The following is a 93,013-nucleotide window of genomic DNA, read 5'->3' on the forward strand; positions in this document are numbered from 1 at the left end:
ACTGCTGGAGGTCGTACTCCTCCGGGGTGGTCACGTACTGGCTGTAGTCGTTGGCGTAGCCCTGCACCAGCACGTTCTCCAGCGGCACGCCCGCCTCGGCGGCCACCGCGCGCCGGATCCGCAGGCCGGCCACGATCGTCACCTCGCCGGGCACGGCGACCAGGTGCAGCGGCCCGATCTTCACGATCTGCAGCGGCAGCACGTTCGGCGTGGCCTGCACCAGGCCGGTCGGCACCAGCGACGCCTTCGGGTACTGGCAGTCCCGCAGCCACTGCGGCACCTCGACGTCCAAGGGCTCGAACAGCGCCTTCCACGGGCTGGTCATGCCCTCGCTGAAGCCGGGGATCGCCGGGCCGTCCTCGACGCTGCCCGCCATGGTGGACGCGCCGACCACGCCGGGGCACGTGGTGCCCGGTCGCCCGTCGGTGGTGTAGCGGCCGTCGACGGTCACCGCGGCCATGTCCACGAACCGCATCCGGTAGTCCACCGCGCCGGTGACCGGCGTCTGCGGGCCCGCGAAGACCTGCTGCGCCTTGCGGTTCTGCCGCTCGCCGATGATCCGGGTGTTCTCCACCTCGTCCTCGGTCGGGCCGGAGCCGGGGCGCAGGTTCAGGTTCGGCGACATGTCGCCCGCGTTGGTGTTGGGGAACGCGGCGACGAACCCGGGCCGGTCCTCCAGGTACCGCACGCCCCGGTCGTCGTGCTCCCACTGGTAGGAGGCGTAGCCCTTGTTGTCCGGGCTGATCAGCGTGTTCTTGTTGGTCATCGACGTGTTGTGGGTGGCGAACCAGCTGATCGCGCCGACGTCCGCGCCGTTCTGGCGGAACTTCAGCACCGTCAAGGCGGGGTCGATCGCCTGCGGGAAGTGGCCCTTGTCGGGGTTGCGCTCGAACGCGACCCGGGAGCGGTTCACGCTGGCGTCGGTCAGCTCGCCGCGCCCCAGGGTCAGCTCACCGGGTTTGAGGTCTTCGTGGGCGCGCACGACCGACTCCGTGATGCCGTCGGTGATCGCGGCCAGCGTCTGCGGCTGCATGCCCAGGATCGACAGGTTGTAGGCGAGGTTGTGCGAGTAGCCGCCGGGCCCGGCGTGCGTGTGGGTGGCGGACAACAGCACGTTCTCGCGGGTGTAGAGCGAGCCGTACCGGGCCTGAAGCTTGGCCAGCACCGCTTCCTGCACCGCCCGGAAGATCATCGCCAGGTCCGCGTTGACGTACGCGACGCGCTTGCCGGTGGCCTGGTCTACCACGACGTACGCGCGTGAGCGCTGCCGCTGGTGGATGCCGGTGGTCTTCTGGTCGAACGCCGAGTAGCCCATCATCCCGTTCTCGGCGGCGGGGCCGGTGACGTCGGAGATGCCCCGGCCGACCAGGTACGGCTGCGGCGCGGCGTCCGCGACCGGCAGCCCCACCACGACCAGCGCGCCGACCAGCGCCGTTGCCGCCAACGACCGTCGCGAGACCCGCATCCGCACTCCCCGACCCGATCCGGTTCGCCATACGCGAAACGTCTTCATCTTTACTCGACGGTAGGTGATCCAGGACACGCGGGCAAGCCCCCGCCTGGCACAGTGGTCGTCGTGATGTCGGACGGCCTGCCGGACTGGTTGCCGGCCTGGTGCGCGGACCGGTTGGGCGACGAGCCGGTGGACGTGCTGTTCGCGGTGCGGCAGATGTCGACGGTGTTCGGGCTGCGGTTGGCCGGTGGGCGGGACGTCGTGGTGAAGGCGCGCGAGGACGAGGGCCGTGCCGCGTCGTGCGTCGCCGCGCAGGCATGGCTGGCGGGGCGGGGTTTCCCGTGCGCCCGGCCGCTCACGCCCGCGGACACCGTCGGCACGCTCGCGGTGCACGCCGAGGAGTACCTGCCCGGCGGTGAGCCGCTGGCGGGCGACTCGCCGGACGTCGCCGTGCGCTACGCGGAGGTGTTCGCCCGGCTGATGGCCGACCTGGCCGGCGCGACCGTCCCGCCGCCGCTGCCGAACCCGCGCTGGGCGCGGTGGGACCACACGGATCCGGGGCTGTGGCCGGCGATCCCCCTGCTGGACGACCGGGACCAGACCGCCGTGCCCGAGCACGTCGTCGACACGGCGGCCCGGGTGCGCAAGCGGCTCCTGGCCGCCGACCTGCCGCGCGTGCTGGGGCACGCCGACTACGAGGGGCAGAACCTCCGCTGGCGGGACGGGGAGGTGTGGGCCGTGCACGACTGGGACAGCCTGGCGTGGCAGCCGGAGGCGGCGCTGGTGGGTGCGGCGTGCGGCTCGTTCGTGCACGCCTCGCCGCCGACGCTGGCCCCGGTCGAGAGCTCCGCCGCGTTCCTGGACGCCTACCAGGACCGCCGGGGACGCCGGTTCACCGCGGAGGAGCTGGAGGTCGCGTGGGCGGCGAGCCTCTGGCAGGCGGCGCACAACGCCCGTTGGGAGGCACTGCACGGCAGCGTTCCGGTGTCGGGTGACGCCGTCCGCGCGCAGTCGGCCGAACGCCTCCGCCTGGCGGACGTCTAACCGCCCCGAAGTGGTTCGCCGGGGTCGCACCGGCCGGCGCTACGGTGCCACCATGCGCACGGTGGCCGTCCTCGCCCTCGACCACGTCGTCCCGTTCGACCTGTCCACGCCGATCGAGGTGTTCACCCGCACCCGCCTGCCCGACGGCGAGCCCGCCTACCGCGTGCTGGTCTGCGGCGCCACGCCGACGGTCGACGCGGGCGCGTTCACCCTCCAGCCGCCGTGGGGCCTGGACGCGCTGGCCGACGCGGACACCGTGATCGTGCCCGGCTGCGCCGACGCGACCGCGCCGATCCCGGACGAGGTGCTCGACGCCCTCCGGAACGCCGCCGCGAGTGGCGCGCGGCTCGCGTCGATCTGCGCCGGGGCGTTCGTCCTCGCGGCCACCGGCCTGCTCGACGGGCTGCGTGCCACGACCCACTGGTCGGCGGCCGGCGCGCTGGCCGCACGCCACCCGGAGATCGAGGTCGACCCGGACGTCCTCTACGTCGACAACGGGCGGCTGCTCACGTCGGCCGGCGCCGCCGCCGGACTGGACCTGTGCCTGCACCTGATCCGCCAGGACCACGGTTCCGCGGTGGCCGCCGACGCCGCCCGCCTGTCGGTGATGCCGCTGGAGCGCGAAGGCGGCCAGGCGCAGTTCATCGTGCACGAGCAGCCGCCGACGACCCGCGGCTCCGTGCTCGAACCCGTGCTGCGGTGGATGGAGGACAACTGCGCGCGCGACCTCGGCCTGGCCGACATCGCCGCGCACGCGGGCATGAGCACCCGCACCCTCAACCGCCGCTTCCGCGAGCAGACCGGCACCACGCCGTTGCAGTGGCTGCACCGCACGCGCATCCGCCGCGCGCAGCACCTGCTGGAGGCCACCGACCACCCGGTGGACCGGATCGCGGCACGGGTCGGCTTCGGTTCGCCCACCGCGTTCCGGGACCGGTTCAAGCGGGTCGTCGGCACCAACCCCCACGCCTACCGCTCCGCCTTCCGCCGTCCGGCTCAGTCGACGCCCGCGTAGGAGTGCAGGCCGACCGCGACCAGGTTGACGAAGAACAGGTTGAACAGCACCACGACCATGCCGATGACGTTGAGCCACGCCGAGCGCCGGCCACGCCAGCCCGCCGTGGCCCGCGCGTGCAGGTAGGCGGCGTAGCAGACCCATGAGACGAAGGCGACCGTCTCCTTCGGGTCCCACCCCCAGAACCGGCCCCACGCCTGCTCGGCCCACACCGCGCCGGTGACGATCGCGAACGTCAGGGCCAGGAACCCGACCGCGCCGGTGCGGTAGGCGATCTTGTCCAGGTGCTCGACGGGCGGCAGCCGGCGGCTCGGCTCGCCCTTCCTGGCGAACTCGCCCGAGCCGACCAGGTGCAGTGCGCTGACCACGCCGGACAGCAGGAACACGCCACTGGCCATGATCGCCGCGGCGACGTGGATGATGATCCAGTACGAGCGCAGCGGCGGCACGAGCGGCGCGGCCTCGGCGTAGAGCCGGTTGCCCGCCACGAACAGCAGCGACGCGATCGGCAGCAGCACGAACACCGACATCCGGCGCAGGTCGTACCGCGACACGAGGTACAGCCACGCGACGACGGCGATCAACCCGACCGCCGACAGGTACTCGTACATGTTGCCCCACGGCACCCGGCCGGTCGCCACACCGCGCAGCACCACCGACCCCAGGTGCAGCAGTCCACCCAGGACGGTCAACGCGACACCCGAACGCCCCAGCCGCACGGCGAACGCGGGCGGGTTCGCCGCGTGCCGGGTCAGGGCGTACTCGGCAGAGCAGAGCAGGGCGGCGAGCATGTAGACGCCGAACGCGCTGGTGAACAGCCAGTCGCTGAGCAGGGCGGGCACGGCGAGGCGGTCACCCATGGCCGGCCCACAACTGGTCGAGCCGCAGGATCATCACCGGCACGCTCAGGCAGGTCACGGTCAGCACGCCAGCGCCCCACCGGGACCGCTCAGCCACCGACCACACCGCGCCGAGCGGCAGCACGACCGCCACGCCGACCAGGTAGCCGACGAACGTCGCCCGGTCCAGCTCCCGGTCCGAGCCGAGCATCGCCACCACCCCGGCCGCGGCCTGCACCAGCAGGCCCGCCTCCAGCAGCAGGACGACCACCGCCAACCCGAGCGTCGGCCTGGTGCGCAACGTGATCGGGTGGTCGAGCACGGCCAGCACCAGCGCCCAGGCCGCGGCGGCCAACGCGACGACCGTCAACGCGGTCGCCAGGACTTGGATCATCGACAAACCCCTCCGAGCGGACTACTACGCAACGTAGCACTACGCGTTGTAGTAGATGTCGGAGAGGGTCACCGGACCAGGAAGCTCAGCGGGGTCGAGACCAGCACCAGGCCGCCGACCAGGGCGGACCACCGCAGGGCGGTGGGCAGCGGTGGCAGCCCGGCCAGTCGGACCAGCCGTGCCGCCACCGCGACGTCGGCCGCGCCGAGGGCGCCCTCAGGCGGACGCGCCGAGCCGAACCTGCGCAGTGCCGCGGCGAGGGGCTGGGCGCCGTGGCGCAGGCTCGCGCTCTCGTCGGCCCGCATCTCCACCAGCAACGCCACCGCCCGCGCCACCGACCGCACCAGGCGGACCCTCGGCAGCACCGAGCACAACGCGCTGAACGGCAGCAGCACCAGGTCGTGCCGCTCGCGCCCGTGCGCGTGCTCGTGGCCGAGCACGGCGTCCACCTGGTCGCGGGTCAACGCGGTCAGCGCGCCCGAGCTGAGCACGACGGCCGACCGCGCGCCGGGCACGCAGTAGGCGACCACGTGCGGGTGGTCGAGCACGAACGCGCCGGGCGCGGCGTCGTCACGGCGGGCCACGAGTGCCAGCACGTCGCGGTGCCGCCGCCGCACCCGCAGCACCGAGCCCCACGTCCACAGCAGCCCGATCGCCAGGTCCAACGCGGACAGCAGGCCGAGCACGACCAGCACGGCGAGCGGTGTCACGTCGCCGCGCACCGCGTCGTCCACCCACCGCCCCAACGCCACCGGGATGGGCGCGTCGTAGGGCGCGAGGCCGAGGGCGAGCAGCAGCCCGACCGCGGACAGCGCCCACGACAGGCCGAGCAGCTGCCACAGCAGGATCCCGGTGCGCGGCGCCCGCCACACCCACCGGGCGCGGGCGAGCGGTCCCGCCACCGCCACGCACAGCACGAACGTCGCCGCGAGGTGCAGCGCGGCGTTCACCGCTCGTCCAACGCCTGGCTCAGCGCCTCCGCCTCGGGTGCGGTCATCGACTGCGCGAAGTGCGCCAGGGCCGTCTCCCGGTCGCCGGTCAACGACAACGCGTCGAGCATCAGCCGCGCGACGTACTGCTCGCGGCTGGCCACCGGCGTGTAGTACCAGGCACGGCCCTCGCCTGCCTCGCGGCGGACGAAACCCTTCTTCGCCAACCGGTTCAGCACCGTCATCACGGTCGTGTAGGCGAGGTCGCGGTCGGCGAGCGCGCGGACGACGTCCCGCACCGCGACCGGCTCGTCGCGGTCCCACAGGACGTCCATCGCGGCCCGTTCCAGCTCGCCGAGCCCGGTCACCGCCTGCCTCCACCTGTCACGTGGCGATCGTACGAGTGCGGCGGGTCGGCGCCGCACCAGGTGCGGTGACCGGCACCGCGAAGCACCGGGCAGCGCAGGCCACCGTTCGGGCCGCTCAGGGCCGGCGGAGCAACCCCCGGTCGTACGCGGTCGCGACGGCGGCGGTGCGGGAGTCCACGCCGAGCTTGCCGTAGACGTGCACCAGGTGCGACTTGACCGTGGCCTGGCTGAGGAAGAGCCTGCTCGCGATCTCGGCGTTCGACAGGCCGCCCGCGACCAGGCCGAGCACCTCGATCTCCCGGGCCGACAACGCCGAGCCCGGTGCGCGCAGCCGGTTCATCAGCCGGTGGGCGACGTCGGGCGCCAACGCGGAACCGCCCGCCGCGGCGGTGCGGACGGCCGCGGCCAACTCCTCCGGCGCGGCGTCCTTGAGCAGGTAGCCCGTGGCGCCCGCCTCGATCGCGGCGACGATGTCGGCGTCGCTGCCGTAGGTGGTCAGCACGAGCACCCGCGGTGCGCCCGGCACGGCGGTGATCGCCGCCGTGGCCTCGGCGCCGTGCATGCCGGAGCCGAACTGGAGGTCCATCAGCACCACGTCCACGCCGGTCTCGGCGGCCAGCCGCACGGCCTGCTCGGCAGTGCGGGCCTCGGCGACCACCTCGAAATCGGCCTCGGTGGCGAGCACCGCGCGCAGCCCGCGCGCACGACCGGGTGGTCGTCGGCGAGCAGCAGCCGGATCGTCGTGCTCATGGCCGGGGCCCGCCGTCCCGCTCGACGTGGTCGAACCCGACTCCCACCGCGGTGCCGCGACCGGGTGCGGACTCGACGCTGAGCGTGCCGCCGAGCGCCCGCACCCGCGCGCGCATCGCGGTCAACCCGAACCCGCCGCCGACACCGCCGGGGAGCGGCTGCGAGGCCGGGTCGAAGCCCACTCCGTCGTCCACGACGTCCAGCGCGACCCCGGTGTCCATGTAGGACAGGGTGACCTCGGCCCGGCTCGCGCGCGCGTGCCGGACCGTGTTCGCCAGCGCCGACTGCGCGATCCGCAGCAACGCCACCTCGTCGGGCACGGGCAACGCCCCCGGCTCGCCGTCGAGGTGGAAGTGGACCGCCACCCCCGAGTTCGCCGCGGTGGTCGCGCACAGCCTCCGCAACGCCGCCACGAGCGACCCTCCGTCGAGGTCGGGCGGGGTCAGCGCCTGCACGAACCGGCGTGCCTCGGCGAGGTTGCGCTGCGTCTCCTCCCTGGCCAGTCGCACGTGCCCGGCCGCCGTCTCCGCCCGTCCGGGCAAGGCCCGTTCGGCGGCGCGCAGCAGCAGCTGGATGCTGGACAGCCCTTGGGCGAGGGTGTCGTGGATCTCGCGGGCGAGCCGTTCCCGCTCCGCCAGCACCCCGGCCGAGTGCTCCGCCTCGGCCAGGTCGGCCCGCGCCGCGGTGAGCTGCTCGATCAGCCGGCGGCGCTGCTCGCTCTCGGCGTACAGGGCCTGGTAGCCGAGCACGGTCGCGACCGCCACCGCAGCACCCAGCGTCGGCCCGATCACGGCGGCGGCGGTGAGCGCGTGCTGGTGCCAGGCGAACCCCGTGACGGCCAGCACCGTGGTGACCGCGACGGCGGTCAGGCCCCACCGGGTCGGCAGCAGGTGCAGCTGGAGGAAGAACAGGGGGAACGCGACCCAGATCCCGTCCGGCGTCAGCACCAGCAGCACCACCCACACCGCGACCAGCACCGCCAACCACCCGGCGGCGGCCTTGGCCGACCGCGTCACCCCGGGCAGCGCCGGACCGGCCGCGTAGACGGCGGCCAGCACCGCGGTGACGGCGACCACCGAACCCGCCCGCGGCAGCCCCGAAGCGGCGGCGCGCACCGCGGCGAGCACCAGCAGCCCCGCCATCAGCAGGTGCAGGCACACGCGCAGCACCCGCAGCGGCCAGGTCAGGGTGTGCGGTTCCACAACGCCTCCAGGCTAACGACCGCGGCGGCGACGGCATCAACCGAAAGTTCGACTTCGGCTCCGCACTTCGACGCCGCCGAAGCGTGCTCCGGTGCGATGACCCCGCCCGCGCGGCCCGCGAGGGTGGGAACCGAGCCGGGCGGAGGTCCCGGACGTCCGAGGAATGGCAGGCCGACACCGTGTTCGTCGCGTGGAGGGATCTCCGGTTCGCCAAGGGCCGATTCGCCCTGATGGGAACCGTCGTGGTGCTGATGACCCTGCTGGTGGGGCTGTTGTCCGGGCTCACCGCGGGCCTGGCCGGCGACAGCACGTCGGCGATCACCGGGCTGCCCGCCGAGCGGCTGGCCTTCGCCGCACCAGCCGCAGGCGAGTCTCCGTCGTTCACCGACTCCGCGGTGTCGGAGGAGCAGTGGCGGCTGTGGGCGCGGGTGCCCGGTGTCACCTCGGCCGAACCGCTCGGCGTCACCACGACCCGGGCCACCGGCGGGACAGGGGCGACCGCCGCCGTCTCGGCGTTCGGCGTGCGGACCGGCTCGCCCCTGGCGCCGGACGGAGGGAGGCTCACGACCGGGCACGCCGTGCTGTCCACCGGCGCCGCACGGGAGCTGGGCGTCGAGCCCGGCGACACCCTCACCGTGGCCGACGTCCGGCTCACGGTCGCCGCGGTCGCGGGCGACGCCGCCTACAGCCACACCCCCGTGGTGTGGACCGTCCTGGACGATTGGCAGCACCTCGTGCCCGGTGACGGCGGGCACGCGACCGTGATCGCGCTGAGCACCACCGGTGACGTCGACGTCGCCGCCGCCGACTCCGCCGCGGGCACCACGACCCTCGCCCGCGCCGACGCGTTGTCCGCCATCGGCTCGTTCACCTCGGAGAACGGGTCCCTGGAACTGATGCGCGCGTTCCTGTTCGCGATCTCGGCCCTGGTCATCGGGGCGTTCTTCACCGTGTGGACCATCCAGCGCTCCGGTGACATCGCGGTGCTCAAGGCGCTCGGCGCCACCACCGGCTACCTGCTGCGCGACGCGCTCGGGCAGGCGCTCGTGCTGCTGACCGGCGGCACCGCGCTCGGCGCGGGCCTCGCCGCCGCCATCGGCGCCGCCGCCGGGGACGCGGTGCCGTTCGTGCTCGACACCTCGACCGTGCTCGTGCCGGCACTGGTGACGATCGCGCTCGGCGCGCTCGGCGCGGCGCTGTCGGTGCGGCGCATCACCGCGGTCGACCCGCTGACCGCCCTGTCCACCCGCTGATCCCACACCTCACCGAACCCGGACCACGCGCATGAGCCTGCGGCTGACCGACATCGTCCTCACCTACCCCGACGGCGACACCCGCCTCACCGCCGTCGACCACGTCGACCTCCACGTGCCCGCCAGCACCGTGACCGCTCTCGTCGGACCGTCCGGTTCCGGCAAGTCGAGCCTGCTCGCGGTCGCCGCCGCCCTGGTCACCCCGGACTCCGGCGAGGTCGTGGTGGACGGCACGACCGCGACCGGCCTGTCCCGGGCCGGGACGACCGCGTTGCGGCGGGAGAAGATCGGGATCGTCTTCCAGCAGCCCAACCTGATCGCGTCGCTGACCGCGTCCGAGCAGCTGGAGGTCATGGCGCACCTCGACGGCCGGCCACCGCGGTCCGCCCGCGGCCGGGCCCGTGAGCTGCTGGCCGCCGTCGGGCTGGCCGACCTGGCCGGACGCCGCCCCCACCAGTGCTCCGGCGGGCAGCGGCAGCGGCTCAACATCGCCCGCGCGCTGATGAACGACCCGGCCGTGCTGCTGGTGGACGAACCCACGAGCGCACTGGACCACGAGCGCGGCGCGGCGGTCATCGAGCTGCTGACCACCCTCACCCACCGCCGCGGCACCGCCACCGTGCTGGTCACGCACGACCGGGCGCACCTGGCCGGGGTCGACCAGGTGGTCGAGATCGTGGACGGCCGGCTGACCTCGCCGGTCCGCCGCTGAGTCGCCCGGGGGCGGCGGGCCGGCTCACGTGCCGCTGATGTTGACCATCCAGAAGATGCCGAACCGGTCCTGGCAGGAGCCGAACTCGTCGCCCCACATCTGCTTCTCCAGCGGCACGGTGACCGCGCCGCCGTCGGACAGCTTCTCGAAGTAGCCGCGCAGCTCGTCGGCGTCGTCGCCGCTGAGGCTGACGGTGATGTTGTCGCCGGGGTTGTGCGGCATCCCGGGCGGGGTGTCGGCGCCCATCAGCGTGTAGCCGCTCGGCGTCTCGAGCATGCCGTGCATGATCTTCTCCGCCTCCGGCGCGTCGGCCTGGCCGTACTCGCCGAACGTGTTGAGCCGCAGCGTGCCGCCGAAGACCGATTCGTAGAACTCCATCGCCTCGCGCGCGTTGCCCGCGAAGCTGATGTACGGGTTGAGTCGAGAGGTCACCGTGTCCTCCTCGAAGGTCGTACGGGCGGGCCCATCCTGGCAGCACGGGCGACCGTCCGCAGGGGAGAGCACCGGGGGCTACTGGACGTCACCGGTGGTGGCCGAGCGGACCTGGCCGGAGGACAGGTCGCCGGGCGGGATGCCGGGGTGGTGGCCGGTCCGCGCGCCGGGCGTGGGCGCGGACGGTGCGAGCGACAGCTTCGAGACGATCCGGTAGCGGTCGCCGCGGTACAGCGAGTGCACGTACTCGACGGGACGGCCGGTGGTGTCGTTGGTCAGCCGCTCGAACAGCAAGGCGGGCGCGAACACCGGCACGCCGAGCAGTTCCGACTCGGCGTCGTTGGTGACCGTCGGCTCGATGGACTGCACCGCGTCGCTGACGTGCACGCCGTGGTCGGCGAGGCGGTCGTAGAAGTTGCCGGACTCCATGTCCGCCACCGTGAGGCCGGGCGCGACGGCCACCGGGACGTGCAGGTACTCGATCGCCATCGGCGCGCCGTCGACCAGCCGCAGCCGGGCGATGTAGGTGATCTCGGCAGCCGGCGACACGCGCAGCCTGCGGCCGACCCGGGCGCCGGCCGGGATGCGGGCGTGCTCCAGCACCCGGCTGGTCCACGCGCCGCCCGCCTGCGGCACGGTCATCGCGCGGTCGGCCGACACCAGCTCCTGGGTGATCTTGGCGGGCGCGACGAACGTGCCGCGGCCGTGCTGGCGGATCAGCAGGCCGGTGTTGACCAGTTCGTCCACCGCCGAGCGGAGCGTGGGCCGCGACACCGACAGCTGGGCGCACAGCACCCGTTCGGCCGGGATGGGCGCGCCGGGCGGGTGCGTCTCGATGAGTTCGAGCAGGTAGTCGCGCACCCGTTCGCGCTTGAGGATCGGTTCGGCCATGCAGCCTCGCTTCGTCTTGCCGGTCGTGGACCAGTATGTCAGACCAGTGGTCAGGTCGATAATCTTCAAGATCGAGAGCGCTCTCACCGCTGTGAACTGGGTGTTGACTGTCACATTGGTCTATGCCATCTTCGGGTGGCTCCAGCGGGTTTACCAATTGGTCAGATGAGAGGTGAGACGTGCCGAACCGCTCCGTCGCCTTCGTCCTCGCGTCGTCGCTCGCCCTGTCCGCCTGCGGTTCCGATCCGGGCGCGTCCGGCGGCAAGCAGGAGATCACCGTCTGGCTGATGAAGGACACGGCCACCGACGACCTCGTCAGCCGCTTCGAGACCGAGTTCGAGCGCGACCACCCCGAGCTCGACCTGAAGATCCAGATCCAGGAGTGGAACGGCATCACGCAGAAGGTGACCAGCGCGCTGGCCAGCACCGACCCGCCCGACGTGATCGAGGTCGGCAACACGCAGGTCGCCCAGTACGCGTCCAGCGACGGCGTCACCGACCTGTCCGGCAAGGTCGGCGAGCTCGGCGGCGACGACTGGATCCCCGGCCTCGCCGAGCCGGGCGCGGTGGGCGGCAAGCAGTTCGGGATCCCGTTCTACGCGGCCAACCGGGTCGTCATCTACCGCAAGGACCTGTTCGAGGCGGCCGGCGTGACGCCGCCGAAGACCCGGGACGAGTGGCTGGCCGCCACCCAGAAGCTGGACCAGGGCGACACGCAGGGCATCTACCTGCCCGGCCAGAACTGGTACGTGCTGTCCGGCTTCGTCTGGGACGAGGGCGGCGACCTCGCCAAGCAGGACGGCGGCCGGTGGTCCGGCTCGCTGAACACGCCGCAGGCGCTCGCGGGCGCGGACTTCTACCGGCGGTTGCAGGCGCTGGGCGACGGGCCGAAGGACTCCGACGAGGCCAAGCCGCAGCAGACCGACGTGGTCGCGGGCGGCCAGGTCGCGCAGTTCATCGCGGTGCCCGGCGCGGCGAAGCTCGTCGCCAAGGCCAACCCCGCGCTGGCCGACCAGCTCGGCTTCTTCCCCATCCCCGGCAAGACCGCGGCCACGCCGGGCGCGGTGTTCACCGGCGGCTCGGACCTGATCATCCCGCTCGCCTCGACCCGCCAGGACGGCGCGTACGCCGTGGTCAAGGCGCTGGCCGGGGAGAAGTGGCAGGTCGAGCTGGCCAAGGCGATGAACTACGTGCCGAACCGGACGTCGCTCGCGGACGCGGTCGGCGACGACCCCGGCGCGGCGGCGATGGCGGCCGGCGCGGTCAACGGGCGCGCCACGCCGAACTCGCCGAACTGGGCGGCGGTCGAGGCGCGCAACCCGATCAAGGAGTTCCTGACCGCCGTGCTGACCGGCGCCGATCCGGCGTCCGCCGCGGCCGAGGCGGACGAGGTCATCACCCAGGCGCTCAACTCGGGCGCCTAGCGATGACGACGACGTTGACGCGGGCGGTCGAGCGCCGCCCGCCACCGTCCCCTCCCCCGCCGCGCCGCCGCCGCACGTCCTGGTGGCCCTACCTGCTGATCGCGCCGACCGTGCTGGCCACCGGGTTCCTGCTGCTGTACCCGCTGGTGCGCAACGTGGTCATCTCGGTGCAGGAGTTCGGCCTGCCACAGCTGGTGCGCGGGAACGCGCGGTTCGTCGGCCCGGCGAACTACGCGCGGGTGCTGGCGGATCCGGAGTTCTGGGCCGTCGTGCGGCGGACGCTGGTGTTCACCGCGATCAACGTCGTGCTGATCATGGTGCTGTCCACCCTGGTCGCCCTGCTGCTGGTGCGGCTCGGGAAGTGGACGCGGCTGCTGGTGATGTCCGGGCTCGTGCTGGTGTGGGCGACGCCGGTGATCGCGGCGACCACCGTGTTCCAGTGGCTGTTCCAGTCCCGGCTCGGGGTGGTCAACTGGGCGTTGGTCGGACTGGGGTTCGAGGGCTACCGCGACTACACGTGGTTCGCCGACGGTCCCGCCACGTTCGCCATCCTGGTGGCGCTGATCGTGTGGCAGTCCGTGCCGTTCGCGGCGCTGTCGCTGTACGCGGCGATGGTGACGATCCCGTCGGAGCTGTACGAGGCGGCGCGGATGGACGGCGCGGGTGCGTGGCGGGTGTTCGCCGCCATCACGTTCCCGATGCTGCGGGCCATGTTCGGCCTGATCACGTGCCTGGAAGTGATCTGGGTGGTCAAGGCGTTCGTGCAGATCTGGGTCATCTCCCAGGGCGGGCCGGGGCAGGCGACCACGACGTTGCCGGTGTACGCGTTCCAGGTCGCGCAGTCGTTGCAGCGCTACGACCTCGGCGCGGCGGTGTCGATGCTCATGGTGCTGCTGCTCGTGCTGGTGCTGCTGGCGTACTTCCGGCAGATGTACCGGCAGGAGGAGGCCTCGTGACGGGCCGGGTGCTGCGCGGTGTCGCGGCGGTGGTCGTGTTCGTGGTGTCGGTGTTCCCGGTGTACTGGATGGTGCTGACGGCGTTCAAGCCCACGCGCGACATCCAGGCGGAAACGCCGACGTTCCTGCCGCTGTCGTTGACGGTCGAGCACTTCGGCACGGCGGTGTCGGCGCAGGGGTTCTGGTCGTTTTGGCGCAACAGCGTCCTCGTCGCCGGCGGCGCGGTGCTGCTGTCGCTGGTGGTGGCGCTTCTGGCGGCGTTCGCGGTGGCACGGCTGCGGTGGAAGGGGCGGCGCGGGTTCATCCTGATGGTGTTCGTCGCGCAGATGACGCCGTGGGAGGCGCTGCTCATCCCGATCTACGTGATCGCGCGGGACACCGGGATGCTCGACACGCTCTGGATGCTCACGCTGGTCTACTTCATGATCACGCTGCCGTTCACCGTCGTGACGCTGCGCGGGTTCCTCGCCGCCATCCCGGTCGACCTGGAGGAGGCGGCGCTGGTGGACGGGTGCTCGCGTGCGCAGGCGTTCCGGCGGGTGGTGTTCCCGCTGCTCGCGCCGGGTCTGCTGGCGACCTCGCTGTTCGGGTTCATCACCGCGTGGAACGAGTTCGCCTTCGCCAACGTGCTGATCATCAAGGACCAGGACGACCGCACGCTGCCCGTGTGGCTCTCGTCGTTCAGCAACACGTTCGGCACGGACTGGGGCGCGACCATGGCCGCCTCGACGCTGTTCATGCTGCCGGTGCTGGTGGTGTTCCTCGTGCTCCAGGGCCGGGTGACCACCGGGATCGTCGGCGGCGCGGTCAAGGGCTGACGTTCGTTGGAGGTACTCGTGATCGTGCCACGACCGACCCGGCTGATCCGGCGGCACGGCCGGTTCGCGCTCGACCGCGACACGGCGATCCGGGCCACGCCCGGCGCCCGGGGCGCGGCCCGGCTGCTGCGCGCGCTGCTGCGCCCGGCGACCGGCCTGCCGTTGCCGCTGCACGAGGACGGCCGGGTCGTGCTCGCGTTGGACGAGCGGCTGGTCGGGCTCGGCGACGAGGGCTACGCGCTGACCGTGAACGAGCACGCGGTGGTGTTGCGCGCGGCGACGCGCCACGGGCTGGCGCACGGCGTGCAGACGATCCGGCAGCTGGTGTCGCCCACGGCGCTGGGCTCGCGGCCGGTGTCCGGTGTGGACTGGACGGTGCCCGGCGTGGACGTCCGTGACTCGCCGCGGCTGCCGTGGCGGGGTGTGCTGCTGGACGTGGCGCGGCACTTCCAGCCGGTCGGCGTGGTGCGCCGGTTCGTCGACCTGATGGCGGTGCACAAGCTGAACGTGCTGCACCTGCACCTGACCGACGACCAGGGCTGGCGGATGCCGGTGCCGCGCCACCCGCGGTTGACCACGGTCGGCGGGTGGCGCGCGGAGAGCATGGGCGACGGCGTGCCGCACGGTGGTTCGTACACGCGCGCGGAGCTGGCCGGGCTGGTGTCCTACGCCGACGAACGCGGCATCCGGATCGTGCCGGAGATCGAGATGCCCGGTCACGCCCGCGCCGCGCTCGCCGCCTACCCGCACCTGGGCAACTTCCCCCGGCGGCGGTTGCCGGTCTGGACGCGGTGGGGCGTCAGCGACGAGGTGTTCGGCGTGGACGACGCCGTGCTGGAGTTCTGCCGGGACGTGCTGGACGAGGTGATCGAGGTGTTCCCCGGCCGGCACGTGCACCTCGGCGGCGACGAGTGCCCGACCTCGGAGTGGGAGTCCAGCCCCGGCGCGTCACGGCGGGTCCGGCGGGAAGGGCTGGCCGGGCCGCACGAGCTGCACGGCTGGTTCCTGCGCGCGATGGCCGACCACGTGGCGGGGCGCGGGCGGGTGCCGGTGTCGTGGGAGCCGATCGGGGACCCGCGCGTGGTGGTGATGCCGTGGCGTGACGCGGCGGACGCGCGGACCGCGTTGGACCTCGGGCACGACGTGGTGATGACGCCGCACCGGTCGACCTACCTGGACTACCCGCAGTCCGCCGACCCCGACGAGCCCGCCGGGCAACCGGGCCTGGTGGTGACCGCGCGGGACGTCTACGACCTGCCGCTGCCGGACGGCGTGCTCGGCGCCCAGTGCGCGCTGTGGACGGAGTACGTGCCGACCGCGCACCACCTGGAACGGCTCGCGTACCCCCGGCTGGCGGCGCTGGCCGACACGCTCTGGGCGCAACGCCCGTCCTGGACCGACTTCACCGAACGGATGCGCGCGCACACCGGCCGCCTGAGCGCGCTGTCCGTGCCCCTGTCGAGGAAGGAGGACGACGCCCGCTCCCCTGTCCCACCCTGCTGACTTGAGGAGAGAACCGAAGTGCACGCACGCATGATCGCCGCGATCGGAGCCGCCGCGGTGTCCGTCGCCGCGCTGGTGGCCGCCCCGATGGCGTTGGCCGCCGACGTGGTCACCGCCCAGTACCGGACCAGCGCGTCCGGTGCGACGACCGACCAGGTCGAACCGTGGTTGAAGCTGGTCAACACCGGCGGCACGACCGTGCCGCTGAGCGAGTTGAAGGTCCGCTACTACTTCAAGAGCGAGACGCCGGACGTCGGCTACCGCTTCGCGTGCTCGTGGGCGGTGCGCGGGTGCGGCAACGTCACCGGCACGTTCGGCACGCTGACCGGCGGTCCGGCCGACCGGTACCTGGAGGTCGGGTTCACCTCGGGCGCGGGCTCGCTCGCGCCCGGCGCCGACAGCGGTGACCTGCAACTGCGGTTCTACCGGTCGAACTGGGGGCCGATCACCCAGTCCGACGACTACTCGTTCCGCTCGGCGAGCACCTACTCGGCGTGGTCGAAGGTGACCGTGCACCGGGGCGCGACCCTGCTGTGGGGCACTTCTCCCGGCGGCACCGGTCCCACCACGACCACCACGACGACGAACCCGCCGAACCCGAACGGCCCGGCGTTGTTCGACGACTTCAACTACACGGGCTCCGGCGACTCGCGGATCTCCCAGCGCGGCTGGACGGTCCGCTCCGGTGGCGGCGGGCCCGGCGTGCCGGGCGCGGTGTGGGACCCGGCGATGGTGACGTTCCCGACCGTGGACGGCCAGAAGTCGATGCGGCTGGAGTCGTCCAACAACGGCTCGTCCGCGCGGCAGACCGAGCTGTACCACCAGCGGAAGTTCTTCGAGGGCACGTACGCGGCGCGGGTGAAGTTCTCCGACGCGCCGGTCTACGGCCCCGACGGCGACCACGTGGTGCAGACGTTCTTCACCATCACGCCGCTGAACAGCAACCTGGACCCGAACTACGGCGAGCTGGACTTCGAGTACCTGCCCAACGGCGGGTGGGGCGAGCCGGCCAACATCATGTACGAGACGACCTGGGAGACCTACCAGAACGAGCCCTGGATCGCCGACAACGTCCACACCGAACAGCGGCAGAGCTACGCCGGCTGGCACGACCTGGTGATCCAGGTGTCCGGCGGCCGGGTGAAGTACTTCATCGACGGCGCGCAGGTGGCCGACCACGGTGACAAGTACTACCCGGAGACCCCGATGTCGCTCAACTTCAACCTGTGGTTCATCTCCGGCGGCCTGGCGGGCGCGCCCGGCGACCGCGCGTACCAGCAGCACGTGGACTACGTGTACTTCGCCAAGGACCAGGTGCTCAGCCCGGCCCAGGTGCAGTCCCGCGTCGCCGGCTACCGCACGTCCGGCGTGGACCACGTCGACACGGTGCCCGCGAGCTGAAACCGGCCCCGGGCCAGGCGGCGTCGTCGCCTGGCCCGGGGTTCAGGGGGCCGCCGGCGCGAAGTGCGCGCGGTGGCGTTCGAGGAAGTCCCGCAGCGAGGCGCCCGGTCGCCCGGTGATCCGCTCGACCGTGTCGAACGTGGCCGCGGCCTCCGGCAGCGAACCCTCCCTGGTCCGTTCGAAGACCGTGCGGACGCAGGCCATGTAGAGGGGGTCCGCGCCGGCCGCCGTCATCGCCGCGAAGAACTCAGCCGGCTCCCTCGGCTCGTACCTCCAGTCGCGGCCGGTCACGTCCGAGAGCGCGGCGGCGATCCCGCCGATCGTGGCGGTCTCCGTGCCCAGCCCGTAGCTGCGGCCCACGTGGTCCGCGGGCGACCGCAGCACGACCGACGCGACCTCCGCGACGTCCTCGGTGTCGACCCAGCTGGTCGCGGCGTCGCCGACGTAGTGGGTGAGCACGGCCGATCCCGCGTCGCTCATCGCCGGCATCAGGAGGTTCTGCATGAACGAGGTCGGGTGGAGGTTCGTGTACCCGAGCCCGGACCGCTCCAGGTAGGCCTCCACCACCTGGTGCCAGCCGAAGTGCACGATCGTGGTGTCCGGCTCCGCGTGCACGCCGAGGTGGACGACGTGGTCGACGCCCGACAGCCGGGCCGCGTCGATCGCCGCCTTCGCCTGGTTCACCATCCGCACGTCGTACCCGGTCGCCAGGAACACCCTTCGCACGTCGCGCAGCGCCGCGACGACCAGGGCCGACCCGTGCCGCTCGGCCGAGTCGAGGTCGACGAGGCGAGCCTCGATCCCCCGTGCCTCGAACGCCGGCGCGGCCTCGGCGCGGCGGACCGCCGCGATCAGCCGCACCTCACCGGCCCGGTGCGCGTCGAGCAGTCGGTCGACCACCGCCCCACCGGTCCTGCCGGTGGAGCCGAACACGAGCACGCCGGGTGCCGACATCGTGAGAATCCCCTCGCTGAACGGACCGATCAGTCCGGGACCGATCGGTCCGGTAATCTTGGACCGGCTGCGGCGTCGCGTCAAGCAGGTCGGACCGAACGGTCCGCTAAGCTCGGGCGTGGGAGGCAGCGATGGCGCGACAGCCGGCACCGGACACCCGGGACCGCATCCTCGACACGGCGGCCAGGCTCTTCACCGCGCACGGCGTGCGGGCGGTCGGCATGCAGCGGATCGTCGACGAGTGCGGCTGCGGCAAGAACCTGCTCTACCGCGAGTTCCCGAGCAAGGACGACCTGGTGCTCGCCCACCTGTCGGGGTTGCGCGCGACCTGGCTGGCGCAGGTCGAGGAGGTCACGGCGCCCTTGGCAGGCGACCCGGCGGCCCAGCTGGTGGCGATCGCGGAGCTGGCGGCCCGCCAGGTGCGGGAGCCCGACTACCGCGGCTGCGCCTTCCGCAACTGCTTCACCGAGTTCCCGGACCACCGGGTGGGCGGGTTCGCCGCCGACCACCTGGCGGACGTGCGGGGGCACATCGCCGAGCTGGCCGAGCGGATGGGCGCCGAGCGGCCGGACCTGCTGGCGGACCGGATCTGGCTCGTGATCGAGGGCATGTACGCGAGCGCGGCGCACCCCGGCGGCGAGAGGGCGGCCGAGGTCGCGGTGGCGCTGGTCGCCGAGCTGGCGGGCGCCACGCCCGCCGGCCGCGCGGCGCTTCCGAGCTGACGGGCGCGCGGCCCGTCCCAACTGGCGGCCGCGCGGCACGTCCGACCCGACCGCGCCATCCATCCCGAAGTCGCCCCTCGCGCAGGTAGGGGGTCGAATGCGAAACTCTTCCGCCTATGCGGCAGCTCACGCGCGGCGTTCGGGCGGGGTACGCGACCGGGTCGTTCGTCACCGGCGCGTTCGGCACCGTGCCCGGGCTGCTGCTCCTGCCCTACCTGACCGACGGCCTGGCCGTGCCCGCCGCCGTGGCCGGCCTGCTCGTGCTCGTGCCGAAGGCGTGGGACGTGCTGTTCAACCCCGTGGCGGGCCGGCTCAGCGACCGGGCCGGGGTGCGGCGGCCGTTCCTGCTGCGCGGCGGGCTGGTGACGGCGGTGTTGTTCGCGCTGCTGTTCGCCGGGCCGTTCACCGGGACGGGCGCGGTCGTGTACGTGGCGCTGGTGTTCCTGGCCTGTGCGACCGCGTACGCGTTCTTCCAGGTGCCGTACGTGGCGATGGCCGCGGAGATCACCGAGGACTACGACGAGCGCACCCGGCTGATGGCGTGGCGGATGGCGTTCCTGGCGCTGGCGATCCTGGTCAGCGGCGCGGGCGCGCCGGCGGTGCGTGACGCGGCCGGCTACCCGGCGATGGGCGTGGCCGTCGCGGCGCTGATGGTGCTCGGCACGCTGGCCACGTTCGCGGGCACGCGCGGCGCGCCGGCGTCACGACGGGTGTCCGCGGCGACCGGCCTGGGCGAGCTCGTGGCGGCGGTGCGCGGGTCGCGGCCGTTCCGGCTGCTGCTGGCCGTGTTCGTGGTGCAGGCCGTCGGCCTGGGCACGATGCTCGCCGGAGTCGACTACTTCGCCCGGCTGGTGGTGGGCGAGCCGGGGTTGCAGACCGCGTTGTTCGCCGGGTTCGTCGGGCCCGCGCTGCTGGTGATGCCGCTGTGGCAACGCGTCGGGCGGCGGCACGGCAAGCGGGTCGGGCTGGTCGCGGCGTCGGTGCTGTTCGCGGTCGCGGTGGCCGGGCTGACCGCCGCACGGGTGCTGCCGGTGGCGGCGGTGCTGGCGCTGATGGCCGTGATCGGCGTGGGTTACGCGGGCATGCAGGTGTTCCCGCTGGCCATGCTGCCGGACGTGATCACCGCGGAGGAGCGGCGGACCGGCGCGACCCGCGCGGGCCTGTTCTCCGGGGTGTGGACGGCCGGCGAGACGTTGGGGCTGGCGCTCGGTCCCGGGGTGTACGGGCTGGTCCTGGCGTTCGGCGGGTACGTCGCGAGCACCGACGGCTCGGCCGTGCAGTCCTCCGGCGCGGTGACGGCCGCGCTGCTCGGTTTCACCGTCATCCCGGCCGTGCTGGCGTTGGCGGCCCTGCCCCTGCTGCGTGAGGAGACCGCGTGACCGATGACGTGCTGGCCGAGCTGCGTGCCCTGCGGGCCGGTGACCTGCCCACGCACGGCGGGCGGACGTTGGCCTACGTGTACGACAGCGCGCTGCCGGGCCTGGACGAGTTGGCCGCGTCCGCGCACGCGCTGGCGTCGTCGGTGAACGGGCTCGACCCGACCGCGTTCCCGAGCCTGCTGCGCCTGGAGAACGACGTGGTGCGCACGGCGGCCCGGTTGCTGGGCGGTGGTGACGCGACGGTCGGCACGGTCACGTCGGGCGGCACGGAGTCGTGCCTGCTCGCGGTGGTCGCCGCACGGGACTCGCGGCCGGAGGTCACGCGACCGTCGATGGTGCTGCCGGAGACCGCGCACGCGGCGTTCCACAAGGCCGCGCACTACTTCGGCGTCCGGGTGGTCGCGGTGCCGGTCGACCCGGGGACGTTCCGGGCGGATCCGGCGGCGATGGCGGCGGCGATCGACGAGTCCACGGTGCTGGTGGTGGCCAGTGCGCCGTCGTACGCGCACGGGGTGGTCGACCCGGTGGCCGAGATCGCGGCCGCGGCCCACGAGCGCGGCGTGCGCTGCCACGTGGACGCGTGCATCGGCGGGTGGGTGCTGCCGCACGCGCCGGACGCGCCGCCGTTCGACTTCTCCGTGCCGGGCGTCACCAGCATCTCGGTGGACCTGCACAAGTACGCGTACTGCCCGAAGGGGACGTCCGTGCTGCTGCACGCGTCGGCCGACCTGCGCCGGGCGCAGTACTTCGCGTCGGCCGCGTGGCCCGGTTACACGATGCTGAACTCCACCACCCAGTCCACCCGATCAGGTGGTCCGCTGGCCGCCGCGTGGGCCGTGCTGCGGCATGTCGGCGACGACGGGTACCGCTCGCTCGCGCGCCAGGCCCTGGCGAGCACGCGGGTGTTGCGCGAGGGCATCGGGAAGATCGACGGCCTGCGGGTGCTGGGCGAGCCGTCGGCGACGTTGCTGGCGGTCGCGGCCGCGCGGGACGACTTCGACGTGTTCACGGTGGCCGACGAGATGAAGGCGCGGAACTGGTACGTGCAGCCGCAGTTCGCCCACCGCTCCTCCCCCGCGAACCTGCACCTCACCGTGACCGCGGCGAACGCCGGGCACGAGTCGGAGCTGCTCGCCGACCTGAGGGCGTCGGTGGAGGCCGCCGTGGCGGCCGGGCCGGTGCGGGTGGCGCCGGAGGTCGTGGCGTTCGTCGGCGGGCTGGAGCCGGACTCGCTCACCCCCGAGGAGTTCGGCGGGCTGCTCGCGGCGGCGGGCATGGGTGGTGGTGACGGCGTGCTGCCCGAGCGGATGGCTACGGTGAACGCGCTGCTCGCGGCGGCGAGCCCGGCGTTGCGGGAGCGGCTGCTGGTGGAGTTCCTGGGCGCGCTGTACTCGTGAACGGCGGCGTTGCGCCGTTTGCGCGATCATGGTCGCCATGCACCTGGATCTGAGCGGGAAGACGGCGTTGGTCACCGGTTCCACGCAGGGCATCGGCGAGGCGATCGCGACGGCGCTGGCGCGGGCCGGCGCCCGCACGGCGGTGAACGGGCGCAAGGCCGACGTGGTCGACGAGTCGGTGGCACGGCTGCGGGAAGTGGTGCCGGGCGCGAACGTGCTCGGCGTCGCGGCGGACGTGTCGACGGCGGAGGGTGCGGCGTCGCTGATCGCGGCGCTGCCCGAGGTGGACGTCCTGGTGAACAACGTCGGCGTGTTCGGCGCGCGGCCGGCGCTGGAGATCACCGACGACGAGTGGCGGCGGTACTTCGAGGTCAACGTGCTGGCCGCGGTCCGGCTGACCCGCGCCTACCTGCCGCGGATGCGGGAGCGCGGGTGGGGCCGGGTGCAGTACATCGCCAGCGACTCGGCCGTGGTCATCCCGGCCGAGATGATCCACTACGGCGTGTCGAAGACGGCGCTGCTGGGCGTGTCGCGCGGGTTCGCCAAGGAGGCGGCGGGCAGCGGCGTCACGGTGAACTGCGTGATCGCGGGGCCGACGCACACCGGCGGGGTGGAGGACTTCGTCTACCAACTGGTGGACCGCTCGCTGCCGTGGGAGGAGGCGCAGCGGGAGTTCATGCGCGTGCACCGGCCGCAGTCCCTGCTCGGCCGGCTCATCGAACCCGAGGAGATCGGCAACCTGGTGGTGTACCTGGCCTCACCGCAGGCATCGGCGACGACCGGCGCCGCCGTGCGCGTGGACGGCGGCTACGTCGACTCGATCCTGCCGTGACGCGGCTCAGCGGCCGGGGATCACCGCTCCGGTCGCGTCGAAGACCACGTGGACGAGCTTCCCGTCCTGGTAGTCCGTCGATCCGGACAGGTCGGCCAGGAACACCCCTGCCTTCACCTGCGCCGGGATCACCCGCCCGTTCGGGCCGCGGAACTCCACCGCCGCGGCGTCGTGGCCCGCGTACCCGACGATGGTGAACCCCGGCCGATCCCCGTAGTCCGACAGCATGATCGTGGCGAACGGCTGCTCGCGGAACGCGGTGGCGGAGGGATCGGTAGAGGTGATCGAGACACCCGATTCGTGGACGCTGCACTTCACCAGCACTTTGCCCGAGATGGCACCGATGAGGAGGTGTCCGTCCTCTCGCCGCCACGCGGGCCCCAGGGTGAAAGCGTCCTCGGTGCCCGACAGTTCGGCGCAGCGCGCCCAGGCCGCCTCGACCTCCGTCGACGACACGGCACCCGACCACGGACGAGCTTCCCCTGCCACCGACGCCGGTTGCGCCGACACGCCCCACGCCAAGGCGACGACAAGCCCGCACACGGACCACGTGACAACCCTGGACATCGCCCACCCCCGCCCTGATCATGCCTGGCCGTGCCTGCCGACGAGGGCGAAATGCGGCGACAGTCCCGGCGCGCGTGCGTGATCACGCGCGGCATGGCGGCGGACGAGAGCGCGAGGCGCGGGCACCTCGGGGTCGATGACCTGCGCGGGGTGGCGCGAGAGGTGTTCGGGCCACGGGACCTGGTGTCGGTCCGCCTTCCTGGAGCTGCGCTTCGGGCCGCACTACCGCCACTTCGCCGACCCCGGCCTCGACCCCGCGCGGCCGGCGTTCTACCGCCTGGCCACCTGCCTCTCACTGGTGGCGGGTCCACTGCGACTCCTGGACGGCGACTTCCCCGATCGCGCCGGGATGCTCGACATCGTCGACCAGAACGTCTCCCGGACGCTTGACCGGCTGCCGGGGTAGGGAGCTCTGTGGGGGCGGCACGCCGCCGAGGTGCCGCGCCCACAGCCCGATCGGACCGACCTTTGGGTCAGTGCCCGACCTGGAACGTGGCGTCCGCGCGGTCCGACGTGGTGCTGATCGGGTCGATGCGCAGGACGTAACCGGAGTGCCGCAGGTGGCGGTCGGGGAAGTTGTGCGACCGGAACGAGGTCCACGAGCTGTCCGCCAGGCCGGCGACGCGGTGGAAGGTGGCGTCGGCGGCGAAGGTCGGGCTGCCGTCGTCGGCCGCCAGCGTGATCGCGTAGTTCACGTGCCGCAGGTAGCGGTCCGGGTAGTTGACCGAGCGGAACGACACCCCGGCCGACGACGCCAGGCCCGGGACCAGGCGCCACTGCGAGTCCTGGTAGGGGTCGAACGGGTACGGGTCGATGCGGCCGACGTTGTCGGCGTGCCGGATCAGGTGGTCCGGGAAGTTGTAGGACTTGATCCGGTTCCAGCTCGGCGCGCCCCAGCGGGACAGCAGGTTGGCGTGCTCGGTGGCCGTGATGCCGCAGATGGTGGGGTGCTTGGCGTTGAGCGGCTGGGTGTACTGGGCCTTGGTCAGCGGCGTCCAGGAGTTGGCGTTGATGTCGCCGCTGCGCCACGCGTACAGCTCGCCGTTCACCGGGGAGAACGAGTCGCCCCACAGCCACCACTCGTTGCGGTTGTGGGCCTTCACGACGATGGGCGCCTCGATGCCGCCGCTGACGACCCCGCTGGTGTAGGTGCCGCGGTCGAAGCTGCGCGGGTTGAGCGTGCTCGACCGCGCGCCGTAGAGGCGGCCGTCGGCGAAGCTCTTGTAGTACAGGTAGTTGGCGCCGTTGCCGACGTGCATCGTGGCGTCGAGGACGTTGAAGCCGGGGTCGAAGAACAGCTGCGGCGCGCCGACGGTGACGAAGTCGGTGGTGTAGTTGACGTAGAACGCGTCACGGCCGCCGCTGTTGGCCGAGTAGAGGATGCCGTACTGGCCGCGCGCGGCGTCCCAGAACGCCTCCGGCGCCCACGTGTGGGTCGGCATCGAGTGCATCTTGAGCCTGCGGTACCCGGTGAACGACCGCAGGTCGGCCGAGTCCCAGGCGTGGATGTACTGGTTCTGCTTGGTGAAGTCGGTGCCGGTCAGGTCGGTCGCCAGCACGACGAACCCGCCGTTCTGCTTGCGCATGATGAACGGGTCGCGCAGGCCGCCGGTGCCCGCCGTCGGCGTGGCGACCGGGTTGCCCTGGTTGAGCGGGGTCCAGGTGAGCCCGTCGGTGCTCACCGCGAGGTGCAGCGCGTACCGGTCGGCGACCTTGTTCGGGGACTCGGTGAAGTAGCCCATCACGTAGGCGGAGTCACCGGGCGCCGCGGCGGCGACCCCGGTCCGGGCCAGCGCCAGCGAGGCCAGGCCGCCGGCCAGCAGTGTGCGTCGTTGCAGCATCAGCCGTGTGCCTTTCGGGGGAACCCCGGGGCGGGCGGGAGACACCCGCCCCGGGGGAGTCTCATTCGCCGGAGGGCGCGGTGAGGGTGGTGCCGAGCCGGACGGGCGTGCCGAAGTTCGGGGTGCCGTCCGAGTTCCAGGTGAACTTCTGCGCGCGGGTCGACCGGTTCATGTCGCAGCCGCCGGACGCGGAGTCGTTGGCGTGGTAGACGATCCAGTCCTCGGTGCCGTCGGGCGACTTGAAGAACCCGTTGTGGCCCGGCGCGTACACGCCGTTGCCGTCGTTGCGCTGGAACACCGGGTTGGGCGACTTCGTCCAGTGCGACCGGTTGAGCGGGTCGGAGCCGGTCAGGGTGAGCAGGCCGAGCTTGTAGTCCGGCCCCCAGCACGCGCTGGCCGAGTACACGATCATGGTCTTCCCGTTGTGGTACAGCGGCTCGGCGCCCTCGTTGACCGGCGCGGTCTGCCGCTCCCAGGACAGCGTCGGCTGGGAGATGGTGCGCCGTGATCCGCTGAGCGTGTAAGGGTTGGACATCGGGGTGATGGTCAGCGACTGGGTGCCGTCCATCGCGCTGCCCATCAGGTACAGCTTCCCGTTGTGCTGCAGGATGCTCGGGTCCAGCTCCCACGTGCTGCCCAGGTCGGCCTTGAACGAGTAGGGGCCCATCGGGTCGGTGCCCGAGGACTCCAGCACGTGCAGCCGCTGCGTCGGGTTGTAGTCCGACACGTTCTGCCCGGCCACGTAGTACAGGTACCACCGGCCGTTGAGCAGGAAGAACTCCGGCGCCCACATGTTGCAGCACCCGTTCGGGCGGGTCAGGTTGAAGACCACCTGGTCGGCCGCGGTCGACAAGCCGGCCAGCGTCCGCGACCGGCGCATCGTGATCGTGGAGTTCCACGTCGTCGTGGCCAGGTAGTAGTACCCGTTGTAGTACTGCATCCACGGGTCCGGGCCGTTGCGCTTGATCGGGTTGGTGAAGGTGCCCGGCGCGGACGCGCCCAGCTTGACCAGCTGCCACTGCTGGTTCGTGCCGCCGGTGTCCGGCCACTGGATGAGCTGCGCGCCGTCGGCGGTGGAGAAGTCCAGCACGTCGACGGCCTTGCCGCTGGCGCGGTTGAGCAGCCGGACGAACCCGCCCGCCGAGTCGGCCAGCCGGAACTGCTGGTTGGTGCCGTTGCGGTCGGTCCACTGGGTCAACCCGGTGCGGTCGGCGGTGTCGGCGAAGTCCAGCACCTTGCCGCTGTGGCGCGACTTCAACCGGTAGTAGCCGCCGCCCGAGTCCACGAACTGCCACTGCTGCCACGCGCCGTCGTTGCGCGTGTACTGCGAGATCCGCGCGCCGTCGGCGGTGGCGAGGTCGTAGACGTCGAGCGCCTTGCCGCTGTTGCGGTTGACCAACACGTACGAGGCGTTGGTGTCGACCACCGCGGCCGACGCGGTGGGCGGTAGAGCCGAGGTGATCCCACCGAGCAGCGTGGCCACGGTGGCGAGGACGACGCCGCCGCGGCGCGCGCTCCGATAAGGCGATCTCATGGTTGCTCTCCCTGCGACGCTGCATGGACGAACACGGTCGGCCCGCCGGCGTGCAAGCCGGTGCGGGCCGGTGGAAGGGCGTGGCGGCGGGTGGCGGGTGCGGGTGGACCGGGATCACCGGCCACTCGACCTCGCGTCTGTTAACGCTAACAGCACGATCGGCGACGGTTCAATAGCCGCGCGTCTTCGCACGTGACGCAGCGCCCTGGTGTCGAAGGGTTTCGACACATTGGGCCGTTCGGCCGCATCACGCCCATCTGTTAGCGATAACAAGGTTGCGGATTCCGTGGCTGCCTGGAATTGACCGGCAGCGACCAGGGAAAGCCTCTGGTAACCGACCGGACACGGCGCGCGACGTTCCATAGGAAGGATAAATAGTCCGCACCGCACAAAGCGAATGAAGGGTTCGACCGTTCAGAGGATTCCACATTACGAGACGCGCGGCGTAACGTTGCGCGGACCGGCGACCCGCCCGCATCCGCCCAGGGCAGGAGAACACTGCATGACTGACGAGAACGCCAATTACCACGAATTCCTCGTCGTGGTGAACGACGAGGAGCAGTACTCGGTCTGGTTCGCCGACCGGGACCTCCCGCCCGGGTGGCGGACCGAGGGAACGCGTGGCACCAGGGAAGACTGCCTGGCCCACATCGACCGGGTGTGGACGGACATGCGCCCGCGCAGCGTCCGCGAGCACGTCGCCGCGCACCGCGGCTGACGCTCCGCCCGACCACACCCCGCGCATTACCGAACGTCCGCGCCAAAGGGGTGCCCCACGTTGTCCGGAAACGGCCTCCGGGAATTTCCCGGCGGCCGGTTCGGTCATGCGCGCCCGAAACACATTCGTCGGGGAGGCTTTGTGCACACGGATTCTGCGCCACGACTCGCGCCCGCTCTGCCGTTGCAGAGCGGAATGATCGCGGCCGGGTTGCGCGACCCGTCGGCCGGGACCGACGTCATCCAGTGCGTGCAGCACTGGCCGCACGGTCTGGACGCCGCCGCGTACCTCGCGGCGTGGCGCGCCGCCGTCGAACGGCACCCGGTCCTGCGCACCCGGTTCACCTGGCGGGCCGACGGCGGCATGGAGCAGTGGCCGGGGCCGGCCGACGACGTCCCGGTGCTGGCGGACGGCTCGGTGACGGACCTGGAGGCGTTCCTGGCCGCCGACCGGCGGGCCGGGGTGGACCCGGTGGCCGGGCCGCCGCTGCGGGTCGTGGCGCTGCCCGGCGACGTGGTGGTGGCGACGTTCCACCACGCGATCCTCGACGGCCGGTCGCTCGCGATGCTGCTGGCCGAGGTGGACGACGACTACGCGGCCAGGCTCGCCGGCGGCGCGCTGGAGTTCACGGCACGCCCCGACTTCGCCGACTACGCCCGCTGGCACGACGCCCGGATCGCGGTCGGGCACCCGGAACGGCTGGCCGACGAACGGTTCTGGGCCGCGGAGCTGGCGGGGTCGGCCGAGCCCGCTCCCCTGCCGCTGGAGCACGCCGGCCCCGGCACACCCGTCATGGCCACGGCCGCGCTCGACCTCTCCGACGCCGAGACCGAGTCCGTGCGGGCGCTGGCCGAACGGGCGGGCGTCACGGTGAACACCGTGGTGCTGGCCGCGTGGGGCCTGGTGCTGACCGCGCACGCGCACGCCGACGAGGCCGTCTTCGGGGTGACCCGGGCGGCGCGCCACGGCACCGTCGAAGGCGCGCAGGACATGCTCGGCCTGCTGCTGGCGACCGTGCCGCTGCGGCTGCCGGTCGACCGGGACGCGTCGGTGGCCGACTGGCTGCGATCGGTGCGGGAACGGTCCGTGCGGGCGCGCGACCACCAACTGTGCCCGCTGCCGGTGATCCAAGGTGCGGCCGGGCACGACGTGTCGTTGATGCGCAGCCTCGTGCTGTTCGAGCACCGCGAACTCGGCACGGTGCTGGCCGCGCGGCCGTCCGCGCCGCCGGGCAGGCGGGTCCGCATCCTGCGCACCCCCGGTTACGCCCTGACCTTGTACGCGTTCGCCGAACCCCGCCTGAGCTTCCAGCTCATCCACGACACCGGCCGGTTCCCGGGTTGGGCGCCGGACGCGGTGCTGGCGCAGGTCCGGGACCTGCTGGCGGGCATGGCCGAAGCGCCGGACCGGCCCGTGCGGCAGCTCGACGAGCCGCGTGACCTGGCGCGGGTGTTGACGGGGTGGAACGACACCGCGATCGACTACCCGGCGGACGCGACCGTGCCCGACTTGTTCGCCGAACAGGTGCGACTGAGACCCGACGCGGACGCCGTGTTCGACGGCGAGCGGTGGCTGAGCTACGCGGAGCTGGACGAGCGGTCGAACCGGTTGGCGCACGTGCTGCTGGCGCGGGGCGCGCGGGTGGACCGCCCGGTGGCCCTGTCGCTGCCGCGTGGCGCGGACTTCGTGACCGCGGTGCTGGCCGTGGTGAAGACCGGTGCGGCCTACCTGCCGCTGGACCCGGAGAACCCGGCGGCACGGGACGCGGTGGCGTTGCGCGAGTCCGGCACACCCCTGGTGGTCTCGGATCGGCCACGCGCGCTGCCGGACGGCGTGGCGTCGGTCGTGATGCCGGAACTAGACCTTTCAGAGCAGTCTCCCGTATCTCCGGCGGTCCTCGCGCATCCATTAAGCGTGGCTTATGTCAACTACACGTCCGGGTCAACCGGTAAGCCGAAGGGCGTAGCCGTGCCCCACCGGGGTGTGGTTCGACTGGTCACGCGGCCGACGTTCGCGCGGTTCGGGCCGGGGCAGACGTTCCTGCACCTGTCCGCGACCGCGTTCGACCTGACGACGCTGGAGGTGTGGGGCGCGCTGCTGACCGGCGGCCGGGTGGTGCCCGCGCCCTCCGGTCCGCTCGACCCTGCGGTGCTGGCCGAGCTGCTGCGCGTGCACCGGGTGAGCGTGCTGTGGCTGACCGCCGGGCTGTTCCACCAGCTCGACCCGTCGCTGGTGGCCGACGTGGAGCAGCTGCTGGCCGGCGGGGACGTGGTGGCCCCGGACGCGGTGCGCGCGGCGTTGGCGGCGCGCGGCGGGAAGCCGGTGGTCAACGGGTACGGGCCGACGGAGAACACCACGTTCACCGCGTGCCACGTCGTGCGGTCGGCCGACGACGTGGGCGCGACCGTGCCGATCGGCACGCCGATCCAGCGGACCACGGTGTACGTGCTGGACGAGTCGATGCGGCCCGTGCCGGTGGGCGTGCCCGGCGAGCTGTACACGGGCGGCGACGGGCTGGCGCGCGGGTACTGGGGCGCGCCGGGGCTGACCGCCTCGAAGTTCCTGCCGGACCCGTTCGGGGCGGCGCCCGGTGGGCGGCTCTACCGGACCGGCGACCTGGCGCGGTGGCGGCCGGACGGCGTGCTGGAGTTCCTGGGTCGCGCGGACCGGCAGGTCAAGGTCCGCGGGTTCCTGGTGGAGCCGGCCGAGGTCGAGGCCGTGCTGCGGGAGCACCCGGCGGTCGCCGCGGCGGCCGTGCTACCGGTCGGCGACGACGACGCGCGGCACCTGGTGGCGTTCGTCGTGCCGACCGGGTCGTCGGAGGTCGAGGACGTGCGCGCGCACGTCGCGGAACGGCTGCCCGCCTACCTCTGCCCGGCGCGGTACGTGCCGCTGCCGGAGCTGCCGCTGAACCGCAGCGGCAAGGTGGACCGGGCGGCGCTGCGGTCGGTCCGTGCCCCGGGCGCGCGGGGCACGGACCGGACCCGCCCGTCGACCGCCACGCAACGGCGGTTGGCGGCGCTGTGGGAGAACCTGCTCAGCGCGCCGGAGGTGTTCGCCGAGGACGACTTCTTCGCGGTGGGCGGCAACTCGCTGCTCGCGGTGCGGTTGGCGTTCCGGGTGCGAGAGGAGTTCGGGGTCGAGGTGCCGGTCGCCGACCTGCACCGGGCCCGGACGCTGGCGGCGTGCGCGGCGGTGTTGGACGCGGCGACGGGCTCGGCGGCCTGCGGCGTGCCGATCACCCGGCGGGACCGGTCGGCCTACCTGGTGCCCGCGCCGCGCACGCCGGCGCGGCCGGTCGCGGACCACCTGGTGCTGCCGAGCGGCGGTGACTGGGCGGCGTGGCGGTGGGTCGAGCTGCGCGGGACGGGATTCGGCGTCGAGCCGCTGCTGGCCGTGGCGAGCCCGGACGCGGCGCGCGCGGCGGAGGCGGTGCTGGCGGCAGAGGACGCGGTGGGCCAGGCGCGGTGGACGGCGTTCCGGGTGCTGCGGGAGGTCGAGGACCGGGCGCGCGGCGAGCGGCGGTCCGCATTGCGGCGGATCGGTCGGCTGGTGCGCAAGGGCCGGTTCGCCGAGGCCCGCACGGCGCTGGCTGCAGCGCCGAACCCCGTGGTGGTCGCGCTGCCGATCGAGGAAGCGCCCGTAGCGCTGGTGGCGGGATCCGCGAGGACCGAGGCCGACGGCGGACCGGCCGCGGTGCTGGTCGTCGGCCCGGAGGCCGGCGAGGACGCGGGCCCGTCGACGGCATCGGACAACGCGGAGGTCGATGCGGCGTTGGCGGCCGCCGAGGACGCCGCGACCCGGCACGACGCGCTGCTCGTCGAGTACGCGGCCCGGTTCGAGGCGGGCCGGGAGGCCGCCGCCGAGGTGCTGCGGGCCGTCAGCGGGGACGCCAGGTTCCGCGAAGCCGTGGCCTGGCAGAACCCCCGTGCCCTCCAGACCGCCGTCGACGCGTTGCACCGGGCGTTGTCCGGCGAACGCTCCGCGTCCCGCAACGTCGACTACCGGCGCTGGGAGCACACCGTCGTCAGCTACCTGCAGCGCTACTGCGCCAAGAACGACACCATCGGGTTCTTCGGGCCGGTCGGGTGGGCGAGGATCGAGGACGGCGCGCCCGCCGCGATCACCGCGAGACCCGGGCCCGACCTGATCGCCTCGCGCACCACCTACCTGGAGAACTGGGCCGTCCAGCAGCTGGCCGAGGCGTTGACCACGGACGCCGTGCGGCCGTGGGCGGTGCCGAGGCGGATGCCCTTCGTGGACGTCGTGGGCGACACCATGCACGTCCCGATGACCGATCCGGTGCGGCTGCCCGCGGCGGACGCGGCCGTGCTCGCCGCCTGCGACGGCCTGCGCCGCGCACCCGAGATCGCGCTCGACCTCGACCTGCCGCTCGACGGGGTGCTCGCCACCCTCGAACGGCTGCGGCAGGCCAAGCGGATCGCGTGGACCCTGGAGGTGCCGCCGGAGGCGTTGGTGCCGGAAACCGCTCTGCGCGAGCAGATCGCGGCCATCGGCGACCCGGAGGTCCGCGCCGGGGCCGAGCGGGCGCTCCACCGGATCGAACGGGGACGCGACGCGGTCGCCGCCGCCGTCGGCGACCCGGACCGGCTGGTGCGCGCCATCGACGGGTTGCACGAGACGTTCACCGCCATCACCGGCACGGCGGCCGTGCGTCGACCGGGCCTCTTCTACGCCGGTCGCACGGTGGTGCACGAGGAGTGCCGGCGCGACCTCGACGTCACCCTCTCCCCCGCGCTGGTGGAAACGCTCTGGACGCCGCTGTCGCTGGTGTTGGAAGCGGCGCGGTGGTTCACCTCCGCGGGCTCCGCGCTGTACGGGCGGGCGTTGCGCGAGGTGTACCGGGAACGGGTCGCGGCCACCGGTTCGGACCGCGTGCGGCTGGCCGACTTCTGGCTGTGGGCCAACGACACGATCTTCCGCCTCGACGAACGGCTGATCGGCAGGCTCGTCCGGGCCCTGCAGGACCGCTGGGCCAAGGCCCTCGGGCAGGCGCCGACCGGGCGCGAGGCCCACTACCGGGTGAGCGACGTGCGGGACGCCGTGCTCAAGGCGTTCGCCGCGCCCCGGCCGGGGTGGCGCGGCGCGGTCCAGCACAGCCCCGACGTGCTGATCGCCGCACGGGACGAGGACGCGATCCGGGCGGGCGACTACCGGTGGGTGCTCGGCGAGGTGCACCCCGGCGTGAACACCATGCGGTCGGCGTTGTTCGTGTCCCAGCACCCCGACCCGGCCCAGCTGCGCGCGGCGATGCGGCACGACATGGCCGGGCCGCGGATCGTGCTGGCCACGACGCGCGAGGAAGGCGGCACGCCGCAGCGGCTCGCCGACGCCCTCGTCTCGCCCGACGACCTGAAGATCGTGTTCGGGCACGACGCGTGCGGGCCGGGGCTGCGCGACGCGGTGCCGGTCGGCGCGTGCGAGGTGACCGAGAGCGGCGGGCGGCTGGTGGCGCGCAGCCGGGACGGTCGGGTGGACGTCGACCTGGTCGAGCTGCTCAACGAGCAGGTCATGGCGCAGTTGGTGCAGCACTTCCGGCTGCTGCCCGCGGGCGCGCACACGCCCCGGGTCAGCCTGGACCGGTTGGTCGTCGCCCGGGAGGGCTGGCGGCTGCCCGCCGCGAGGTCGGCGTTCGCGTTCGCCCCGGACGAGGCGACCCGCTTCCTGCGGGCGCAGGCCTGGCGACGGGAGCACGGCATGCCGAGGTTCGTGTTCGTGAAGAGCCCGGTGGAGCACAAGCCGTTCTACGTGGATCTGGAGAGCCAGCCGTCGGTCGAGCTGTTCGCGCACGCGGTGCGCGCGCTGGACCGCGAGAAGCCCGACGTCCCGATGGGCGTGGGCGAGATGCTGCCCGGTCCGGACCAGCTGTGGTTGACCGACGCCGCGGGCGCTCGGCACACGGCGGAGTTCCGGGTGGTGGCGGTCGACCGGAGGGGTTGGCCGGAAGGTGTCGGTCTGAGGGGGGAGGGACCGCGGTGAGCGCGGTGACGAGAGAGGACGAGGTGTTCCGGTTCCCGGCCTCGTCGGGGCAGCGCAGGTTGTGGTTGGTCGACCAACTGCTGCCCGCGAGCCCGGTCTACAACATCGGCTGGCGGGTCGGCATCGACGGTCCGCTGGACGCCGAGGCGTTGCGGGTGGCGTTGAACGCGCTGGTCGCCAGGCACGAGGCGTTGCGGACGCGGTTCGCGGCCGAGGACGGCGTGCCGGTGCAGGTGGTTTCGGCGGCGTTGACGGTGCCGCTGGCGCGGCTGTCGGGTGACGTGGACGCGGTGGTGCGCGAGGAGGTCGCCCGACCGTTCGCGCTGCACGGCGGGCCGCTGCTGCGCGCCGGTCTGGTGGAGGTCTCGCCCGACGAGCACGTGCTGGTCCTCGTGCTGCACCACGCGATCGCCGACGGCTGGTCGTGCGCGGTGCTGTTCGACGAGCTGGCCGGGCTGTACGCGGCCGAGGTCGCCGGCGTGCCGCACGACCTGCCGGAGCTGCCCGTGCAGTACCCGGACTACGCGGTGTGGCAACGGGAGCAGGCAGACGGCGGCGCGTTCGCCGCCGACGAAAAGTTCTGGCGCGAGGCGCTGCACGGCGTGCCGACCGTGCTCTCGTTGCCGACCGACAAGGCGCGGCCGGCGACGCCCACCGGGCGCGGCGCGGAGCTGCGGGCGGAGCTGACCGTGCCGGACGGGTCGTTCGCCCGGCTGCTCGCGGTGTTCCAGTGCGTGCTGCACCGGGTGACCGGGCAGGCGGACTTCCTGGTGGCCACGCCGGTCGCGGCGCGCACCAGGCCGGAGACCGAGGGCTTGGTCGGCTTCGTGGCCAACACCCTGCCGCTGCGGGCGCGGTTCACGCCGGAGACCACGTTCGGCGAGGTGGTCGGCGCGGCCGAGGACGCGACCGTGGCCGCGCTCGCCCACCAGGACCTGCCGTTCGAACGGCTCGTGGACATCGCCGCGCCGCAGCGGACGCTCGCGCACGCGCCGCTGGTGCAGGTGATGTTCGCGGTCGAGCCCGTGCCGCCCGCGCGTGACGCCGGCCCGATCACGATCAGGCCCGAGGCGGTCGCGAACGGCGGCGCGAAGTTCGACCTGTCGTTGACCGTCGAACGGGCCGGTGACCGGTGGTTCGCGCGCTGGCAGTACGACTCCGCGCTGTTCACGCCCGAGACGGTCGCCGCGCTGCACTCGGTGTTCGCCGCCGCCGTGCACGCCTCCCCCGCCGACCGGGTCGCCGAGCTGTGGCTCGGTGACGACGCGCCGCAGGAACCCGCCGTCGAGGTGCCCGCGGAGACCGCCGCCGACCTGGTGTTCGCCGCGCTGGCCGAGCACCCGGACGCGGTCGCGATCGAGGGCGCGTTCACGTGCGGCGAGCTGGACCGGGCGGCGAACCGCCTGGCGCACGTGCTGGTGGCCGCCGGTGTGCGGCCGGACCAGCCGGTGGCGCTGTGCCTCGACCGGGGCGCGCCGATGGTGGTCGGCCTCCTCGCCGCGTGGCGGGCGGGCGCGGGCTACCTGCCGCTGGACCCGTCGTGGCCGCCGGCCCGGCTGACCGCGATGGCCGCCGGGTCCGACGTGCCGGTGCTCGTCACGGACGGCGCGTCGCGCGCGGTCACCGGACCCCTGACCGGGCCGTGGACCGAGGTCGACCTGGACACCGCCGAGCTCGACGCCCAACCGGACACGCCGCCACCCGCGGCGCGGCAGCACCCCGGCACGCTGGCCTACGTCATCCACACCTCCGGGTCCACCGGCAAGCCGAAGGGCGTGCGGTGCACCCAGGGCGGGCTGGCCGCGTTGCTGCGCGCCATGGGCGAGTTGATGCGGCTGACACCGGCCGACCGGCTCGCCTCGATCACCACGCCCGCGTTCGACGTGTCCACGGTGGAGATGCTCGCCCCGCTCATCAGCGGCGCGACGCTCGTGGTGGTCCCGGCCGACGACGTGGCCGACGGAGGGCTGCTGCGCGCGCGCATCGAGGAGACGAGGGCGACGGTCGTGCAGGGTGGTCCGGCGAGTTGGCGGATGATCGTCGCGGCCGGCGGTGTGCCCGCGCGCGTGCGGCTGCGGATCAGCGGCGGCGAGGCGATGACCCGCGACCTGGCCGACGACCTGCAGACCGACGGCGCGACCCTGATCGACGGTTACGGGCCCACCGAGACTACGGTGTACTCGGCCGCCGGTGTGGTCTCGCACGCGCCCGACCCCGTGCGGCTCGGGCCGGCGGTGAAGGGCACGTCGCTGCACGTGCTGGACCCGTTGCTGCGCCCGGTGCCGCCGGGCGTGATCGGCGAGCTGCACATCGGCGGCGCGGGCGTGGCCCGCGGCTACCACGGGCTGCCCGGCCTGACGGCGGAGAAGTTCCTACCCGACCCGTTCGGACCGCCCGGCGGGCGCCTCTACGCCTCCGGCGACCTGGTCCGCCGCCACGCCGACGGGAAGCTCGAGTTCCTCGGCCGCGCCGACCGGCAGCTCAAGGTGCGCGGCTACCGGATCGAGCCCGGTGAGATCGAGGCCGTGCTCCGCGCGCACCCGGACGTGGCGCAGGCCGTCGTCGTCGCCTGGTCCGCGCACGCCGCCGACGTGCGGCTGGTGGCGTACGCGGTGCCCGCCGACCCGGACGTCGGCGAGGAGGAGCTGCGCCGGCGGGTGCGCCCGCACCTGGCCGTGAGCCTGCCCGACTACATGCTCCCGGCGGCGGTCGTCGTGCTGCCGGAGCTGCCGCGCACCGGCACCGGCAAGATCGACCGCGACGCGCTGCCCGATCCGGTGTGGACGACCGACGACGTCGACCGGGTCGAGCCGCGTGACGAGGACGAACGGCGGCTGGCGCTGATCTGGCGCGAGGTGCTGAGCATGCCCGCGGACGCGCCGCTCGGCGTGCACGACAACTTCTTCGCCCTGGGCGGCCACTCGTTGACCGCGACCCAGATGCTGGCCCGGGTCCGGGTCGCGCTGGACGTGGACCTGCCGCTGGCGACGCTGTTCGCCGCGCCGACCATCGCCGAGCTGTGCGCGAACCTCGGTCGCGGCACGGGTCCGGTGGCCCGGGGGCCGGTGCCGCTGCTGGACCAGCTCGACGAGCTGTCCGACGAGGAGATCGACCGCCTGCTCGGCACGCTGGTCGACGAGGACGACGCATGAGCCGCGACGCGGTGGTGGTCGGCGCCGGGCTGGCCGGCTCGTTGACGGCCGTCTACCTGGCCCGACGGGGGTTCGGCGTGCGGGTGCTCGAACGGCGGGGCGACCCGCGGGCGCCGGGCGTGCGGGAGGAAGGCCGGTCGATCAACCTCGGCCTGTCCCAGCGCGGCATCGTGGCGCTGCGGGAAGTCGGCCTGCTGGAGCGGTTGGCGCCGCTGACCGTGCCCATGCGCGGCCGGGCGGTGCACCTGCCCGACGGCACGCTGCGCTTCCAGCCCTACGGCCTGGCCGAGGACCAGATCCTGCACTCCGTGCTGCGGCACGACCTGAACGTGGCGCTGGTGGACGAGGCCGAACGGCTCGGCGTCGGGTTCTCCTGGGGCTGCCGGGTGAGCGCCGTCGACCGCGCCAAGCCCGCCGTCACCACCGACGACGGGACCGTGCACACGGCGGACCTGATCATCGGCGCGGACGGGGCGTTCTCCGCCGTGCGCACCCACCTCGGCCGCGGCCTGCGGGTGGACCTGCACCAGGAGTTCCTGGAGTGGGGCTACAAGGAGCTGCTGATCCCGGTCGGGGACGACGGCGAGCCGCGCACCGAACTGCGGGCGTTGCACGTGTGGCCGGGTGACGACGGTCTGATCGTCGCGCACCCGAACGCGGACGGCTCGCTCACCGCGACGGTGTTCCTGCCGTTCGACGGCGAGCAGGGGTTCGCCGGGCTGACCGAACCCGAACGGGTGCGGTCGTTCTTCGCCCGCCGGTTCCCCGACACCCTCGTGCTCATCCCGGACGTGGTCGAGCAGTTCCTGGCGCACCCGCCCGCGAGCCTGGTCACCGTGCGCACCTCGCCCTGGCACGTCACCACCGACGAGGGACGCGGGGTGGTGTTGATCGGCGACGCCGCGCACGCCGTGTACCCGTTCTTCGGCCAGGGCATGAACGCGGCGTTCGAGGACTGCTCGGTGCTCGACCGGTGCCTGGCCGCGCACCCGCACGACCTGCCGCGGGCGTTGGCGGAGTTCGAGCGCTCACGTCGACCGCACACCGACGTGCTGGCGGAGCTGTCCAAGCGCAACTTCGTGGAGCTGCGGGACAAGCTGCGCTCACCGCTGTTCACCGCGCGCAAGAAGGTGGACCTCGCGTTGCACCGGATGTTCCCGAACGCGTGGGTGCCGCTCTACACCCTGATCTCGCACACCACGGTCCCCTACGGCGAGGCGTTGGCGCGGGCGCGGCGGCAGGACCGCGTGCTCGGCGGCGTCACGGCCGCGGTGACCGGTGCGGCGCTGGCGGCCCTGACCCGCCGGTCCCGGAACAAAGGCAGGTGGAGTTGATGCTGATCCATCCGACCCACCAGGCCCACCCCCTGGTCGAGCCGGCGGACTTCGCCGCGCCTCGGCTGCCCGACGCGGTCGCGGCGCACGAACCGGCGCTGCGGACGGTGTTCGAGTGGGCCGGTGAGTACCTGTGCGGACCGCACCCGGACCTGGGGCGGAGGGGCGCGGTGTGCCCGTTCACCGACACGTCCCTGCAACGCGGGCTGTTCTACCTGTCCGTGCACACCGGCGTGCCGGAGCAGCCGGACGAGCTGGCCGCGTTGCTGCTGCACTACCGCGACTGGTTCGCCGAGCTGGAGCCGAAGAAGGGTCCGGGCGCGCAGTTCAAGACCATCGTGGTGCTGTTCCCGGACCTGACCGAGTTCGGCGTGGTCGACCGGGCCCAGGAACTGCTGAAACCGGAGTACACCCGCGGCGGGCTGATGCTGGGCGAGTTCCACCCCGGCCCGCCGCAGAAGGCAGGTCTGTGGAACCCGGTCTTCCGGCCGCTGCACAGCCCCGTGCCGCTGCTGGCGATCCGGCACATGGTGCCCACCGACTTCCCGTTCCTGCGGGACGACGACACGACCGTGGCCGCCTACCTGGAGCGCTTCGGCGACCGCGTGCCCACGCACCTGCGTGACCACGTCCGCGCGGCGGCGGACCGGCTGACCAGGTCGGGGAGCACGTCATGACCGATCTGCGGGACACCGGCGCGGCGGCTGCGGCGTCGGCGCGCAAGCGGGAGCTGTTGGCACAACGGCTGCGGGCACGGGCCGCCGCGCCCACCGCCTACCCGTTGTCGTTCGGGCAGCAACGCCTGTGGTTCCTGGACAAGTTCTCCCCCGGCAGCGCCGTCTACAACGTGCCCCTCGCGCTGCGGCTGCGCGGCACGCTCGACCAGGTCGCGTTGCAGCGCGCGTTGGACACCCTGGTCACCCGGCACGCGTCGCTGCGCACCACGTTCCCCGACTCGGGCGGCGAGCCGGTGCAGCTGGTCGCGCCCACCGGCACGGCCACCCTCACCACCCACGACCTCCCCGACGGGGACCGTGACGCGGAGGCACAGCGGTTCGCCGACGAACGCGCCGGCATCGGGTTCGACCTGCACCGGGGCCCGCTGTTCGCGACGAGCCTGGGCCGGTTCGCCGACGACGACCACGTGCTGGTGCTCAACCTGCACCACATCATCGCCGACGCGTGGTCGCTGTCGGTGCTGCTCGGCGAGCTGGGTCAGGCCTACGACGCGGCGCTCGGCGGCCGCGACCCCGACCTGCCCGCGCTGACGCTGCACTACCCGGACTTCGCGGTCTGGCAGCGGGACCGGGTGACCGAGCTCGCGGCCGGGCACCTCGACTTCTGGACGCGCCACCTCGCGGGCGCGCCGGAGCTGCTGACCCTGCCGACCGACCGGCCACGGCCGCCGGTGGTCACCCACCGGGGCGCGCTGCGGTACGGCCACGTCCCGATCCGGCCGCTGGAGGAGCTGGCCCGCGCGCACGGCGTCACCGTGTTCATGGTGCTGCTGGCCGCGTTCGCGGCCCGGCTCGGCCGGTTGGCCGGTCAGGACGACGTGGTGGTCGGCACCCCGGTCGCCGGGCGTTCCCACCCGGACCTGGAGGGCCTGATCGGGTTCTTCGTCAACACGCTCGCGCTGCGCACGCGGGTGGGCGGCGATCCGACGTTCACCGAGCTGCTGGCCCGGACCCGGCAGGTCGCCGCGGACGGTCTCGCGCACGCCGACCTGCCGTTCGAACGGCTGGTGGAGCACCTGAGCCCGCGGCGGAGCACCGGGCACGCGCCGGTCTACCAGGCCCAGCTGATCTTCACCAACACCCCGCCGCTGGACGTCGAGCTGACCGGGCTGGACGTCACGCCACTGGTGCCCGACCCGAAGGTGGCGAAGTTCGACCTCACGCTCGCCGCCGACCCGCAGGGCGACACGCTCGCCCTGGGCGTCGAGTACAACACCGACCTGTTCGACGCCTCGACCGTCGCCGAGTTCACCGATCGGCTGATCGCGCTGCTCACCGCCGCCGCCGAGCACCCGGAGAAGCGGATCAGCGAGCTGGACGGGCTGACCGGCGTGCGGCGGTGGGAGGTGCTGGAGGGCCTCAACGCCACCGACCTGCCGCTGCCGCCCGCGCGGACCGCGTTGGACCTGGTCACGGGGCACGGCACGGCGGTGTCCGGAGTGGACTCACGGCTGACGTACGCGGAACTGGACACCCGGGCCGAGCGGATCGCCGCCCTCCTCCGGGCACACGGCGTGGGCCTCGGGTCTGCGGTGGCGCTGTGCCTGCCGCGCACCCCGGACCTCGTAGCCGCCGTCCTGGGCGTGTGGAAGGCGGGCGCCGCGTACGTGCCGCTGGACCCGGGCTGGCCCGTCGACCGGTTGACGGCGATGCTGGCCGACTCGGGCGCGGCCGTGCTGGTCTCAGAGCACGAGCTGCCGTTCGGCGGCACGGTCTTGGGCCTCGCCGACGCGGACCGCTTCGAGCCGGCGCCCCAGCCGTGCCCCGCCTCCGGCGAGGACCTGGCGTACATCATCTACACGTCCGGTTCGACGGGCACGCCCAAGGGCGTCGAGGTGCCGCACCGGGCGGTGGTGAACCTGCTGGTGTCGTTCCAGCACCTCTTCACCCTCACCCACGCCGACCGGCTGGCCGCCGTGACCACGCTGTCGTTCGACATCTCGGTGCTGGAACTGCTGCTGCCGCTGACCGCGGGCGCGGAGGTGCTGGTCGTGCCCGCCGACGTGAGCGCGGACGGTGCGGCGTTGCGGGACCTGCTGGTCGACCGCGAGGTCACCGCGCTGCAGGCGACCCCGGCGACGTGGCGGCTGCTGCACGCGGCCGGTGGCGTGCCCGCCGGGGTGGCGACCCGGATCTGCGGCGGCGAGGCGCTGCCGCGCGACCTGGCCGACGACCTGCTGACCGACGACGCGGTGCTGTGGAACGCGTACGGGCCGACCGAGACCACGGTCTGGTCGTCCGCGGGACTGGTCGAGCCCTCGCCCGCGCCGGTGGTGCTGGGTCCGCCGATCGGCAACACCCGGCTGTACGTGCTGGGTCCGGGGCTGGAACCGGTGCCGCCGGGCGTGGTCGGCGAGCTGCACATCGGCGGCGCGGGGGTGGCGCGCGGCTACCACGACCGGCCGGAGCTGACCGCGAGCCGGTTCGTGCCGGACCCGTTCGCCGAGGAGCCCGGACGGCGGCTGTACGCGACGGGCGACCTGGTGCGGCAGCGGTCGGACGGCACGCTGGAGTTCCTGGGTCGGTCCGACCACCAGGTGAAGGTGCGCGGGTTCCGGATCGAGCTCGGCGAGGTCGAGGCCGCGTTGCTGGCGTCCGTCGAGGTGCGCGAGGCGGTCGTGCTGGCCGCCGACGAACGGCTCGTCGCCTACGTGGTGCCCGCGGACGTGCCCCGGGAGGGGTTGTGGTCGCGGCTGCGGGCCGGGTTGGCGCAACGGCTGCCGGACTACATGCTGCCCGCCACCGCGGTGGTGCTGGACGCGTTCCCGTTGACGCCCAACGGCAAGACCGACCGCAAGGCGCTGCCCGCGCCGGTGTGGGACGTCGACGGCGAACGGGTGCCGCCGCGCGACGCGGTGGAGGAAGTGCTGGCGGGCATCTGGGCCGAGGTGCTGGGCGTGCCGGGAGTGGGCGTGCACGACGACTTCTTCGCCTTGGGCGGCCACTCGCTGCTGGCGGCGAAGGCGCTGGCCAGGGTGCAGGCCGCGTTCGCCGTGACGGTGCCGATCGGCCGGATGTTCGCCGCGCCGACCGTCGCCGGTGTCGCCGTCGCGCTCGCCGCCCTGGACGACCCGGCCCGGGTCGCCGCGGTCGCCGAGCTGCGCCTGCAACTGGCCGGGATGTCGGCCGAGGAGGTCGAGTCGATGCTCGGTGAGGCTCGATGAGCGCGCGGGCCGGTGTGCGCCGGTTCGCCGTGGTGTGGGCCGGGCAGCTGGTGTCGGTGATCGGCTCCGCGCTGACCGCGTTCGTGCTCGGCGTGTGGGTGTACCTGGGCACGGGGTCGGTGACGACGTTCGTGCTGATCCAGTTCTGCGCGGTGGTGCCGGGCATCCTGCTCGCGCCGTACGCGGGCGCGCTGGCCGACCGCCACGACCGCAGGAAGATCATGCTGGTCGCGGACTCCGGCGCGGGCGTGGTGACGGCGCTGCTGCTGGTGGCCGTGGCGACGGACTCGCTGGCGGTGTGGCAGGTCTACGTGGCCACGGCGCTGACCGCGACGTTGAACTCGTTCCACATCATCGCCTACACGGCCCTGGTGCCCGCGTTGGTGCCCAAGGAGCACCTGGGGCGGATCAACGGGCTGATGCAGATCACGCAGGGCGTGCAGATCGCCGCGCCGCTGGTCGCCGGTGCGCTGCTCGGCGTGGTGGGGCTGCGGGGTGTGCTGCTGATCGACCTGGTGTCGATGGTGTTCGCGGTCGGCGCGTTGCTGCTGGCCCGGCTGCCCGACGAGGCCGTGCGGCCGGCCGGCGCCGCGGAGCCGGGGCGCGAGGGCATCGGCGCGGGCTTGAGGTGGCTGCGCGGCGCGCCCGGGTTGTTCGCCTTGTTCGCGGTGTTCGGGGTGTGGAACTTCCTGTTCGCCATCGCGGGCGGGTTGGTGCAACCGCTGATCCTGTCGTTCTCCGGTCCCGCGACGCTCGGCGTGCTGATGGCCGCGGGCGGCAGCGGGTTGTTCGTCGGCGGCCTGGTGATGGGCGTGTGGGGCGGCCCGGCCCGCCGGGTGCACGGCATCTGCCTCGGGATCGCGCTGGGCGGGGTGTTCCTGGTGCTGCACTCGCTGGCGCCGTCGCCGTGGCTGATCGGGATCGCCGCGCCCGCGTTCCTGTTCACCCTCCCGTTGATCAACACGTGTTGCGTGACGTTGTTGCAGACCAAGGTCGACCCGGCGGTGCTGGGCCGGGTGCTGGCCGTGGTGCGGGTGGTCGGCACCGCCGCGATGCCCGTCGCGTTCCTCCTGATCGGCCCGCTGACCGACGGCGTGGCCGAGCCCTTGATGGCGGCCGACGGCCCGCTCGCCGGTGGTGTCGGCGCGCTCATCGGCACCGGCGAGGGCCGCGGCATCGCCCTGATCTTCCTGGTCGTCGGCGTGCTGATGCTCGCCTTGGCGGCCTTCGCCTGGACGCGGCCGCGCCTGCGGACCGTGGACGACCTGCCCGACGCGGTGGCCGACGAGACGCCGTCACCTGAAAGGACACTGGGATGACCGAGCTCTCCGACCACCGCGAACGCCTGCTGGCCAAGCTGCTCGCCGAACGCGGCCTGGCCGCCGCGCCCCGCCAGGCGGTGCCACGCCGCCCCGACGGCGCGGTCGTGCCGCTGTCGGGCAACCAGCGCGGCCTCTGGCTGACCGGGCGGCTGGGCCTGGACGCGGGCGCGTACGTCATGTTCGCCGCGCTCCGGGTCGCCGGCGAGGTGGACGAGGACCGGCTGCGCGCGGCCGTGCGGACCGTCATGGGACGGCACGAGGCGTTGCGCACCCGGATCGTGGACGTCGACGGCGTGCCCGAGCAGCAGGTGGTGGACGACGTGCCCGCCGACGTCGCGTTCTCGTCGGTCGACGGCGAGGACGAGCTGGACGCCTTCCTCGTGTCCGAAGTGGACACGCCGTTCGACCTGGCCGTCGCGCCGTTGCTGCGGGTGCGGGTGGTGCGGGTCGGTCCGGGCGACACGGCGGTCGTGTTCAGCGCGCACCACATCGTGTGCGACGACCTCTCCCTCGGCGTGGTCGCGGGCGAGGTCGGCGACGTCTACGCGGGCGTGACGCCCGAGCCCGTCGGGGCGCAGTTCCCCGACTACGTGCACTGGCAGGCCGACCGGCTCGCCGACGGCGAGCGGCAGCGGCAGCTGGACCACTGGCACGACCGCCTGTCCGGCGCGCCGGCCGTGCTCGACCTGGCGCTGGACCGGCCGCGGACGCCGAACCGCACCACCGCCGGCGGCAGCCACCGGTTCACCGTGCCCGCCGCGCTGGCGGGGAAGCTGGCCGAGGTGACCCGCGCGCACGGCTGCACCACGTTCGCCGGCCTGCTGGCCGCGTTCGGCGTGCTGCTGGCCCGCCGGTCGGGCGCGGACGACCTGGTGATCGGCTCGCCGACCACGCACCGGCCGTTCCCCGAGTTGGAGCGCTCGGTCGGCATGTTCGTCACCACCACCGCGCTGCGGCTGGACCTGTCCGGCGACCCGACCGTGGCCGACCTGCTCGGCCGGGCCCGCGCCACCGCGATCGACGCGCTCGACCACGCCGAGGTGAGCTTCGACGAGGTCGCCGCCCAGGTCGCGCCGCGCCGCGACCTCGCGCACCACCCGTTGTTCCAGGTGATGCTGGTGCTCAACCGGGGCGACGCCACCGGCTCGTGGGCCGGGATGGACGCCGCGGAGCTGCCGGTCGACCGCGAGACCAGCCGGTTCGACCTCACGCTGCACGTGCGGGAGACCGACGGCGACTGGCCCGCGAACCTCGACTACAGCACGGACGTGTTCGACGCGGACACCGTGGCCCGGCTGGCCGACCACCTGCTCGCGGTGCTCGCCGCGCTGGTGGCCGACCCGTCCGCCCGGCTGTCCGCGGTGGACACGACCACGGAGGCCGACCGCCTCGCCGCGGGCCGGCTCAACGGCGAGCCGCAGGACGCCCTGGACCCGGCGCTGTCGCTGCGCCACCCCGCCGTGCTCACCCGGATCGCGGAGCAGGTCGCCGCGCACCCCGACCTCACCGCGGTGCTCGACCTGGCCGACGGCACGGAGGTGACGTTCGCGCAGCTCGACCGGCGGGCCAACCGGGTCGCCCACGTGCTGACCGGGTGGGGCGTCGGTCCCGAGACGCCGGTCGGCCTGGCGTTGAAGGCCGGGCCGGACGCGCTGGTGGCGCTGCTGGCCGTGCTCAAGGCCGGTGGCGCGTACGTGCCGCTCGACCCAGCGCACCCGCCCGCGCGGCTCGCCGGGCTGCTGGCCGACTGCGGCGCGCCCGTGGTGATCACCGCGCCGGGCTCCCGGGACCGGTTCGGCGAGTTCCACGGCGCGTTGCTGGACACCACCGACGACGCGTTCACCGGCGAGGCCGACGCGCCGCCGGCCGCGGACGTGCCCGACGACGGGTTGGCGTACATCGTCTACACGTCCGGGTCGACCGGTGTGCCCAAGGGCGTGCAGGTGCAGCACGACACGCTCGCGAACCTGACCGGCGCGTTCGTCGACCTGCACGGGTTCGCGCCCGGTCAGCGGATCCTGATGATCCCGCCGTTGAGCTTCGACGCGTCGGTGGGCGACGTGTTCCCGGCGTGGTGCGCGGGCGCGGCGGTCGTCGTGCACCCCGAACCGGCCGCGATCGGCGGCGCGGACCTGCTCAAGCTGTGCGCCGAGCACGCCATCACCGCCGTCGACTCACCGGCGGCGCTGTTCAAGCGCTGGGTGTCGGACCTGGCGGGCCTCGACGTCGACCCCGGTCCGCTGGCCGTGATGATGATCGGCGGCGAAGCGGTGCCGACGGCGACCGTCGCCGAGTGGGCAGCGCTGACCGGCGGGAAGGTCGCGCTGGTCAACCACTACGGCCCGACCGAGACCACGGTCTGCGCCACGGCCCACCGCACGGTCGACGCGTCGGAGGTCGACCCGCGGGCCGCCACGGTGCCGATCGGGCGACCGCTGCCCGGCGTGCGGGCGTACGTGCTCGACCCGGACCTGCGCACGGCTCCCGTCGGCGTGCCCGGCCAGTTGCACATCGGCGGCCTCGCACCCGCGCGCGGCTACCGCAACGACCCGGAGCGCACGGCGTCGGTGTACCTGCCCGACCCGACCGTCCTGGGCGGTCGGATGTACGCCACCGGCGACCTCGTGCGGCTGCTGCCCGATGGCACGCTGGAGTTCCTCGGCCGGGTGGACGACCAGGTCAAGCTGCGCGGTCACCGCATCGAGCCGGGCGAGGTGCGCTCCGCGCTGCTGGCGCACCCGGCGGTCGCCGAGGCCGCGGTGGCGGTGCGCGGCGACACCCTCGTCGCCTACGTCGTGCCCCGAGCGGAGGCGCCCGCGTTGGACGAGCTGCGGGCGTTCTGCGCCGGACGGCTGCCGGACGCGATGCTGCCCGGCGCGGTCGTGGTGCTGGACGGGCTGCCGCTCACCCGGCACGGCAAGGTCGACGTGGCGGCGCTGCCCGACCCCGACCCGGCGGCCCGGCTGACGCCGTACGAGCCGCCGCGCACCCCGGTCGAGCGGACGTTGGCCGAGGTCTGGTCGGAGGTGCTGGACGTGCCGCTGGTCGGTCGCCGGGACAGCTTCTTCGGCCTGGGCGGGCACTCCCTGATCGCCGCCGCCGTGCTCGCCAAGGTCCGCTCGCTGCTGGGCGTCACGGTGCCGTTGCGCGCCTTGTTCGCCACCGCCGACCTCGCCGAGCTGGCCGAGGTGGTGGAGCAGGCCGCCGCGTCGGACCACACGTTCGCCAAGCGCTACAAGTCCGGCCTGCCCTCCGTGCCGGAGATGCGGGTCGACGCGACCCCACCGGACGACATCGAGGTGCGGCACCCGGTGCGGACGGGGCCCGCGCAACGGGTGCTGCTGACCGGCGCCACCGGGTTCCTCGGCGCGCACCTGCTGGCCGAGCTGCTGGCCCGCACGGACGCCGAGGTGCACTGCCTGGTCCGGGCGGAGACGCCGGCCGTCGCCCTCGCGCGCGTCCGCGCCAACCTGCGTCGCGCGCACCTCGACGTGCCCGAGGAGCGGTTGGCCCGGGTGGTGCCGGTGGTCGGCGACATGTCGCAGCCGCTGCTCGGCCTGGCGGAGAAGGACTTCGACGCGCTGGCCGAGAGCATGGACGCGATCTACCACAACGGCGCGGTGATGAACTTCGTCCTCACCTACCAGTGGATGATGCCGCCGCACGTGGGCAGCACGGTGGACGTGCTGCGGCTGGCGACCCGGTACTCGACCAAGCCGCTGCACCTGATGTCGACGCTCGGCGTGTTCCTCGGCGCGAACTACGACAAGCAGCTGATCACCGAGGCCGACCGGCCGGAGGACCCGACCGGGCTGGACACCGGCTACCACACCACCAAGTGGGTGGCCGACATGATGGGCGTGCTCGCGCGGGACCGGGGCGTGCCGGTGTCGATCCACCGCATCGCCGCGATCGTGGGCGACGTGCGCACCGGCACGGCGAAGACCGAGTCGTACCTGAGCAGGCAGATCGCGACCTGCGCGCACGCGGGCGCGGTGCCGCGGACGCCGGACGTGATCGACATGCTGCCGGTCGACCGGCTCGCGGGCGCGATCGCGGGCATCTCGACCCGGCCGGCGCCGCACGGGCAGGACTTCCACTACTACCGGGCCGACGGGTTCACCTACGCCGACCTGGGCGAGGTGCTCACCGCGAAGGGCTACCCGACCCGCCTGCTGGAGTACGCCGACTGGCGGTCGTTGATGCTGGAGAGCCCGGACAGCGCGTTCGGCCCGCTGGCGTTCGGCCTGACCACCACGCACCGGGCGCACCCGGTGTTCGACTGCTCGACCACGTGGGCCGCCGCGGCGTCGTGCGGGGTCCAGTTCCCGCCCGCCGACGCGGAGATGATAGCCCGGCACGTGGACTTCCTCGCCGCCGCGGGCGTGCTGCCGGAAAGGGGCTGACCATGCCACTGCACCTGGGACCGGACGACGGTCCGCCGTCGTTCCACGACCTGCTCGCCACCGCGGGCTACCGGGCCGTCGCGGCGGGGCTGCGACTCGGGGTGTTCGACGCGCTGGCCGACGGCCCCCGGCCGGTGGGTGCGCTGGCCTCCGCGCTCGGCGCCGACCCGCGCGGCACCGGGCTGCTGGCCGAGGCGCTGGTGTCGTTCGGGTACCTGACCCGCGGGCCGGACGGGTACGCCAACACCGCCGAGACCACGAAGTGGTTGGCGGGCGGCGGTTACTCCGAAGTGGACAAGTTCTGGTCGGTGGTGCTGTTCGAGTCGTGGGAGGGCTTGGAGGAGTCGGTGCGCACCGGCAAGCCCGCGATCGACTTCTACGCGTGGCTCGCCGAACGGCCGGAGGTGCTGCGCCGGTTCCAGGGCATGCTCTCCGGGCACGCCGACGCGATCGCGCCCGAGGTGGCCTCGATCGTGCCGGTCGGATCGACGGTGCTGGACGTCGGCGGCGGGCACGCCAAGCACGCGATCCGGCTGTGCTCGACGCACCCCTCGCTGCACGCGACGGTCGTCGACCTGCCCGACGCCTTGGCGGTGGGCGCGGCGGCGGTTACCGACGCGGGCCTGTGCCGGCGGATCACCTTGCGCGCCGGCGACTACGACACGCTCGACCTCGGCGAGGGCTACGACACCGCGCTGCTGTTCAACGTCGTCCACGGCCGACCGGCGGCGGCGAACGAGGAGCTGCTGGCGCGGGTCGCGGCGGCTCTCCGGCCCGGCGGCGCGGTCGTGCTGCTGGAGCACGACGAGCACTCCCCCGACCGCGCGTCCGACGCCTTCGCCCGCGTCTTCAGCCTCAACCTGTTCCACGGCCAGGGCGGTCAGGTCTACGGCACGGAGGAGATCACCGCCTGGCTCACCGCAGCAGGCTTCGGCGCCCCCGTCGCCCATCCCCTGACCACCTCACCCGGCCAGTCCCTCCTGGTGGCCCACAAACCCTGACCCGCGTGCCCTGCGGCTCAGGACGCGGGTCGACACCACGCCGAGCACGACGACCCACCCGGCGAGCAGCAGGGACGTCGTGCGCGGCGTGACCAGGTCGAGCAAGAGCCCCGCGGCGGCGGCGCCCACCGGCGTCGCCGCCCAGATCAGCAGGCCGAACGTGGCGCCGACGCGGCCGAGCAGGTGGTCGGGCGTGACCTCCAACTGGTAGCTGAGCGCGGCCACGCCGAAGCACGGCATCGACACCGTGAACAGGGCCAGCACGACACCCACCGCGACCAACCCGTCGGCGAACGCCAACGCCACCCAGAGCACGCCTTGCAGCCACACCACCGCGAGCAGCAGCCGGAACAACCCCATGCGCGCCTTGAGCTTCGGCGCGATCACCGCGCCCACGACCCCGCCGACGCCCAGGGCCGCGAACAACCCGCCGATCGCGGCCGGTGACGCGTCCCGCGCCGCCACGATCGCGACCAGCGCGACACCGGAGATCGCCACCTGCAACCCGGCCGCGGTCGTTGCGATCGAGCGCAGCGCCCGGTGGCCCCACAGCCACCGCACGCCCTCGCCGATCTCGGCGCGCAAGCCGTCGCGCGACCGCGCGGGTTCGCCCCGGAAGTCGGCCCTCACCAGGGAAAGGCACAGCGCCGACACCAGGAACGACACCGCGTCCACCAGGAACGGCAGCCCGCGGAACACCTGCAGCAACGCGCCGCCGACCGGCCCGGCGAGCACGCCCGTGGCCGCCTGCGCGGTCTCCGCAGCGGACACGGCGCCGGTCAGCTGGTCCTTGCCGACCACGTTGGGCAGCACGGCGTTCTCGGCGGCGGAGAAGAACACGTGCAGCACGCCACCGACGAACCCGGTGACGAACAGGTGCGCCGGGGTCAACGCGGAGAACGCCAGCGCCACCGGCACGGTCGCCATGTTCACCGCACGGCCGAGGTCGCACAGCACCATCGTGCGCCGCCGGTCCCAGCGGTCCACCAGCGCGCCCGCGGGCAGGCCCAGCACCAGGTACGGCAGCGCGCGCACGGCCGCCAACGCCCCGGCCACCGCCGCGGAGCCGGTCAGCGCGAGCGCCAGCAACGGGTACGCGAGCTGCGACACCCCGTTGCCGAACGACGACAACGCCTGCCCCGCCCACACCAGCCGGAAGTCGCGGACCCGCCACACGCTCACGAGAACCGCTCCCACGCCGACTGCCTGCTCATCCCGAGCGCGGCGCCGATCCGCGCCCACGTGACGCCCCGGCCGCGCAGTTCGGCGACCCGGTCCCCGAGCCCGGTCTCGACCTGGCTCGCGGTGGCCGCGATGCGCGGCAGGTGGGCCAGCAGCTCGTCGTCCGACATCACCGACCACTCCGGCACCGTCACGTCGGACATCCCGTCGCCGGCCTCCAGGATCGCCACGCACGCCGACACGCACCCGTCGCAGATGTAGACGCCCGGCCCGCTGATGATCTTGCGCACGTCGGCGGCGGCCTTGCCGCAGAACGAACAGCCCGGCGGGTACGTCATCGGCCCTCCAGAGTTGTCAGGCATTGCCTGACAACTCTAGCCGTGATCACCGAATGCCATCGAACCGGCCTCGAACCTCCCGATTCGTCCCGTTCTGGGGGAGGATGCGCTCCTCCCGATCCGGGCTCGACGCAGAAACGCAGGTGATCACCGTGGATTCCGCCCTGACGAGCGTCGGCCTCCCGATCGCGCTGGCCGTGGTCATGTTCGGGCTCGGGCTGTCGCTGACGGTCGCCGACTTCGCCCGGATCGCGCGCGAGCCCCGCGCGGTGGCGGTCGCGCTGGCCACCCAACTGGTCCTGCTGCCCCTGGTGTGCTTCGGGCTGGTGGTCGCCCTGGACCTCGACCCCGTGCTCGCGGTCGGCATGATGCTGCTGGCCGCGTCGCCCGGCGGCACCACGGCGAACCTGTTCAGCCACCTGTTCCGCGGCGACGTCGCGCTCAACATCACGCTGACGGCGGTGAACTCGGTGCTCGCCGTGGCCACGCTGCCGGTGGTGGTGAACCTGGCCCTCGACCACTTCGAGCCCGCCGCCGAGGGCGCGGTGGGGCTGGAGTTCGGCAAGGTCGCGCAGGTGTTCGCGATCGTGCTGGTGCCGGTGGTGCTCGGCATGGCGGTGCGCCGCCGGTCGGCCGCGTTCGCCGACCGCGCGGACAAGCCGGTGCGGATCTTCTCGGGCGTGGTGCTGGTGGCCGTGATCGTGGGCACGATCGTCGCCGAGCGGGAGAACGTCGGCGGGTACCTGGCCGACATCGGGCTGGTCACCGCGCTGTTCTGCGCGTGCAGCCTGGCCGCGGGCTACCTGTTCCCCCGGTTGGCGCGGGTCGGCAAGCGGCAGGCGATCGCGTCGGCGTTCGAGGTGGGCGTGCACAACAGCACGCTGGCGATCACGGTCGCGATCACCGTGCTGGGCAGCGAGCGGCTGGCGGTGCCGGCCGCCGTCTACGGCGTGGTGATGTTCCCGCTCGCCGCCGCGGCCGGGTTCCTGCTGTCCCGCACGAGGGCCGAGCGCGACGCCGTGCTCGACTGAACGCCGAGCGCCGGTACGCCGGACGGACCAGGCCTGAGCCGATTTATCGGGGTGACCGATAGTCCGCTCGGATGAGACCGCACGCCGGCCCGACAAAGCAGTGCGTAACCGGCAACCCGCATGCCACCCTTCCGTGCTCACCCAAAAGTGTCACGAAGGGGCGAATCGGACCATGCGATTACTACGCCGCGCACAACTTTCACCGCGTTCGAGACGCGTGACCGCCGTGGCCGCCGCGACCATCGTGGTCGCCGCCACCACGGCGGCACTCCCGCCGACGGCCTCCGCCGCCGTGCCGACCGGCTTCACCGACACCCTCGCCATCGGTGGCCTCACCACGCCCACCGCCGTCTCGTTCGCACCGGACGGGCGGGTGTTCATCGCCGAGAAGAGCGGCCTGATCAAGGTCTTCGACTCGCTCGCCGACACCACCGCGACCGTGTTCGCCGACCTCCGACCGCAGACGCAGGACTTCTGGGACCGCGGCCTGCTCGGCCTGGCGGTGGACCCGCAGTTCCCGACCCGCCCGTACGTCTACGTCGCCTACACCTACGACGCCGCGCCCGGCGGCACGCACCCGCGCTGGGGCGACCAGTGCCCCACCCCGCCCGGCGCCACCGACCAGGGCTGCGTCGTGACCGGCCGGGTCTCCAAGCTCACCGCGGGCGCCGGCGGCACGATGACCGCCGAGCAGCCGCTGGTCACCGACTGGTGCCAGCAGTACCCGAGCCACTCCATCGGCACGGTCGCCTTCGGCCCCGACGGCGGCCTGTACGTCGGCGGCGGTGACGGCGCGAGCTTCAACTTCACCGACTACGGCCAGGTCGGCAACCCGTGCGCCGACCCGCCGTCGCCCGCGGGCACGAACCTCACCGCGCCGACCGCGCGCGGCGGCGCCCTGCGCGCCCAGTCGATCCGCCGCCCGGCGGGCGAGCCGGTGAGCCTCGACGGCACGATCGTCCGCATCGACCCCGACACGGGCGCGGGCCTGCCCGGCAACCCGTTCGCGGGCAACGCCGACGCCAACGCCAAGCGCGTGATCGCCCACGGCCTGCGCAACCAGTTCCGCTTCGCGTTCCGGCCCGGCACCGAGGAGCTCTGGGTGGGCGACGTCGGCTGGAACACCTGGGAGGAGGTCAACCGGATCGCCGACGTGAACGACGCGACGGCGGAGAACTTCGGCTGGCCGTGCTACGAGGGTTCCGGGCGCCAAGGCGGGTACGACGGCGCGAACCTGACGTTGTGCGAGTCGCTGTACACGGGAGCGGGCCAGACCACGCCCTACTACGCCTACAACCACTCGGCGAAGGTCGTCGCGACCGACCCGTGCCCCACCGGCGGGTCGTCGATCTCCGGCATCGCGTTCGAGTCCGGCGGCAACTACCCGCCCGCCTACGACGGCGCGCTGTTCTTCGCCGACAGCTCACGCGGCTGCATCTGGGCCATGCAGACCACGGCCGGCCAGCCGGACCCGGCCAAGCTGGTGCCGTTCGTGACCGGGGTGAACGTGCCGGTGCAGATCACCACCGGCCCCGGCGGCGACCTGTTCTACATCGCGCTGGGCGCGGGCCAGTTGCGCCGGGTCTCCTACCCGACCGGCAACCGGGCGCCGACCGCGGTGGCCACGGCCACCCCGCAGTCCGGGGCCGCGCCCTTGGCCGTGCAGTTCAGCGGAACCGGCTCGACCGACCCGGACCCCGGTGACACCCTCACCTACGCCTGGGACCTCGACGGCGACGGCCAGCACGACGACTCGACCTCCGCCACCCCGACGCGCACCTACACCACCCAGGGCACGGTCACGGTGGGGCTCAGGGTGACCGACCAGTCCGGCGCGTCGGGCACCACCTCGGTCACCGTCACGGTCGGCACACCGGTCGCGGAGGACCCCGTGCCGGTGATCGACACCCCGACCGCGCCGCTGAACTGGTCGGTGGGTCAGCAGGTGCCGTTCACCGGCCACGCGACCGACCCGCAGGACGGCGCGCTGCCCGCGTCCGCGTTGAGCTGGAAGCTGAGCATCCAGCACTGCGCGACCAGCGGCTCGTGCCACGAGCACGTGGTGCAGAACTGGACGGGCGTGGCGTCGGGCTCGTTCATCGCGCCCGACCACGAGTACCCGTCGTACCTGGACCTCACGCTGACCGCCACGGACTCGTCGGGGCGCACCAAGAGCACCACGACGAAGCTCGACCCGCGGACGGTGGCGCTGACGTTCACGTCGAACCCGAGCGGTTTGCAGCTCAGCGTCGGCGGCACGGCGCAGACCACGCCGTTCACCCGCACGGTGATCGTCGGGTCGAACAACTCGATCAGCGCGCCGAGCCCGCAAGGCGGCGCGCTGGTGTTCCGCTACCGGTACAGCAACTGGTCCGACGGCGGGGCGCAGACGCACAACGTGACCGCGCCCGCGACCGCGACGACGTACCAGGCGAACTACACGCTCTGCCTGTGCTGACATGGCCGACCGGCCGCGGACGGGCGTCCGCGGCCGGTCGTCGTCGGGTCAGGCGATGGTCGCCGGGAACCGGTCCCACACGCGGTGCGTGCCGAGCAGTTCCTGGACCTGCTCGAACACGGCCTCCGGGGTGTCGCCGACCACGATGCCGAGGTCGTCGGCCTCGCACCCGGCCTCGAGCAGCGCGGTCTGGCCCGAGCCCCACGCGCCGATCGCCTTCGCGTGCCGGTAGCACTCCTGGACCATCAGCACCACGCGCGGGTCGACGGTGGCGGCGGGCCCTCCGGCCTTGTCGTCACGGGCGGGGATCGCGTCCGGGGCGGGCGGTGGCGCGGCGGCCAGCAGCACCGCGTCGAACTCGACCGAGCGGGCGGTGAGGAACGTCCGCTGCGCCACCAGCCCGTCCGCCAGCTGCCCGCCGCGCGCGGCGATGACCAGCGGGACCATGCCGCCCGCGCTGATCGTCTGGCGCAGGGTGTTCAGGCCGTCGAGGCTCGCCGGGTCGTCCGCGTCCACCACGATGCCGATCATCCGGCCGTCCGTCGGCCACACCTGCCCGATCTGGGACACCGCCGGGCTGGGCGCGACCTCGGCCGCGGGCTCGGTCGCCGCCGGCGCGGGCAGCCCGAGACCGGCGGCCACCAGGGCGCACAGCTCGGCGTCCACGTTGGCGAGCACGCGCAGCTCGCGTTCCTTGATCGCCTGCTCGTAGCACTTGCCCAGCTCGAACGTGAACGCCCGCACCAGGTGCTCCTTCTCCACCGGGCTCAGGCTCCGGTAGAACAGCCGGGGCTGGGTGAAGTGGTCGGCGAACGACGCGGGCGCGCGGCGCTCCTTGACCCCCTCGGCCACCGGGGCCGGGAACTCGACGTACGCGCCGGTCTCCAGACCCGCCATGAACGGGCAGCCGCCGTCGAGGGTGTTCGGCTTGTACGGCGCCACGCCGCTGTGCACGGCGTGCTGGTGGAAGCCGTCGCGCAGCATGTCGTTGACCGGGGCGTGCGGGCGGTTGATCGGGATCTGGTTGAAGTTCGGCCCGCCGAGCCTGCTGAGCTGCGTGTCGATGTAGGAGAACAGGCGGGCGTGCAGCAGCGGGTCGTCGGTCACGTCGATGCCCGGCGGCAGGTGGCCGAGGTGGAAGGCGACCTGCTCGGTCTCGGCGAAGAAGTTGGTGGTGTTGCGGTTGAGCGTGAGCATGCCGATCGCCTGGACCGGCGCCAGCTCCTCCGGCACGATCTTGGTCGAGTCGAGCAGGTCGATGCCCTCGAAGGTCTGCTCGGGGGTGTCCGGGAAGACCTGGATGCCCAGCTCCCACTGCGGGAACGCGCCGGACTCGATCGCGTCGAACAGGTCCCGCCGGTGGAAGTCGGGGTCGACGCCCGCGATCAACTGCGCCTCCTCCCACAGCAGGGAGTGCACGCCGAGCTTCGGCTTCCAGTGGAACTTGGCCAGCGACGTCGTGCCCTCGGCGTTGACCAGCCGGAACGTGTGGACGCCGAAGCCCTCCATCATCCGGTAGGACCGCGGCACGGCCCGGTCGGACATCTGCCACATCACGTGGTGGGTGGCCTCGGTGTGGGTGGAGACGAAGTCCCAGAACGTGTCGTGCGCGCTCTGCGCCTGCGGGATCTCCCGGTCCGGGTGTGGCTTGGCGGCGTGGATGATGTCCGGGAACTTAATGCCGTCCTGGATGAAGAACACCGGGATGTTGTTGCCGACCAGGTCGAAGGTTCCCTCGGCGGTGTAGAACTTCGTGGCGAAGCCCCGGGTGTCACGCACGGTGTCGGCGGAACCGCGTGAACCCACGACCGTGGAGAACCGGGTGAACACCGGGGTGGTCACGCCTTCGGCCAGGAAACCGGCCTTGCACACGTTCGTGGCATTTCCGTAGCCCACGAACACGCCGTGGACGCCCGCGCCTCGCGCGTGGACCACCCGTTCCGGGATGCGTTCGTGGTCGAAGTGGGTGATCTTCTCGCGCAGGTGGTGGTCCTGCAGCAGTGTCGGTCCGCGCGCGCCCGCCTTGAGCGAGTGGTCGGTGTCGTACAGGCGAGCGCCCGTCGACGTGGTCAGGTACTCGCCCTGCTGCTCACGCGCGTCCGCGGCGGCGCCGGTCTCCGCGCCGGTCGCGGTCCGCGTCTGGGGGGACGCCTGGTCGGGCTTGCGCGGCAGCGGCCCCTGCGGCACGTCCGGCGGGTCCAGCGGGGGCGGCGCGCTGCCCGGCGTGCCCGGGACCGGCGGCGTGACCAGGTCGGCGACCTTCTCCACGGCCCGGTCGAGCGCTTCCTTCACGACCTTGGCGGGCTTGAACGCGTCCACGTGCTCCTCCTCGTCGGCAGTCTCAAGCCGACTACCCGGGGTGGAGCGAACTACACGCGGCGTCCGCCGGTCGTTCAGAGGGAGATGAGGCCCGCTTTGGTGGGCCGGAAACCGCAGCTGTCGAAGTAGAACGGCTCGAGGTGGTCGTCGAAGTCGACGTGCAGCCACTCGCAGCCGGCGGCTCGCGCGCCGTCCACGGCCGTCGCGACGAGTTGTCGTCCGACGCCCTGACGGCGCGCGGTCGCGGTGACGAGGGTGTCGAGGACGAAGGCGTGGATCGCGCCGTCCCAGGCGACGTTGACGAAACCGACGAGGGCGTCGTCGCGGCGTGCGGTGACCCAGCCCAGGCTGTGCCGGGTGACCTGGCCCCACCAGTCGTCGTCCAGGGTGCGGTGGTCGAACCCTTCCGCGTGCAGTGCGTTGACCTCGGGGTTCTCGAACGTGCCCCGCCACTCGTAGTCGATCATCCGCGAAGCCTACGGAACCGGGACCTGCCGAAGGGCGGGTAATCGTTCGACGGATCGGACCGGCGGGCCGCACGATGTGCGCACCATGACCGGTTCCCTGTTCGCGCCTCCCCTGGTGGTGCCCACCATCGGTCCGCTCGCCCGCGCGGCGGCCGATCGTGGGCTGGCCGTCGTGTCCTCGGTGTCGGTCGTTCCGGCGGGACCGGTGCACTACTACGGCGGGCCGTTGTTCGCCGACCGCGTCGCCGCGCGGCTGGGCCTCGGTCTGCTCGAACCGGCCGACGACTGGCTCCCCGGGCTGCCGCGGGAGCTGGTCGGCCGGCGGATCCGTGCGACGACCCTGGCCGAGGCCCGCGCCCGGTCCGGTCGGGCGTTCGTGAAGCCGCCGTCGAGCAAGAGCTTCCCGGCACGCGTGTACGAGCACGGTGGCGAGTTGCCCGCGGACCTGCCGGACGACACGGCCGTGCTGGTGAGCGAGGTGGTCGGGTTCGCCGCCGAGTTCCGGCTGTTTCTGCTGGACGGGAAGGTGCGCACGGGTTCTCGGTACGCGACTTGGGGCCGCTTGGACCCGGCGCCGCTCGACTCCTGCTCGGCGGCGGCCCGGGTGCGCGCGTTCGCGGCGGCGTTGCCCGGGTTGCCCGGCGCGGTCGTGGTGGACGTCGGGCTGACCGGTCCGCCGGACGACCCCCGTGCGGCGGTGGTCGTGGTGGAGGCGAACATGGCGTGGTTCAGCCAGATCTACATGTCCGATCCGGCGCGGGCGCTCGACGTGGTGCTGCGCGCGGCGGGGCCGATCGACGACGTGGCGGTGTCCGACCACCCGTTCGTGCGGCGGCATCCGACCGTGGTCTGACCTGGCACCCCGGACCCCGGGCCGATCCGCTCCGAGCCCTTCGTTGAGATCGTCTACCCCATGACCTCCCCCTTCCCCGGCCGGTGGCCGGGAGCCGTCGCGATGACCCTCGGTCCGGTGCTGCTGCTCGTGGGCACGCTGCTGCGGTGGCCGTTCCACTACTTCTTCCCCCAGCAGTTGGCCGCCGTGGCCGAGCAGCCGGGCCGGATGACCGCGGCGCACACCTTGGTGCTCGCCGGGACCGTGCTGCTCGCACCCGCGGTGATCGCCCTGGCGCACCGGATCGGGCGAACGCGTCCCGTGTTGGCGGCGTGGGGTGCCGGGCTGGTCCTCGTGGGCCTGTTCGAACGCACGTTCCACGCGGGCATCGACCAAGCCGCGCACGGTCTGGTCCGACGGCAGGGCGCGGCCGTCGCGACCGACCTCGTCGGCCAGTCCTACCAGGACCTGCACCTGTTCAGCTTCCTGTCGTTCACCATCCTGCTCGGCTGGCCGGTGCTGGCCTTCGCCGCCTACCGCAGCGGCGTCCTCGGCCCGGTCCGCGCCACCGCCCTGGCCGCGACGTGCCTGCTGCCGTTGGGCGTGCTGAAGGGCACCGAGATCACGTCGGTGATCGCGGTCGTGGGCCTGTGCGCCGCGTTGCTGCCACTGGGCATCCGCCAGGCGCTCGACGGCCCCAGCCCAACCCGCAAGTCGCTCCTGCTGACCCTCGCCGCCGTTCCGACCCTCGGCGCCCTGGCCTACGTGAGCACCCTGGGCTGACTACCGGACCCCATCGCCCGACCACCGACCCCGCCGGGTCAGGTGACGGGCAGGGCGAAACGCCGGACACCCCTCGGGGTGCGGACCACCAAGGCCTCGGCCAGCGTGGAGCACGGCGTGATCTCCTGGTCCAGGCCGCTGATCTCGAACGGTCGCAGGACGTGGCGGTGGCTGGCGACCACGCGCAGCGGCACGCCCGCCGCCTTGGCCGCCAGGTGGCCGCGGTGGAGCTCGTTCAAGCCCGCGGCGGCGAAGAAGTCCACTTCGGTGAGATCCACGACGACCGGTGCGGGCGGGGTCGCCAGGGCCAGGCTGATCGCGATCTCGTGTTTCAGCCCGCAGACGGTCATCGCGTCGACCTCGCCGGCGACGCGGACCACGACGGCATAGCCGTGGACTTGGCGGTCCACCCTGAACGAGTGGCTGGAAGGTTCGGTTATCACGGCCCGCAGCCTCCTCGGAGGTCGAAGAAGGCAGTGGCAGCTGACTCGATCCGCTGCGTCGTCCGACCGTACTCGCATCCACCCGAATCCGCAGCTCAACGGCACACCCACGGCCACCGCCGCGCCCCGGAGAAGTGCAGGCGGCCCACCGGGAGGGCCCGGTTTCGGACCACCTCGGGAACCCCTCGAACGGGTGACCACCGACGGGTCAGCGCACGGCGGCGGTGATCTTGGCGAACAGCGGGGCAGGCCACCACTTCGGGCGCACCGGAACCCGACGGACGTCGGCGAACCCGGCGAACGACCCGCGGTCGAACCGGGCGAAGCGGAAGTCGTACAGCAGCAGCACGCCGCCGGGCCGCAGCACGCGCCCCAACTCGGCCACCGCCCGACGCTGGTCCGGCCACTCGTGCAGGCTCAACGTCGACACGACCACGTCCACGCTGTCGTCCGGGTGCGGCAGCGACGCCACATCGGCGACCTGGAACGTGATGCGCGACGACGTAGCGCGCGCACGGGCGATGTCCACCATGTCAGCGGACAGGTCGACACCGCCCAGCACCAGGTCCGCCCGCCTGGCCGCCACGGCGTGCAGGAGACGTCCGGGACCGGTGCCGACGTCGAGCACCACCGCGGCGGGCGGGGCGAGCGCGGCCACGTCGGAGGCGACCAGCCGGTACAGGCCGCCCAGCAGGCGGGTCGCCCGCCGCTCGTAGGACGCACTGCGCTTCCGGTCGAAGTAGCTGGTCTGCGGGTGGTCGGACACGTGGGCTCCCGAAACGCGACAGTCGGCGGTGGTTGACAACACCACCGACTGTGCAACTTCATGTCGACATGAAGTCAAGCGAGGAGCTGTCGATCGGCACGCTGGCCGACCGGTTCGGGCTGGCGACGCACGTGCTGCGGCACTGGGAGGACGTGGGCCTGCTCGCGCCGCGCCGCCAGGCGAGCGGTCGGCGGCGGTACGGGCCGGCGGACGAGGCGCGGATCGCGATGATCCTGCTCGCCAAGGACGCCGGCCTCGGCCTGGACCAGATCAGGCTGCTGTTCGCCGCCACCGCCGACCGCTCGGCCCGCCGCGCGCTCTACCGCGAGCACCACGACCGGCTGGCCGAGCGGATCGCCTCGCTCCAGGCGTCGCTGTCGGTGCTGGAACACGCGATGGGGTGCGACGCCGAGGACATCACCACGTGCCCCGACTTCCAGGCCGAGGTCGCCGCCCGCATCCCCGACTGACCCGGTCCGTCACCGACGAGGCCGAACCGCGGGCCGCCCGCAGCCACGTCAGTCGGTGGTCAGGCCCTCGAAGTACTCCTTCTGGGACGGGTAGTAGTCGTCGAAGGCGGGCAGCGGCGCGCCGGCGCGGGAGGCCACCAGCATGTCCAGGTAGTACTCCCACCCCGGGCCGACCTCGCCGATGCCCTCCTCGGTCGACAGGTGGTGCACGAGGCTCAGCTCGGTCACACCGTCCACTTCGGACAGCAGCAGCTCCATCCGCCACGTGCCGGCCTCGTCCACCATCGACATCGCCAACCGCCGGGGCGGGTCGCACGCGTCGATGCGGACCTCCATCCACGGCTCCTGCTCCTCGAACACCATCTGGACCTTCACCGCGCGCCCCGGAGCGGCCTCGCCCTCCCACGGGCCGAACCACCGGGCCGTGCGCTCGGGCTCGGTCAGGCTCGCCCACACGTCGTCGGCGAGCGCGCGGAACGTGCGGGTGAGCACCAGGTCGCTGCCCGCGTCGGTGCGGAACAGCCGACCGGTGGGGGTGGGGGTCATGCGGTGTTCTCCTTCGATTCGTCGGCAGGGGATCCATCGGGGGACGACCGGTCGGCGAGCGGCCCGTCCACGCCGGGTCGGCCGGTGCGGCGTTCCCGCCGGGTGCGGTAGACCTCGGTTTCCAGCGCGTCGAGGCGGTGCGCCCACCCCGGGGTCCGGTCGGGGACACCGAAGTCGGCCAGCCAGCGCGCGAGCGGCGTCAGCCGGGAGGCGTCCAGCACGTAGAACCGCTGTCGGCCCACCAGCTCGTCGCGCACCAGCCCGCTCTCCCGCAGCACCCGCAGGTGCCTGCTCACCGCCGGGCGGCTGATCGCGAACCGCTCGGCGATCTGCCCGGCCGACAGCCGCGCGTCGACGCGCAGCATCTCCAGGATCTCCCGCCGCACGGGGTCGGCGATCGCACCCGCCACGTCGTCCACCGCTAAAGCGTAACCACTGGGTTACACGTTAGGCAATGCCCTCCAGGAACGCGATCAACGCCCGCCGGTACGGCTCGACCGTGGTCAGGTCGGCGTGCTCGTCCGGCCCGTGCTGCCCGTCGCCGCCGACCCCGAAGATCACCGCCTCGATGCCGCGCTGGAAGTAGAACCGGGAGTCGGCCGCGCCGTGCTTGCGCAGCAGGTCGCCCGAGTACCCCTGGGCACGGGCGGCGCGTTGCAGCGCCAGCAGGTCCGGCCCGTCCGGGTCGGCCCGGTGCGGCGGCTCGACGTGGTCGACCGCGGCCGTGACGCCGGGCGGGCACAACGAGGTGAGGTGCGCGGCGACCTCCTCCCGCGAGCGGCCGGTGAAGTCGACGTCCTCGGGCGGGAAGCGGACGTCCAGCCACGCGGTCGCGTCCGCGGGCACCTGGTTGAGCGCCTGGTTCCCGGACGAGATCCGGGCGACGTTCACCGTCGTCCGCCACTCCTCCTCCCCCGCCACCGGGTACGCGGCGAGCACGCCGTCCACCGCGCGCATCACCTTCAGCAACGCGTTGTCACCGAGCCACTGGTAAGCGCTGTGCGCCGCACGTCCCACCGCGTGCAGCCGCGCGGTGACGAGGCCCTTCGACTCGGCCACGACGCGCAGCGCGCTGTGCTCCCCGATCACCACGAACGACCCCGTGACGCCCTGCTCCAGCTGGTGCAGCGTGCCATTGCGCCCGCCTACCTCCTCGTCGGTCACGAGCTGGAGCCCGATCGGGTAAGGCAGCCGCCGGGCCACGTCCCGGAACACCGACGCCAGCACCAGCGCGGACAGCTTCATGTCCTGCGCGCCCCGGCCGATGAGCCGGTCGCCGTCCCGACGCGGCCGGAACTGCTCGTCCGCGCCCGGCACCACGTCCAAGTGGGCGTTGAAGATCACCCGGAAGTGTGGCCGGCGTTCACCCGAGTAGACGAGCGCACTGGGCTTGCCACCCGCCTCGAACCGCTCGACGGTGAAACCGGGCCCGACCGCGTCCAGCACGAAGTCCAACGCCCGGCGCAGGTCGTCGGGGCGGTCGGCGGTCGAGCGGATGCCGAGCAGCTGCTCGGTCAGCGGTAGCAGGTCCATCCCGCCATCGTGCCCCGACTACCGCGGCGGCACGGGTCACGGCGCGTCCGGGATCGCCTGCTCCGCACCCTCCACAGCGGACGGACAACGCGGTCGGGCGCGCAGCTCGACGATCGCCACCACCAGGGCCAGCGACACCGCCACCGTCGCACCGCCGATCGCGACCGACACCGCGACCGGGAAGTCCCGCCCGGACGAGGTCAGCACCAGGTAGAACACGCCGGTCAACGCCGCGGTGCCGATCGCGGCGCCGATGCGCTGCCCCGTCTGCAACGCCCCACCGGCCGCACCCGCCATCGACACCGGCACGTGCCGCAACGTCAGCGTCGTGTTCGGCGAGATCACCCACCCGCCGCCGATGCCCGCCACCAGCAACGCCGGCGTGACCGCCCACCCGGCCACGTGCGGCGGCGCGAACCGCAGCACCACGGCCGTCACCGCGAGACCGGCCACCACCAGGGTCAACCCGGTGACGGTCAGCTTGCGCCCCCACTTCTCCACCAACCGCCCGCCGACCACCGCGGACGCCGCCGACCCGACCGCGAACGGCGTCACGGCCAGCCCCGACTGCAACGGCGTGTAGCCGAGCCCGGTCTGGAAGTACAGCGCGAACACGAGCCAGATGCCGGCGAACCCGATGAAGTAGACCATCCCGAGCAACGCGCCCGAGCCGTAACCGGGCGTGCCGGTGAACAGGGCGATGTCGAGCATCGGACCGCCGCCACGCGCGGCGACCTGCCGTTCCCACCGCACGAACAGCACCAGCAACGCCGCCCCGAGCCCGAACAGCCACCACAGCCGCGCCAGCCCGCCCGCCTCGGCCAGCACCAGCGGCAGCATCACGGCCAGCACCCCCGTGCCGAGCAGGGCCGCGCCGACCAGGTCGAGGTGGCCGCGCGGCCCACCGCGGGCGGGCGGCAGCAGCCGTGCCGCGAGCACCAGCGCGACCAGGCCGATCGGCACGTTGACGTAGAAGATCCACCGCCAGCCCTCGTCCTCGCCGGCCACGGCCAGGATGACGCCGCCGACCACCGGCCCGACGGCCGTGGAGACGCCGACCGTGGAGCCGAAGAACCCGAACGCCCGGCCGCGTTCCGCGCCCCGGAACAGCTGCTGGATCAACGCCGAGTTCTGCGGCGCAAGCGCGCCCGCCGAGATGCCCTGGGCGAGCCTTGCCACGACCAGCACCTCCGTGGTCGGCGCGAGCCCGGCCAACGCGCTGAACAGCACGAAGCCGCCCAACGCGGCCAGGAACATGGCCCGCCGCCCGGTCGCGTCACCCAGGCGTCCGGCGGGCACGAGGGTCAGGCCGAACGCCAGCGCGTAGCCCGAGACGACCCACTGCACGCCCGCCGGCGTGGTGCCGAGGCCGTGCTGGATGGACGGCAGGGCGACGGACACGATGCTCACGTCGAGCAGGCTCATGAACCCGGCGACGAGCGTGACCGTGAGCGCCTTCCACCGCCGCGGGTCCGGCTCGTACGCCCTGGTCATCACTCATTCCTACCTCCCGGCACGATCACCCGCACGCCACCACGTGTGGCCCGGTCCGGAGTGGATACCCCCTGGGCATGGACGTGGAGCCGAACCGACTGTCGGACGTGGACCTGCGCCGGTTCGTGCTGGACCGGCTGGACGAGGACGCCGAGCGGCTGGCGCGCGAGGAGCTGCCGCTGCTCGACGAGGCCGAGCGCCGGGGGCGGCTGGCGATCCTGCGGTCCGACGACGGCCGCGAGCTGCTCATCGTGCCCGGCGAGGCGCGCACCGCCGACGAGCGCGTGCCGGTGCCGTTCGAGGAGAAGGCGCGCTGGTTGCGCGAGGAGGTCGAGGGCGGGTCCGACCGGTCGGTGCTCCTGCTGCTCGCGGGCGCCTACGACACGCACCACGGGTGGCAGGAGGAGTGGCGGACGTGACCGGACGCGGTCACCCGGACGACGACCTGCCGCCACCGGCGCCGCCGCGCAGCGCGTTGACCCTGCGGTTGTGGCTGGCCGGGTTCGGCGTCGTGTTCAACGGCGTGGCGGCCGTGCTGTGCGTGCGCGCCGGCCTGACGTGGCTGGCGGTGCTGCTCGCGGTGATCGTGGTGGGGCTGATCGTCGACTTCGGCTGGGTGGTGCACCGCAAGCGGCGCGGCGACCCGGGCTGACGTCGGCTCAGCGGGACATGGCCGGTCGGGACGCGCGCGGCGCGGGCACGTCGTGATGGCGGCTGATGTTGTGCTCCAGCAGGGCCTGCGACTCGGCGACGTCGATCGAGTCGTCCGGCAGCACGCCGTCGCGCTCCTTGAGCCCCACCATCGCGTCCTCGATGGCCGCGTGCGCGGCGAACAGGCACGGCGTGCTGTAGATCGCCACGTCGACGCCCAGGTCGGACAGCTCGCCGAGCGACAGCTTCGGCGACCGGCCGCCCGCGATCTGGTTGAACAGCAGCGCCTTGCCGCCCACCGCCCGCCGGACGCGGCGGATCACGTCGACCGACGGCATGCCCTCGACCAGGACCACCTCGGCGTCCGTCCCGGCGAACGCGGCGGCCCGGCGCAGCATCTCGTCCTCGTCGGTGGCGTCGGTCCGCGCCACCACGACCAGGTCGGTCCTGGTCCGCAGCACGAGGTCCAGCTTCTCCAGGTACTGCTCCAGCGGCAGTACCCGCTTGCCCTCGACGTGCCCGCACCGGCGTGGCCGCTGCTGGTCCTCCAGGATCACGCCGGACGCGCCGACCTGCTCCAGGGCGCGGACCACCTGGCAGGCGACCTCGGGATCGGTGTACCCGTCGTCGATGTCGACCAGCAGGTGCTTGTCCGGCAGCGCCAGGCGCAGCCGCTGCACGAACCCGACCACGTCCGGCCAGGCGATGAAGCCGACGTCGGGCAGGCCGTAGTGCGAGGCGGAGAAGCCGAAGCCGGAGACGAACAGCCCGTCGTAGTGCCGGGCCGCGATCGTGGCCGACAGCATGTCGAACACGCCGATCAGCGGCGTCGTCCCGGGAGCCGCGACGGCCTCGCGCAGTGCCTTGCCGTAAGCCATGCGACGAACCGTAGGCGGCCTCGCCGAACCTGGTCGAGATATCGGAAGGATGAGATCCACTCAGCCGCGGGTCCGCGCCGGCGCGCGGCTCGCCGCCAGGCCCCGGTAGCGGTGGGCGACCCCGCCGGGGAACAGGTACTCGGCCAGGACGTTGCCGGTGCGGCGGGACGGCAGGCCCATGTCGTGCATGAGCTCGTCGGCGGTGTGGATGTCGTAGGGGCCGAAGTCGTAGCCGCCGGTGCCCGGGAGCACCCGTTCGTGCCAGGCCAGCCGGGCGTCGACGGCCTCGTTCATGCCCCGCTCGTCCGGGGTGACGTGCAGCGTGCCCAGGAAGTGGCGGGCCAACCAGTGCGCGGTGAGCTCCACGCCCATGATGTTGTTGAAGACCTGCCGGAACCCGACGAACCCCAGCCGGTCGACGCCCGGCGGCACGATGCCCCGGTACAGCCGCAGCCGCCCGGCGTCGTCGTGCACCCGCAGGTCGAGGAACGGGAAGACCCGGCGGTGGCCGGTGGCGAACACGACGACGTCCGCCGCGACCTCGCGGCCGGTCGCCAGGCGCAGGCCCTGGTCGGTGTACGCCTCGACCGCGCCGACCTCGGCCGTGAGGCGACCTCGGCGGACGGCCCGCACGTAACCGCGCGGCATGACGCCCGCGTGGGCCAGGTGGTAGGGCAGCGGTCGGGTCGGTCGCAGCCGCTCCGGCAGGCGGGTGAACCCGGCGGAGATCAGCATGTCGCGGGTGATGAGCCGCCACAGGACCCGCTTGACCCGGTCGTCGAGGCGGTCGATCGGGCGGACGCAGGCCGGGTCGTGGTAGCGGGGCAGGAGCGCCTCGCCGAGCCGGGTGAACAGGATCCACCGGTAGCCGACCGTGCCGAGCAGGAGCCGTTCGGGGATCATCCAGTTGACCTTGCGCTGCACGAGCGTGGCCGAGGTCGCCTCGCGTGCCGCGCGGGTGGCCAGGTCCAACGCGGACTTGCCGCCGCCCACGACGACCACGCGCCTGCCGGTGAACGTCCCGGACCGCACGTCGTTGGCGTGCAGCACGGTCCCGGGGAACGACTCGCGCCCGGGCAGGTCGGGCACGTGGACGTGGTGGTGCGCTCCGCTGGCGACGACGACGTGGTCGAACGTCTCGCGACCGACCGGCGCGCCCTCGTCCCCGACCGGGCGGTGCTCGACCAGCCAACCGGAGGCCCCGACCGGCCCCGGCCCGTCGACCGGCCGGATCGAGGTCACCTCGGTGCCCGGTCGGAGGTGGTCGAGCACGCCGAACGTCCTCGCGTAGTCCTCCAGGTAGCGCTGGCTGTCCACGGAACTGGCGAAGCTCAGCCGGTTGGGCAGGTCCGCGAACTCGAAGAGGCGGAGCGCCGACTGGTTGGACAGGCCGTCGTAGCTGCCGCCCGGCGACCAGATCCCCCCGACCCGCTCGTACTTGTCGAAGACGGTGACGTCGAAGCCGTGCTCCAGCAACACCTTGGCCGTGACGATGCCCGCGGGCCCCGCTCCGACGACACACGCCCTCATCGCCGCCACTCCCCCGCGATCGGCACACCCGGCCCGTCCATCATCCCGACCGGGGCGGCGTCAGGACAGTGCGGCGATCACGTCGTCGGCCGTGACCGGCAGGGAGAACATCGGGAAGTCGAAGCGCAACGCGTTGTCGTGCTCCTCCTGGGACGTGGCGGCCACGCAGTCGGTCAACGTGATGACCTTGTACCCGTTCTCGTAGCCGGTGCGCATGGTCGACTCGACGCAGCAGTTCGTCAGGAACCCGCCCAGCACGATGGTCGTGATGCCCTTGCTGCGCAGGATGAAGTCGAGGTTCGTGCTGGCGAACGTGTCGAGCCCGCGCTTGCCCTCGATCACGATGTCGCCGTCGCGGGGCGCGAGGTCGTCCACGATCGCCGCGCCCCAGCTGCCCTTGACGAACGCCTTGCCGTCCACCACGCCCTTGAGGATGCCGTACGGGTGGGAGGAGATCTCGTGGTAGCCCTCGGCAAACGTGATGGGCGCGTGCATCACCGTCACCCCGGCCGCCCGTGCCGCCTCCACCAGGGCCACGGTCTTGGGCAGCATCTCGGTCCTGCCCATCACCTCACTGACCGCACCGTTGAGCACACCACCCTCGCTGGTGAAGTCGTTCTGGTACTCGATCAGCACCAACGCGGTCGTCTTCGGGTCCAGCACCAGCTCGGTCATCGCAGGCTCCACTCCTCGGCGGCGGTCGCGGACCTGATTCAACGGCCCCGACCCCCCGCCCGCAATGCGACGTCCGGGTTCACTCCCCTCGTGAACCGAACACATCGTGCCGAACCTCGCGTCCAGCGGTCGCCCCGACGCGCCACCACCGGAGCCCTCCGACCCGCATGGCGACACCAGACCCTCCCGCACGACGGCCGTACGCCGCCAAGGCGGACGCTGGACCTGTTAGCAGTGTTCGAGCCCTCGTCACAGCCGCTGAGGAAAGGCTGGTCAGTCGCTCGGGCGGGACAACCGCAGCATCGCCTGGCAGGCGTGCTTGAGCTCCTCGGAGCGGTCGAACAACTCCAGCAGGGTCGCGTCCCCTGCCAACGTGTCGAGGAACCGACCTAGCAACGTCTCCACGGCGGACGGGAGTTTCACCGTCTCCGCCACGCCTCTAAGCGTGATCTGCGCCGCGTACACCGAAGCGGACAGGTCCCGAGGCTCGGAGCCGTCCGGGTTGGCAGCGAACTGGTGGTCCAGGACGCGGTAGGTGCGGATCTCCACCACAAGCCGCCCCAGTAGGAACCACGCCAGCTCGTCCCGGTTTGCCTGCTGCTCAACCCGCCGCTGGAGGTCGTCAAGTGCCCCGGTGTACGCCCTGATCGCCAGGTCCTTGCCGTGTGGATCCGGAGGAGGCGGGTCCACCAGCTGGTGGCCGCTGGCCAGAACGGGGGCGAATTCCTCCCACGTCAGCCCGATGCCGGCCAGCGCTTCGACCAGCTCGTCCCGAGCCGTTCGACCTTCCTTGGACAATGGCAGCAACGACAACCGATTGCCCATGTTCCAGCCGATGATGAAGTACCAAGGGCTGTTTGCCGACCCGGTCAACGGCTGAGTTGACGAGGGCGGCGAAGGCGGTAGGTGGATATTCAGGTTCCCGCTGATGTAGCCCGCTTGGACGAGGGCACCGAATACCTCGCCGCTAGCCATGTTGTGCAACTGTCCTGTCATGGAGCTCCCACCACTGTACGGGCATGCGAAGAGGCGACGACCTCGCATCATCGAGGCAGCAGAACGCTATGGCGTTCCTGCGGATCCACGTCCGCACTTTTCGGTGTTTACTGATTCGTGATCTGCACCCACTCCGAGTTATGGACGCGGTGCTGCGGCATCCAGAGCAGCGACCGGACCCGCGCTCTTCATGGGACCAATCCCAGAGATGGCGTGGGCGTGGCCAGTCGGTCACGATTCGCACCTTCACACCAGGAGGCTGGTCATGGGCGACCAGACGCTCACCACGATCCCGGCGGAGGTGGATATCGCGTAGACCGGCCCCGTCGCCCCGATTCAGCCCAGGTCGGTGAGGAATTCGGTCAACACGGCGGCGAACTGTTCCGACGCCTCCAAGTGCGGCGCGTGCCCGATGGCCGGCAGGATGCGCACCTGCCCGCGCCAGAGCGTCGGCATCGGGACCGAATTGAGGTAGTCGAGGTTGACGAGCTGCTCGTCCTCGCCGTGCAGGACGGCCAGGGGTTGCGTGAGCCCGGCGACGATCGCCACCTCGTCCGCGAACCGGCCCGCGCCCAGGCTCGCCAGCAGACCGGCACGGGCGGAGCCGTCGGTGGCCAGGATGTCGGCGACGAGTTCGGCGACCGGGTACGCAGAGCCTGGGGCGAGGAAGCTGGCCGCGTAGGCGCGCGCGGCCTCGTCGTCCACCTCGGCGCTGAAGCCGATGTTCACGGCCGGGTTGAGGAGGAAGGCCTCCGCGAGTTGGGCAGGTGAGCTGACGGGCGGTGTGCCGAAGATCAGGAACCCGGCCGCGTGCGGCAGGCGCGGGGCGGCCTCGATCGCGATGTGCCCGCCGAGGCTCCAGCCGACGACGACAGCGTCCTCTGTGTCAGTGGCCGCCATGAAGCCGACCAGGTTGTCGGCGTAGCCCGGCAGCGAGTAAGCCTCCTCTGCCGCAGGGGGCGGCGAGCCGCCGTGTCCGGGCAGGTCCGGCGCCAGGCATCGGAACCGCTCGCCGAAGGGGCCGTCCACCAGCGCGCGCCAGGTGCGAGCGGCGGACGAGTTGCCGTGCACGAGGACGATGGGCCGCCCGGAACCGGGCGACTCGAGGTAGGCCAGTTCCTGCCCGTCGACGGTGATGCTCTTCTTGGCCAACGGACGAAGTCCCCTCACTCGGGCGGTGTTCGGCACCGACAGCGTCTCACCTCTACCGAGGTGAACTGAAGACCGTCGCCTGGTATGGGTCCCGCTAACCGTGGCGTCGGACGTTGCCGGCACGACGGGGTCGCGGGTTCGTCGGGTCGTCCGTCGACCGGATGCGGCGGCCGTGCTGTCGAGTCGCGGTGCACCGCAACGCGGTCAGGAATACGTCGCGACATCGCCTTGCGGCGACGTGAATGCCACGGGGTGGGCTGGGGTCGGGACCGCGCGTTCGCACGGGCGCGCGTGCCGCCGACGGCGGGGAGCGGCCGGCACCGCGATGATGGCGGGATGAGCTCAGCGGTGAACGCAGCGCTGCCGGAGTTGGACGTCGTGATGCCCGTCGCACCCAAGGACGCTTCCGACGCGGCGTTGGCGTTGCGGTCGTTGCTGCGGCACTGCCGCAACCCGATCCGCGCGGTGCACGTCGTGTCGGCGTCGCCACCGCAGTTCGTCGACCAGCGCGTGCGGTGGCTCGACGAATCGCTGGTCGAGCCGAGCCTGGCGGAGGTCGAGGCGGTGTTGCGCGCCACGGGCTCACCGCACGGCAACGCGACGTGGTACTTCCAGCAGCTGCTCAAGCTCGGCTGCTTCGCGCTGCCCGGCGTCACCGCCGACCACGTGCTGGTCACCGACGCGGACCTGGCGTTCGTCGCGGACGTGACGTTCGTCGACCCGTTCGGTCGGGCGCTGATGCCCTGGGGTTACCCGCTGCGCTGGGGCCCCGGTCAAGGCTCGTCCGGCGCGGTCCGGCACTCGGCCCTGCGCGCGGCCTCGCGGGTGGTGCCCGGGTGGTGCGCGGTCGACCGCTTCAGCGGGATGCACCACCACCTGGTGCTGGAGCGCCGGGTGGCGGCCGAGTTGGTGCGGCTGGTCGAACGGGCGCACGGTGTGCCGTTCTGGCGCACGTTCCTGGTCGCCCGTGACCGGTCCCGGTGGACCGGGGCTTCGGAGTACGTGCTGTACCGGCACTTCGCGTCGCGGTCGTTCCCGGAGCGGGTCGTCATGCGGCACCTGTCCAGCGCCGAGGTCATCCAAAGCGCCGGCGCCGGTGGTTTCACCCTGGCCGACGTGCTGGCCGCACCGCGTCCCGGTGACGTGCGCGCCGTGGGTTGCCACCGGTTCCTCGACTACGCCCACCGCATCGCCACGATGGACTACCTCTCCGACCCGCTGCGCCGCGAACTACCCGTGAACGCACCGTTGGCCCTGCGGCTGAGGCGGGGGGAGGTCACCGTCACGCCCACGACCACCCCGTTGTCGTTCCAGGACATCCCGTAGACGTGCAACGCCGACCCGGAGGGCGGCGGTGCGCACGGACGGAGCTGGGCGGCACTTCGCCGTCCACGTACCCCGGCGTCGTCACCCGGCAGGGCAGCGCCCCAGGCACGGGTTTGACCTAGGCTTCAGGCCATGGCCGAGATCAAGTACTCGACTCCGCAGGAAGCCTTCGAGCTGCTGCTGTCCGGTAACCAGCGCTTCGTCGCCGGCACGCCGGAGCACCCGAATCAGGACGCGGCCCGTCGCGCCGAGGTCGCACCCGCTCAGCGCCCGTTCGCCGTGCTGTTCGGGTGTTCCGACTCCCGGCTGGCCGCCGAGATCGTCTTCGACCGCGGCCTGGGCGACCTGTTCGTGGTGCGCACCGCGGGCCACGTGGTCGGCGCGGAGGTGCTGGGCAGCGTCGAGTACGGGGTCGGCGTGCTGGGCAGCCCGCTGGTGGTGGTCCTCGGGCACGACGCGTGCGGCGCGGTCGCTGCCGCGTGCGCCGCGCTCGACGAGGGCGCGGTCCCGGACGGGTACATCCGCGACGTGGTCGAGCGCGTCACCCCCAGCGTCATCGCGGCGCGGGCCGCCGGACGCGTGCAGGCCGACGAGATCCTCGCCGAGCACGTCAGCCGCACCGTGGACCTGCTGCTCGACCGCTCCCGGCTGCTCGCCGAGCGGGTGGACTCCGGTCAGGCCGCCGTGGTCGGCCTGTGCTACCGCCTGGCCGACGGCAACACCCGACTCGTCGCGGCCCGCGGCCTCGACGTCCCCGTCCCCACGAACTGAGCACCCCGGCAGGAGCGCTGAACGACACCGGTGCAGGTCACTCGAGGGGCCGGGGCCCGGCAGCGCGGCGAAGCCGGTTGGCGATCGCCAAGCCCAGCCCCTCCTCCACCGGCAAGGACGCGACGATGAGATCACACCCCTGCTGATCGAGCTCGCGCAGGAACCCGTACAGCCCTCGCGCGTAGTCGGACGTCGAACCGGGGACCGCCACCACGGCGTGCGCCGTCACCGGGGCGCCGGCGAACGCGGGAGGAAGAAGTACGCCCACCCTGTGCCCCAGTTCCTGCGCGAGCTCCGCTTCGGCGACGATCTTCTCGGGCTCGACGAGGACGACCCGCGCCCGCGGCGCGTAGTGCGACGGGTGCTGCCCCGGCACCCGGACGCGGCTCGTCGGATGGACCGCGAGCGAGCACCCCAGCACCGCTTCGAGGTCCTCGCGCGTCACCCCGCCAGGCCGGAGGACGCTCGGGACGTCGCCCGTGGCGTCGACGATGGTCGACTCGACGCCGACCTCGCACGGGCCACCGTCGAGCACGAAGTCCACGGCATCACCGAGCTCCGCGCGAACGTGGTCCGCCGTCGTGGGGCTCACCGAACCGAAGCGGTTGGCCGACGGAGCCGCCACACCACCCCCGAAGGCCCGCAGCAGCGCGAGCGCGACGGGGTGTGCGGGCACCCGCACGGCCACCGTCTCCAGGCCACCGGTCGCTTCGAGCGGCACCCGGCGGCCGCGCCGCAGGACCAACGTCAGCGGCCCCGGCCAGAAGCGCTCGGCCAGCAGACGCGCCGTCGCGGGGACGTCCTCGACCCAGTCACCCAACTGGTCCGCATCGCCGAGGTGCACGATCAGCGGGTGGTCGGGCGGACGCCCCTTGACCTGGAAGACGCGCGCGACCGCGGCGGGATCCTCGGCATTGGCGCCCAGGCCGTAGACGGTCTCGGTCGGGAGGGCCACCAGACCCCCCGCTCGCAGCACACCGGCCGCCTTCTCGAGATCACTGCTCGTTGCCAACGGACTCGCAATCCTCTCCACCACCCGCGACAACGTACTGGGGGCATCGACGTCGCGGCCGACCAGGTGGGCTGAGAACACCCTGGACAACGACCTGGGACCAGTCGCGCTGCTCGACGAGGTCGCCCACGAGGCCGAGGCGGCGCCGAGCACCGGTGCGACTACCTGGTCCACGCGGTGATCAGGCCGTACGGCACGCACGACCTGATCACTTTTCGTCCCACGTCCGCCGGCTCGGCACGGTCCTGTTCGCCGTGCACCTGATCGGGTCCGCGCAGGCGCTACCGGCCTCTACCGCAACGTGCGGATGGCCTGGCCGGTCGCCCCGGGCCGCGAGCGCCGGGGCGACCGGCGGGCGTCAGTGCGACAGGGTCGCGGTGGCCGGGGTCCAGCGGACGCCCTTCCAGGTGCCGTCGGCGGTGGTGCTGCGACCGACCACGACGCCGTGGTTGTTGATCGCGACCGGCGTGCTGTAGGCGCCGCCCAGCGAGTCGAGGTAGGTGACCTGCCCGTCGCGCCAGATGAACGCGCGGGTCGACGAGTGGTCCGGCGACGAGGTGTGCCCGAGGATGTCGCCGCGCTCGTTGATCGCGGTCGCCACGGACGGCGCGGGCACGCCGAGGTCGACCTGCTTGCCGCCGGCCGGCCACAGCACCGCGCGGGACATTCCGTTGTCCAGCACCCAGCCGACCGCGTCGCCGCGCTCGTTGAGGGACTGCTCGCCGTGGGCGAGCCGGCCGCTCTCCGACAGGACGGTCAGCTCCTCGCCGTCCCAGCGCAGCGCCACCATGCCCCGGTTGGCGACGATCACACCGGCCTCGTTGATCGCCTCCGGGCCGTACGTGCCGTAGCCCGGACCGGGTGCCAGCTCGGTGCACACGCCGTCGGTGCAGCGGAGCGCGGCGAACTCCTGGAAGGAGGCGTAGGCGTAGCTCGTCGCGACGACACCGGCGTTGTTGATCGCGTACGCCGACACGTGATCACCGGCCACCGGCAGCTCCAGGTGCCGCTCCCCGTCCCACACGGTGGCGTGTTGCTCGCCCCGGGCCGACGTGGCGTACGACATCGGCACGCTGCCGTCGTCGTTGATCACCTGCGCCAGCGCCCACGCGGCTCCGGGCGGCGAGATGGCCTGCCGCTGACCGCCGAACCAGACCCACGGCTTCTGCGTGTCCGGCACGCCGTCGGAGGTCAACCCGAGCACCTGGCCGGCCTGGTTGATCGCGCCGGCCAGACCGGGGCCGAGATCCGTCGCACCGCCGCGCGGCGACCACAGGATCGCGCGCGTCGGCGCGTTGCCCTGCGCACTGCCGACGACCTGGCCGAGGTCGTTGACACCGGTGGGGTAGTAACTGGGGTTGCCGGGCAGGCCCGCGACGCCCGCCAGTTCGGCGATGACGTGCGTGGCGGACGCGACCGCCGCGGGAGTGGTGGCCAGTGGCAGGGCTGTCGCGAGCGCCAACACGGCCAGCGACGCGCGTAAGTCGGGCATGATCGCTCCGTTGCGAGTATGTCCTGAAGTGGTACTGGATCGATCAACAGTAACCCCGGCGCGCCCCCGACGGTGACGGCCGGACAGCGCAACGGTCCACGGAAACCCTTGCGCCGCACGGAGGTTCGCGGATCGCCGAGTCCTGACGCGGCGCTCGGCCGGGCGACGGCGCAGGACCGTCGGATCAATGCCGGTCGGGCGCCCTGATATCGGCGATGCCACTTTTCAAACCTGTCCACCAACCGGCCGTTGACGTTGTGAAAACTTCTCTGCACCAAGCAAGAGGACACACCGGGTTGATCGGTTCAGTTGCTCAAGGAGCCCGCGTCTCGCCTTCGTACCCGCGGTACGTCCGTGCCGTCAGAGGACAGCACAACGTCCTGAAGTAGCCGATAAGAGGACGCAAGCCTCCTGGTTGCAACCGCGCGGTCCGGCTACGGACTGAGAGCCCGTTGTCTATACCTTGCTCGCCACCACCATGTAGTTCTCGGCCTCAAGGTTAAACGTGCTCATTTCCGTCTGGAGTCCGACCCGGTGCAACTCGACTTCGAGTTCTTCGTATCGGTACGGCCAGCTCGACAGCAGTTCCGAGCGGGCAATAACCGACCCAGCCGTATCCACTTGCGCGATCGCAATCTCGATGTGGTGCTCGTCCTCCCAGTTCGGCGCAATGTCCCAGCGGTAGACCACGACGGCATCGCGACCGTTCCGGCGGACGAGTCGGTCACTGATGTCCAGTCGGGAACCTCTGGCCCTCACGAGTTCCCAAGTGCGGGAGGTGAGTACCAAGCGCCCGCCATGGCGCAGAAGCCGTGACATCGACTCCAGAGCAGCAACTCTGCCTCGCGCGCCCTCGGCATGGTGCAGCGAGTTGCCAACGCAGAACACCATGTCGAAGGTGTCGTCATCGAAATGGTCGGGCAACTCATGCCAGTCCGCCCGCACTGTCCGGACAGATGCCCTGAACTCCTCAGACAACTCCGCAGTCCGACGAACCATCGCTTCGCTGGCGTCAGTTGCGACAACGTGCATGCCAAGACCGGCGAGGCCAACCGCCAACTGTCCGGTTCCGCACGAACAATCGAGGACGTGCGCGTTCGACGGCAGGAGACTGAGGACGTCATCGAACGACGAAGCGAACTCGGCCGGAGCCAGCTTTGCATCTGAGATGAGCCACTCGTACACCTCGGCAAGCGCGTTATAGCCACTCACAACTACTACCTCCGTCACGCGGCAGACTCACGGTGGTCATCAGTACATCAGCGGGGCAAGTCGGTCACCAATGGTTTTCGCAAGGGCAACGCGTCCGCGCATGCCGCTGAGGGCGCTTCGCCAGCTCTCAGGCGGATCGTCCCCGGCAGGACTTGGCCAGCCGGGGACGATCGGTCTGGCTCGGTTATTGGACTGTGCCGACGACGGGCATGCCGAGGTCGACCTGGCGGGTGATCCGGGTGAGCCGCAGCGCGTCGGCACGCTTGTCGCGCAGGCACTGGAGCGTGAGGTCGACCCCCTCGATCTCACCCAGCCAACCGCGGCCGGTGCTGCCGATCGTGGCGATCACGAGGGCGGCCCGGTCCGACCGCTGCCCCAGTTCGCGGGCCAGGGCGTCCAGGCCCAGGGCGCCGTCCGCACCGGTGTCGACCGGCACGTGCGGCAGGCGCAGCATCCGGGCGATCTTGGGGACGGAGTAGTGCGCTTCCGCCGAGGCGTACAGCACCGCGTCCGGGTACCGCTCCCGGCCGACGTAGGCGGCGAACAGGTTGGCCTCCGTGCCACCGTGCGCCACGTGCCCCGAGACCTCCCCCGGTACGCCGGCCGCGAGATCGGCGAAGAAGGCGACGACGGCGTCCTCGAACGGCTTGGAATCCAACCCGTACTCGCTGCTCTGGCCGGGACTGCCGGCGTTGTTGAGGTGCAGCGACAGGAAATCGGCCAGAACGCCGTAGTCGAAATCGAGGTTCACCGGGAACCCGAGCATCGTTTCCTGCCGCTTCCGGACCGACTCGGCGAACCGCCGCAGCAGCTCCACGTCGCCGTCTTCCGTGCCGCCGGCGCTGTGCTCCGGTATTCGCAACTCCGCAGGTGTGAGCATGGTGGCTCTCTTCGCGCGGCGGGTGTGTTCGGGGTGGTCACCACGAGCTTGTCGGCGCTTCCCCGCGTCCGACGGTACGAGCACTCCGTCGGTGCCACAACTCGCGTTCTCGATGTGCGAGTACCGTTTCCGGGTGGACGATTCCCTTTCACGGGGAAACGTCGTACCGGACCGCCCGCAGAAACGGGTGAAGCGCGACCGGGTGAACCGCGCAGGGGCCCGTTTCCGCCTCATCGGGCCGGGAACCCGCCCACGGCCGGGCACCGCGTCTACGTCACCGACGAGTCGTCCAACACCGTCTCCGTGATCGACACCGCCGGCAACAACCGATCAGGACCACCAAGGTCGGGAACCCGCCCCTCGATGTCTCGCCCCGGTGGCCGGGCCGACGTCGCCAACACCGGCTCCGGCACCGTGTCGGTCATCGACGCCAAGAGCGGCGAGCCCGCCGACCCGTTCGCCGTCGGCAAGCGGCCCGAAGGCGTGGCCGTCACGTCCTGACCCGGTGCCCGGCTTCCACTTCGCGCTGCCCGCGCCGGTCCTCGGCCTCGCGGCCCTGACGTCCGTACGACCACGCGACCCGCGCCATCGCGCGCCCGACGGGGTCGCGCACTTGGCCTGTCACCTGCACAGGTGCAACAGTCCGACGAGGGAGTCGTTCCGCTTGCGGGCCGGGATCACCGGACCCATGCTCTGTCGGGGAAGACGGCCGGCTGGCAGTCGCGACGCCGGTCGCGTCCGCCGCGCCCGCGACGAATCGGTCTTCTCCACGAGGAGTGACGAGGTCCATGCCCCACCTGGGTCCGTCCGAGCCGCGCGCCGCCGAGGGCGTCACCGTGGTCATGTCCGTTCAGCGGAACGAGGGCGACCTGGCCGCGGCGGTGGACGACCTGGTGTCCACGTTGGACCGCGTGGGTGAGAGGCACTGCGTGCTCCTCGTGCTGGCCGACGACAGCACCGTCACCACCGGGGACGTCGCGGACGGGTTGGCCGACCGCTACCCGGACCGCGTCAAGGCGGTCCGCCACGAGCCGCGGCGGGGCGGGGAGGCGTTGCCGCGCACGGCCTTGGCGGCGGCCCTCGCGGAAACCGATCACCGGCGGATCTTCCTGACCGACGGCCGCTTCGCCGCCGCGCACCTGCCCACCCTGCTGGCGGTGGCGCGCGAGGAACGGGCCGACCTCGTCGTCGGGTACCGGCGCGACCGCGTCGACCTGCCGCGGCGCGGGATGTCGTGGCTGCGGGCGGTAGTGTGCCTGGTCCTGCCTCGCCGTCGCCGCCCGGGTTCGGCTTGTCACCTCATCGACCGGCGCACGCTGACCGACCTGGACCTGACCGCGCGGTCGGCGCGGGTGGAACTGCTCGCCGAGCTGCGCCGGCGTGACGCGAGGATCCTGACCGTCCCCGTCCGGCACGTGCCGGACGGCGACCACGGTGGCCCGCTCACGGGCCTGCCCGACGTCCGGAAGGGCTTGCTCCGCCCGGGTCCGGTCCGCCGCGTGGCCGGCACGCCCCGCGACCCGGTGCTGCGCGCGGTGGTGCTGGCCGCGGTGGTGCTGTCGGTGGGCGCGTGCGCCGTGGTGGCCTCGAAGGGGATGACGCTGGCGTATCCGGACGCGGTGTCGCACTTGCTGATCACCCGCCGGGTGCTCGACGGGTCCACGCCGGGCGCCGCCCAGCTCGGCGGGGTCTGGTTGCCGCTGTCGCACCTGCTGGCACTGCCGCTCGTCGTGGACGAGTCCTGGTACCACGCGGGCGTGCTGCCGAGCGCGGTGTCGATGTGCGCCTACGTCGCCGCGGCGGGCTGGCTGTACCGCATCGGCCTCGCGCTCACCGGGCGGCGCGGCGGCGGGATGACGACGGCGCTGGTGTTCTGCGCCAACCCCAACGTCCTGTACCTGCAGAGCACGCCGATGACGGAAGCGCTGCTGCTGGCGTGCCTGGCCGCCGCGACCTGGCACCTGCTGCGCTGGTGCCGGGACGACGGCTACCGCCACCTGCTCGCGACCGCCGTCGCCGTCCTCGGCGCGACGCTGGTGCGTTACGAGGGGTGGGCTTTCCTGGCGGCCGTGGCGGTGGTCGTCGGGGTGTGTTCCCGGCGGCGGTCGAGGACGAAGCCGGACCGGTCGGCACTCGTGCGGGCCGACCTGGTGTTCTTCTGCTGCCTGGCGGTCAGCGGCGCGGTCGGCTGGGCGGTGTGGAACGCCGCGATCTTCGGCGACCCGCTGAACTTCGTGCGCGGCGAGTTCGCCAAGCCCGCGCTGTGGGTCCACGCGGACGAGGCGGCGGTCGGTGACTGGGCCGCGTCGCTGTGGACCTACCTGCACGCCATGCGGTACGACCTCGGCCCGGTGGTGCTGGTGCTGTCCGGGGCCGGACTGGTCTGCTTCGCCTGGCGGACCAGGTTGCGCGACGAAGCACTGGCGCCGTTGCCGCTGCTGGTGTTCCTGCCGTTCTTCGTCGGCGCGCTCCACTCCGGACAACGGCCGCTGCACGTGCCCGAGATCGGCGGCGACCTCTACAACGTCCGGTTCGCGCTCGTCATGGTGCTGCCCGCCGCGGTGTTCACCGGCTACCTCGTCGTGCTGGCGGACCGGGCGCTGCTCCGATCCCTGCCCGCGGTCGCGGCGCTGGTGGGCTGCGCTCACCTCGCACTGACCGGAACGGCGACGCTGAACGAGGCCGGCGCCTTCCGCACGAGCGCCGCCGAACGCGTCAACGCCCAAGCCGCGGCTTGGCTGCGCGAGCACTACGACGGCGGTCGGGTGCTGATGCAGTCGTGGAGCAACGAAACCGTCAGCTTCAAGTCCCGGGTGCCCGCGGACCAGGTGGTCTACGAGGGCAGCTTCCGCCAGTGGGAGGCCGCGCTCCACGACCCCGTGGGGCAGGGGATCCGCTGGATCCACCTGCGTCGCACGCCCGGCGGTGAGGACGAGGTGTGGCGACGCCTGCACGACAGCCCGCTGATGCACGACGAGTACAAGCCGGCCTATGCCGATGACCACCACATCTTCTACCGGCGCGTCGAGGCCGGAGTACCGGGGCGGCACACCCCATGAGCGATCCCCGAGCGGGGCGGCAGACCATCGCCTACGTCTTCCCGGTCTACAACGAGGCGGAGAACATCGAGCTGCTGCACCTGACGGTGTGCCGGGTGACGCAGCCGCTCGCCGACCGCTACGACTTCACGTTCATCTACGTCGACGACGGCAGCAAGGACGACTCCGCGAGCCGCCTGCAGGCGCTGGCCGACGGGGACGACCGCGTCACCGTGATCGAGCTGGCGCGCAACTTCGGCCACCAGACCGCGGTCACCGCGGGCTTGGACCTCGCGGACGCCGACGCCGTGATCATCATGGACAGTGACTTGCAGGACCCGCCGCGGGTGAGCTTGGACCTGATCGAGAAGTGGCGGCAGGGCTACGAGGTGGTGTACGCGCAACGCCGCTCCCGCCGCGACTCGACGTTCAAGAAGGTCACCGCGAGCGCGTTCTACTGGGTGCTGCGCAAGATCGCCTCAGTCGACATCCCGCGCGACACCGGCGACTTCCGGCTCCTGGACCGCAAGGTGGTCGACGAGCTGCGCCGGTTCCGCGAGCGCGACCGGTTCCTGCGCGGCCTGGTCAGCTACATCGGCTTCCGCCAGACCGGGGTGCTGTTCGACCGCGACGAGCGGCACGCGGGCACCACCGGCTACCCCCTGGGCAAGATGCTCCGACTGGCCGCCGACGGCCTCCTCGGCTTCTCCGTCGCCCCGCTCAAGCTGATCAGCCGGCTCGGGTACGGCATCTCCCTGCTGAGCTTCCTCGGCATCCTCTACACGGTCGGGGTGAAGGTCCTGGCGCCCGAGACCGCGGTGCCCGGGTGGGCGTTCACCGCCATCGCGATGTTCTTCCTCAGCGGTGTGCAGATCACCATGCAGGGTGTGCTGGGCAGCTACATCGGCCGGACCTACGCCGAAGCCCAAGGGCGACCGCTCTACACCGTCTCATCGGTGCGCACGGCCGCCGGTCGACGCGCACCGGCGCAGACCACGCCGGACCGGGGCGCGCAGTCGGACGACCGGGTCCTGAACCGGTGAAGCCGAGCACCGCCACCCGCCTGCGCTTCGGCGTGGTCGGTGTCGTGAACACCCTCGTGGACCTCCTCGGCTACACCTGGCTCGCGCTGGCGGGCGTACCCCTGCTCGCGGCGAATCTGATCTCCACCTCGACGGGCATGGTGGTGAGCTTCGCGCTCAACCGGTCGTTCACCTTCCGCGCCCGGTCCGGCGACCTGCGCGCCCAGCTCGCGCTGTTCGTCCTGTGCACGACGTCCGGGCTGTGGGTCGTCCAACCGCTGGTGATCACCGGGACCGGGCACCTGTTCGCCGGTCCGGGATCCCTGACCGCGGTCACGGGACCCAAGCTGGCGGGCCTGGCGGTCGGGCTGGTGTGGAACTACGTCCTGTACCGCAAGGTCGTCTTCCGCCCTCGGCGACCGGTCGGAGAAGGGAGCCACAGCACGCATGACGACCAGGTCTCCACGACACCGGGCGGGCCGTCCCGTCCTTCCTGAGCGGTACAGCGCCTTCCGGCTCCTCGGCCGCGGGCAGGCGATCGCGCTCGCGGTGACATCCGCCGTCCTGGCGTGCGCGCTCCTGGCCGGGACCTTCACCACGACCGCACCCCGACCGCTGTGGTGGGCGCAGGCGTTCGTGACCGCGACGACGGTCGTCTACGTGGTGGTGATCTGCTTCCGGTGCCTGCTGGTGGCCGCCGGTCCCGGCGCGCGGATCATCCGGGTGCGCGCCGAGGACCTGACCGCCGCGCAGCACCTGCCGCCCTACACCGTGCTCCTCCCCCTGCACCGGGAGGAGGTGGTGCTGGCGGGCCTGGTCGACACCATCCACCGGCTCGACTACCCCGCTCACCGGCTGCAGGTGCTGCTGCTGGTCGAACAGGACGACGACATCACCCGCCCGGCGCTGGACCGCCTGGAGCTGCCGCCGGAGTTCGAGGTGGTGCTCGTGCCCGAGGGCGGTCCGCGCACCAAGCCCAACGCGTGCAACGCGGGCCTGGCCCGCGCCACCGGCGAGCTGTGCGTGATCTACGACGCGGAGGACCGACCCGAGGCCGACCAGCTGCGCAAAGCGGCGGCCGCGTTCGAGGCGCAACCCGACCGGGTCGTGTGCGTGCAGGCCGAGCTGGCCTACTGGAACCCCTGGACGAACTGGCTGACCCGCAACTTCGCCGCCGAGTACGCGTTGACCTTCGCCTTGGCGCTGCGCGGGCTGGACCGCTTCGGGCTGCCGATCCCGCTCGGCGGGACGTCCAACCACTTCCGGGTCGACGCCCTGCGTGCGCTCGGCGGCTGGGACCCGCACAACGTCACCGAGGACGTCGACCTGGGCGTGCGGATCGCGCGCCGCGGCTGGGACGTGCGGATCTTCGACTCGGTCACCTACGAGGAGGCCAACAGCGAGCTGGGCAACTGGATCCGCCAGCGCAGCCGCTGGATCAAGGGCTACTGCCAGACCTGGCTGGTGCACATGCGCAACCCGTGGCGGCTGCTGCGGGAGCTGGGGCCGCGGGGGTTCGTCGGCTTCCAGCTGACGTTCGGCTTCACCACCGTCACCACGCTGGTCAACCCGCTGTTCTGGTCGCTGACGTGCCTGTACCTGGTGGCGGGACCGGAGCGGATCGAGCCGCTGTTCCCACCGGCGGTGCTCTACGCGGGCACGGCCGCCATGCTGGGCGGCAACCTCGCCGTGCTGTACCAGTTCATGGCCGGGTGCATGGAACGCGGCCTGCACCGCGCCGTGCCGACCATGCTCACCGTCCCCCTGTACTGGGCGCTGATGAGCGTCGCCGCGTACAAGGCGCTGGTCCAGCTCCTGCGCCCCGACAAGCGCCACCACTGGGAACTCACGCGGCACGGCCTGGTCGGCGATCACCAGGCCGACCGCGTTCACGCCAACCAGATCCGGTAGGCCACCACCGAGTGGGCGGGCACGCGGGCGCGCAGCTCGTCGCTCGTCGACGTCTCCGCCTTGGTCCACAGGTCGAACACCCGGTACTCCGCCGCGGACGGCAGGCCGATCGCGGCGGCGGTGGTGCCCATCTCGCGCTCGGCCGACGCCCGGTTGAACAGCACCACCGCGGCCGACCCGTCCGACATCGGCTTCGCCCACACCTCCTGCTCGCCGTCGTCGCGCAGCCGGTGCCCCTGCCGCCCGCCCCAGTCCTGGTTCACCGCGATGAGGTCGCGGTTGAGCAAGATCTCCCTGGTCGCCGGGTCCATCACCCTCAGGTCGTTGCCCGCGATCAACGGCGCGTTCAGCAGCGCCCACATGGTGAAGTGCGCCCGGTACTCGTGCCCGGTCATGCCGCCGTTGCCGACCTCGAGCATGTCCGGGTCGTTCCAGCCGTTGGGCCCCGAGTGCTCCTCCAGCCCGACCTGCAGGTCCAGCAACGCCGTCCAGCTCGCCCAGGTGTCGGCGATGTCGCGGGTCGTGCGCCACAGGTGACCGCCCGCCTGGCGGCCCCAGCCCTCCCACGGGCGCTCGTGCCCCCACTCGCAGATGCCGAGCACGATCGGCCTGCCCGACTCGCGCAGCGCGCGCCCCATCTTCCCGTACCGCTCGGCCGCCGGGCTGCCGTCGTTGTTGCAGTTGTCGTACTTGAGGTAGTCGACCCCCCACTCGGCGAAGCTGCGCGCGTCGACCTGCTCGTGCCCGAGGCTGCCGGGGTAGCCCGCGCACGTCTTCGACCCCGCGTCGGCGTAGACGCCGAACTTCAACCCGCGCTCGTGCACGTAGTCCGCCACCGGCTTGAGGCCGTCGGGGAACTTCGCCGGGTCCGGAACCAACAGCCCCCGCTCGTCCCGCTCACGCGCCATCCAGCAGTCGTCCAGGTTCAGGTAGGTGTAGCCGGCGTCCCGCATCCCCGACGCCACCATCACGTCCGCGGTCTCACGGATCATCCGATCCCCGATGTCGCAGCCGAACCGGTTCCACGAGTTCCAGCCCATCGGAGGCGTCGGCGCCAGGCCCGCCGACGCGGAGCGGGCCGCGAGCGGTGCCACCGCGACGACCGCGGACACCAGCAGTCCCGCGACCGCCACCTGGGCCACCGACCGACGCACGACACCTCCGGAGAAGACGACGTGGATTCCATGGAACCAGGAACACCCGGGAGCGGGAACCCGAGGCTCGGATTTTCACCGTGCCGTGGGCATTACCGCCCCGGTGGAACGGTCCCTGCTGGTGGGCGGCGGGCCGTTCGTGCCGGGATCGCGGCGTACGCGCAGCACGACCGGCCGGCGCGGGTCCGCACGGCCGATCCGCCGGGCGGCGATCACCGACCGGAAGCGGGACCGACCCGTGCGGCGACCCGTTGGAGGAGGGTGGTCATCCCACCGACCTCGTCCTCGGCCGAGGTGCCGCCAGCTTCCCGTCCCCACACGGCACTCGTCGGTGCCGCACCTCCCGACCATCCACAATAGACTTCGCGGTGAAACCAGCCGCCGGCTCCGACGTCGTGCCCCGCGCCGGCTGAGCCGCCATTGGGGTGATCGTGCCCGGACCCCCGGCGTCGGGAAGCGCGTGCCGGCATCCTGCCCCGGTGCCCGACTCGTGGAGATCCGTGATCTTCGGTCCGAGCCCTCGCGCCCGCCGCGGCGGTGCCGGATGGTGTGGACATGGTGCGCGTCCTGCTGGTCGACGACCAGGTCCCGTACCGCCGGCTGCTGGCGCGGCTGTTGCGGGCCGGCGGGTTTGACGTGGTGGCCGAGGCCGGGACGGGGCACGAAGCCCTCCTGCTCGCGGCGGCGACCGCGCCCGAGCTGGTCCTGCTCGACGTGCTGCTGCCGGACCTCGACGGGTTCGAGGTCGCGCGCCGGCTGGAAGTGGACCCGGCACGGCCGGCGGTGGTGCTCGTGTCCAGCCGGCAGCGGGAGGACTTCGGCGAGTTCACCGGATTGGCGCTGGTGCGCGGCTTCATCGGCAAGGACGAGTTGACCGTCGAACGGCTCACCGAACTCCTCGCGGAGGGCTGATGGTCGGACCGTTCGCCCTGTCGTGGGCGTCGTCCGCGCTGTCGGGTCTCGTCGCGGTGGTCGACGTCGTGCTCGCGGCGACCGCCGGGCGCCAGCCCGCCCTGTGGTACGTGTGGGAGATCGGCTCGCCGCTGGTGTGGGTCGGAGTGGGCGTGCTCGCGGTGGTGATCCGCCCCGACCGGCGGGTCGGGCTGCTGATGCAGCTGCTCGGCCTCATCCTGCTGGTCGACGCGCCGGCCGGCTTCGCCCTCTCGACGACGCGGACGTGGGCCGCGGTCGACCTCGTCGTCGCACGGGCCGCGCAACCGTTCCAGGTCGTCGTGTTCGCGCACCTGCTCCTGTCCTACCCCGAGGGCCGGTTGCGCCGACCGCTGCCCCGCGCGTTCGTCGCCGCCCTCTACGCCTACGCCGCCGTCGTCGGCGCCGCGGCCGCGGTCACGACCATCCGGACGATCACCGGGCAGCCGTGGACCGGGACGGACCCGGTGGCCGGTTTCGCGGGCGGCGGGTCGTCCACCGCGATCAACGCGGGCTGGCTGGCGTTCGCGGTGGTCTACCCGGTGCTGCTCGGTCTCAAGGTCCGGCAGGCCAGCCCTGGCAGGCGCAAGACTCTGGCGTACCCGCTGACCTGCGGTTTCATCGTGATCACGTTGTTCGCGCTGACCATGGTGCTGGTCGTGGTCGGCTCGGTGCCCGCAGCCAACCCGTTGTCGGACGCGTTGCCCTACCTCGCCGTGCTGACCATGCCCGGCGCGTTCCTGCTCGGCCTGCTGCGCGAGCGGCTGCGGTACGGCTCGGTCGCGGACTTCCTGCGCGCGGTCGAGCACACGCCCATCGGGCGGTTGCAGCCCGCGCTGCGCGAGGCCCTGCGCGACCCGACGCTGCGGCTGGTGTTCTCGCAGGACGGCCGGTACGTCGACGAGCACGGCGAGCACGTGCCCATCGACAACGACCGGGCCGTGCTGCCCATCGGGGGCGACCCGCCGATCGGGCTGCTCCTGCACGACCCGGCGCTGAACGACGAGCCGAAGCTGGTGCGGGCCGCGTCCGTCGCGACCCGCCTCGCCCTGGACAACGCCCGCCTGCACGCCGTCGTGCGGCAGCAGCTCGCCGAGGCCCGGGCGTCCCGGCGGCGCATCGTGGAAGCCGCCGCCGCCGAGCGCAGACGGCTCGAACGGGACCTGCACGACGGGGCACAGCAACGGATCCTGGCCGTGGGCATCGCGTTGCGGCTGCTCCAGCAGCAGCTCGACCCCACCGACCGGGCCGTCACCGAGGCGTTGGAGGAGGCGCACCGCGAGCTGGCCGACGCCATCTCCGAGCTGCGCGAGCTGGCCCGCGGCATTCACCCGGCGGTGTTGACCGAGCAGGGTCTGTCCGCCGCCGTGCGCGCGTTGGCGCGACGCCAGCCGCTCCCGGTCGCGGTGGACGACGCACTGCCCCACCGGGTGCCGCAGCCGGTGGAGACGGCAGCCTACTTCGTGGTCAGCGAGGCGTTGAACAACGTCGTCAAGCACGCGCACGCGACCCGGGCGCGCGTCCGGCTCTCCCTGCGGGCCGACGTGTTGCGGGTCGAAGTGGTGGACGACGGCATCGGCGGCGCGGGGCGCGAGGTGGCCGACGGCAACGGCGCGGACACCCGGGCGGGCAGCGGGCTGCGCGGCCTCGCCGACCGGGTGGCGGCTTTCGACGGCACGCTGTCCATCGCGGACGCCGCCCCGACCGGAACCCGGCTGATCGTGGAGCTGACGTGCGACTAGTCATCGTGGACGACGCCTGGCTGATCCGGGAGGGTCTGGCCCGGGTGCTGACCGCCCACGGGCACACCGTGGTCGGCATCGCCGGGCAGGCCGACGACGTGCCGGCGCTGGTCCAGGCCACGTCGCCCGACCTCGTCATCCTCGACATCAAGATGCCGCCCACGTTCACCGACGAGGGACTGCGGCTGGCCGGTGCCCTGCGCCGCCGACAACCGGACCTGCCGCTACTCCTGCTGTCGCAGTACGCCGAGCCCGGCTACGCCACCGCGCTGCTCGACCTCACCGGCTCACGGCGCTGCGGCTACGTGCTCAAGGAACACGTCCTCGACGCCTCCGAGCTCGACTCGACGCTGGCCCGGCTCGCGGCGGGCGAGGTGGTGATCGACGCGGCCGTGATCGAGGACGTGCTCGGCGACCGGTTCGGCGCGCTCACCAAGCGGGAACGGGAGGTCTTGGCGCTGATGGCGCAGGGGCTGACGGACCGCGGGATCGCCGAGCGCCTGTTCGTCTCCCTCAACACGGTCTGCACGCACGTCCAGCGCGTGCTGCACAAGCTCGACCTTCCCGACGGCGCCGCCGACAACCGGCGCGTGCTGGCCGTGCTGACCTACCTGGACCGGATGCCGGGGAACTGACCCGGCCCCGGACATCACGGTTTTCCGGGACGCCGGCACCACCTCCGCGCTGCCACGATTCGGGCTCGTCCCCGCCGGGCAGAAGGAAGCCGCGATGTCCCGCACACCCCAGGCAGAGCAGGCCGCGCCGCCCGAGCCCTCGTCGCGCGCCGTGACGCGGCGGGCGACCGCGCTGGCCGGACTCGGCTCGGTGGCCGACGTCGCGGCGGTGGCCCAGCTCGTCACGACCGGTTCCGCCTCCGGTGTGCTCGTGGCCGGGTTGCTGTCCGTGCTGGCCGGGTTCCTGGGGCTGGTCCAGCTCGCCGGACGCCCGGTCGGCCGGGGCGCGGCGGCGATGGCGCTGGTGATCGCGATCGGGGCGGGCATGGCCGGCGCCGCGGTCCAGGCCTACTGGACGGGTGGGGGCACCACCACGCCGCCGTCCACCACCGCCGCGACCACGAAGGCGCACCCGACCACGACCGCGTCCACGTCGACGGGCGCCGCCACTCCCGGTTCGGCGTCGACTGCACCGGTCACCACCGCCGGGTCCGGCGAGGTCGTGCGCACCGGGACCGCGTCCCTGCGCGACCAGGACTACCTCGACGTGGAGACCGGCGTGATCGGCGAGGTCAAGCCAGGGGCGAGCGACCTCTGGTACGTCGGCGGCTACCGGGAGCTGTGGACCGCCGGCGGCGGTGAGCAGCCCATCGCGCCGATCACCGGCCAACCCGATGCCGCCGCGTGCGCCGACGAGCTGGCCCGGCGCGGTTACGACCAGGTCGCGATCGGTCCGATGAGCCCCGGGGCGTGGGTGTGCGCCCGCACCGCCGAGGACAACGTGGTGGCCGTCCAGGTCACCGCCATCCCCACCGGCGACCAGCCGCTCGCCATCACCTACACCGTCTGGCACAAGTGATCAGGAGGAGCCCCATGGCCCTGTCCCGTCGCCACCTGCTCAAGGGCGCAGCCGTCGCGGGCGGCACGCTCGCCCTGGCCAGGACCGGCACCGCGCTCGGCGGTGACTTCGGTTCCGCGTCGTGGCAGACCGCCATGAGGGGTGTGCCCGTCAACGGCCTCGCCTTCCGCCTCGGCACCGGCGGGGACGACCTGCGCGGCCCGGAGGGACTCGAACCCGCCAGCGCGATCACCGCGTCGGTGGTGATCAGCAGCTTTGCCGGGCGCACCACGATCACCGGGCAGCTCAACGGCGGGGACGAGGGCTGGGCACCGTGGACGGTGCACGACAAGTGGTTGTCCTTCGCGCGGGCCGGTGCCAAGCCGGTGCTGGCGGAGAACGTCCAGAGCGTGCACCTGCACTGGACGCCCAACCACGTCTGGTCGCCGGACAACTGGGACATGGCCGATATCTCGATCTTCCACCCCAGGGGTGACGACGTCGGCGACCCCGCCTTCACCGGAACGATCCCCGTGAGCCGGTTCGCGCTGATGTTCTCCGGCAGCGGCCGGCCGTGGCACCACAGGTTCAAGGAGAACATCGACAGCGAGGGCGGCCCCGACTACTCCACGACGAACCCCGGCTGGAACCCCGTGGGGCCGCAGCGGAACTGGCGGTGGTGCAATCGCTGCCAGGGCCTCTTCTTCGGCGGCAACAACACGACCGGTGCCTGCCCGGCCGGTGGCGGGCACAACTCGGGTGGCAGCGCCAACTACTTCATGACCAACTACGTGGAACCGCGACCGATCAACGTCCAGTCGAACTGGCGGTGGTGCAACCGGTGCCAGGGTCTCTTCTTCGGCGGCTGGGCGGGCCGGTGCCCGCTGGGTGGTGGGCACAACTGGGCGGGCAGCTCCGACTACACGGTGTTCGTCAACGACGGCGTCAACGTCAGCAAGCAGGCGGGCTGGCGATCGTGCTCGAAGTGCGGCGGCCTGTACTTCGCGGGCAACCCCACGGCCGGCGTCTGCCCGGCGGGTGGCGGCCACGACCCCGGTGCCAGTTGGCAGTACGTCATGGCGTTCACCGCACTCGCCTGACACCTCCATCGGTCCCGTTCGAATCCGGCGAGCCGGCTCGGGTCTGCCGCCACCCATTGAGCGGTGAGGGGCAGTCGCGACCGCGACCGCCCCTCACCGCGGTCTGTTACCACGCTCGGCGACGTCGCCGGCCGACGGCCGATCACGCGTGGTTCTGGGCGTTCACCACCTTCACGGTCAGCTCGCCCCGGTCCTGCACCACGTCCTCGTCACTGTTGTGCATCTTGTGCACGAAGGTCCTGACTTCCCCCTCGGGCACGACGATCGAGTGGCTGCCCGTGTGGTCGAGGTCGTCCCCGCTCTCCGTGGTGTCCTCGTACAGCTTGCCGTGCACGGCGACCGAGATCGCCTTGTCGTCCGCCAGCTGCACGACGACCTCGTACTCGACGCGCATCTCGCCGCCCCACTTGTACTCCTCGTCGAGCTTGTTCACCGGCTTGTCCGGGCTCACGTCCAGCTCGTGGTACCTGGGTCCGTCGGAGTAGGTCTCGTTGTCACCGGCGGACTCGTGGTCGCTGCCCCAGAAGTCGAGGTGGACCTGGGCCATCCGGAACTGCTCGGGCGGCGGGTCGAGCACCAGGTCACCGAGCTCGGTGTCCTCCGCCTCGTGGACGACCTCGACCTCCGCCGAGTGGTGGACGCCCTTGACGACCCGCCACGCCGTGAGCGCGTACTCCCCGAACGGCACGTCGGCGAACTCGAACGCGCCGTCGGCGTCGGTCTTGTCCGCGACCGCCGCGCCACCGGGCAGCTCGACGTGCGCCCCGGCCACCGCTTTCCCGTCGAGCAGCACCCTGCCGCGCACGGTCCCCCTGCTCAGCACCTTCTGCCAGCGGCTGATCCGGCGCACCTCCGTGCGCGCCGCCCGGTACTGCACCGGTTCGACGTGGCCGTAGAGCCCGCCCGTGTCCGGCCCGTCCCACCAGAGGAGGTCGTCGGGGGACACGGCGTTGGCGTCGCCCGTGGTGCGCCAGAGCTCAGAGTCCTTGCCTCCGGCACCGTCGTTGGCGAAGGCGTTCAGCAGCTGGTTGGCGACGTCGTCGGCGCCGTCGGTGAGCAGCACCCCGAACCACCCGCCGTCGTCGTAGGCCAGGTTGTAGATCGTGTCGTAGAGCCACTGCCCGGCCTTCAGCCGCTCCGCGGCGGTGTACTCGTACAGCCCGTCGACGGTGTCGTGCCGCACCTGGGCCCCCGTCTCGACGTCCTTCGGCTCCAGGTCCGCCTGCTGCACGAGTGGTCCCGGGCCTTCCAGCCGGGTCTTGGCCTTCCGGTGGGTGAGCCAGATGAACGAGGAGCACACGGTGGGGAAGGTGCCCGCGGCCCATCCTGCCTCGGGCGGTGCGATCTCGGTCAACCCGATCTCCGCGTTGGTGTAGCAGTAGAACCGGTAGTGGCTCTTCGACTGCTTCAGGCCGCTGCTCTGATCGGTCTCGGGCGCGGTGACGCCTGCGGCGCGGGCCTGCTCGGCGACGTCTCGCAGCGCCTGCCGCACCGTAACGTCCTCCGCCTCGGGGTCCGGCTTGACCACGAGGGGCGGCACGATCTCGAAGTTGCCGTCGAAGGACGCGCCGACCTGGTGCGGTTCGAAGGACGAGATGCTGTAGGGCATGCCTTCGGGCGAGATGAAGTCCTCCCCGTGGATGGCCGCCCCGACACCCTGCGTCACCACGCCGGGCCACAGGTACTTGAGCACCTCGGGGTCGAAGCCGTCGCTGCCGGCGTTGTTCAGCAGGCGTTCCTCGCTCGCGGTCGAGTGGGTCACCTCCTGGTAGTTCCTGGTCATGATCCCGGAGTGGCTGTACTTCTGCGGCAGGCTGACCTGGCGCATCATCCCGCCGATCAGACCGGTGCCGCCGGGGGAGATGACGAGGTCGCCCTTGAGCGCGTTGACGAACCGCTCCGGGATCTTCACCTCTTCGGTGTCGTCGGTGAGCATGCAGACGAGCTGTCCCGCCTCGGCCTGCTCCCGCTCCTCATCGGTGATGTTCTCCGGGTCGCACCAACTCCCCTCGGCGACGCTCCGCGGGCCGATCAGGGCCTGCACCGACGGGCGGGAGCCGGAACCCCGCTGTTGCTCCAGCTCCCGCACCGGGCCGAAGACCGCGTCCAGCACTCGAACGACCGCAGCGCGCGCCTGCGGCGGGTCCAAGGCCGTGGACACGGTCTTCAGGTCGACGGCGAGCGTGCCGGTGACCCCGTCCAGCATGATGTCGGACAGCGGAACGTGGCCCATCAGCCCGTCACGCGGCACGACCCGGGCGAGGTAGGGGCGCACGAGCTGGTCCCACGGCCAGGGCCGCGCCCAGTCGTCGGGCACCACGGGCAGCACCGCGGGGGTCGCCCGTTCTCCCAGAGGCACGTCGAAGGTGGCTGAGAGCCGCACCGGCAACTCGCCGACGTGCCCGGCGTACCAGACCGTGAAGCCCGGGGCGCCGGCAGGCACCACCCCGTCGATCGGGGTGTGCACGCCCACCTTGGCGCTGGATCCGGGCGACACGGTGACGGGTGCCCGGAGCGGGGTGAACGGAGGAGGGACGACCAGGGCGTCCGGGTCTTCGTGGAGCGGCGCGACCGCCATCCGGTCCAGCACAGCTCGCCGTCCTCGACGTTGAACACCGTGAAGCTCGCGGCGAACAACGTGTAGACCTTGTGCGCGAAGACGTCGGCCTTGACGTGCGGCACCGCGGTACCGCGGCGGCGGCACAGGTGGTACGCCGAGTGCACGGTCAGCGTCCTGGCCACCTCGACGCCCGAGTGGGCGACGGCGCACCGCACGTGGAACTGCCCGATCCCCGCGCCGACGTGGTCGATGCCCGCGAAGAAGTCGTGGCGCACCACCGACGACCTCGTCACCAGGAGGTCCGACCCGTCGCCGAAGTCCCACTCGTACCGGGGCTCCCCGGACAGCTGCTCGCCCGCCGTGTGTTCCGGGGCGTTGTCGAACCCGACCGCGAGTTCGACCTCGTAGGGGTTCTCCAACGACTGCCGCGCACGGAGCAGCGGCAGGTGCGGCCGCGCGCCGTTCACCGGCACGAACGACAGCGGTTGCCCGGCCACCTCCAGGTGCACCGTCCGCTGCTCGGTCCGGCCGTCCCGCTCGGCGGTCACGGTCACCCGCCGGGTGCCCTCGCCGGCGAACTGCAGGTACCTCACGTCCCCCGGCAGACCGCGGATCGCGACCCGCGCACCCGTGGTCTCCAGCGGTCGACCGTCCGGGTCGAGCACCCGGACCTCCACGCATTCCCCGGGCCGCGGTTGCGGCGGCGTGCAGGTGATCGAGCCGATCATGTTCTCTGCCATGCCTCTCCCCTGTCCTGTCCGTCTTCTCGGCCAGGGAAAGGCTGCCCGCGCCGCGTCCGCCGAACATCCGTGCGTTCACGGAGATGTGTCGGCGGGGACGCGCTCACCCGGGTCGGCTCCTCGGACGCCCACCGCGGCGAGCTCGACCCGGCCCGACACGCCCAGCTTGGTCAACACGTGCTTGAGGTGGGTCTCGACCGCGCCTCCGCCTCGTCCAGCCGCCCGCACAGGACCAGCAGCGGCGCGAGGTCGGTCGGCATCCCGCTCGGCCGGGCGCAGCGTCGCGACCACCGGCAGACCCGCGAGCCTGCGGCAGAAGCCGCGCAGCGCCAGCAGCGTCGCCGGGTCCGCCCGGTGCAGGTCGTCGACGGCGATCAGCACCGGCCCCGCGGCCGCACGCGCACTCACCGCCGCCACCAACGACTCGACGACGCGGTACGCCCCCTCACCTCCGACCGGATGCCGCGGCACGGGCACCACGGCGTCCGCCGGCACCGCGGCCAGCGCCCCGAAGGGCACGGGCCGTCCCAGTTCGGCGGCCGAGCCGCACGAGGTCCGAAACCCCAGCCGCACGGCTTCCTCGATGATCCGGGCCAGCAGCCTGCTCTTGCCGATCCCCGGTTCGCCGCGGATGAGCAGGACCGCCCCGGCTCCCCGAACCGCGTGATCAAGCACGTACCGCGCCCGCAATGTCGCTGTCCCGGCACACGAACGGCCCGGCGCCCGACTGCGGCGCTCCCCACCTGAGTGCGTCTCCGTCACGTCCGTTCAGGGAGGGCGGTCACCGCTCCGGATACGTCTTCGCCCAGCGATCACCGGTTCGACTGATCGGCCGCCCGGCCGACCTCACCCGGCCGCACCACACTGGGTCACCTGGCACCCGATCGGGCGACGCTCGACCGGACGCTGCCCGGCCGGCATCCGCAAGCGCCACGCTGATCAGCGAGGTGTCGCGCGGTCGGGGTTCGCGCCCGGTAGCCGAACCCTGCGACGCGAGAGGCGTGACGGCCTCACCGACAAGCCCTCGAGCAGAGGGCTACCAGGCGTCTCTCAGCAACGACGGTCCCGGCTCGTCATCGTCGTCGTCCCGGGCAGTCCCGCACGGCGGCGGTGTCGGCTCGGCCTCGACGTCCAGGTTCGCGAGCCCGGCGATGTACTCGTCGAGGAATGCCGCCCCTTGCCCGACGAGCGCGGCGCGTTCGGTTTCGGGCAGGCGTTGGAACTCGTCGATCGCGGCGAAGGCCTTGTCCGCCACGGACTCCACCGCCCACTGCTGGGTGAGCAGGTCGCGCGGGGCCGAGCGGCCGGCGACGACGTCCTTCGCGAAGTCGGAGATGGCGCCGTCGTCCGCCGCGGCGAGCACGCGGAACATGTTGTGCTGCGCCTGCACGCCGTCTGCGGTCGCGAACGGGTTCGTCATCACGCTCCCGGGTGGTCGAAGTGGGACCACGGCCAGATCGCGCGCACGCCGTCGCCCTGCGCCCGTGCGGCCTGCACGACGGCGGCGAACCCGTGCACGAGTGCCCGGACCTGGTCGACCGCGGACTGGATCTGGTTGGCGATGCCGATGATCGAGCCGAGGAACTTCGCCGCGCCACCGGTCGCGACGTCCGCGATCGTGCC

The 93,013-nt window shown here is 72.6% G+C and carries 79 protein-coding genes and 2 pseudogenes (1 of these 81 running past the window's edge); 43 read left to right on the forward strand and 38 right to left on the reverse strand.

Annotated elements, in window-relative coordinates; translation table 11 throughout:
• On the reverse strand, positions 1–1,465 hold the 5' portion of the coding sequence (locus ACZ7GX_RS21860; RefSeq protein WP_498779009.1) for a neutral/alkaline ceramidase. 542 nt of this gene lie to the left of the window's left edge; only the first 1,465 of its 2,007 coding nucleotides appear in the window; its start codon is at positions 1,463–1,465; its stop codon lies off the left edge, out of view.
• Positions 1,466–1,576: 111 nt separating this feature from the next.
• Here ACZ7GX_RS21860 and ACZ7GX_RS21865 point away from each other — a divergent pair, with 111 nt between their 5' ends.
• Both ACZ7GX_RS21865 and ACZ7GX_RS21870 read left to right on the forward strand, forming a co-directional pair.
• Positions 1,577–2,497, forward strand: a complete 921-nt coding sequence (locus tag ACZ7GX_RS21865; RefSeq protein WP_498779011.1) for a phosphotransferase enzyme family protein — start codon at positions 1,577–1,579, stop codon at positions 2,495–2,497.
• A 52-nt stretch (positions 2,498–2,549) separates the two neighbouring features.
• The gene (locus tag ACZ7GX_RS21870; protein ID WP_498779013.1) at positions 2,550–3,512 is read left to right on the forward strand and encodes a GlxA family transcriptional regulator; all 963 of its coding nucleotides are present in this window, start codon (positions 2,550–2,552) and stop codon (positions 3,510–3,512) included.
• Here ACZ7GX_RS21870 and ccsB read toward each other — a convergent pair.
• The 6 genes and pseudogenes from ccsB to ACZ7GX_RS21900 form a co-directional block, all read right to left on the reverse strand.
• On the reverse strand, positions 3,494–4,372 hold the full coding sequence (ccsB, locus tag ACZ7GX_RS21875) for a c-type cytochrome biogenesis protein CcsB (protein WP_498779015.1): 879 nt from the start codon (positions 4,370–4,372) through the stop codon (positions 3,494–3,496). The genes ACZ7GX_RS21870 and ccsB overlap by 19 nt on opposite strands.
• A complete protein-coding gene (locus ACZ7GX_RS21880; RefSeq protein ID WP_498779017.1) occupies positions 4,365–4,745 on the reverse strand; it encodes a hypothetical protein in 381 nt (126 codons plus the stop codon). Before ACZ7GX_RS21880 ends, ccsB begins: the two co-directional genes overlap by 8 nt.
• Before the next feature lie 68 nt (positions 4,746–4,813).
• On the reverse strand, positions 4,814–5,695 hold the full coding sequence (locus ACZ7GX_RS21885; RefSeq protein WP_498779019.1) for a M56 family metallopeptidase: 882 nt from the start codon (positions 5,693–5,695) through the stop codon (positions 4,814–4,816).
• Positions 5,692–6,009: a BlaI/MecI/CopY family transcriptional regulator gene (locus tag ACZ7GX_RS21890; protein ID WP_230568554.1), complete on the reverse strand. Its 318-nt coding sequence runs from the start codon at positions 6,007–6,009 to the stop codon at positions 5,692–5,694. The genes ACZ7GX_RS21885 and ACZ7GX_RS21890 overlap by 4 nt, the downstream gene beginning before the upstream one ends.
• A 148-nt stretch (positions 6,010–6,157) precedes the next feature.
• Positions 6,158–6,792, reverse strand: a pseudogene (locus tag ACZ7GX_RS21895) (response regulator).
• Complete coding sequence (locus ACZ7GX_RS21900; RefSeq protein WP_498779021.1) at positions 6,789–7,994, reverse strand: sensor histidine kinase; 1,206 nt, start codon at positions 7,992–7,994, stop codon at positions 6,789–6,791. The pseudogene ACZ7GX_RS21895 and the gene ACZ7GX_RS21900 overlap by 4 nt, the downstream one beginning before the upstream one ends.
• A gap of 179 nt (positions 7,995–8,173) precedes the next feature.
• Between ACZ7GX_RS21900 and ACZ7GX_RS21905 the strand changes: the two genes are divergently transcribed.
• Entirely contained in the window at positions 8,174–9,247 is a 1,074-nt protein-coding gene (locus tag ACZ7GX_RS21905; protein WP_498779022.1) for an ABC transporter permease, read from the forward strand.
• A gap of 31 nt (positions 9,248–9,278) precedes the next feature.
• A complete protein-coding gene (locus ACZ7GX_RS21910) occupies positions 9,279–9,959 on the forward strand; it encodes an ABC transporter ATP-binding protein (protein ID WP_498779024.1) in 681 nt (226 codons plus the stop codon).
• A 24-nt stretch (positions 9,960–9,983) separates the two neighbouring features.
• Here the strand turns inward: ACZ7GX_RS21910 and ACZ7GX_RS21915 are convergent, their stop codons facing one another.
• On the reverse strand, positions 9,984–10,391 hold the full coding sequence (locus tag ACZ7GX_RS21915) for a VOC family protein (RefSeq protein ID WP_498779025.1): 408 nt from the start codon (positions 10,389–10,391) through the stop codon (positions 9,984–9,986).
• 78 nt (positions 10,392–10,469) lie between these two features.
• Positions 10,470–11,282, reverse strand: coding sequence for a GntR family transcriptional regulator (locus ACZ7GX_RS21920; protein ID WP_230568466.1), 813 nt, complete (start codon positions 11,280–11,282; stop codon positions 10,470–10,472).
• 179 nt (positions 11,283–11,461) lie between these two features.
• Here ACZ7GX_RS21920 and ACZ7GX_RS21925 point away from each other — a divergent pair, with 179 nt between their 5' ends.
• Genes ACZ7GX_RS21925 through ACZ7GX_RS21945 form a run of 5 tightly spaced genes read left to right on the forward strand, consistent with a single transcriptional unit; the run spans position 11,462 to position 17,384 of the window.
• Complete coding sequence (locus ACZ7GX_RS21925) at positions 11,462–12,706, forward strand: extracellular solute-binding protein (protein WP_498779026.1); 1,245 nt, start codon at positions 11,462–11,464, stop codon at positions 12,704–12,706.
• Positions 12,707–12,708: 2 nt separating this feature from the next.
• The gene (locus tag ACZ7GX_RS21930; protein ID WP_498779028.1) at positions 12,709–13,662 is read left to right on the forward strand and encodes a carbohydrate ABC transporter permease; all 954 of its coding nucleotides are present in this window, start codon (positions 12,709–12,711) and stop codon (positions 13,660–13,662) included.
• Positions 13,659–14,480: a carbohydrate ABC transporter permease gene (locus tag ACZ7GX_RS21935; RefSeq protein ID WP_498779029.1), complete on the forward strand. Its 822-nt coding sequence runs from the start codon at positions 13,659–13,661 to the stop codon at positions 14,478–14,480. The genes ACZ7GX_RS21930 and ACZ7GX_RS21935 overlap by 4 nt, the downstream gene beginning before the upstream one ends.
• A gap of 18 nt (positions 14,481–14,498) precedes the next feature.
• The gene (locus tag ACZ7GX_RS21940) at positions 14,499–15,983 is read left to right on the forward strand and encodes a beta-N-acetylhexosaminidase (protein WP_498779031.1); all 1,485 of its coding nucleotides are present in this window, start codon (positions 14,499–14,501) and stop codon (positions 15,981–15,983) included.
• Between the two features lie 18 nt (positions 15,984–16,001).
• A complete protein-coding gene (locus tag ACZ7GX_RS21945; RefSeq protein WP_498779033.1) occupies positions 16,002–17,384 on the forward strand; it encodes a cellulose binding domain-containing protein in 1,383 nt (460 codons plus the stop codon).
• Between the two features lie 42 nt (positions 17,385–17,426).
• Here ACZ7GX_RS21945 and ACZ7GX_RS21950 read toward each other — a convergent pair whose 3' ends face one another.
• Positions 17,427–18,338: an NmrA family NAD(P)-binding protein gene (locus ACZ7GX_RS21950; RefSeq protein ID WP_498779034.1), complete on the reverse strand. Its 912-nt coding sequence runs from the start codon at positions 18,336–18,338 to the stop codon at positions 17,427–17,429.
• 131 nt (positions 18,339–18,469) lie between these two features.
• On the opposite strand from ACZ7GX_RS21950, the gene ACZ7GX_RS21955 reads away from it, so the two are divergent.
• From ACZ7GX_RS21955 to ACZ7GX_RS21970, 4 genes are all read left to right on the forward strand, one after another.
• On the forward strand, positions 18,470–19,060 hold the full coding sequence (locus ACZ7GX_RS21955) for a TetR/AcrR family transcriptional regulator (protein ID WP_498779035.1): 591 nt from the start codon (positions 18,470–18,472) through the stop codon (positions 19,058–19,060).
• Positions 19,061–19,176: 116 nt separating this feature from the next.
• Complete coding sequence (locus tag ACZ7GX_RS21960) at positions 19,177–20,439, forward strand: MFS transporter (protein WP_498779037.1); 1,263 nt, start codon at positions 19,177–19,179, stop codon at positions 20,437–20,439.
• A complete protein-coding gene (locus ACZ7GX_RS21965) occupies positions 20,436–21,836 on the forward strand; it encodes a pyridoxal phosphate-dependent decarboxylase family protein (protein ID WP_498779038.1) in 1,401 nt (466 codons plus the stop codon). Before ACZ7GX_RS21960 ends, ACZ7GX_RS21965 begins: the two co-directional genes overlap by 4 nt.
• Before the next feature lie 37 nt (positions 21,837–21,873).
• Positions 21,874–22,668: an SDR family NAD(P)-dependent oxidoreductase gene (locus ACZ7GX_RS21970; RefSeq protein WP_498779040.1), complete on the forward strand. Its 795-nt coding sequence runs from the start codon at positions 21,874–21,876 to the stop codon at positions 22,666–22,668.
• Positions 22,669–22,674: 6 nt separating this feature from the next.
• Here ACZ7GX_RS21970 and ACZ7GX_RS21975 read toward each other — a convergent pair whose 3' ends face one another.
• A complete protein-coding gene (locus ACZ7GX_RS21975; RefSeq protein ID WP_498779042.1) occupies positions 22,675–23,124 on the reverse strand; it encodes a hypothetical protein in 450 nt (149 codons plus the stop codon).
• A gap of 247 nt (positions 23,125–23,371) precedes the next feature.
• Here ACZ7GX_RS21975 and ACZ7GX_RS21980 point away from each other — a divergent pair, with 247 nt between their 5' ends.
• Positions 23,372–23,641: a hypothetical protein gene (locus tag ACZ7GX_RS21980; protein WP_498779043.1), complete on the forward strand. Its 270-nt coding sequence runs from the start codon at positions 23,372–23,374 to the stop codon at positions 23,639–23,641.
• Positions 23,642–23,708: 67 nt separating this feature from the next.
• Here ACZ7GX_RS21980 and ACZ7GX_RS21985 read toward each other — a convergent pair whose 3' ends face one another.
• Together ACZ7GX_RS21985 and ACZ7GX_RS21990 are read right to left on the reverse strand one after the other, a co-directional pair.
• Positions 23,709–25,076, reverse strand: a complete 1,368-nt coding sequence (locus ACZ7GX_RS21985) for a glycoside hydrolase family 43 protein (RefSeq protein WP_498779045.1) — start codon at positions 25,074–25,076, stop codon at positions 23,709–23,711.
• 61 nt (positions 25,077–25,137) lie between these two features.
• On the reverse strand, positions 25,138–26,610 hold the full coding sequence (locus ACZ7GX_RS21990) for a family 43 glycosylhydrolase (RefSeq protein ID WP_498779047.1): 1,473 nt from the start codon (positions 26,608–26,610) through the stop codon (positions 25,138–25,140).
• A gap of 502 nt (positions 26,611–27,112) precedes the next feature.
• On the opposite strand from ACZ7GX_RS21990, the gene ACZ7GX_RS21995 reads away from it, so the two are divergent.
• The 9 genes from ACZ7GX_RS21995 to ACZ7GX_RS22035 all read left to right on the forward strand — a co-directional run bounded on the left by ACZ7GX_RS21995 (position 27,113) and on the right by ACZ7GX_RS22035 (position 48,444).
• Positions 27,113–27,328 carry an MbtH family protein gene (locus ACZ7GX_RS21995; protein WP_498779048.1) on the forward strand — a complete coding sequence of 72 codons (216 nt, stop codon included), beginning with the start codon at positions 27,113–27,115 and terminating at the stop codon, positions 27,326–27,328.
• Between the two features lie 141 nt (positions 27,329–27,469).
• Complete coding sequence (locus ACZ7GX_RS22000; RefSeq protein WP_498779049.1) at positions 27,470–33,328, forward strand: amino acid adenylation domain-containing protein; 5,859 nt, start codon at positions 27,470–27,472, stop codon at positions 33,326–33,328.
• Positions 33,329–33,333: 5 nt separating this feature from the next.
• Positions 33,334–36,480, forward strand: coding sequence for an amino acid adenylation domain-containing protein (locus tag ACZ7GX_RS22005; protein WP_498779051.1), 3,147 nt, complete (start codon positions 33,334–33,336; stop codon positions 36,478–36,480).
• The gene (locus ACZ7GX_RS22010) at positions 36,477–37,814 is read left to right on the forward strand and encodes an FAD-dependent oxidoreductase (protein ID WP_498779053.1); all 1,338 of its coding nucleotides are present in this window, start codon (positions 36,477–36,479) and stop codon (positions 37,812–37,814) included. The genes ACZ7GX_RS22005 and ACZ7GX_RS22010 overlap by 4 nt, the downstream gene beginning before the upstream one ends.
• On the forward strand, positions 37,814–38,491 hold the full coding sequence (locus ACZ7GX_RS22015) for a DUF6875 domain-containing protein (protein ID WP_498779054.1): 678 nt from the start codon (positions 37,814–37,816) through the stop codon (positions 38,489–38,491). The genes ACZ7GX_RS22010 and ACZ7GX_RS22015 overlap by 1 nt, the downstream gene beginning before the upstream one ends.
• Positions 38,488–41,715: an amino acid adenylation domain-containing protein gene (locus tag ACZ7GX_RS22020; RefSeq protein ID WP_498779058.1), complete on the forward strand. Its 3,228-nt coding sequence runs from the start codon at positions 38,488–38,490 to the stop codon at positions 41,713–41,715. Before ACZ7GX_RS22015 ends, ACZ7GX_RS22020 begins: the two co-directional genes overlap by 4 nt.
• Positions 41,712–43,034: an MFS transporter gene (locus tag ACZ7GX_RS22025; RefSeq protein WP_498779060.1), complete on the forward strand. Its 1,323-nt coding sequence runs from the start codon at positions 41,712–41,714 to the stop codon at positions 43,032–43,034. The genes ACZ7GX_RS22020 and ACZ7GX_RS22025 overlap by 4 nt, the downstream gene beginning before the upstream one ends.
• Positions 43,031–47,443, forward strand: a complete 4,413-nt coding sequence (locus ACZ7GX_RS22030) for a non-ribosomal peptide synthetase family protein (protein WP_498779062.1) — start codon at positions 43,031–43,033, stop codon at positions 47,441–47,443. Before ACZ7GX_RS22025 ends, ACZ7GX_RS22030 begins: the two co-directional genes overlap by 4 nt.
• 2 nt (positions 47,444–47,445) lie before the next feature.
• Positions 47,446–48,444, forward strand: coding sequence for a class I SAM-dependent methyltransferase (locus ACZ7GX_RS22035; protein ID WP_498779064.1), 999 nt, complete (start codon positions 47,446–47,448; stop codon positions 48,442–48,444).
• On the opposite strand, the gene ACZ7GX_RS22040 is transcribed toward ACZ7GX_RS22035, so the two are convergent.
• The gene (locus tag ACZ7GX_RS22040) at positions 48,406–49,641 is read right to left on the reverse strand and encodes an MFS transporter (protein ID WP_498779067.1); all 1,236 of its coding nucleotides are present in this window, start codon (positions 49,639–49,641) and stop codon (positions 48,406–48,408) included. The two genes, ACZ7GX_RS22035 and ACZ7GX_RS22040, sit on opposite strands and share 39 nt — an antisense overlap.
• Positions 49,623–49,964, reverse strand: coding sequence for a ClpX C4-type zinc finger protein (locus ACZ7GX_RS22045; protein ID WP_498779069.1), 342 nt, complete (start codon positions 49,962–49,964; stop codon positions 49,623–49,625). The genes ACZ7GX_RS22040 and ACZ7GX_RS22045 overlap by 19 nt, the downstream gene beginning before the upstream one ends.
• A 152-nt stretch (positions 49,965–50,116) precedes the next feature.
• Here ACZ7GX_RS22045 and ACZ7GX_RS22050 point away from each other — a divergent pair, with 152 nt between their 5' ends.
• Positions 50,117–50,995, forward strand: a complete 879-nt coding sequence (locus ACZ7GX_RS22050) for a bile acid:sodium symporter family protein (protein WP_498779070.1) — start codon at positions 50,117–50,119, stop codon at positions 50,993–50,995.
• A 172-nt stretch (positions 50,996–51,167) separates the two neighbouring features.
• Positions 51,168–53,453 carry a PQQ-dependent sugar dehydrogenase gene (locus tag ACZ7GX_RS22055; protein WP_498779072.1) on the forward strand — a complete coding sequence of 762 codons (2,286 nt, stop codon included), beginning with the start codon at positions 51,168–51,170 and terminating at the stop codon, positions 53,451–53,453.
• Positions 53,454–53,501: 48 nt separating this feature from the next.
• Here ACZ7GX_RS22055 and ACZ7GX_RS22060 read toward each other — a convergent pair whose 3' ends face one another.
• Together ACZ7GX_RS22060 and ACZ7GX_RS22065 are read right to left on the reverse strand one after the other, a co-directional pair.
• Entirely contained in the window at positions 53,502–55,772 is a 2,271-nt protein-coding gene (locus ACZ7GX_RS22060; protein WP_498779073.1) for a catalase, read from the reverse strand.
• Positions 55,773–55,846: 74 nt separating this feature from the next.
• Positions 55,847–56,239 (reverse strand): GNAT family N-acetyltransferase, encoded by a 393-nt coding sequence (locus ACZ7GX_RS22065; protein ID WP_498779075.1) that lies wholly within the window; start codon positions 56,237–56,239, stop codon positions 55,847–55,849.
• 85 nt (positions 56,240–56,324) lie between these two features.
• On the opposite strand from ACZ7GX_RS22065, the gene ACZ7GX_RS22070 reads away from it, so the two are divergent.
• Together ACZ7GX_RS22070 and ACZ7GX_RS22075 are read left to right on the forward strand one after the other, a co-directional pair.
• The gene (locus tag ACZ7GX_RS22070) at positions 56,325–57,092 is read left to right on the forward strand and encodes an ATP-grasp domain-containing protein (protein ID WP_498779077.1); all 768 of its coding nucleotides are present in this window, start codon (positions 56,325–56,327) and stop codon (positions 57,090–57,092) included.
• A gap of 60 nt (positions 57,093–57,152) precedes the next feature.
• Positions 57,153–57,854: a hypothetical protein gene (locus tag ACZ7GX_RS22075; RefSeq protein ID WP_498779079.1), complete on the forward strand. Its 702-nt coding sequence runs from the start codon at positions 57,153–57,155 to the stop codon at positions 57,852–57,854.
• 38 nt (positions 57,855–57,892) lie between these two features.
• Here the strand turns inward: ACZ7GX_RS22075 and ACZ7GX_RS22080 are convergent, their stop codons facing one another.
• Positions 57,893–58,297 (reverse strand): STAS domain-containing protein, encoded by a 405-nt coding sequence (locus ACZ7GX_RS22080; RefSeq protein ID WP_498779081.1) that lies wholly within the window; start codon positions 58,295–58,297, stop codon positions 57,893–57,895.
• 208 nt (positions 58,298–58,505) lie between these two features.
• Positions 58,506–59,063, reverse strand: coding sequence for a class I SAM-dependent methyltransferase (locus tag ACZ7GX_RS22085; RefSeq protein WP_498779082.1), 558 nt, complete (start codon positions 59,061–59,063; stop codon positions 58,506–58,508).
• 68 nt (positions 59,064–59,131) lie between these two features.
• On the opposite strand from ACZ7GX_RS22085, the gene ACZ7GX_RS22090 reads away from it, so the two are divergent.
• Positions 59,132–59,533: a MerR family transcriptional regulator gene (locus ACZ7GX_RS22090; RefSeq protein WP_498779084.1), complete on the forward strand. Its 402-nt coding sequence runs from the start codon at positions 59,132–59,134 to the stop codon at positions 59,531–59,533.
• 48 nt (positions 59,534–59,581) lie between these two features.
• Here ACZ7GX_RS22090 and ACZ7GX_RS22095 read toward each other — a convergent pair whose 3' ends face one another.
• The 4 genes from ACZ7GX_RS22095 to ACZ7GX_RS22110 are packed head-to-tail and all read right to left on the reverse strand — an operon-like array spanning position 59,582 to position 63,106.
• Positions 59,582–60,079: an SRPBCC family protein gene (locus ACZ7GX_RS22095; protein WP_498779086.1), complete on the reverse strand. Its 498-nt coding sequence runs from the start codon at positions 60,077–60,079 to the stop codon at positions 59,582–59,584.
• On the reverse strand, positions 60,076–60,498 hold the full coding sequence (locus ACZ7GX_RS22100) for a metalloregulator ArsR/SmtB family transcription factor (protein WP_498779088.1): 423 nt from the start codon (positions 60,496–60,498) through the stop codon (positions 60,076–60,078). The genes ACZ7GX_RS22095 and ACZ7GX_RS22100 overlap by 4 nt, the downstream gene beginning before the upstream one ends.
• A 28-nt stretch (positions 60,499–60,526) precedes the next feature.
• Complete coding sequence (locus ACZ7GX_RS22105) at positions 60,527–61,612, reverse strand: M20 family metallopeptidase (RefSeq protein WP_498779090.1); 1,086 nt, start codon at positions 61,610–61,612, stop codon at positions 60,527–60,529.
• Positions 61,613–61,648: 36 nt separating this feature from the next.
• On the reverse strand, positions 61,649–63,106 hold the full coding sequence (locus ACZ7GX_RS22110; RefSeq protein WP_498779091.1) for an MFS transporter: 1,458 nt from the start codon (positions 63,104–63,106) through the stop codon (positions 61,649–61,651).
• Between the two features lie 77 nt (positions 63,107–63,183).
• Between ACZ7GX_RS22110 and ACZ7GX_RS22115 the strand changes: the two genes are divergently transcribed.
• Both ACZ7GX_RS22115 and ACZ7GX_RS22120 read left to right on the forward strand, forming a co-directional pair.
• Complete coding sequence (locus tag ACZ7GX_RS22115; protein ID WP_498779094.1) at positions 63,184–63,525, forward strand: hypothetical protein; 342 nt, start codon at positions 63,184–63,186, stop codon at positions 63,523–63,525.
• Positions 63,522–63,758 (forward strand): DUF6343 family protein, encoded by a 237-nt coding sequence (locus ACZ7GX_RS22120; protein WP_230568422.1) that lies wholly within the window; start codon positions 63,522–63,524, stop codon positions 63,756–63,758. The genes ACZ7GX_RS22115 and ACZ7GX_RS22120 overlap by 4 nt, the downstream gene beginning before the upstream one ends.
• 7 nt (positions 63,759–63,765) lie before the next feature.
• On the opposite strand, the gene ACZ7GX_RS22125 is transcribed toward ACZ7GX_RS22120, so the two are convergent.
• The 5 genes from ACZ7GX_RS22125 to ACZ7GX_RS22145 form a co-directional block, all read right to left on the reverse strand.
• Positions 63,766–64,635, reverse strand: coding sequence for an isocitrate lyase/PEP mutase family protein (locus ACZ7GX_RS22125; protein WP_498779098.1), 870 nt, complete (start codon positions 64,633–64,635; stop codon positions 63,766–63,768).
• 60 nt (positions 64,636–64,695) lie between these two features.
• On the reverse strand, positions 64,696–66,165 hold the full coding sequence (locus tag ACZ7GX_RS22130; RefSeq protein ID WP_498779101.1) for a flavin-containing monooxygenase: 1,470 nt from the start codon (positions 66,163–66,165) through the stop codon (positions 64,696–64,698).
• A gap of 60 nt (positions 66,166–66,225) precedes the next feature.
• The gene (locus ACZ7GX_RS22135; protein WP_498779103.1) at positions 66,226–66,840 is read right to left on the reverse strand and encodes a cysteine hydrolase family protein; all 615 of its coding nucleotides are present in this window, start codon (positions 66,838–66,840) and stop codon (positions 66,226–66,228) included.
• Between the two features lie 273 nt (positions 66,841–67,113).
• Positions 67,114–67,836 carry a hypothetical protein gene (locus ACZ7GX_RS22140; RefSeq protein ID WP_498779104.1) on the reverse strand — a complete coding sequence of 241 codons (723 nt, stop codon included), beginning with the start codon at positions 67,834–67,836 and terminating at the stop codon, positions 67,114–67,116.
• 336 nt (positions 67,837–68,172) lie between these two features.
• Complete coding sequence (locus ACZ7GX_RS22145) at positions 68,173–69,006, reverse strand: alpha/beta fold hydrolase (protein WP_498779105.1); 834 nt, start codon at positions 69,004–69,006, stop codon at positions 68,173–68,175.
• Positions 69,007–69,324: 318 nt separating this feature from the next.
• Between ACZ7GX_RS22145 and ACZ7GX_RS22150 the strand changes: the two genes are divergently transcribed.
• Together ACZ7GX_RS22150 and ACZ7GX_RS22155 are read left to right on the forward strand one after the other, a co-directional pair.
• Positions 69,325–70,314, forward strand: coding sequence for a hypothetical protein (locus tag ACZ7GX_RS22150; RefSeq protein ID WP_498779106.1), 990 nt, complete (start codon positions 69,325–69,327; stop codon positions 70,312–70,314).
• A gap of 132 nt (positions 70,315–70,446) precedes the next feature.
• Complete coding sequence (locus ACZ7GX_RS22155) at positions 70,447–71,085, forward strand: carbonic anhydrase (RefSeq protein WP_498779107.1); 639 nt, start codon at positions 70,447–70,449, stop codon at positions 71,083–71,085.
• A 37-nt stretch (positions 71,086–71,122) separates the two neighbouring features.
• Here ACZ7GX_RS22155 and ACZ7GX_RS22160 read toward each other — a convergent pair whose 3' ends face one another.
• The 4 genes from ACZ7GX_RS22160 to ACZ7GX_RS22175 all read right to left on the reverse strand — a co-directional run bounded on the left by ACZ7GX_RS22160 (position 71,123) and on the right by ACZ7GX_RS22175 (position 75,681).
• Positions 71,123–72,178 (reverse strand): L-threonylcarbamoyladenylate synthase, encoded by a 1,056-nt coding sequence (locus tag ACZ7GX_RS22160; protein WP_498779108.1) that lies wholly within the window; start codon positions 72,176–72,178, stop codon positions 71,123–71,125.
• A gap of 277 nt (positions 72,179–72,455) precedes the next feature.
• Positions 72,456–73,589: a hypothetical protein gene (locus ACZ7GX_RS22165; protein WP_498779110.1), complete on the reverse strand. Its 1,134-nt coding sequence runs from the start codon at positions 73,587–73,589 to the stop codon at positions 72,456–72,458.
• 456 nt (positions 73,590–74,045) lie between these two features.
• Positions 74,046–74,801, reverse strand: coding sequence for a class I SAM-dependent methyltransferase (locus ACZ7GX_RS22170; RefSeq protein WP_498779112.1), 756 nt, complete (start codon positions 74,799–74,801; stop codon positions 74,046–74,048).
• Between the two features lie 184 nt (positions 74,802–74,985).
• Entirely contained in the window at positions 74,986–75,681 is a 696-nt protein-coding gene (locus ACZ7GX_RS22175; protein WP_498779114.1) for a PLP-dependent aminotransferase family protein, read from the reverse strand.
• Positions 75,682–75,795: 114 nt separating this feature from the next.
• Here ACZ7GX_RS22175 and ACZ7GX_RS22180 point away from each other — a divergent pair.
• Both ACZ7GX_RS22180 and ACZ7GX_RS22185 read left to right on the forward strand, forming a co-directional pair.
• A pseudogene (locus tag ACZ7GX_RS22180) lies at positions 75,796–76,002 on the forward strand (hypothetical protein); the annotation flags it as partial.
• A gap of 42 nt (positions 76,003–76,044) precedes the next feature.
• A complete protein-coding gene (locus tag ACZ7GX_RS22185; protein ID WP_498779143.1) occupies positions 76,045–76,182 on the forward strand; it encodes a hypothetical protein in 138 nt (45 codons plus the stop codon).
• Here the strand turns inward: ACZ7GX_RS22185 and ACZ7GX_RS22190 are convergent.
• The gene (locus ACZ7GX_RS22190; protein ID WP_498779116.1) at positions 76,172–76,294 is read right to left on the reverse strand and encodes a hypothetical protein; all 123 of its coding nucleotides are present in this window, start codon (positions 76,292–76,294) and stop codon (positions 76,172–76,174) included. The genes ACZ7GX_RS22185 and ACZ7GX_RS22190 overlap by 11 nt on opposite strands.
• A gap of 175 nt (positions 76,295–76,469) precedes the next feature.
• Here ACZ7GX_RS22190 and ACZ7GX_RS22195 point away from each other — a divergent pair, with 175 nt between their 5' ends.
• Genes ACZ7GX_RS22195 through ACZ7GX_RS22210 form a run of 4 tightly spaced genes read left to right on the forward strand, consistent with a single transcriptional unit; the run spans position 76,470 to position 81,652 of the window.
• Positions 76,470–78,740 carry a glycosyltransferase family 2 protein gene (locus tag ACZ7GX_RS22195; RefSeq protein WP_498779118.1) on the forward strand — a complete coding sequence of 757 codons (2,271 nt, stop codon included), beginning with the start codon at positions 76,470–76,472 and terminating at the stop codon, positions 78,738–78,740.
• Positions 78,737–79,762 (forward strand): glycosyltransferase family 2 protein, encoded by a 1,026-nt coding sequence (locus ACZ7GX_RS22200; protein ID WP_498779119.1) that lies wholly within the window; start codon positions 78,737–78,739, stop codon positions 79,760–79,762. Before ACZ7GX_RS22195 ends, ACZ7GX_RS22200 begins: the two co-directional genes overlap by 4 nt.
• Positions 79,759–80,238, forward strand: coding sequence for a GtrA family protein (locus tag ACZ7GX_RS22205; RefSeq protein WP_498779121.1), 480 nt, complete (start codon positions 79,759–79,761; stop codon positions 80,236–80,238). The genes ACZ7GX_RS22200 and ACZ7GX_RS22205 overlap by 4 nt, the downstream gene beginning before the upstream one ends.
• Complete coding sequence (locus ACZ7GX_RS22210) at positions 80,189–81,652, forward strand: glycosyltransferase family 2 protein (RefSeq protein ID WP_498779123.1); 1,464 nt, start codon at positions 80,189–80,191, stop codon at positions 81,650–81,652. Before ACZ7GX_RS22205 ends, ACZ7GX_RS22210 begins: the two co-directional genes overlap by 50 nt.
• On the opposite strand, the gene ACZ7GX_RS22215 is transcribed toward ACZ7GX_RS22210, so the two are convergent.
• On the reverse strand, positions 81,631–82,806 hold the full coding sequence (locus ACZ7GX_RS22215; protein WP_498779126.1) for a glycoside hydrolase family 27 protein: 1,176 nt from the start codon (positions 82,804–82,806) through the stop codon (positions 81,631–81,633). The two genes, ACZ7GX_RS22210 and ACZ7GX_RS22215, sit on opposite strands and share 22 nt — an antisense overlap.
• Positions 82,807–83,361: 555 nt before the next feature.
• On the opposite strand from ACZ7GX_RS22215, the gene ACZ7GX_RS22220 reads away from it, so the two are divergent.
• The 5 genes from ACZ7GX_RS22220 to ACZ7GX_RS22240 all read left to right on the forward strand — a co-directional run bounded on the left by ACZ7GX_RS22220 (position 83,362) and on the right by ACZ7GX_RS22240 (position 88,090).
• Entirely contained in the window at positions 83,362–83,718 is a 357-nt protein-coding gene (locus tag ACZ7GX_RS22220) for a response regulator (protein ID WP_498779127.1), read from the forward strand.
• The gene (locus ACZ7GX_RS22225; protein WP_498779129.1) at positions 83,718–85,478 is read left to right on the forward strand and encodes a sensor histidine kinase; all 1,761 of its coding nucleotides are present in this window, start codon (positions 83,718–83,720) and stop codon (positions 85,476–85,478) included. Before ACZ7GX_RS22220 ends, ACZ7GX_RS22225 begins: the two co-directional genes overlap by 1 nt.
• Positions 85,469–86,113: a response regulator gene (locus ACZ7GX_RS22230; RefSeq protein ID WP_498779131.1), complete on the forward strand. Its 645-nt coding sequence runs from the start codon at positions 85,469–85,471 to the stop codon at positions 86,111–86,113. Before ACZ7GX_RS22225 ends, ACZ7GX_RS22230 begins: the two co-directional genes overlap by 10 nt.
• Before the next feature lie 94 nt (positions 86,114–86,207).
• Complete coding sequence (locus ACZ7GX_RS22235; RefSeq protein WP_498779133.1) at positions 86,208–87,011, forward strand: hypothetical protein; 804 nt, start codon at positions 86,208–86,210, stop codon at positions 87,009–87,011.
• Positions 87,012–87,025: 14 nt separating this feature from the next.
• Positions 87,026–88,090 carry a twin-arginine translocation signal domain-containing protein gene (locus tag ACZ7GX_RS22240; protein WP_498779135.1) on the forward strand — a complete coding sequence of 355 codons (1,065 nt, stop codon included), beginning with the start codon at positions 87,026–87,028 and terminating at the stop codon, positions 88,088–88,090.
• 142 nt (positions 88,091–88,232) lie between these two features.
• Here the strand turns inward: ACZ7GX_RS22240 and ACZ7GX_RS22245 are convergent, their stop codons facing one another.
• The 4 genes from ACZ7GX_RS22245 to ACZ7GX_RS22260 form a co-directional block, all read right to left on the reverse strand.
• Positions 88,233–90,449, reverse strand: coding sequence for a carboxypeptidase-like regulatory domain-containing protein (locus tag ACZ7GX_RS22245; RefSeq protein WP_498779136.1), 2,217 nt, complete (start codon positions 90,447–90,449; stop codon positions 88,233–88,235).
• A 1,016-nt stretch (positions 90,450–91,465) separates the two neighbouring features.
• Positions 91,466–92,065: an AAA family ATPase gene (locus ACZ7GX_RS22250; protein ID WP_498779137.1), complete on the reverse strand. Its 600-nt coding sequence runs from the start codon at positions 92,063–92,065 to the stop codon at positions 91,466–91,468.
• Between the two features lie 361 nt (positions 92,066–92,426).
• Complete coding sequence (locus ACZ7GX_RS22255) at positions 92,427–92,810, reverse strand: hypothetical protein (protein ID WP_498779138.1); 384 nt, start codon at positions 92,808–92,810, stop codon at positions 92,427–92,429.
• Positions 92,810–93,013, reverse strand: a 204-nt coding sequence (locus tag ACZ7GX_RS22260) for a hypothetical protein (RefSeq protein WP_498779139.1), incomplete at its 5' end; no start/stop codon positions are given. The genes ACZ7GX_RS22260 and ACZ7GX_RS22255, both read right to left, overlap by 1 nt.

Source organism: Actinosynnema sp. NPDC037264, from assembly GCF_055603705.1.

Coding starts and splice junctions, on each gene's coding strand:
- ACZ7GX_RS22110 (WP_498779091.1), bottom strand. CDS start 63,106: ATGACCAGGGCGTACGAGCCGGACCCGCGGCGGTGGAAGGCGCTCACG.
- ACZ7GX_RS22155 (WP_498779107.1), top strand. CDS start 70,447: ATGGCCGAGATCAAGTACTCGACTCCGCAGGAAGCCTTCGAGCTGCTG.
- ACZ7GX_RS22035 (WP_498779064.1), top strand. CDS start 47,446: ATGCCACTGCACCTGGGACCGGACGACGGTCCGCCGTCGTTCCACGAC.
- ACZ7GX_RS21955 (WP_498779035.1), top strand. CDS start 18,470: ATGGCGCGACAGCCGGCACCGGACACCCGGGACCGCATCCTCGACACG.
- ACZ7GX_RS22055 (WP_498779072.1), top strand. CDS start 51,168: ATGCGATTACTACGCCGCGCACAACTTTCACCGCGTTCGAGACGCGTG.
- ACZ7GX_RS22140 (WP_498779104.1), bottom strand. CDS start 67,836: ATGACAGGACAGTTGCACAACATGGCTAGCGGCGAGGTATTCGGTGCC.
- ACZ7GX_RS22235 (WP_498779133.1), top strand. CDS start 86,208: ATGTCCCGCACACCCCAGGCAGAGCAGGCCGCGCCGCCCGAGCCCTCG.
- ACZ7GX_RS22125 (WP_498779098.1), bottom strand. CDS start 64,635: ATGGCTTACGGCAAGGCACTGCGCGAGGCCGTCGCGGCTCCCGGGACG.
- ACZ7GX_RS22090 (WP_498779084.1), top strand. CDS start 59,132: ATGAAGTCAAGCGAGGAGCTGTCGATCGGCACGCTGGCCGACCGGTTC.
- ACZ7GX_RS22130 (WP_498779101.1), bottom strand. CDS start 66,165: ATGAGGGCGTGTGTCGTCGGAGCGGGGCCCGCGGGCATCGTCACGGCC.
- ACZ7GX_RS22030 (WP_498779062.1), top strand. CDS start 43,031: ATGACCGAGCTCTCCGACCACCGCGAACGCCTGCTGGCCAAGCTGCTC.
- ACZ7GX_RS21930 (WP_498779028.1), top strand. CDS start 12,709: ATGACGACGACGTTGACGCGGGCGGTCGAGCGCCGCCCGCCACCGTCC.
- ACZ7GX_RS21995 (WP_498779048.1), top strand. CDS start 27,113: ATGACTGACGAGAACGCCAATTACCACGAATTCCTCGTCGTGGTGAAC.
- ACZ7GX_RS21990 (WP_498779047.1), bottom strand. CDS start 26,610: ATGAGATCGCCTTATCGGAGCGCGCGCCGCGGCGGCGTCGTCCTCGCC.
- ACZ7GX_RS22240 (WP_498779135.1), top strand. CDS start 87,026: ATGGCCCTGTCCCGTCGCCACCTGCTCAAGGGCGCAGCCGTCGCGGGC.
- ACZ7GX_RS22095 (WP_498779086.1), bottom strand. CDS start 60,079: ATGACCCCCACCCCCACCGGTCGGCTGTTCCGCACCGACGCGGGCAGC.
- ACZ7GX_RS21970 (WP_498779040.1), top strand. CDS start 21,874: ATGCACCTGGATCTGAGCGGGAAGACGGCGTTGGTCACCGGTTCCACG.
- ACZ7GX_RS21980 (WP_498779043.1), top strand. CDS start 23,372: ATGACCTGCGCGGGGTGGCGCGAGAGGTGTTCGGGCCACGGGACCTGG.
- ACZ7GX_RS21910 (WP_498779024.1), top strand. CDS start 9,279: ATGAGCCTGCGGCTGACCGACATCGTCCTCACCTACCCCGACGGCGAC.
- ACZ7GX_RS22065 (WP_498779075.1), bottom strand. CDS start 56,239: ATGATCGACTACGAGTGGCGGGGCACGTTCGAGAACCCCGAGGTCAAC.
- ACZ7GX_RS22070 (WP_498779077.1), top strand. CDS start 56,325: ATGACCGGTTCCCTGTTCGCGCCTCCCCTGGTGGTGCCCACCATCGGT.
- ACZ7GX_RS21890 (WP_230568554.1), bottom strand. CDS start 6,009: ATGGACGTCCTGTGGGACCGCGACGAGCCGGTCGCGGTGCGGGACGTC.
- ACZ7GX_RS22135 (WP_498779103.1), bottom strand. CDS start 66,840: ATGACCGAGCTGGTGCTGGACCCGAAGACGACCGCGTTGGTGCTGATC.
- ACZ7GX_RS21985 (WP_498779045.1), bottom strand. CDS start 25,076: ATGCTGCAACGACGCACACTGCTGGCCGGCGGCCTGGCCTCGCTGGCG.
- ACZ7GX_RS21870 (WP_498779013.1), top strand. CDS start 2,550: ATGCGCACGGTGGCCGTCCTCGCCCTCGACCACGTCGTCCCGTTCGAC.
- ACZ7GX_RS22105 (WP_498779090.1), bottom strand. CDS start 61,612: ATGGACCTGCTACCGCTGACCGAGCAGCTGCTCGGCATCCGCTCGACC.
- ACZ7GX_RS21960 (WP_498779037.1), top strand. CDS start 19,177: ATGCGGCAGCTCACGCGCGGCGTTCGGGCGGGGTACGCGACCGGGTCG.
- ACZ7GX_RS22185 (WP_498779143.1), top strand. CDS start 76,045: ATGTCTCGCCCCGGTGGCCGGGCCGACGTCGCCAACACCGGCTCCGGC.
- ACZ7GX_RS22115 (WP_498779094.1), top strand. CDS start 63,184: ATGGACGTGGAGCCGAACCGACTGTCGGACGTGGACCTGCGCCGGTTC.
- ACZ7GX_RS22045 (WP_498779069.1), bottom strand. CDS start 49,964: ATGACGTACCCGCCGGGCTGTTCGTTCTGCGGCAAGGCCGCCGCCGAC.
- ACZ7GX_RS22175 (WP_498779114.1), bottom strand. CDS start 75,681: ATGCTCACACCTGCGGAGTTGCGAATACCGGAGCACAGCGCCGGCGGC.
- ACZ7GX_RS21880 (WP_498779017.1), bottom strand. CDS start 4,745: ATGATCCAAGTCCTGGCGACCGCGTTGACGGTCGTCGCGTTGGCCGCC.
- ACZ7GX_RS22150 (WP_498779106.1), top strand. CDS start 69,325: ATGAGCTCAGCGGTGAACGCAGCGCTGCCGGAGTTGGACGTCGTGATG.
- ACZ7GX_RS22255 (WP_498779138.1), bottom strand. CDS start 92,810: ATGACGAACCCGTTCGCGACCGCAGACGGCGTGCAGGCGCAGCACAAC.
- ACZ7GX_RS22010 (WP_498779053.1), top strand. CDS start 36,477: ATGAGCCGCGACGCGGTGGTGGTCGGCGCCGGGCTGGCCGGCTCGTTG.
- ACZ7GX_RS22210 (WP_498779123.1), top strand. CDS start 80,189: ATGACGACCAGGTCTCCACGACACCGGGCGGGCCGTCCCGTCCTTCCT.
- ACZ7GX_RS22020 (WP_498779058.1), top strand. CDS start 38,488: ATGACCGATCTGCGGGACACCGGCGCGGCGGCTGCGGCGTCGGCGCGC.
- ACZ7GX_RS22075 (WP_498779079.1), top strand. CDS start 57,153: ATGACCTCCCCCTTCCCCGGCCGGTGGCCGGGAGCCGTCGCGATGACC.
- ACZ7GX_RS22165 (WP_498779110.1), bottom strand. CDS start 73,589: ATGCCCGACTTACGCGCGTCGCTGGCCGTGTTGGCGCTCGCGACAGCC.
- ACZ7GX_RS21920 (WP_230568466.1), bottom strand. CDS start 11,282: ATGGCCGAACCGATCCTCAAGCGCGAACGGGTGCGCGACTACCTGCTC.
- ACZ7GX_RS22200 (WP_498779119.1), top strand. CDS start 78,737: ATGAGCGATCCCCGAGCGGGGCGGCAGACCATCGCCTACGTCTTCCCG.
- ACZ7GX_RS21950 (WP_498779034.1), bottom strand. CDS start 18,338: ATGTCGGCACCCGGCGTGCTCGTGTTCGGCTCCACCGGCAGGACCGGT.
- ACZ7GX_RS22225 (WP_498779129.1), top strand. CDS start 83,718: ATGGTCGGACCGTTCGCCCTGTCGTGGGCGTCGTCCGCGCTGTCGGGT.
- ACZ7GX_RS22015 (WP_498779054.1), top strand. CDS start 37,814: ATGCTGATCCATCCGACCCACCAGGCCCACCCCCTGGTCGAGCCGGCG.
- ccsB (WP_498779015.1), bottom strand. CDS start 4,372: ATGGGTGACCGCCTCGCCGTGCCCGCCCTGCTCAGCGACTGGCTGTTC.
- ACZ7GX_RS22220 (WP_498779127.1), top strand. CDS start 83,362: ATGGTGCGCGTCCTGCTGGTCGACGACCAGGTCCCGTACCGCCGGCTG.
- ACZ7GX_RS22025 (WP_498779060.1), top strand. CDS start 41,712: ATGAGCGCGCGGGCCGGTGTGCGCCGGTTCGCCGTGGTGTGGGCCGGG.
- ACZ7GX_RS22195 (WP_498779118.1), top strand. CDS start 76,470: ATGCCCCACCTGGGTCCGTCCGAGCCGCGCGCCGCCGAGGGCGTCACC.